This window comes from Lamprocystis purpurea DSM 4197 (genome assembly GCF_000379525.1).
GTDB classification, from domain to species: domain Bacteria; phylum Pseudomonadota; class Gammaproteobacteria; order Chromatiales; family Chromatiaceae; genus Thiodictyon; species Thiodictyon purpureum.
Genome location: NZ_KB902520.1, coordinates 1 through 115,343 on the forward strand (window position 1 = coordinate 1; position 115,343 = coordinate 115,343).

At 64.6% G+C, this 115,343-nt stretch carries 95 protein-coding genes and 1 pseudogene (1 of these 96 running past the window's edge); 51 read left to right on the top strand and 45 right to left on the bottom strand.

From position 1 onward, the window contains the following. Positions 1 to 200: 200 nt before the first annotated feature. Both A39O_RS41095 and A39O_RS0121495 read right to left on the bottom strand, forming a co-directional pair. Positions 201 to 422, bottom strand: coding sequence for a response regulator (locus tag A39O_RS41095; protein ID WP_157640317.1), 222 nt, complete (start codon positions 420 to 422; stop codon positions 201 to 203). A 125-nt stretch (positions 423 to 547) separates the two neighbouring features. Then, a complete protein-coding gene (locus tag A39O_RS0121495) occupies positions 548 to 1,936 on the bottom strand; it encodes a YihY/virulence factor BrkB family protein (protein WP_020506732.1) in 1,389 nt (462 codons plus the stop codon). A 145-nt stretch (positions 1,937 to 2,081) separates the two neighbouring features. On the opposite strand from A39O_RS0121495, the gene A39O_RS0121500 reads away from it, so the two are divergent. Beyond that, on the top strand, positions 2,082 to 2,585 hold the full coding sequence (locus A39O_RS0121500; RefSeq protein WP_020506733.1) for a peroxiredoxin family protein: 504 nt from the start codon (positions 2,082 to 2,084) through the stop codon (positions 2,583 to 2,585). A 125-nt stretch (positions 2,586 to 2,710) separates the two neighbouring features. Here the strand turns inward: A39O_RS0121500 and A39O_RS0121505 are convergent, their stop codons facing one another. After that, positions 2,711 to 4,579 (bottom strand): M48 family metallopeptidase, encoded by a 1,869-nt coding sequence (locus A39O_RS0121505; RefSeq protein ID WP_020506734.1) that lies wholly within the window; start codon positions 4,577 to 4,579, stop codon positions 2,711 to 2,713. 247 nt (positions 4,580 to 4,826) lie between these two features. Here A39O_RS0121505 and A39O_RS0121510 point away from each other — a divergent pair, with 247 nt between their 5' ends. Further along, entirely contained in the window at positions 4,827 to 6,785 is a 1,959-nt protein-coding gene (locus A39O_RS0121510; RefSeq protein ID WP_020506735.1) for an SLC13 family permease, read from the top strand. A gap of 177 nt (positions 6,786 to 6,962) precedes the next feature. Then, complete coding sequence (locus A39O_RS0121515; RefSeq protein WP_020506736.1) at positions 6,963 to 7,193, top strand: type II toxin -antitoxin system TacA 1-like antitoxin; 231 nt, start codon at positions 6,963 to 6,965, stop codon at positions 7,191 to 7,193. Positions 7,194 to 7,338: 145 nt separating this feature from the next. On the opposite strand, the gene A39O_RS0121520 is transcribed toward A39O_RS0121515, so the two are convergent. Both A39O_RS0121520 and A39O_RS0121525 read right to left on the bottom strand, forming a co-directional pair. Continuing rightward, positions 7,339 to 8,511, bottom strand: coding sequence for a PDDEXK nuclease domain-containing protein (locus A39O_RS0121520; RefSeq protein ID WP_020506737.1), 1,173 nt, complete (start codon positions 8,509 to 8,511; stop codon positions 7,339 to 7,341). A 26-nt stretch (positions 8,512 to 8,537) separates the two neighbouring features. Further along, positions 8,538 to 8,762 (bottom strand): hypothetical protein, encoded by a 225-nt coding sequence (locus A39O_RS0121525; protein ID WP_020506738.1) that lies wholly within the window; start codon positions 8,760 to 8,762, stop codon positions 8,538 to 8,540. 529 nt (positions 8,763 to 9,291) lie between these two features. On the opposite strand from A39O_RS0121525, the gene dnaE reads away from it, so the two are divergent. The 6 genes from dnaE to A39O_RS0121560 all read left to right on the top strand — a co-directional run bounded on the left by dnaE (position 9,292) and on the right by A39O_RS0121560 (position 15,713). Next, positions 9,292 to 12,924: a DNA polymerase III subunit alpha gene (gene dnaE, locus A39O_RS0121535; protein WP_020506740.1), complete on the top strand. Its 3,633-nt coding sequence runs from the start codon at positions 9,292 to 9,294 to the stop codon at positions 12,922 to 12,924. A 148-nt stretch (positions 12,925 to 13,072) separates the two neighbouring features. Next, entirely contained in the window at positions 13,073 to 13,318 is a 246-nt protein-coding gene (locus A39O_RS0121540; RefSeq protein ID WP_020506741.1) for a type II toxin-antitoxin system ParD family antitoxin, read from the top strand. Then, complete coding sequence (locus A39O_RS34550; protein WP_020506742.1) at positions 13,311 to 13,505, top strand: type II toxin-antitoxin system RelE/ParE family toxin; 195 nt, start codon at positions 13,311 to 13,313, stop codon at positions 13,503 to 13,505. The genes A39O_RS0121540 and A39O_RS34550 overlap by 8 nt, the downstream gene beginning before the upstream one ends. 105 nt (positions 13,506 to 13,610) lie before the next feature. Further along, positions 13,611 to 14,516, top strand: coding sequence for an Rpn family recombination-promoting nuclease/putative transposase (locus tag A39O_RS0121550; protein ID WP_020506743.1), 906 nt, complete (start codon positions 13,611 to 13,613; stop codon positions 14,514 to 14,516). 159 nt (positions 14,517 to 14,675) lie between these two features. Continuing rightward, entirely contained in the window at positions 14,676 to 14,819 is a 144-nt protein-coding gene (locus A39O_RS41830; RefSeq protein ID WP_020506744.1) for a hypothetical protein, read from the top strand. Positions 14,820 to 14,831: 12 nt separating this feature from the next. Further along, a complete protein-coding gene (locus A39O_RS0121560) occupies positions 14,832 to 15,713 on the top strand; it encodes a 5-bromo-4-chloroindolyl phosphate hydrolysis family protein (protein ID WP_020506745.1) in 882 nt (293 codons plus the stop codon). 6 nt (positions 15,714 to 15,719) lie between these two features. Here the strand turns inward: A39O_RS0121560 and mdoH are convergent, their stop codons facing one another. Beyond that, positions 15,720 to 17,519 (bottom strand): glucans biosynthesis glucosyltransferase MdoH, encoded by a 1,800-nt coding sequence (gene mdoH, locus A39O_RS0121565; protein WP_020506746.1) that lies wholly within the window; start codon positions 17,517 to 17,519, stop codon positions 15,720 to 15,722. 446 nt (positions 17,520 to 17,965) lie between these two features. Here mdoH and A39O_RS34555 point away from each other — a divergent pair, with 446 nt between their 5' ends. Then, positions 17,966 to 18,943, top strand: a complete 978-nt coding sequence (locus A39O_RS34555) for a RibD family protein (protein ID WP_157640318.1) — start codon at positions 17,966 to 17,968, stop codon at positions 18,941 to 18,943. Positions 18,944 to 19,159: 216 nt separating this feature from the next. On the opposite strand, the gene A39O_RS0121575 is transcribed toward A39O_RS34555, so the two are convergent. The 16 genes from A39O_RS0121575 to A39O_RS43235 form a co-directional block, all read right to left on the bottom strand. Then, positions 19,160 to 20,071 carry a class I SAM-dependent methyltransferase gene (locus A39O_RS0121575; RefSeq protein WP_020506748.1) on the bottom strand — a complete coding sequence of 304 codons (912 nt, stop codon included), beginning with the start codon at positions 20,069 to 20,071 and terminating at the stop codon, positions 19,160 to 19,162. Further along, entirely contained in the window at positions 20,064 to 21,128 is a 1,065-nt protein-coding gene (locus A39O_RS0121580; RefSeq protein ID WP_020506749.1) for a glycosyltransferase family 4 protein, read from the bottom strand. The genes A39O_RS0121575 and A39O_RS0121580 overlap by 8 nt, the downstream gene beginning before the upstream one ends. A 6-nt stretch (positions 21,129 to 21,134) precedes the next feature. Further along, on the bottom strand, positions 21,135 to 21,311 hold the full coding sequence (locus A39O_RS41835) for a hypothetical protein (RefSeq protein WP_020506750.1): 177 nt from the start codon (positions 21,309 to 21,311) through the stop codon (positions 21,135 to 21,137). Positions 21,312 to 21,426: 115 nt separating this feature from the next. Next, positions 21,427 to 21,840, bottom strand: coding sequence for a 6-pyruvoyl trahydropterin synthase family protein (locus A39O_RS0121590; RefSeq protein WP_020506751.1), 414 nt, complete (start codon positions 21,838 to 21,840; stop codon positions 21,427 to 21,429). Positions 21,841 to 21,851: 11 nt separating this feature from the next. Further along, complete coding sequence (locus tag A39O_RS0121595; RefSeq protein WP_020506752.1) at positions 21,852 to 22,826, bottom strand: zinc-dependent alcohol dehydrogenase; 975 nt, start codon at positions 22,824 to 22,826, stop codon at positions 21,852 to 21,854. After that, positions 22,823 to 23,242, bottom strand: a complete 420-nt coding sequence (locus A39O_RS0121600) for an acyl-CoA thioesterase (protein WP_020506753.1) — start codon at positions 23,240 to 23,242, stop codon at positions 22,823 to 22,825. The genes A39O_RS0121595 and A39O_RS0121600 overlap by 4 nt, the downstream gene beginning before the upstream one ends. A 311-nt stretch (positions 23,243 to 23,553) precedes the next feature. Continuing rightward, a complete protein-coding gene (locus A39O_RS0121605; protein ID WP_020506754.1) occupies positions 23,554 to 25,062 on the bottom strand; it encodes a helicase HerA-like domain-containing protein in 1,509 nt (502 codons plus the stop codon). Between the two features lie 254 nt (positions 25,063 to 25,316). Next, positions 25,317 to 25,625 carry a hypothetical protein gene (locus A39O_RS0121610; RefSeq protein WP_020506755.1) on the bottom strand — a complete coding sequence of 103 codons (309 nt, stop codon included), beginning with the start codon at positions 25,623 to 25,625 and terminating at the stop codon, positions 25,317 to 25,319. Between the two features lie 167 nt (positions 25,626 to 25,792). Then, complete coding sequence (locus A39O_RS0121615; protein WP_020506756.1) at positions 25,793 to 29,674, bottom strand: DEAD/DEAH box helicase; 3,882 nt, start codon at positions 29,672 to 29,674, stop codon at positions 25,793 to 25,795. A gap of 247 nt (positions 29,675 to 29,921) precedes the next feature. Continuing rightward, on the bottom strand, positions 29,922 to 30,911 hold the full coding sequence (locus tag A39O_RS34560) for an IS1595 family transposase (protein WP_083924827.1): 990 nt from the start codon (positions 30,909 to 30,911) through the stop codon (positions 29,922 to 29,924). Next, positions 30,898 to 32,115, bottom strand: a complete 1,218-nt coding sequence (locus A39O_RS0121625; RefSeq protein WP_020506758.1) for an AAA family ATPase — start codon at positions 32,113 to 32,115, stop codon at positions 30,898 to 30,900. The genes A39O_RS34560 and A39O_RS0121625 overlap by 14 nt, the downstream gene beginning before the upstream one ends. 48 nt (positions 32,116 to 32,163) lie before the next feature. Continuing rightward, positions 32,164 to 35,445: a DUF1156 domain-containing protein gene (locus A39O_RS0121630; protein ID WP_020506759.1), complete on the bottom strand. Its 3,282-nt coding sequence runs from the start codon at positions 35,443 to 35,445 to the stop codon at positions 32,164 to 32,166. A gap of 145 nt (positions 35,446 to 35,590) precedes the next feature. Then, the gene (locus tag A39O_RS0121635; RefSeq protein WP_157640319.1) at positions 35,591 to 36,601 is read right to left on the bottom strand and encodes a phospholipase D family protein; all 1,011 of its coding nucleotides are present in this window, start codon (positions 36,599 to 36,601) and stop codon (positions 35,591 to 35,593) included. Between the two features lie 101 nt (positions 36,602 to 36,702). Beyond that, positions 36,703 to 37,323, bottom strand: coding sequence for a DUF7680 family protein (locus A39O_RS0121640; RefSeq protein ID WP_020506761.1), 621 nt, complete (start codon positions 37,321 to 37,323; stop codon positions 36,703 to 36,705). Next, complete coding sequence (locus A39O_RS0121645) at positions 37,320 to 40,589, bottom strand: ATP-binding protein (protein WP_020506762.1); 3,270 nt, start codon at positions 40,587 to 40,589, stop codon at positions 37,320 to 37,322. The genes A39O_RS0121640 and A39O_RS0121645 overlap by 4 nt, the downstream gene beginning before the upstream one ends. Before the next feature lie 347 nt (positions 40,590 to 40,936). Beyond that, positions 40,937 to 41,071, bottom strand: coding sequence for a hypothetical protein (locus A39O_RS43235; RefSeq protein ID WP_281170101.1), 135 nt, complete (start codon positions 41,069 to 41,071; stop codon positions 40,937 to 40,939). Positions 41,072 to 41,315: 244 nt separating this feature from the next. Here A39O_RS43235 and A39O_RS36945 point away from each other — a divergent pair, with 244 nt between their 5' ends. Further along, complete coding sequence (locus A39O_RS36945; RefSeq protein WP_020506763.1) at positions 41,316 to 44,735, top strand: SUMF1/EgtB/PvdO family nonheme iron enzyme; 3,420 nt, start codon at positions 41,316 to 41,318, stop codon at positions 44,733 to 44,735. A 121-nt stretch (positions 44,736 to 44,856) separates the two neighbouring features. Here A39O_RS36945 and A39O_RS41100 read toward each other — a convergent pair whose 3' ends face one another. The 3 genes from A39O_RS41100 to A39O_RS36955 all read right to left on the bottom strand — a co-directional run bounded on the left by A39O_RS41100 (position 44,857) and on the right by A39O_RS36955 (position 49,093). Continuing rightward, a complete protein-coding gene (locus A39O_RS41100) occupies positions 44,857 to 45,018 on the bottom strand; it encodes a hypothetical protein (protein WP_020506764.1) in 162 nt (53 codons plus the stop codon). Between the two features lie 251 nt (positions 45,019 to 45,269). Further along, positions 45,270 to 46,601, bottom strand: a complete 1,332-nt coding sequence (locus A39O_RS36950; protein ID WP_020506765.1) for a formylglycine-generating enzyme family protein — start codon at positions 46,599 to 46,601, stop codon at positions 45,270 to 45,272. Beyond that, positions 46,535 to 49,093 (bottom strand): TIR domain-containing protein, encoded by a 2,559-nt coding sequence (locus A39O_RS36955; RefSeq protein ID WP_051088867.1) that lies wholly within the window; start codon positions 49,091 to 49,093, stop codon positions 46,535 to 46,537. Before A39O_RS36955 ends, A39O_RS36950 begins: the two co-directional genes overlap by 67 nt. 474 nt (positions 49,094 to 49,567) lie before the next feature. Between A39O_RS36955 and A39O_RS0121670 the strand changes: the two genes are divergently transcribed. The 5 genes from A39O_RS0121670 to A39O_RS42845 all read left to right on the top strand — a co-directional run bounded on the left by A39O_RS0121670 (position 49,568) and on the right by A39O_RS42845 (position 52,522). Continuing rightward, the gene (locus tag A39O_RS0121670; RefSeq protein WP_020506766.1) at positions 49,568 to 49,978 is read left to right on the top strand and encodes a hypothetical protein; all 411 of its coding nucleotides are present in this window, start codon (positions 49,568 to 49,570) and stop codon (positions 49,976 to 49,978) included. 249 nt (positions 49,979 to 50,227) lie between these two features. Next, entirely contained in the window at positions 50,228 to 50,500 is a 273-nt protein-coding gene (locus A39O_RS0121680) for a hypothetical protein (RefSeq protein ID WP_020506768.1), read from the top strand. Between the two features lie 37 nt (positions 50,501 to 50,537). Beyond that, positions 50,538 to 51,650 carry a hypothetical protein gene (locus A39O_RS0121685; protein ID WP_020506769.1) on the top strand — a complete coding sequence of 371 codons (1,113 nt, stop codon included), beginning with the start codon at positions 50,538 to 50,540 and terminating at the stop codon, positions 51,648 to 51,650. A 161-nt stretch (positions 51,651 to 51,811) separates the two neighbouring features. Continuing rightward, on the top strand, positions 51,812 to 51,997 hold the full coding sequence (locus tag A39O_RS0121690; RefSeq protein ID WP_157640320.1) for a hypothetical protein: 186 nt from the start codon (positions 51,812 to 51,814) through the stop codon (positions 51,995 to 51,997). Positions 51,998 to 52,375: 378 nt separating this feature from the next. Then, positions 52,376 to 52,522: a hypothetical protein gene (locus A39O_RS42845; RefSeq protein ID WP_245561956.1), complete on the top strand. Its 147-nt coding sequence runs from the start codon at positions 52,376 to 52,378 to the stop codon at positions 52,520 to 52,522. A 48-nt stretch (positions 52,523 to 52,570) separates the two neighbouring features. Here A39O_RS42845 and A39O_RS0121700 read toward each other — a convergent pair whose 3' ends face one another. Next, a complete protein-coding gene (locus A39O_RS0121700; protein WP_211211668.1) occupies positions 52,571 to 53,020 on the bottom strand; it encodes a hypothetical protein in 450 nt (149 codons plus the stop codon). A 671-nt stretch (positions 53,021 to 53,691) separates the two neighbouring features. Here A39O_RS0121700 and A39O_RS0121710 point away from each other — a divergent pair. Beyond that, a complete protein-coding gene (locus A39O_RS0121710) occupies positions 53,692 to 54,003 on the top strand; it encodes a PLP-dependent transferase (protein ID WP_020506774.1) in 312 nt (103 codons plus the stop codon). Here A39O_RS0121710 and gltS read toward each other — a convergent pair. After that, positions 53,963 to 55,195, bottom strand: a complete 1,233-nt coding sequence (gene gltS, locus A39O_RS0121715) for a sodium/glutamate symporter (protein WP_020506775.1) — start codon at positions 55,193 to 55,195, stop codon at positions 53,963 to 53,965. The two genes, A39O_RS0121710 and gltS, sit on opposite strands and share 41 nt — an antisense overlap. Positions 55,196 to 55,457: 262 nt before the next feature. Between gltS and A39O_RS0121720 the strand changes: the two genes are divergently transcribed. Next, positions 55,458 to 56,237, top strand: a complete 780-nt coding sequence (locus tag A39O_RS0121720) for a proteasome-type protease (protein ID WP_020506776.1) — start codon at positions 55,458 to 55,460, stop codon at positions 56,235 to 56,237. Here A39O_RS0121720 and A39O_RS0121725 read toward each other — a convergent pair. The 9 genes from A39O_RS0121725 to A39O_RS0121765 all read right to left on the bottom strand — a co-directional run bounded on the left by A39O_RS0121725 (position 56,206) and on the right by A39O_RS0121765 (position 64,492). Then, positions 56,206 to 57,513, bottom strand: coding sequence for a TIGR02270 family protein (locus tag A39O_RS0121725; RefSeq protein WP_040528432.1), 1,308 nt, complete (start codon positions 57,511 to 57,513; stop codon positions 56,206 to 56,208). The genes A39O_RS0121720 and A39O_RS0121725 overlap by 32 nt on opposite strands. A 141-nt stretch (positions 57,514 to 57,654) precedes the next feature. Beyond that, the gene (locus A39O_RS36960; RefSeq protein WP_020506778.1) at positions 57,655 to 58,110 is read right to left on the bottom strand and encodes a DUF4259 domain-containing protein; all 456 of its coding nucleotides are present in this window, start codon (positions 58,108 to 58,110) and stop codon (positions 57,655 to 57,657) included. Beyond that, positions 58,107 to 58,589 carry an Imm26 family immunity protein gene (locus A39O_RS41105; protein ID WP_020506779.1) on the bottom strand — a complete coding sequence of 161 codons (483 nt, stop codon included), beginning with the start codon at positions 58,587 to 58,589 and terminating at the stop codon, positions 58,107 to 58,109. Before A39O_RS41105 ends, A39O_RS36960 begins: the two co-directional genes overlap by 4 nt. A gap of 16 nt (positions 58,590 to 58,605) precedes the next feature. Further along, positions 58,606 to 59,109: a hypothetical protein gene (locus A39O_RS41110; protein ID WP_157640321.1), complete on the bottom strand. Its 504-nt coding sequence runs from the start codon at positions 59,107 to 59,109 to the stop codon at positions 58,606 to 58,608. Then, positions 59,102 to 59,494 (bottom strand): DUF4150 domain-containing protein, encoded by a 393-nt coding sequence (locus tag A39O_RS0121745; RefSeq protein ID WP_020506780.1) that lies wholly within the window; start codon positions 59,492 to 59,494, stop codon positions 59,102 to 59,104. The genes A39O_RS41110 and A39O_RS0121745 overlap by 8 nt, the downstream gene beginning before the upstream one ends. 5 nt (positions 59,495 to 59,499) lie before the next feature. Beyond that, on the bottom strand, positions 59,500 to 60,516 hold the full coding sequence (locus A39O_RS0121750) for a hypothetical protein (protein ID WP_020506781.1): 1,017 nt from the start codon (positions 60,514 to 60,516) through the stop codon (positions 59,500 to 59,502). Then, on the bottom strand, positions 60,513 to 61,649 hold the full coding sequence (locus A39O_RS0121755; RefSeq protein WP_040528406.1) for a DUF2169 family type VI secretion system accessory protein: 1,137 nt from the start codon (positions 61,647 to 61,649) through the stop codon (positions 60,513 to 60,515). The genes A39O_RS0121750 and A39O_RS0121755 overlap by 4 nt, the downstream gene beginning before the upstream one ends. Positions 61,650 to 61,684: 35 nt before the next feature. Continuing rightward, complete coding sequence (locus A39O_RS0121760; RefSeq protein ID WP_020506783.1) at positions 61,685 to 62,230, bottom strand: DUF6484 domain-containing protein; 546 nt, start codon at positions 62,228 to 62,230, stop codon at positions 61,685 to 61,687. A 30-nt stretch (positions 62,231 to 62,260) separates the two neighbouring features. Continuing rightward, positions 62,261 to 64,492 carry a type VI secretion system Vgr family protein gene (locus tag A39O_RS0121765; RefSeq protein ID WP_020506784.1) on the bottom strand — a complete coding sequence of 744 codons (2,232 nt, stop codon included), beginning with the start codon at positions 64,490 to 64,492 and terminating at the stop codon, positions 62,261 to 62,263. Positions 64,493 to 64,921: 429 nt separating this feature from the next. Here A39O_RS0121765 and A39O_RS0121770 point away from each other — a divergent pair, with 429 nt between their 5' ends. From A39O_RS0121770 to A39O_RS0121785, 4 genes are read left to right on the top strand one after another with little or no spacing between them, the layout of a single operon-like run. Further along, positions 64,922 to 65,998, top strand: a complete 1,077-nt coding sequence (locus tag A39O_RS0121770) for an HlyD family secretion protein (protein ID WP_020506785.1) — start codon at positions 64,922 to 64,924, stop codon at positions 65,996 to 65,998. Beyond that, complete coding sequence (gene rbbA, locus A39O_RS0121775; protein WP_020506786.1) at positions 65,995 to 68,838, top strand: ribosome-associated ATPase/putative transporter RbbA; 2,844 nt, start codon at positions 65,995 to 65,997, stop codon at positions 68,836 to 68,838. Before A39O_RS0121770 ends, rbbA begins: the two co-directional genes overlap by 4 nt. A gap of 2 nt (positions 68,839 to 68,840) precedes the next feature. Next, a complete protein-coding gene (locus A39O_RS0121780) occupies positions 68,841 to 70,013 on the top strand; it encodes an ABC transporter permease (protein WP_020506787.1) in 1,173 nt (390 codons plus the stop codon). A 48-nt stretch (positions 70,014 to 70,061) separates the two neighbouring features. Continuing rightward, complete coding sequence (locus tag A39O_RS0121785; protein ID WP_020506788.1) at positions 70,062 to 72,425, top strand: phosphoketolase family protein; 2,364 nt, start codon at positions 70,062 to 70,064, stop codon at positions 72,423 to 72,425. Between the two features lie 48 nt (positions 72,426 to 72,473). On the opposite strand, the gene A39O_RS0121790 is transcribed toward A39O_RS0121785, so the two are convergent. Both A39O_RS0121790 and phoU read right to left on the bottom strand, forming a co-directional pair. Further along, positions 72,474 to 72,692, bottom strand: a complete 219-nt coding sequence (locus tag A39O_RS0121790) for a YgaP family membrane protein (RefSeq protein WP_020506789.1) — start codon at positions 72,690 to 72,692, stop codon at positions 72,474 to 72,476. Between the two features lie 424 nt (positions 72,693 to 73,116). Further along, entirely contained in the window at positions 73,117 to 73,785 is a 669-nt protein-coding gene (phoU, locus tag A39O_RS0121795) for a phosphate signaling complex protein PhoU (RefSeq protein ID WP_026199625.1), read from the bottom strand. Positions 73,786 to 74,070: 285 nt separating this feature from the next. Between phoU and A39O_RS0121800 the strand changes: the two genes are divergently transcribed. Continuing rightward, on the top strand, positions 74,071 to 75,984 hold the full coding sequence (locus A39O_RS0121800; RefSeq protein ID WP_020506791.1) for a PhoX family protein: 1,914 nt from the start codon (positions 74,071 to 74,073) through the stop codon (positions 75,982 to 75,984). A 711-nt stretch (positions 75,985 to 76,695) separates the two neighbouring features. Here the strand turns inward: A39O_RS0121800 and A39O_RS0121805 are convergent. Continuing rightward, positions 76,696 to 77,424, bottom strand: a complete 729-nt coding sequence (locus A39O_RS0121805; RefSeq protein ID WP_020506792.1) for an esterase family protein — start codon at positions 77,422 to 77,424, stop codon at positions 76,696 to 76,698. Between the two features lie 133 nt (positions 77,425 to 77,557). Then, positions 77,558 to 78,511: an acetylxylan esterase gene (locus A39O_RS0121810; RefSeq protein ID WP_026199626.1), complete on the bottom strand. Its 954-nt coding sequence runs from the start codon at positions 78,509 to 78,511 to the stop codon at positions 77,558 to 77,560. 152 nt (positions 78,512 to 78,663) lie between these two features. Between A39O_RS0121810 and ppk2 the strand changes: the two genes are divergently transcribed. Then, positions 78,664 to 79,584, top strand: a complete 921-nt coding sequence (gene ppk2 / locus A39O_RS0121815) for a polyphosphate kinase 2 (protein WP_020506794.1) — start codon at positions 78,664 to 78,666, stop codon at positions 79,582 to 79,584. Here ppk2 and A39O_RS0121820 read toward each other — a convergent pair. Then, complete coding sequence (locus A39O_RS0121820; protein ID WP_020506795.1) at positions 79,578 to 79,793, bottom strand: TraR/DksA C4-type zinc finger protein; 216 nt, start codon at positions 79,791 to 79,793, stop codon at positions 79,578 to 79,580. The two genes, ppk2 and A39O_RS0121820, sit on opposite strands and share 7 nt — an antisense overlap. An 85-nt stretch (positions 79,794 to 79,878) precedes the next feature. Between A39O_RS0121820 and A39O_RS0121825 the strand changes: the two genes are divergently transcribed. Beyond that, positions 79,879 to 82,317, top strand: coding sequence for a response regulator (locus A39O_RS0121825; protein ID WP_020506796.1), 2,439 nt, complete (start codon positions 79,879 to 79,881; stop codon positions 82,315 to 82,317). Positions 82,318 to 82,751: 434 nt separating this feature from the next. Here A39O_RS0121825 and A39O_RS0121830 read toward each other — a convergent pair whose 3' ends face one another. Further along, positions 82,752 to 84,062: a DUF3422 family protein gene (locus A39O_RS0121830; RefSeq protein ID WP_040528446.1), complete on the bottom strand. Its 1,311-nt coding sequence runs from the start codon at positions 84,060 to 84,062 to the stop codon at positions 82,752 to 82,754. Positions 84,063 to 84,559: 497 nt separating this feature from the next. On the opposite strand from A39O_RS0121830, the gene A39O_RS0121835 reads away from it, so the two are divergent. From A39O_RS0121835 to A39O_RS0121950, 23 genes and pseudogenes are all read left to right on the top strand, one after another. Continuing rightward, positions 84,560 to 85,990: a bifunctional enoyl-CoA hydratase/phosphate acetyltransferase gene (locus A39O_RS0121835; protein ID WP_020506798.1), complete on the top strand. Its 1,431-nt coding sequence runs from the start codon at positions 84,560 to 84,562 to the stop codon at positions 85,988 to 85,990. A gap of 10 nt (positions 85,991 to 86,000) precedes the next feature. Continuing rightward, a pseudogene (locus A39O_RS42850) lies at positions 86,001 to 86,476 on the top strand (acetate/propionate family kinase); the annotation flags it as partial. A 63-nt stretch (positions 86,477 to 86,539) separates the two neighbouring features. Beyond that, positions 86,540 to 86,752 (top strand): hypothetical protein, encoded by a 213-nt coding sequence (locus A39O_RS42855; RefSeq protein ID WP_245561957.1) that lies wholly within the window; start codon positions 86,540 to 86,542, stop codon positions 86,750 to 86,752. 9 nt (positions 86,753 to 86,761) lie between these two features. Then, complete coding sequence (fabI, locus tag A39O_RS0121845; RefSeq protein WP_020506799.1) at positions 86,762 to 87,541, top strand: enoyl-ACP reductase FabI; 780 nt, start codon at positions 86,762 to 86,764, stop codon at positions 87,539 to 87,541. 75 nt (positions 87,542 to 87,616) lie between these two features. Continuing rightward, positions 87,617 to 88,414 carry a DUF3141 domain-containing protein gene (locus A39O_RS42860; RefSeq protein WP_026199628.1) on the top strand — a complete coding sequence of 266 codons (798 nt, stop codon included), beginning with the start codon at positions 87,617 to 87,619 and terminating at the stop codon, positions 88,412 to 88,414. After that, on the top strand, positions 88,414 to 89,094 hold the full coding sequence (locus tag A39O_RS42865) for a DUF3141 domain-containing protein (protein WP_026199629.1): 681 nt from the start codon (positions 88,414 to 88,416) through the stop codon (positions 89,092 to 89,094). Before A39O_RS42860 ends, A39O_RS42865 begins: the two co-directional genes overlap by 1 nt. 14 nt (positions 89,095 to 89,108) lie before the next feature. Continuing rightward, positions 89,109 to 89,360 carry a hypothetical protein gene (locus A39O_RS0121860; RefSeq protein WP_020506800.1) on the top strand — a complete coding sequence of 84 codons (252 nt, stop codon included), beginning with the start codon at positions 89,109 to 89,111 and terminating at the stop codon, positions 89,358 to 89,360. Positions 89,361 to 89,940: 580 nt separating this feature from the next. Beyond that, positions 89,941 to 92,289: an esterase-like activity of phytase family protein gene (locus tag A39O_RS0121875; protein WP_020506803.1), complete on the top strand. Its 2,349-nt coding sequence runs from the start codon at positions 89,941 to 89,943 to the stop codon at positions 92,287 to 92,289. 43 nt (positions 92,290 to 92,332) lie between these two features. Then, a complete protein-coding gene (locus A39O_RS0121880; RefSeq protein ID WP_020506804.1) occupies positions 92,333 to 93,595 on the top strand; it encodes a glycosyltransferase family protein in 1,263 nt (420 codons plus the stop codon). Between the two features lie 29 nt (positions 93,596 to 93,624). Continuing rightward, a complete protein-coding gene (locus tag A39O_RS0121885; RefSeq protein ID WP_020506805.1) occupies positions 93,625 to 93,990 on the top strand; it encodes a DMT family transporter in 366 nt (121 codons plus the stop codon). 128 nt (positions 93,991 to 94,118) lie between these two features. Then, complete coding sequence (locus A39O_RS0121890) at positions 94,119 to 94,529, top strand: hypothetical protein (RefSeq protein WP_169338472.1); 411 nt, start codon at positions 94,119 to 94,121, stop codon at positions 94,527 to 94,529. 141 nt (positions 94,530 to 94,670) lie between these two features. Next, positions 94,671 to 96,050 carry a phosphate ABC transporter substrate-binding protein PstS gene (pstS, locus tag A39O_RS0121895; RefSeq protein WP_245561958.1) on the top strand — a complete coding sequence of 460 codons (1,380 nt, stop codon included), beginning with the start codon at positions 94,671 to 94,673 and terminating at the stop codon, positions 96,048 to 96,050. A 157-nt stretch (positions 96,051 to 96,207) separates the two neighbouring features. Continuing rightward, entirely contained in the window at positions 96,208 to 97,182 is a 975-nt protein-coding gene (gene pstC / locus A39O_RS0121900) for a phosphate ABC transporter permease subunit PstC (RefSeq protein WP_020506808.1), read from the top strand. After that, a complete protein-coding gene (pstA, locus tag A39O_RS0121905; RefSeq protein ID WP_020506809.1) occupies positions 97,179 to 98,084 on the top strand; it encodes a phosphate ABC transporter permease PstA in 906 nt (301 codons plus the stop codon). Before pstC ends, pstA begins: the two co-directional genes overlap by 4 nt. A 27-nt stretch (positions 98,085 to 98,111) precedes the next feature. Next, positions 98,112 to 98,936 (top strand): phosphate ABC transporter ATP-binding protein PstB, encoded by an 825-nt coding sequence (gene pstB / locus A39O_RS0121910; protein WP_020506810.1) that lies wholly within the window; start codon positions 98,112 to 98,114, stop codon positions 98,934 to 98,936. Positions 98,937 to 98,960: 24 nt separating this feature from the next. Continuing rightward, a complete protein-coding gene (gene pstS, locus A39O_RS0121915) occupies positions 98,961 to 100,028 on the top strand; it encodes a phosphate ABC transporter substrate-binding protein PstS (protein ID WP_040528409.1) in 1,068 nt (355 codons plus the stop codon). Positions 100,029 to 100,040: 12 nt separating this feature from the next. Further along, entirely contained in the window at positions 100,041 to 101,423 is a 1,383-nt protein-coding gene (locus A39O_RS0121920; protein ID WP_020506812.1) for an SIR2 family NAD-dependent protein deacylase, read from the top strand. A 339-nt stretch (positions 101,424 to 101,762) separates the two neighbouring features. Beyond that, the gene (locus tag A39O_RS0121925; RefSeq protein ID WP_020506813.1) at positions 101,763 to 102,359 is read left to right on the top strand and encodes a hypothetical protein; all 597 of its coding nucleotides are present in this window, start codon (positions 101,763 to 101,765) and stop codon (positions 102,357 to 102,359) included. Between the two features lie 107 nt (positions 102,360 to 102,466). Beyond that, the gene (locus tag A39O_RS42260) at positions 102,467 to 102,691 is read left to right on the top strand and encodes a hypothetical protein (protein WP_211211670.1); all 225 of its coding nucleotides are present in this window, start codon (positions 102,467 to 102,469) and stop codon (positions 102,689 to 102,691) included. Positions 102,692 to 102,713: 22 nt separating this feature from the next. Next, the gene (locus A39O_RS0121935; RefSeq protein WP_020506815.1) at positions 102,714 to 104,573 is read left to right on the top strand and encodes a pyruvate kinase; all 1,860 of its coding nucleotides are present in this window, start codon (positions 102,714 to 102,716) and stop codon (positions 104,571 to 104,573) included. Between the two features lie 158 nt (positions 104,574 to 104,731). After that, positions 104,732 to 105,055, top strand: a complete 324-nt coding sequence (locus A39O_RS0121940) for a nucleotidyltransferase domain-containing protein (protein ID WP_157640329.1) — start codon at positions 104,732 to 104,734, stop codon at positions 105,053 to 105,055. Between the two features lie 54 nt (positions 105,056 to 105,109). Then, positions 105,110 to 105,364 (top strand): HEPN domain-containing protein, encoded by a 255-nt coding sequence (locus A39O_RS0121945; RefSeq protein WP_020506817.1) that lies wholly within the window; start codon positions 105,110 to 105,112, stop codon positions 105,362 to 105,364. A 535-nt stretch (positions 105,365 to 105,899) separates the two neighbouring features. Next, complete coding sequence (locus A39O_RS0121950; RefSeq protein ID WP_020506818.1) at positions 105,900 to 107,588, top strand: porin; 1,689 nt, start codon at positions 105,900 to 105,902, stop codon at positions 107,586 to 107,588. Between the two features lie 493 nt (positions 107,589 to 108,081). Here A39O_RS0121950 and A39O_RS0121960 read toward each other — a convergent pair whose 3' ends face one another. After that, positions 108,082 to 109,377 carry a Na/Pi symporter gene (locus tag A39O_RS0121960; protein WP_157640322.1) on the bottom strand — a complete coding sequence of 432 codons (1,296 nt, stop codon included), beginning with the start codon at positions 109,375 to 109,377 and terminating at the stop codon, positions 108,082 to 108,084. A 359-nt stretch (positions 109,378 to 109,736) separates the two neighbouring features. Here A39O_RS0121960 and A39O_RS34610 point away from each other — a divergent pair, with 359 nt between their 5' ends. Both A39O_RS34610 and pstS (A39O_RS0121970) read left to right on the top strand, forming a co-directional pair. After that, positions 109,737 to 111,068 carry a DUF1576 domain-containing protein gene (locus A39O_RS34610; RefSeq protein ID WP_020506820.1) on the top strand — a complete coding sequence of 444 codons (1,332 nt, stop codon included), beginning with the start codon at positions 109,737 to 109,739 and terminating at the stop codon, positions 111,066 to 111,068. Positions 111,069 to 111,287: 219 nt separating this feature from the next. After that, entirely contained in the window at positions 111,288 to 112,319 is a 1,032-nt protein-coding gene (gene pstS / locus A39O_RS0121970; RefSeq protein WP_020506821.1) for a phosphate ABC transporter substrate-binding protein PstS, read from the top strand. Between the two features lie 397 nt (positions 112,320 to 112,716). On the opposite strand, the gene A39O_RS0121975 is transcribed toward pstS (A39O_RS0121970), so the two are convergent. After that, complete coding sequence (locus A39O_RS0121975) at positions 112,717 to 113,688, bottom strand: CorA family divalent cation transporter (RefSeq protein ID WP_020506822.1); 972 nt, start codon at positions 113,686 to 113,688, stop codon at positions 112,717 to 112,719. Positions 113,689 to 113,954: 266 nt separating this feature from the next. Between A39O_RS0121975 and A39O_RS0121980 the strand changes: the two genes are divergently transcribed. Further along, positions 113,955 to 114,593: a nitroreductase family protein gene (locus A39O_RS0121980; protein ID WP_020506823.1), complete on the top strand. Its 639-nt coding sequence runs from the start codon at positions 113,955 to 113,957 to the stop codon at positions 114,591 to 114,593. A gap of 78 nt (positions 114,594 to 114,671) precedes the next feature. Here A39O_RS0121980 and A39O_RS0121985 read toward each other — a convergent pair whose 3' ends face one another. Continuing rightward, on the bottom strand, positions 114,672 to 115,343 hold the 3' portion of the coding sequence (locus tag A39O_RS0121985) for a hypothetical protein (RefSeq protein WP_020506824.1). It continues 66 nt past the right edge of the window; only the last 672 of its 738 coding nucleotides appear in the window; its start codon lies beyond the right edge, outside the window; the stop codon is at positions 114,672 to 114,674.

Genomic DNA, 115,343 nt, shown 5'->3' on the forward strand with positions numbered 1-115,343 from the left:
GGGCGCGTTGCCCCCACCTTGCCCACACTCATTCACCCTTTGCCCACACTGCGCCGCACGGCCGCCGGAGCTGGCTGAGAACGCCTGCGGCGCAACAGCAACAGATCTTTTCTTAATCGCTGCGCGGATGCCGTCTTAACGACCGCTCCGCGGTGGCTGGGGCAGCGCCAAACCGCTGCGATGAACGTCGGCACGACAACTTAAATTCGGGGGAAAACTGTCCTGGACATGGGGTCCACTATAAGCTTCAGTGCACGCTTTCCGCTGGAGGCGGCCAGCACGCGATAATTGGGGAGCAGGATGTCTGCCAGCACCGTTAGATTGTCCGGCAGATCGTCCACGATCAGAATTGTGGCCGCGACGGCGGCACCATTGCTACCGTTCGGATACGACAGGGCCGGTAAACTGATTTGGTCGCTCACGGACGTCGGGGCCTCTTGTGCAACTGCTGGCTTTATACTGCCCTGAGTCTAGTTTAGTCACATCGCCGCCGCACGTCCGTGAACAGGCGCGCGTAAAGACTGATCGGCGCGGAGTGAACGGCTCCTTATCCGGATGCCGCCTGATCGGTCTGTTCGGCGGCTCCTTTCGCCGCTGATCCACTTGGGTCGTCCAAGGTCGCGGCCAGTTCGCGCAGCGTCATTTTACCCAAGGCCTGCCCGATGGCCGTATCGATCCGCCGCTCCACCTCCTGGATGCCCCGATCCGCAACCGCGACACGGCAGCCGCTCTCGCGTTCCTCAAAGCAGCGCACCGCATCCAGCAGGGATTTGACAGGCGTGTTGTCCAGGGCCGTGGCCGGGATGAAGCAGGGCGGCTCATCGGCCGTGCGCAGTAAGAAGCCCTCGCGCTCCAGCAGGTGCAGGCTCCGTCTGATGTTGGTCTTGGGCAGGCCCAGGGCGGCGGCGAGGCCGGCCGTGTTCCAGGCTTTGGTGCCTAGGAGGAAATTGCGTGCGATATGGCCGGCCACCAACAATGCCAGGCGCTCGCGCAGGCGGTTACTGAGGCGCAGGTCACGCGAGCGGCTGCTGAGATATTCCGGATGCTGATGGTAGAAGGCGATGCTGGCCCCGATGAGGACGATGAGCCAGGCGATATAGAGCCAGAACATGAACAGGATCAGGATCGCCAGGCTCGAATAGATGGCGGTGTACTTGGTGGAGCTGACCATAAAATGGGCGAACAGCCAGCCCACCGTTTGCCACAGGGTCCCGGCCGTCAGGGCGCCGATCAGGGCCGAGTAGAAATTGACCCGGGCATTCGGCACGAAGCTGTAGATGAAGGCAAAGGTGAAGGTGATCAGGAAGAAGGGCACCAGATTACCGCCGGCATCGATCAGGGTACCGAAGGGCTCGACGGCCAGCATGGATTCCACGACGGCGGTGTGGCGTGCCGCGGTCGAGAGGCCCAGGATCGTCACGATGAGCACGGGGCCGATCAGCAGTATGCTCAGGTACTGGCTCACCCGCTGGGCAAAGGGCCGCGACTCCTCGACCCGCCAGGTGTTGTTCAGCACCTGCTCGATTTTCTGGATCATCGAGACCACGGTGTAGACCAGCACCGCCAGGCCGACTGAGCCGAGCACACCCACCCGCGTGTTGTCCACGAAACCGATGATGCTCCCCACAATCTCCGGTGCCTGATCGCCCAGCGGTTCCATGAGGTGCAGCAGCAGCGGCTCCAATGCATTGTGGGCACCAAAGGCTGTGAGTACCGAGAAGCTCACTGCCAGCAGCGGCACCAGCGAGAGCAGGGTCGTGTAGACCAGGCTCATGGCCTGGAGTGACAGATAACCTTGGGTCGCGTCGCGATACAGGGCATAAACGAGGCGCGCCAACCAGACCAGCCGCCGCTGCCAGCGCGGCAAGCGGTCGAGTCGGTTGGACCACATCAGGGTGTCCAGGCGTTGCCACGGGGACGGGTTGGCTTGGTTCATGACGGGGCTTGCGGTCGTTGGACTGGCGGGCGGCGGTTGAGGTGCGAGTATAGCGGTACCATAGAGTCGTAAACCCCCAACAGTTCCGTGTAACCCGACTCCTATGAAATCCATGCAACCCCTATCACGACGGTCGCGCCCCGTGATGCTCCTGAGCCTGGCCGCGTTGCTGCTGACCGCGCCGTTCGGCGGGCTCCCGGCCAAGGACAACCAGACGCTGACCCCCGTACCCGATCAGCCCATGGCCCCGGCTTTCGATCTCAAGGACCCGGAGCAGCGCCAGCAGCGGCTCGCGGATTACCGGGGTAAGCCCGTCATCCTCAACTTCTGGGCCACCTGGTGCCCGCCCTGCCGGGCGGAGATGCCGTCGATGCAGCGCGCTCACGAGGCGCTGTCGGCGGATGGGATTGCGGTGATCGCCGTCAACGTCGGTGATGATGCCCAGGCGATCGGTGAGTTCCTGGAGGAGACCCCGGTCGACTTTCCGCTGCCGATGGACCTGGACTCGAAGGTTGCCCAGAGCTATCCACTCAAGGGCTTGCCCACGACCTATGTCATCGATCCGCAGGGCCGCCTGGTCTACAGCGCCGCCGGCGAGCGGGCGTGGGACGATCCCAAGCTGTTGGATCAGGTGCGGGCGCTCAAATAGTCGCGTGGGGGCCGCGCCTGGCCCGCAGGGCCAATCGCCTCATACAGGCGTCGAACGCGATAACCGGACGTAGGGGCGGGTTTCAAACCCGCCCCTACGCCATGTCTGGATATCCGGTGCGAAGGTTACAGCAGGCGTTGCCCCTGATCGCGCACCTGTCCGCGTAAGCGGCGATGGAGCCTCCGGCGCAGGATGAACAGGGTGGAGCCTGGACAGAGGATCTCCGTGGCCAGTCGTTGCATCGTGAAATGCTGGCTGGCGAACGGCAGCAGCCGGACCACGATCAGATAAACCGGGTCCTCCGGGAACTCACGCACCGCCTTGCGGACGATCCAGGCATCCCGAATGTTGCCGATCTCCAATAACTGCACCCGCAGGTCGCGCAGCGCGTCTCCCGGCAACTGCGGCGGGATGAGGATGTCGTCCGGCGAGACCCCGGTCCGCTCCCGGCGGGCGGCCTCCTCCCGATCCTGATGTTGCTCCCCGCGCATCCGCCAGCGCTCCACGGCCGGCTCGTCCCCGGTGCGCCGCAGGTAAGCGATGGCCAGGTTGCAGGCGTCGAGGGTGAGTGAACGCTGGCCGGCGGCACGCTCCAGATAAGCGAGCCCCTCCGGCTGGGAGCGGGCGAGCAGGTGTCTGCCGATCATGAAGTCGACATCCGCGTCGTCGGGCTTCATGTCCTTATACGCCTGATACAGGGGCAGCGGGTCCAGCCCCGGTTCCAGGCGCTCGCTCCAGGAGGCCAGGTTCCAGCGGTCCGTCGCGGTCAGTTCCCGCTCGGGCTTGGTCTTGAGCTGCGCCAGCGCGGCGCGCGTCTCCTGTGTCTTGCGGTAGCGGCCCTGCCAGCGCAGCCGGTTGCGGCTGATCCAATGATGGTCGAAGGTGGCGAGGATCGGCAGCAGTCCCTCGCCGAGCCAGGCTTCCGCGGCAGACTGCTCGACCGGACCGGGTGGGCGTGCCGGTTGGCCGAGCGCGGCGAGACGATCGCGCAGGCAGGGGTGGGTATCGCTGCGGTCGGTGCGGCGTTCGAGCAGCGGCGCGATGCGCGCCTGAAATGCGTCCGCTTCCATGACCGGCTGCTTGAAGAACTGGCGCAGCGCCGTGTAGGGACGGACCGCGGGCTGCGGTTGGTGATCGGCACGGGCAAGCAGCGGCGACCAGAAATGCTCCCCCGCCAGATCGCCGTAGGTGTGAACCGCGACCAGGGCCGCGGCCGCGTCCTCGCTGGAGGTCAGTTGACCCGCGGCGGCATCGGCCTCGTACTCGTTGGCGCGCGCCAGGGCGAAGCTGTAGGCCCAGTAATAGGGGGTATACCAATCGAAAAAACGGTGCAGCGTGCCCGCCGCAATCCCCCGCGTTTGCGCGACGGCCTCCAGGATGCGCCCCCAACTGGCACGCACCCGATAGACCCAGGCGTTGAAGCCCGAGCGGTTGGACGATAAATGGCCGAACTCGTGGGCCAGCACCGCCCGCGCCTGCTCCGGCGCCATCGACAGCAGCAGCGGGAGCCCCACCGACAGGGTCCTGCGATAGGGCCCGAAGATGCCGATTCGCGGCACCGCCACGATGGCCGCGTTGAAATCATCGGTCAGAATGACCCGATGAATGGGTGCGGCTCCCAGGGTGCGTTGCAGGGCATCGAGCTCCGCAAACAGGGCCGGGAATTTCGCACGCTCCAGACGATAGCCTTCCGGCGCCTCGATCTTGATCCACAGCGCCTTGATCAGCACCCCCGCCAGCAGGAGCAGCACGATCACCAACTGCCAGTTGATCAGCAGTACCAGCATGGCCGTGCTGAGCGTCGCGGCCAGGAGGGTGCCGCCGATCAGGGCAACGATCAGGAACAGCGCGCCGCCGATGACCGCGTAACCGAGTAGGCCAAGCCACAGCAGGCGACGCTTGTAGCGCCGCGGGTCTTCGCGGAACGCGCGTTCCGCCTCATCGACCAGATGCTCGAACCGGTGGCGGCGTTGCGTGGTGGTCTTCGACAGCATCGGGGGAGAATCTCCAAGGAAGTTATCGCTATCATGAACTCTCGGGCGGTTGTGTGCATCGTCTTCCGTTATTCCCTTCCGGTTACCGATGTTTCTTAAGGCGATTGACAGCGTTCGCCGAAGGTCGGCGGGTGTCGGCCGGTCGGTTGACGAGAGGGGGGGGTCAAACAGGTCGCACTCGGGGTATTATGTTTCCGTGCGATTCCCCAGCGATTGCACCTCGCACCACAATGTACACGAGGCACCCATGCACCCGACTTTCTGGTCCCGTATCAAGAAGGATTTGGCCGCCGTCCTCTTTGCCGTCGGCGCGATCTGGCTGGCGGGGGTGGTCCCCAGTGTGGAAATCGCCTGGGTCATGGGCTTTCTGGTGCTGACCGTGTATCTGTTCGCCTTCGAGGTGGTGGGGGTGGACGTTGCCGCGGTCACCGTGATGGTGTTGCTGGGGCTGACCAGTCTGCTCGCCCCCTGGATGGGCCTGGAGCAGGGCCTGGTGTCGACCGCGCACCTGTTCGACGGGTTCTCCAGCAACGCGGTGATCTCCATCATCGCGGTGATGATCATCGGGGCTGGACTTGACCGCACCGGCCTCATGTCGCGGGTGGCCGGCTTTATTATGCGGGTGGGCGGCACCACGGAGAAGCGCATCATCCCCCTGATCTCCGGTACCGTCGGGATCATCTCCAGTTTCATGCAGAACGTCGGGGCGGCCGCCCTGTTCCTGCCGGTGGTGAGTCGCATCTCCGCCCGCACCGGGTTGCCGATGTCGCGCCTGCTGATGCCCATGGGCTTCTGCGCCCTGCTGGGCGGCACCATCACCATGGTGGGCTCCAGCCCTCTGATCCTGCTCAACGACCTGATCCTGACCTCCAATCAGGCGCTCCCGACCGGGGTGGCGCCGATGGAGACCTTCAAGCTGTTCGACGTGACCCCGATCGGTGTGGCCCTGCTGCTTACCGGGATCATCTATTTCGTGGTCGCCGGGCGTTTCGTGCTGCCGGTTCGTGCCGCCGCCAAGCTTGACGAACGCGACCCCATGCGCTACTTCGCCGAGACCTATGGCTTGGGCCCGGTCGAGGTCCGGGAGTTGCGGGTCCCGGCCTCCAGCCCCCTGGTCGGGGTCGGCGTAGACGCCATGGAGCGGGAGTGGCGGGTGCGGGTGGTCGCCGTGGAGAAGGGCGACGGGCTGCGGCTGGGCGCGGACGGCGTGGACCGCACGCTCGGCATCGCCGCGGGCAACACGCTCGCGCTGCTCGGGCAGCCGGAGTCCTTCGAGCAGTTTGCCGCGGCTTATGGAGTGACCTTCAAGCCGGACTTGGATCTGTTTGCCGAGGCGCTCTCCAAGACCAAGGCCGGTATCGCCGAACTCGTCATCGCCCCCGGTTCCAGTCTGATCGGCAAGACCGCCCGCGATGTCTGGATGCGCAAGACCTACGGGCTCTCGCTGCTCGCCATTCAGCGCGGCGAGGGGAACCTGACGGTGGCGACCGGCGGGGTCCGCAACACCCCGTTCCGGATCGGTGACGCGCTGGTGGTGCACACCACTTGGGCGGATCTGGCCCGGCTGGAGCGCGACCGGGATTTCGTCGTCGTCACCACCGAATATCCTCACGAGGACCTGCGTCCTCACAAGGTGCCGGCGGCCTTGCTGTTTTTTGTCATCACGCTGTTCCTGCTCCTGTTTACGGACCTGCGCCTGGCGGTCGCCCTCTTTGTCGGGGCACTGGGAATGATCCTGACCGGGGTCTTGTCCATCGAGGAAGCCTACAAAGCGGTGAGCTGGCGCTCGGTCTTTCTGCTCGCCTCGCTGATTCCGCTCGGGCTCGCGGTCGAATCGAGCGGCACCGCCGCCTGGATTGCGGATCAAACCCTGTCGGTGATGGGTGACCAGCCGGTGTGGGTCGTCCAGGCCGCGCTCATGGGGCTCGCCACCTGCTTTACCCTGGTCATGTCCAACGTCGGCGCCACCGTCCTCCTGGTGCCGCTCGCCGTGAACATCGCGCTGGGGGTGGGCGCCAATCCGGCGGTCTTCGCCCTGACCGTCGCCATCGGCACCTCCAACTCATTCTTCCTTCCCACCCACCAGGTCAACGCACTGCTGATGGGGCCGGGCGACTATCGCGTGGTCGACTTCATGCGTGCCGGCGGCATCATGACCCTGCTGTTTCTGGCGGTGGCGCTCGGTATGCTGAATCTGGTGTTTTGAGCCCTGGAACCGTACGGCCGTAGGGTCCGCTGTGCGGACCGACGACCGTGCCGATCACGCGATAGCCCGGTTGATGATCAAGGCCGCTCAGCCATTGACCCGACCCGGATTCCTTGCAACGTATTGCACAGCGCGATACATTTTCGACGTGCTACCGTCAATCCGGCGACTCCTTTGATGGCCAACGCCTCCACCAGCCTCATGGTCCGTCTCGATCCGGACAGCAAGACGTTCGTTGCGCGTGCGGCGGAGCTGAGCCATGTCAGCGTTAGCGAGTACGTTCGCTCGGTCGTGGTCGCCCAAGCACGTCGCGAAATCCAGGCCGCGGAGCAGCAGGTTATCGCGTTAACGCCGACCGCCCTCACCGCGGCGCAGCAGGCACTCGGCGCACTGATGCGCGGGGAATGAGCGCCAACCGCTTCCCTTTACCGGCGTTGGGATTTCCGCCCGCTGCCTGGTCATAACCACCGACTTTTCCTGAGCTGGAGCCAACTTCAGGCCATGGCGACGAGTTGCTGACGGACGTTCAGTACCCGGGGCAAGCGGTCAGGGTCTACTCGCCGGTGCCCGTTTCGTCCCAGGCACGGATGAATTCGCTTTCCTGATCGGCGCCCGGCGCGGAGCCATTCAGTGCGTCCGCCAGCTCGGCTTCGAGCGACTCGATGCTCGGCAACGCGCTTTGCAGCGATTGGGGCAAGGCGCGCATCAGTTCATAGCTCGCGATGCCCAGCGGTTTGTCGATACCGCGCAGTGCGTATTCGGCCAGCACCCGGTCCTTGCCCTGGCACAGGATCAGACCGATGGTCGGCGCGTCCGTGGCATGGCGCAGCGTGTCATCGACGACATTGCAGTAGAAATTCAGCTTGCCGGCATACTCCGGCTTGAAGTCACCGCGCTTGAGGTCGATCACCAAATAGCAGCGCAGCTTCAGGTGATAAAACAGCAGGTCGATATAAAAATCGCTCTCGCCCACCATGACATGGTATTGCCGACCGACAAAGGCGAAGCCCTGGCCGAGTTCGATCAGGAACTTCTCAAGGTGCTGGACCAAGCCGGTTTCCAGCTCTCGCTCACGAAAAGGCTCATCCAGGGTGAGGAAGTCGAATACATAGGGGTCCTTCAGGGCCTGCTGTACCAGGTCGGATTGCGGGGATGGTAAGCGCTCCGCAAAATTATTCGGCAGTGCGCCTTGGCGGGCATGAGCCCGACCTCCGATCTGCAACGCCAGCACGTTACGACTCCAGCCGTTGGTCAGCGTCTGAGCCATGTACCAGCGCCGCGTCCCACCGTCTTTCACACGCTCCATCAAGAGCAGGTGGTGACCCCAAGGGACTGATGCCAGCAGGGCGGCCTCCGTTAGTGCCACAGCCTGTGGCACTTTCTCTGCCCCGCCGTTGCAAACCGCTGGTGCCACAGCCTGTGGCACCAGCTCACCGTCAGGCCAGATCGTCTCGTGATATTCGCGATAGAAGGCGAGCATCCGCTTCAGGTTGCGCTCCGAAAAGCCCTTCTGCTCGGGTAACTCATTGTGGATATCGCGCGCCAGCCGCGGGATCACTGCCGCGCCCCACCCCTCCGACGTCTGCCGGGCATCCAGCAAGCCGCCGATCCGCCAGTACAGGCCGATCAATTCGCCATTGACAGCCAGTACCGCCCGAGTCTGCGCGGCCCGGATGCGATCTTTGATCTCGGTCAACAAACCCGCGTAATTGGCTAATTCATTCATAGGTTTACCCGGACTGTACGCACGCTTCAGGGGAGATCGGAGGGCCGCCCACGGTCTCTTGCTGCAATAGGGTCATCCTGGGGGTAGATCGCGTTGCCGGCGAGACGCTGGACATTGTAGAGTCCGCTGGAGGTGCGCGCGTCGTCCGGCGGCGTGTAGGCCATGAACTCCTGGTGGGCCTGCTGGCCCAGATTGCGGGTGCCGATCAGGCGCTGTTCGACCCGCTGGCGTGCCTTGGCTTCCGGGGTCATGGGGGTCTCCTGCGCGGTGTGCGCCGGTCGATCTGGGCAGTTTCGCTATGGTGCGGGATGATCGCATAGAACAGCGGGCGCCGGGACTGGGCTGGGATGCCCCGGGTGTGATCAGAAGTGATGTGGTTTGTTGGGGCCAGACCTTTCGGTAGGATGGGCAGAGCGAGCGCGATGCCCATCCTCAAGCGTCGCGGTGGCCGGATGGGCATCGCGCTCGCTCTGCCCATCCTACGCGCTGATGTGGTCGCTGCCATCGTCCTCGGTCGGATCGTAGGAGCCCGCTTGCGGGCGACGGGTGGGGGCACAATGGCTTCGATTCCGGCAGGTCACGTCGCCCGCAAGCGGGCTCCTACGGCGCTTGATTCTTGATAGCGTCGTATCCGGCTGCCCCGCCTGTCCGCGCTTCCACAGGAAAACAACGCACTAGAAATCGACCACGAGAAGAGTCCGCGCCGGTGCCGGGAGGTTGGTAGACTCGCACGCCCGAACCCCGTCCGCCCCGCGTCATTTTCAAGCAGTCGAGCTCGCCATGGAACCTCGCTTCGTTCACCTGCACCTGCACACGGAATATTCACTGGTCGACGGCCTGGTGGGCGTCAAGCCGCTGGTCAAGGCGCTGCGCGCCGGGGGGATGCCGGCGGTCGCGGTGACCGATCAGTGCAACCTGTTCGCCCTGGTGCGCTCCTACAAGGCGGCCTTGGCGGCCGGGGTCAAGCTGATTGCCGGGGCGGATTTGTGGGTGAAGAATCCGACGGATGCGAACAAGCCGCATCGGCTGGTGCTGCTGGTCCAGGATAAGCAGGGCTACGGCAACCTGACGCGGCTGATCTCGCGTGCCTATGTGGAGGGGCAGCATCTGGGCGTGCCGCAGGTGGAGCGGGGCTGGATCGCGGCCGCGCCGCAGGGTTTGATTGCGCTGTCCGGCGGTCCCGGCGGTGATGTGGCCCAGGCCCTGTTGGCCGGCAACCGCGGGGTGGCCGAGTTTCTCCTGGATGACTGGCGCACGATCTTCGGCGACCGTTATTACCTGGAGTTGATCCGTACCGGCCGCGAGCAGGAGGCCGAGTTGATCGAATTGTCGGTCGACCTGGCGCTGGCCAAGGGCGTGCCGGTGGTGGCGACCAACGACGTGCGCTTTCTCGCCCGCGAGGATTTCGAGGCCCATGAGGTGCGGGTCTGCATCCACGAGGGCCGCACCCTGGACGATCCGCGCCGGCCGCGCATCTACAGCGAGGAGCAATACCTGCGCAGCCCCGCGGAGATGGTGGAGCTGTTCGCCGACTGCCCCGAGGCGCTGGAGAATTCGGTCGAGATTGCCAAGCGCTGCAATCTGGAACTGGAACTCGGTAAGAACTATCTGCCGGACTTCCCGGTGCCGGCGGGCATGACCGTCGATGAACATTTTCACGCCGAGGCCCGCCAGGGGCTGGAGCGCCGCTTCGCGCGCGGTATCCTGACGGGTGCGCCCGATCCGGACGAGCGCCGCCGCGCCTACGCGGCGCGGCTCGACCTGGAACTGGGCGTCATCTGCCAGATGGGCTTCCCCGGTTATTTCCTGATCGTCGCCGATTTCATCGCCTGGGCGCGGGCCAACGGCATCCCGGTCGGCCCCGGCCGCGGCTCCGGTGCCGGCTCGCTGGTCGCCTATGCGCTGGGGATCACCGATCTGGACCCGATCTATCACGATCTGCTGTTCGAGCGTTTTCTGAACCCCGAGCGGGTGTCCATGCCCGACTTCGACGTGGACTTCTGCATGGAAGGCCGCGATCGGGTGATCGACTATGTGGCCGAGCGTTACGGCCGTGAGGCGGTGTCGCAGATCATCACCTTCGGCACCATGGCCGCCAAGGCGGTGGTGCGCGATGTCGGCCGGGTCATGGGACACCCCTATGGCTTCGTCGACCGGGTAGCCAAGATGGTTCCCTTCGAGCTGGGCATGACCCTGGACAAGGCGCTGACCGACAGCGACGACTTGAAGGCCGCCTATGAGGACGACGAGGAGGTGCGCACCCTTATCGACATGGGGCGCAAGCTGGAGGGGCTTACCCGCAACGCCGGCAAGCACGCCGGCGGCGTAGTCATTGCCCCGACCAAGCTGACCGACTTCTCAGCGCTCTACTGCGAGCCCGGCGGTGAGAATCTGGTCACCCAGTTCGACAAGGACGACGTGGAGGCGGCCGGTCTGGTCAAGTTCGACTTCCTGGGGCTGCGCACCCTCACCATCATCGATTGGGCGCTCAAGACGATCAACGCGCGCCGGCCGGCCGGTACCGAACCGCTGGATATCGACCGTATCGACCCGGCCGATCAAACCGCCTTTGCACTGCTCAAGCGATGCGAGACCACCGCCGTCTTCCAGCTCGAATCGCGCGGCATGAAGGAGTTGATCAAGAAACTCCAGCCCGACTGTTTCGAGGAAATCACCGCGCTGGTCGCGCTGTTCCGGCCCGGACCGCTGCAGTCGGGCATGGTCGACGACTTCATCAACCGTAAGCACGGCCGTGCCGAGGTCGCCTATCCCCATCCGGATTTGGCACCGATCCTCCAGCCGACCTACGGTGTCATCCTCTACCAGGAGCAGGTGATGCAGATCGCCCAGGTCCTGGCCGGCTACTCGCTTGGCGGGGCCGATCTGCTGCGCCGCGCCATGGGCAAGAAGAAGGCCGAGGAAATGGCCAAACAGCGCGCCTTTTTTCAGGAAGGTGCGGAGAAGCGCGGTGTGGATGGCGCGGTGGCGGCGCACATCTTCGACCTGATGGAGAAGTTCGCCGGCTACGGTTTCAACAAGTCACACAGCGCCGCCTATGCCCTGGTCTCCTATCAGACCCTGTGGCTCAAGGCCCATTATCCGGCCGCCTTCATGGCCGCCGTCCTCTCGGCGGACATGGACAACACCGATAAGGTGGTGACCCTGATCGAGGAATGTCGGGCCATGGGTCTCAAAGTCGAATCTCCGGCGGTCAACGCCTCCGAATACCGCTTCACCATCGCCGACGGCGGCACCGTGATCTATGGCCTGGGTGCCATCAAGGGGGTGGGTGAGTCCGCCATCGAGGCCATGCTGGAGGCGCGCCGCACCGGCGGGCATTTCAAGGATCTGTGGGAATTCTGCCGACGCATCGACCTGCACAAGGCCAACCGGCGCGTGCTGGAGAGCATGATCCGCGCCGGCGCGCTGGACGGGCTCGCCCCCAACCGGGCGACCCTGATGGCACAATTGCCCTTGGCGCTGAAGTTCGCCGAGCAGCATCGCGAGACCCAGGCGGCGGGGCAGGGCGACCTGTTCGGTGACCTCTTCGGGACGCCGGGCGGCGCGGCGGCGCCGGCCCGCGCCCCCGACCCGCAGATCGCGGCCGACACCCGCGAGGATTGGGACGAGGAGCAGCGCCTGGCGGGTGAGCGTGAGACCCTGGGACTCTATCTGACCGGGCACCCCATCGACCGCTATGCCGCCGAGATCGACGCCATGGTCGGCACCACCAACCGCATCGCCCGCCTGTTGGAGACCGAGCGCGACCCGGCCGAGACCGAGCGCTGGGACAGCAAGCGCCGCGAGCGCGACCGCCGCAGCATCGCCGGGCTGGTGGTCAGCGTGCGTCATAGCAAGACCCCGCGCGGACGCATGGGCTCGGTGCTGCTCGACGACCGCACCGGGCGGATGGAGGTCACGGTCTTCTCCGAGCTTTATGAGCAGGCGCGTAACCTGCTGGTTCCGGATCAGTTGATCACCGTCACCGGTTCACTGAACTTCGACGATTTCCGCGGCGCCTGGACCCTGCGCGCGGATGACCTGCGCACCTTCGAGCAGGCACGCGAATCCCAGGCCGACCATCTGGCGCTGACACTCGACCTCGCCGACCCGGCGGCGCATGCCAGCGGCCTGGCCCTGGTCGCCCAGGTCCAGGCCGCTCTGGAGCCCTTCCGCGGCGGCGACCTACGCGTGGTCATCGACTACCGCCGCCCCGGCGTAAGCGGCCGGCTGTTGTGCGGCGAGGCGTGGCGGGTGCAGCCGCGCGATGCCCTGTTGAAACAACTGCGGCGATTGCTCGGCAATGAGGCGGTGACGGTCTCCTACCAGCGCGGGACCCTGCCGGCGATGACACCCGCCGCGGCGACGGAGACCGAGCGGCCGAGGGCGGCGCGGTTGACGGTGGTGAGGTAAGGCCGTTGCCATTTCCCGGCCGGCAACGCGACCTGCCCCCGCCACTTGGCGAGGAACGCTTCGTTGCCCACCCACCGTGCGGTTCCCCGCCGGCGACGGTTGGAAAAATCGGTACGGTGTGTCATCTTTGCAGCAGGAGGTATCGCCGATGGCAACCATGAACCTGTCCTTGCCCGACCCCGTACAGCGGTGGGTCGAGGCGCAAATCAAGAGCGGCCAGTACCGCAATGCCGGCGATTATGTCCTGGACCTGATTCGTCGTGACCAGGAGTATCAGGACCGCCGCGAGACTCTGGTCGCCGCGCTGGTCGCGGGCGAGGCCAGTGGCCCCTGCGAACGGACGCTCGTCGAGATCTGGAATACCGTGAAGGCGCGGCACGGACTCGATGTATGAATTGTCACAGGCCGCTGCCCAGGACATCGAGGCGATCCTCGACCGCTCGATCATCGATTTTGGCCCCATCCATACCGAACGCTATTTCGAGTCGCTGAGCCGCTGCCTCGGTCTCTTGAGCGAGAACCCGGGGATGGGTCGCGCTGCGGATGAGACTCGACCGGGCTATCGGCGCTTCGGCCACTAGAGCCACGTTGTCTTCTACCGTACCGTGGGTGACCGCATTTTGATTGTTCGTGTCCTGCAAAAACGGATGGACGCTAATCGCCAGTTTCAAGACTGAGATTTTCGTATGAAACGCCATCGCCGCTTGATCAGTTTCGACTGGGCAATGAAGCGCCTGCTGCGCAGCAAAGCCCATTTCGGGATTCTCGAAGGGTTTCTCACCGAGCTGCTGCGCGAGGAGATTCAAATCCTGGAAATCCTGGAGAGCGAGAGCAATAAGGAAACGGCGGCCGACAAACAGAATCGCGGGGACTTGAAGGCGCGCAATGCGGGTGGTGAAATCATCCTGATCGAGGTGCAGTACCAGCGGCAATTTGATTACTTGCAGCGCATTCTGCACAGCACGGCGCGGACAGTGGTGGAGAACCTCGATGAGGGCCAGCCCTATGGCGAGGTGGTCAAGGTCGTCTCGGTCAGCATCCTGTATTTCGACCTGGGCCAGGGCGAGGACTACATTTATCATGGTGCCACCCGGTTTATCGGCCTGCATCGGCAGGATGAATTGCGACTGAGCGAGGCGCAACAGGACCTCTACCGGCGCCAGGAGCCGCACGCGCTGTTTCCGGAATATTATCTGATCAAGGTCAATCAGTTCGATGACGTGGCCCGTGACTCACTGGACCAATGGATCTATTTTCTCAAGCACGAGGAAGTGCCGGACGGCTTCTCCGCGCGGGGACTGCAAGAGGCCAAGGAGCAATTGGATATTCTCAAACTCCCCGAGGCCGAGCGGCGGGCCTACGCGCGTTATCAGGACGATTTGCACCAGCAGGCCAGCATGGTGGAATCCTCCTATGGCTGGGGGGTGCATCAGGGGCGGAAACTGGGGCGGGAGGAAGGTCAACTGCAGGAACGCAGGCGTATTGCGCAAAGTCTGCTCGACTTGATTGCCGATGACCAGTTGCTGGCGGAGAAGACTGGTTTGAGCGTCGGGGAGGTGCGCGGGTTGTGGGAGGAGCGTCAGCGCGGCTGATTTCCATCGCAGATGTCACAGGAATTAGGATCTATAGCGTTCGCACCTGATATCCAGACAGACCTTCGTGTAGGGGCGGGTTTGAAACCCGCCCCTACGGCCGGTTAACACGTCCGAAGGCTACATGAATTCACCCATCACCCCTAGAGTGCTTTACCCATGCCTGAACGTCTGCGCAAGCTGATCGGCATCCTGCTGATTCTAGCCGCCGCCGGTGTCGCCTCCGGGCAGGCGCTGCTGGTTTCCTGCTCCACCCCCGCCGCGGCCGGCAGCGTGCAGCGCGCCGTTGTCGCGCCCGGCTGACGGAGTGACGCCATGCCGCGCCTGCTGTTGCTGACTGCTGTCTTCCTGGTTGCCGCCGTCGGCTTGCTGTTGCTGTGGCGGCACGTGATGCGCCACGACGCCGGACCGGACGCCGCGTCGCCCTCACCCTTCGCGGGGCTGCTGCTGTTTCTGGTGCCGCTGCCGGTCGCGGCGGCGGCCGTCGTCGCACTCGCCCGCGGACAGATCTGGCCCTTGCTCGGCGACACGCTCGGCTACGGACTGTTCCTCGGCGGCGCATTGCTGGTCCGGCGCGGGCTCCTGGTCCCAGGGGTTGCCGTCGGCGGGCGTCGGCCCTTCAAGCTGCTGGGCAGCGTGCTCATCGGCCTTGCCACAGGGGTGACCGCCTGGCTCGGGGTCGGTCACCATCCGGTCATTGCCGCCGCCTTTGCGCTCCTCGCCCTGCTCGGCTGCTACCTCGCCTACGGCTTCGACTGGTCCCCCGTGAGATCCAACGATCGCGCGCTGGGCAAACAGGCGCGCGCCGCCCTGGCGCAGGCGCAGGAAACCATCACCGCGATTGAGCAGGCAGGCCGCGACATCCGTCAGCCTGACCTCGGCGCCCGGTTGCGGCGCATCACCGGGCTCGCGCGTGCCATCCTGAACCGACTGGAGGACGATCCGCGCGATCTGCGCCGTGCCCGCAAGTTTCTCAACGTCTACCTTGATGGAGTCCAGCGCGTCGTCGCCGGTTATGCGAAGACGCACCAGCATATCAGTGCGCCCGATATCGACGAGCGCTTTCTCCGCGCATTGATCACGGTCGAGGAGGTCTTTCGGGAGCAGCAGCAGGCCTTGCTGGCGAGCGATCTGGATCAGCTCGACGTCCAACTCGAGGTCTTGACCCTGCAGTTGCAGCGCGAAGGCATCATTTAAGGCAATCTACTCGACCGCTTCAGCGGCAGCCGCGGCGATTCGGCGGTCGGGGTCGTCGCGGATCGCCGCCAGCGCCGGCAGGTCCAGTGAACGCAGCAGCGGGCCGGGCGCGGTCTCCTCCGGAATCCGCCAGAGTCCCAGTCGGGTGAGCGCGATGCCGAGCCGCGGCGAGGCGCTGACCACGGCCAGCGGCACCGCGACCAAGGCTCCCAGGAAAAAGGGGGATAACCAGAAGGCCGCGGCGCCCGCCGTGGTTCCCAGCCAGACCAAGGCGGCCACTCCCACCAGCGTCTGGGGCCAGAGTCGGACCAGCGCTTCGGCCCAACCGACCGGATGACCGCCGCGCTGCTGCGGGTCCCAGCCCAGGGTGCGGCCGACTACGAGGCCGCCGATGAATAGGGTGTGGGCGATGGCCATCACCGGGGCCAGCAAGGTGAAGAACAGGATTTCAGCCACGGTGCTTGCGAGCACCCGCCCGACCCCGCCGAAGGCGCAGCGCGCGTCGGGGGTCAGCAGCAGATCGGTGAGCGCGGCGAGCTTTGGCGCGAAGACCATCACCATGAGCAGGGTGAAGAGCATGAGCCCCAGCGCCGGGTCCACCAGTGCCCCAGGGTCCGCGGCCAGGCCCGGACGCAGTGCCAGGATCGCCATCAGGGCGACCCACGCGGGTGACGCCAGGAACATCAGGATGGCCAGTACCAGTTGCACCCGGCTGACCGGCCGCAGCCCCGGCAGGCGCAGCAGCCTGAGGTATTGCATATTGCCTTGGCACCAGCGCAGGTCCCGGCGAATGAACTGCAGCAGCGTCGGCGGGTTCTCCTCCCAACTGCCGCCCTCCGTCGGCAGCACCCGCACCGCGTACCCGGCGCGGCGCATCAGCACCGCCTCCACCTGGTCGTGACTCAACACCCAGCCTCCCAGCGGCGGGCGGCCCGGCAGCCGCGGCAGTGCGCAGTGTTCCCGGAAGGGTGCGACCCGCAGCAGTGCGTTATGGCCCCAATAGGGTCCGCAATCGCCTTGCCACCAGGCGCTGCCCAGGGTGTAGGAGCGCATTCCCAGCCGCATCCCGAACTGGAAGGCGCGGGCGAAGGCGCTCGCGGTGGGCAGGCCGACGACGAGCGTCTGGAGGATGCCCAGGCGCGGGTTTGCCTGCATGGTCCGCACCAGGCGCAGGATGGCGCGTGCTTCCATCAGGCTGTCGGCGTCCAGGACCAGGGCGAGGTCCAGGTCCCTGCCCTGATCCGCCAGAAACGACTGGATGTTGCCCGCCTTGTAGCCCGGGTTCCGGTCGCGGCGGCGGTAGCCGATCGTCAGGCGGCCGGCCCAGTCCCGTTGCAGCCGTTCGACGGCCGCCGTCTCGGCCGCGAGACAATCGGGACGATCCGAGTCGCTGAGGACCCAGATCTGAAAATGGTCACCGTGGCCGGACGCGGTGAGTCCGGCAATCATCCGGTCCAGGTTGCGGGCAACCGTCGTCACCGACTCGTTGCGGATGCAGCTCAGGATGCCGGTATTCAGGGTGATGGGCGCCGTCTGATCACCGTCATCGAGTCCAGAGCGGGCAGCGGGCGGACGCCGCATCAGGATCAGCCCGATGACCGCGTTCCAGAACCCGATGACGGTCCAGGGCAGGGTGAGTACGAAGCACAGGGTCAAGGCCCAGTCCCAGGCGTCGAACCCGTTGCCCGCCAGGGCTGCGACCATCAGGGCGGCCATCCCGACTACCGTGCAGGTCACGAGCAGGGCGAAGGCCCAGCGGCGCGGGCGGTAGTCGATCGGTGTGATCGGCGGTAGTGCGGCAGGCATAGAGGGCCTCGGCGGGACAGGTGGTGACGCGTTGCGCCGACGTCTTGTCGGCGATCTACCCGAACTTGGGGAGAATCACGATTAGCCAAGTCGCGAGCGCTGTGCGCACGCGTCGATTCCCGCGCGGCGGAGCCCCCGCGGTCCGGTCGAGATCCCGTGGGTGCGCCCCAATGCTATCGCCATCGCATCGAATATCCGGACAGACCTTGGTGTAGGGGCGGGTTTCAAACCCGCCACTACAGCCGGTTATCACGTCCGGCGGCTATAGTAGGACGTTCCAGCTTATCTTGCGGATACTTACTCGCTGAGGGTTACCATCCGTGGCGACTTCCTTCCGGCATCCTGCCGGAATGACGGTGCAACCTAAGTTGGTACGAGGTACGAGTCGTTCGCGACAGCATTCTTCCCACACGAGTCCCGTCCAATCGGCGATGGATCAAACCTTGATGGCATGCGGCGACACGGTTGAGCACGGGGTTCCACTCCCGGCGGAGGCGCGCGCCTGGCGCGTGATCCGTGCGCTCGCGGGGTATGCGCGCCGCACCGCGACGGACCCGCGACATCCGTCGCGGTTGTGTGGCGACGCGGATGGCATCCCGGACGCACTGCGGGTCGGAGATCCTGGGAATCGTCACTGGACCTGGCGCCCGGATCAGGGCTGGGTCGCGGCGCGTCCGGCCGCGGACCCGGTCGAACGCGATTTGCTCGACCTCTACCTGCCCTTGTGCGTCCCGGTGGTGGACGGCTGTCGGGTGACCGCGCACCTGGGACAGAGCCTGGACGGCTACATCGCGACCGCCAACGGCGACTCCTGCTTCGTGACCGGCCCGGACAACATTCGCCACCTGCATCGGATGCGCGCGCTCAGCGACGGCGTGCTGGTCGGGACCGAGACCGCCGCCCGCGACGACCCGCGGCTCACCACCCGGCTGGTGCCGGGCGCGAATCCGGTCCGGGTCATCCTGGACCGCCAGCGTCGGCTTGGCTCTCATCTGCGGGTTTTTACCGACGGGGCCGCCGTGACCTTGCTGTGCTGCGATCGGGCACAGGTCACCGCGGGCCATGATCGTCAGGGCCAGGCGCGGATCATCGGTCTTCCGACCCGCGATGGCCGTCTGGACCTGACTGCCCTGCTGGAGACGCTGGCTGAACTGGGCTTGCGGCGGATCTTCGTCGAGGGCGGCGGGGCCACCGTCTCGGCCTTCCTGACGGCCGGGCTGCTGGACCGGCTGCAGATCGCCGTCGCTCCCCTGCTCATCGGGACCGGCCGGCCCGGACTGCGCATCCCCGCCCCCGAGCGCCTCGCCGATGCGCCGCGGCCGGTCGTCCGGCTCTTCCGCATGGGCGCTGACCTGCTGTATGACCTGGACCTGAGGCGTGGGAGCACCGCGGCTCTGCTCACGCCGGTGACGCGCATCCTGTGATTAGGGGATTGCCGTGAAATGATCTAGCGACGTGTAGGGGCGACTTTAGTCGCCCCGACAGTCCCCTGCGGATCATGCTGCACTCGCACAACAGACCGGAGGGCGAGGTTTCAGCCGAACGCGGCGCCGCCTCCCGCTAAAGCGTCGACCTCCGGTCGCGTCGGTCTGGTCACCGGAGGTTGAGCCCGCGTGGTACGAAGTTCTTCGGAAATCGGCTTAAGGCGGCAGGAGCAAGGCGTCCTGGTGCCCGACCGTGATCTCAGAGTCGCCGGTGCCGATCCACCCCAGACGGGTGTCGCGCCAATCGGCGATGACCGCGGTACGCTCGGCCGCCTGGGCCGGGCTAAGCTCAGCCGCGGACTGTTCGGTCGCGGCGGCGGCCCAGCCAGCCACCAGGGCTTCCTGGAGCGCGGTCTGCTCACGGGCCAGCAGCCAGTCGCTGTCCGCCGTTTCCACCGTGAATCCCAGGGTGCGCGCCAGGTACGCGAGCCGGGCGGACGCGCTGGGTCCCAGCGCGGGTCCCAGGCCCTTGTCGCGGCGCTGGTGCGCGTTCACCAAGCCGATGACCGGGCCGTCGAGTCGGTGACGGGGCTCCAGCCCCGCCCGGCCGTCGTAGGTCAGGGCCAGCAGCAGCGGCGAACCGGCCGCCGCGGCGGTGCGCAGCAGGTCGAGCAGCCAGGGTTCGGAGACTAGGTCGAGCAGGGCCGCGGCAGTCACCAGGGTCCCGGCCTTAAGGTTCAGGCCAGCGGCGCCCTGGATTAGGTCATATGCGCGCGGCACGATGTCCCAGCGGGAATTCTCCCAGTCGATGCGCAGCCCGGCCGCTTCCGCAGTCGCCTCCAGGCCGCGGTCGCGCGCCCAGGCGGCGGTCCGGTGCGGCAGCGCGGCGAGCAACGCGGGGTCCCGGTCCAGACAGGTCCAGGCCTGACGGCCGCGCAGGCGCGGGGCCAGCCAGCGCAGGTTCGAGCCGGTGCCGCAGCCCAGGTCCAGAATGTCCAGGGAAGCGTCCGGTGCGGGCAGCGGGCGGGTTGCCAGCCACTGGGCGAGCTGCTCCGCCAAGTGAACGCAACGCGCTTGGACATCCGCCGGCTCACGAAGGGCGAGCCAGGTCGGGCTGAAGTCAGACATCACAGAGTTCCTCGATGGAGCGGGCGAAGGCGGCCGCCGCGGTCTGCCAGGTCGGCAAGCCCAGGCCAGCCGCGCGGGAGCCGGCGGCCAGGCGGTGACGGAGCTTTGGTTCGTCCAGCAGGCGGGCGAGTGCGGCCGTCAGCGCGGCCGGGTCGTCCGGCGCGACCAGCAGTCCGGCCGTGGGTGGGACAGTCGTGGGCACGGCGCCGGCGCGGGTGGCGAGGATCGGCAGGCCGTGCGCCAGCGCCTCGGCGCAGGCCATACCATAGCCCTCGAAGCGGGTGGCCAGAACGAACAGGTCGGCGCCATCATAGCAGCGTACCAGTGCCGCATCGTCCAGGACGCCGGCAAAGGCGACGCGCCCGGCCAGGTCCAGGGCGCCGCACAATGCGGTCAACCGGGCGGCATAGACGGGATCACGCGCGGGGCTGCCGACACAGGTCAGATGCCAGTCGCGACCGCGCAGGGGTGCGAGCGCCTGGAGCAACAGGTCGTGCCCCTTGCGCTCGGTGAGGGCGGCGACACACAGCAGTTGCAGGAGTCCGCCCGTCGAGCCCCGCGCGGCCGGGGCCGGGTCCGTGCCCGGCTCCACCACCCGGATGCGCGTGCGCGGCACCTGATAGTCCCCCAGCAGGTCGGCGGTCGCGACGCTGGTGACCACCACCCCGCGCGCGGCGGCGAGCGCGCGGGTCTCCGATTGGCGCAGGGCGGCGACCCGTGCGGGAGCGAGCCCGCTCTCGGCGGCCAGGGGGTGATGGATCAGGGCGATCAGCCGCAGGCGCCCGCCGTGGGCCGCGGCCGCGGCGGGCAGGGCGCCGAAGGCGAGGCCGTCGACCACCACCGCTGCCCCGTCGGGGAGCGCTGCCAGGGTGCGCGCTGCGGCGGTCAGCGCGTCCGTGCTCGGGTCGGGGAAGCTCGCATCCAGGCGGCCGACCTCCACCTGCCACCCCAGGTCGTGCAGACCGGCGATGACCCGCCGGTCATACTCGTAGCCGCCGGTGGGCGTGTCCAGGGCACCGGGGACCAGGAACCACAGTGGCGGCGGGGGGCGGGTCATCAAGAATCAGTTCCAGGTGAACGCGAATTTAGCGTCTCGGTCGTTGTCGTTGTCGTTGTCGTAATCGTAATCGGATAAGCGATTCAAGTTAGGAATGAGCAGCCCGATGGCGATCGGGTTTCGAGTCGCTCCGTCGCTTGGGCGTCCAAGGCCGTCAAGCGCTTGGAAGGCTTCGATCGCCACGCACGGAACAAACGCATCCTCGCGGGGATCTTCAACTCGATTACGACAACGACAACGACCGAGACGTCAAAGGTGCCCCCCAATAGACTTGTTTAACTTATTAGTGAACGGTTCCTTACTGATCAAGATCGACTAGATCCGCCTCGTAAGCAGCCCAGGCGAGGTGCGACTCACGCAGTACCACACGCAGGGCAGTGATGCCGCGCGCCGCTTCGCCCAGTTCACCGGCGGCGAGGCGGGCGGCCATGCCGTCGAACACCTGTCGGGCCAGGAATTCGGTGGTGGTGTTCTGCGCGCGCAGGGTCGGATGCTCATCGAGGTTCCGATAGTCGAAGTCGGCCAGCACGCCGCGTAACGCCTGTCCGGCGAGCCCGATGTCGACGACCAGATTGTCCGCGTCCAGCGCGGGGCGACGAAACTCCAGATCCACCACATAGGTGGCCCCATGAAGCCGCTGGGCGGGTCCGAACACTTCGCCGCGGAAGCTGTGGGCGATCATCATGTGGTCGCGGACGCAGAGGCTGTACATCAGTCATCTCCTCAGGGGTACCGGATGCGGTGCATCAGGGTGTCGCCCGGCCCCCGGGCCAGGCGCGCCTGGACCGCGGGCAGGTCGGTGAAGGAATCTTCGCCGGTGATCAGCCGATCGAGGACTGGGTCGTCCAGCAGCGACAGCGCGAGTGCCAGACGGCGGTGGTAATCCCAGCGCGCCCGCTGCGCCGCCGCGATGCTCCCCACCTGCGACGAGCGCAGGTTGAGCCGCCGCTGGTGGAATCCCTGGCCCAGGGGAAGGGTGACGGCGCGAGTGCCGTACCAACTCAGCTCCAGGACCGTGGATTCGAAGCCCGCGATGCGCAGGGCCTCGACCAGTCCGGCCGGTGACCCGCTGGCGTGGATCACGAGATCCGCGTCCGCGCCGTGCGCACCCGGTGCCGCGAACGCCAGGCCCAAGGCGGCGGCGATCTCCGCCCGGTTGGGGTTGGTGTCGATCAGCGTCACCGCGCAGCCGGGTAGGCGCCCGGCAAGCCAGGCGCACAGGCAGCCCAGGGTGCCGCCGCCGATGACCGCGATTCGATCCCCGATGCGGGGCGCGGCGTCCCAGAGTCCGTTGACCGCGGTCTCCAGCAGGGCGGCGAGCACGGCGCGTCCCGGCGGCACCGCGGCGGGCAGCGGATGGACCGCGGTCGCCGGAACCCGATAGCGGGTCTGATGCGGATAGAGACAGAAGACGGCCCGGCCCAGCAGGGGCGTCGGCCCCTCCTCGACCAACCCCACGCTGCAATAGCCGTACTTGACCGGCCAGGGGAAGTCACCCGTCTGGAAGGGTGCGCGCATGGTCGCGTACTCGCTCGCCGGCACTTCACCACGCCAGACCAGCGACTCGGTGCCGCGGCTGATGCCGCTGTAGAGCGCACGGATCAGACAGTCGCCCGCTTGCGGGTCGTTTAGCGGCTCGGGGCGCAGTTCACCCTGGCCGGGGCCGATAGTCCAGAAGGCGAGGGCAGACTTGCTCACGCGCGCGACGCGCCGCCATAGACCAGCAGCGCATCCATTGCCGGCGGGATTTGGGGGCGGCCGCGAGCGTTGAGCGCGGTGCCGATGACGCGTGCCGACATGACCGGCTTTTCGTCCGGGAGGCGGAAGATGTCCTGCAGGAAGGCAAAGCGCAGCTTGGACTGACGAACCAGGTTGAGCCCCACCAGGAAGCGGTCTCCGCTGGTCAGCGAGGATTTGTAGTCGAGCTCCGCCCGCACCACGACCAGATTGATCCCGTTCCTGGTGTACTCGGCGAAGTCGATGCCAACCTCCTTGAGATACAGGTGACGGACGTGCTCCAGATAGTTCTGGTAGACCCCATTGTTGACGATCCCTTGCATGTCGCATTCGTAGTCGCGAACATCCAGTTCGCATGAAAAGGCGTAGGTTTCCATGGTGGAGATCTCCAGTTGCGACGGTGCCCTAGTTTACCGCGAAAGCCGGCGTGCGCTGCTGGCGCCAGGAATTCCAAATTTTGGTGGCCGCCGGCGGCGTCCCGGCGGCGAGGCTGATGGTGGATGCGCTGCGCTTATCCACCCTACAAACGCCGGCTCCGTCGTAATCAGTCGTAGTCGTAGGGTGGATAAGGCGCGCCGCTCGGTGTCAGGGAACCGGCACGGCGGTCGCGCGCGCCGCATCCACCAGGGGTGGTGCAATGTCCCCAGTTTTGGAATTGCTGCGCTGGCGCACGATAACCGCCCCCCGCTCAGCGTTTGCCGCTGGGCTTGGTGCCGAAGAGTGAACCCATGACGCCGCGCATCAACTGGCGGCCGATCTGGGTCCCCAGCGAGCGGGCGGCGCTGCTGGCAAAGGCTTCGAGCGGGCTCTGCCGGCTGCTCGAACCGCTGCCTTTGGGCTTGGTGCCGCTCCCGCTGCCGAATAGGTCACCCCAGCCGGCCGCCGCGGGGGTCGCGGCGGCGGTGGCCGCCGCGCCGGCGCGCTGCTCCAGCAGTTCGTAGGCCGAGACCCGGTCGATGGTCACGTCATAGACCCCCTTGACCAGTGACTGGTCCATGACCGCCCGGCGTTCACTGTCGTCCACCGGACCGAGCCGGCTCCCCGGCGGGGCGACCGTGACCCGCTGCACGATACCCGGAATGCCTTGTTCATCCAGGGTGGAGACCAAGGCCTCGCCGACGCCCAGCGCGGTGATGACGGTCGCGGTGTCCAAATCCGGATTCTGGCGGAAGGTCTCCGCCGCCACCCGCACCGCCTTCTGATCGCGCGGCGTGAAGGCGCGCAGGGCATGCTGAACCCGGTTGCCGAGCTGGCCCAGGACGGTGTCGGGGACATCAAGCGGGCTCTGGGTGACGAAATAGACCCCCACGCCCTTGGAGCGGATCAGCCGCACCACCTGTTCGATCTTGTTGAGCAGGACCTTAGGCGCATCGTTGAACAGCAGGTGCGCCTCGTCGAAGAAAAAGACCATCTTCGGCTTGTCCGCGTCGCCGACCTCCGGCAGGGTCTCGAACAGTTCGGCGAGCAGCCACAGCAGGAAGGTCGAGTAGAGCGCCGGGGTATGGATGAGCGTCTCGGCGGCCAGGATGTTCACATAGCCGTGCCCGTGCTCGTCGGTCTGCATCATATCCGCCAGGGTCAGCGAGGGCTCGCCGAAGAGCACCTGCGCGCCCTGCTGCTCCAGGGCCAGCAGACGCCGCAGGATGGCCCCGACGCTGGCCTTGGAGACATTGCCGTAACGGGTCTGGAGCGTCTCGGCCTGCTCGGCGACATGGGTGAGCAAGGCGCGCAGGTCCTTGAGATCCAGCAGCAGCCAGCCGTTCTCGTCCGCCACCTGAAAGACGATGTTGAGCACGCCCTCCTGAACGTCGTTCAGTTCCAGCAGCCGGCCCAGCAGCATGGGGCCCAATTCGCTGATGGTGGTGCGCACCGGATGTCCGAGCTTGCCCTGGATGTCCCAGAACATCACCGGGTTGGCGGCATAGTCGAAGCCTTCCGTTTGTTCCAGGTCCAGTTCCGCGACCCGCTCGGCCACCTTCTTGTTGCCGCCGCCGGGCTGGCTGATGCCGGCCAGATCGCCCTTCACATCGGCCATGAAGACCGGCACCCCGGCGCGGCTGAACTGCTCGGCCAGGCGTTGCAGGGTCACGGTCTTGCCGGTGCCGGTTGCCCCGGCCACCAGACCGTGGCGGTTGGCCATGCGCAAGGAAATGGCGACCGGCACTTGGCCTTTGCCGACGAGGATGGTTGAGGTCATGGGGCGCTCCGGAAGGGCTGGCGTCAGTGGGCGCCAGTGTATACCGGGCCGGCCGCCAAATTGAACCGGAACGCCCTGCCGGTCCGGCGCATCGATCCGATCGAAGGCCCCGCCGCCCGCAACGGTGAGGCCGACGCGTCGGGGTCTGGTGCAGGCGGTTCACTTCAGTCATTCGAGCGTCCAGTCTTCGAGCGCCAACTCGGCGATACGGCCGAAGTCGCGTCGGTTGCGGGTGACGAGGACGGCGTCATGATTCAGCGCGATGGCAGCGATCTTCCTACTGGGGCGGACGGTTGTGTTCCTGACGGTAGGTGGCGATCTCCGCCTGCCAATCGTCGAAGGTCGGGTCGTCGGCAAAAGCTGCCGAAGTGCTCAAGCAGCGAGCGGCTGTCGCCGAGATCTAAGCGGACCAGTTCCACCCGGTCGAAATAGGCCCGCAGCCGCCGCTCGACCCCGCGCAACGCGGCTTCGCGGGTCGCCTCCTTGGCGCGGATCTCCGGCAGGTTGCTCACCTGTGCCAGGTAGCCGCTGCCCCGTTTGCTGAGGATGATATCGACCTTCATGGGGTTAGGTGATTTCCGATAATCTAGATACCGGTCAATGTAGGTGCGACTTCAGTCGCACCTGCGTCCGAATCGGTGCGACTGAAGTCGCACCTACATCCGAGCCGATGGTGGGTGGTATCCGGTGTTCCGGAAATCACCTAAAGTCGCCCCTACACGTCGGTAGTTCATTTCCCGGAAATCACCTTAGAGATCGCCCGTTCAAGCCGCGCGATCATGTCGTCCGTGGACAGATCGTCCCTCTTGACGGGGAGGCCGTCGGCGATACGCGCCGCCGCGTCGAATGCGCATTCGCGGAGGATGTGAGGTGCGTCCACATAACCCTCCTCGCCGATGTTCGGCAACGTCGTTTCGAACAAACCGCCTGGGAACTGGCGCACGGTCTTCACCGGGATATGCTTGACCCGGATTAGGTCGCGGTCGGCAAAGGTGTTCTCCATACTCGTCAACTCGTGCCAGAAGCGGTCCGTGCCGCTCCCTCCCGTGCGTCGCGCCTGCATCAGCCGATGGGCGACAAGATAGGCCAACACCAGTTGCCCGCGCCCACTTTGCTCATTGAGCACTTCGATCTTGCCCACGCCCTTGAGCCGTTCGCTGCGCAGCCTCGCCAACGCCTTGAGCTGCCCGAGCACCTTGTCGGCCGATACCTCCTCAACGGCCTGGGTCTCGTCGAGAGCCAGGCCGCCCAGATCCCGCCAGCCGCGGACGAGTCGGATCGGATCTTGGCCAACGGGTAAGTTGTCGCGAACCACATAACCAACCAGGCGCGCGTCGGTCCCCGCAATCTCAACATCCAACCGGCGAACGCAGGCGGGCAGATCGAAGCTCCCCAACTGCGCGAGCAGCGTCTCAAAGGTCGGATCACCATAGGTAGCGAAACCAGGCGTTCCCTCAAGGCCCGGTATCCCCTCGTTGTAAGCCTTCGGGGATACGGTCAATACCTTGCCGCTCGGGATGCCTGGCACGTTATTCAACACGATACATCGCAGCACCGGGTCCGGATGCAGGGTACAACCCAGGTCCCGCAGGTAAGTCGAGTTGGACAGGGTCTGCCAGATCGCCTCCAGATCAATGGGTGGGGCGCTGTCGGTGCCGCCCTGGGCAAGCCGCAGGTAGGTCTCGTACAAGTCCTCCGGCGGGATCTCCATGCTCGCCGTGCGGCGCTGGGCGAGCACCGCCCGTTCCTGCGTACGCTTGGCCAGTTCATCCTCCGACAGGGTGCGGGCCGCCAGCTCCTGGAACTCCTCCGCCGTGACCGGCAACATCGCGATCTGCTGGGTGCCCACGACGCCGCCGGCCTTGCTCAGGCGGGCGAGCAGTCGCCCGTAGACGATCTCCTCGGCGGAGCCCAGATAGCACAGATTGCTGACACAAATGGTCTTGTGGGTCTGGCCGATACGGTCGATGCGGCCGATGCGTTGCTCCACCTTCATCGGATTCCAGGGCAGGTCGAAGTTGACCAGCAGGTCCGCGGTTTGCAGGTTCAGCCCCTCGGCCGCTGCGTCGGTACAGATCAGCACATCGATTTCGCCATTCTGGAACCGGTGCTTGATCATCTCCCGGTCGATGCCGGTCAGGCGCCAGGTGAGCGGATTGACATAGGAGCCGCCCTGTCCCGAGTAGGTCCCGATCAGCATCTGCGGATCGGCCTGCCGCAGCCGCGCCACGATATCCGTCAGTGTGTCGTAGAAGCGGGTGAAGACCACCGTCTGTTCGATGCGCCCGCCCGTCCCGCGGCGCTTGTTCAAGTGCTCCAACAACCGCTGCATCTTCGATGAGGTCCCGCTCAGGTCCCGCAAGTCGGCCAGCATCTCGCCGAGCCGTTCTCGCTCCCAAATCAGGTCATCGGCGGTGCGATCGACAAGCAGCAGCGCCACCGCTTCCTCGTCTCCTTCGCCCCCTTCCAGCAGGTCGGACAGGGACAGCTCGTCCAGATCGATTTCCTCGATCTGGACCAGGTGCTGCAAGGTCGCCGCGACCTTCTCCCGGCGCCGTCTCAGAGACTCGCGGATAGCGAACAGACTGGATGCGAACCGCAACCTCAGAAAGCTCAGCATCATGCCCAGTGCAAAGCTACTCTTCTTCCCTTGGCTACCCCCTTGTTTCCCCGTGCCGAGCTGTCCGGTCAGGCCCACGCAATAGGCCTCCAACCGGTCGTAAGCCTGCTGCTCTTGGGTGGTGAACGAGATGGGCTTCAGTGGCAGCACCACGCGCCGCGCCAGGTTGGCAGTGAGCTGGCCGCGGCTGCGGTAGATCTCCAGGAGCGGGCGTGTGTGCCGCAGCATCACGCGGGATAGTGGCGCCACGGCGAAGGCCAGCCGCAGTATCCCCTCCTCGCCGCCCATCGGCGGCTGGCCGGATTCGATCCAGGTGTCCACGTCGAAGCGCGCGAAATCGTCGATCACGGCCCGCTGGACGTACGCCCAGAGTAACGGGTCCTGTCTGGCGACAGCGGTGACCGCCCGATGCAGAAAGGCCCATTGCGTGTCGTCCAGCGGCTCCGCGCCCACCAGCTTCCCGAGCAGGGTGTAGTAGGCATTGGATAGGCTGGGGTCGAGCTGAAAATGTCCGACCCGGCGCGTCAGACGGATCAGGTCCGCCACCTCCACCGGGTCCAACTGCATCGGCGTGGCCGTCGCCAGCAGCAAGCAGCGCGTCTTCCCGCGCAGCACCTCGCTCAGGGTCCGGTACAGATTGCCGTAGTGGGGCTCGGCCCGCGTTCCCAGGGGCGCGTTCTGGCGGCGGGCATAGTGGGCCTCGTCCACCAACGCGATGTCGAAGGGTTCCGCCGCGTCCAGTTCCGCACGCCGACCAACCCGTGCCAGCAGTCCGCTGGAGACGATGGTCAGGTTCGGCTCGTATAACGACTTGGCAGTGCGGTCTTGCCGCACGGGAAGCAAGTACTCGTGCCGCGGGGGGGTGCCGGTCAGTGCGCGTGCGAAGGGCAGCAAAAACTTGGTCGCCAACTCGCGCTGCCACTGGCCGGCGACGCTCGCGGGCGGGGCGATCAACACGCGGCGCACCAGCCCCGAGAGATAAAGCCCCCGGATCGCCAGCCCCGCCTCGATGGTCTTGCCGAGCCCCACCTCGTCGCACAGCAGCCAGCTATAGGGCCAGGTATCGATCAGCCGACGCGCGACCACCGTCTGATGGGGCCAGGGCTCCAGCGGCGCTGTTACCATCCCGACGTATTCGCCATTGGGAAGCAAGGGTCCGTCACGCAGTAGGGCAAAGCGCAGCCGCTCCATGGCCGAAGGCGCAGACACCGGCAACGGGATCGCGCTGGTGCCGTCGATCTCCAGGGGCCGGTCGGTCGTACCCGCGAGCTTGATGAGGCGTTGGCGCACCGCCTCCGGGAGGCTCAGCACCTGCAGGCTCGGGTTCTGGTTGTTCCAGGTACGTTGGAACCGGGCCTCGGCATCGTCAGTGCGTTGGCGGTTCTCCTCGCCGGTCCAATCCCGGTGCACGTCGATATTCTCGGCGTTGCGCACCAGTGCCGTCTTGGACTCGTTGAAGGAGCCGGACGCGTAGAGTCGGTCGCCTGCCGCATCACGGAAGACGGCCCATTTCTCGTGCACATAGCCGTCCACGGCGGATTCGCTGGCGAGCGGATCGCCGGTCTGCCCGTGCACCCGTAAAGCGACGCGGACCTCAAGTCTGCCCCGGGCAACCATCCAGGCCAGCAACGCGACGCCGCGCTGCTCCGCCTCCGGCCACTGCTCCGACTGTTCCAGTGCACCGGCCAGACCCGCGGTCAGCCGCGCCTCATCACCGGCCAGGATGGCCGCCACGTCGTCCGCGTCCAGGTCCGCACCCACCACCATCCGGGCAACCCCACCATGGGCGACGAAAGCCGAGAACCCCTGTGAGGCGACCGCCAGCGACGATGACCGGAAGTAGCCCGCGACCCGATCGTAACCCGTCGCCCGGCTCAGGGCGGGAATATAGAACTGGTGCAGGATATCCACCGGTCGGCCGCCGATGGCATGGCTCGACGTGCTGTAGCTCAGTTGCCAGGGGTGATCACGCAGACGGAGTGGATCGGCCATGAAATGAAAAGACCACTTGACTGAGATAGCGTGGGAATCCGATCTGTTATAGATACGGCCTTAAATCCGGTATCGGCGTAGTGGCTTCACAGTGCAATATGGCAGTGACCCGAACGCCATACTGATTCTCCCATGGTTCATACGCCGTTTTGGACAGCATACCGATGCTCCCATTCGATATCTCGCATTTTATCGTAAAGCCGACTCAAATCATTGAAAATGGGGTAGGCGGTTAGCTCCTCCTGCCCTACATCTTGTGTAGCCGCCAATCGTAACCATGGATGAGATTTTTCTCGGGAACTTGGTCGGTCCTGGCGATCTGTTCAAGTAAACGGCGAAAGACGAGCCCGCGGCTGCGAGATGTGCGGCGATTAAAGCGGAAGGTGAATTCTTCCAGATAGGACTGTAAGTGTTCATCCGACACCGAACCTTGGTGGGTTCCCAGAATCCAGCGCTTCAGCAGACTGGCAATGCGGTGAACTCCTGGCATAGCGACATGTGCCGGATCGCCTGAGGAACTCATGATGGTACGCTCATGGACATAGCCACTCTGGGCTAATCGGTTATAACCGGTCCAACCATCCGTATGGACGATGGATCCCGGAGCCACCGTATCGCAAACGAAAGGACGCAGACTGGCATCAGACGCATCGACGACCTGGCGCATCCTGACACGACCGAAACCCTTGGGCTGCTTGATTTCTAAGCTGATAAGAACAATAGCTTTTTTCGCGCCACGACCCCGTTTGCCATCATGCTTGACACCGCCGATCAGCGCCTCATCCACTTCGACGGTACCCGACAGGGGAGCGCGTTCAGCGCGCACCATCGCGACCCGAAACCGTTGCAACATGGTCCAGGCCACGCGATACCGAGTGCCAAGAGTCCGTTCGAGGCTCTTGGCAGAAAAACCGTTCTTGGTGGTGGTCACGTGCCATGCCGCCTCGAACCAGGTGGTCAGCGGGGTTCGGGTCTTCTCCAGAATCGTGCCGGCCGTCACGGTCGTCTGGTGGCGACACTTGGGGCATACCAAGCGCCCGCGGGTTTCCCGCCAAGGTTCACCGACCACCCCACAGGCTGGACACGTGAAGCCCTGAGGCCACCGCAACGCTTCAATGAATTTCGAACAGGCTTCCTCGTCACGAAACCACTCGGCAAATTCACGATAGGTCCTCGGATAGTCACGGCCAGCACTGAGGGTTGCGGGCGAGGGCGAAACATACTCAACGGCGTCCATCACTACATATTGCACCAGGCGGAGCTAACCGGCCACCCCCTTCATTGAAATATGCTAGCAATCTGTCATCCAGCAATCCAAGCTCGACGTTCATTAACGACTGCTCATGCTCTGCCGTCATCACATAAGCCGCCACATCACTTGCGACCAGCGGAATGATTGATTCAATTTCTTTTTCCTGGATCTGATAAATCGAAATCTTGTTCCGCTTCAGGCTATTATTGATTGACTCCACGATGTAAGGGCTGTGCGTAGTGATAATGAACTGGGTGTTCTTGAAGGTGTTCAGCAAGTCACCGACTACGCGCCCCTGCCACGACGGATGCAGATGAAGATCGACTTCATCGATCATCACGATGCCCTCCGCGGCCAGCGGATCAGGGAGCTGCGGGTTTGCCATCGCCATCCGTGCGCTCAGATCGATCACCAAGCCGAGCAGCGTCTTATAGCCGTCGCTCAATTGCCCGATGTTCAACCACTCGCCGCCTTGCTTGACAACGAAGCGCAAGGGATTCAATTCGATATGTGGTTCTGAGAGGTCCGGAAACAGAGATGCCATGCCTCTGCGTGCGGCATCCAGTTCCGGCAGTGTAATGTCGAAGTCGCGGTGTTCCTTTTGCAGCCGGTGCTCTTCGTTTTCCTTGTTGTAAAACCAGACGAACGCCGATTTGAAGCGGCTGTCGGCATGCAATGCATTCGCCAGCGCCTCCAGCCGGGAGTGCTGCTTGGGGAAACCTTTACGGGTCAATGGCAAATCGAGCAAGGCCCGGCCGACGCCGTAGTAAACAAATAACGGCACCTGGAAGTCCTCGCCTTGATTCAGTGGGTCGATGACTTCCTGATCCAGGAATTGTTCGAGATCCCGCACGCCGAGACCGGGCGGGATGAACTGTCCGGTCGTCTTGCTCTTATCCCGGCGTTGTGTTCTATCCCACTTCAAACCGGACAGCGTTTCAAGCGTAATGCGCGCATAGGGTGCCAGTGTATTGTCGGCTTGACGGATGTCCCCATTTTTGCTGAATGACAGTCCGGACAGATTCGGCAAGTGTGTCAGTGCCGCCCCCAGCCCGATGGAAATGCCATCGAGGATGGTTGTCTTACCCGACCCATTCGCACCGATCAGCACGGTCAACTGCCGTCCTAAGCCGATGTCAACCGCTGCCTTTGCGCGAAAATTCTCCAGTCTGACGCTCTTAAGTCGCATGAGTCACCACGGTTGAGAATCGATACCTGACTGTCGCTTTACAGTGCATCACGCCGACAACTGTCGCAGCCCGAACAACAGCCCCTCGGCCTCGCGGCGGGCGGACTCATCGGTCATTTCGCGTGCCCACACGGCGAGCAGGTCGATGACGCGCTCCCCGGAGTCCGCGGCCTGGGTCGCGAGATATTGGCGCGCCACCGGCAGGTCGCCGCGGCGGTAGGCGAGCAGCAGGCCGTGCAGTCGGTCCCAGTCGGTCTGCGGTTGTTCCAGGCGGCGGGGGTCACGCTCCTGCGGCAGCGCCAGGCGCACCTTGGACCCTTTACGGGCAAGCGGTGCGGCAAAACCACGTTCCTCGGCCTTGGCCCCCTGGGTGCGGCGCCCGGTTGCCTCCTGGTTGATGCGGATGAGGCGTTGCCCGGGTTCGATGCGATAGCCGCCGGGCTTGCCCTCCAGGGCGATGTTCATCGACTTGGACAGGCTCAAGACCTCGTCGTAAGCGATCTCGGCGAGTCCGTAGATGCCATAGAGGGTCAGGGACATGGCGGTCTCAGGGTCCAGGTCGTCCACCTTGAGCCGGCCCGCGGTGATGCGCTGGATCTGGTGCTCGGCGACCACCCGGCTCGCCTCGTTCATGGCACGGATCGGTGACACCTGCACATCGCCATCCATAACCGGCCAGTGTTGGGACAGCACATGCAGCGCCCGGCCGTAGGAGGCGACCATCTCATCCACCGGGTTCAGGCGCAAGGGTGCAAATTCGCGCAGTCCATCCACCACCGCATCGCGGATCTGGTGCTGCACGCCCTGGCCGCCGAGACCGGTCCAGGAGGCGGGGAACTCGGAGCCCGGCGGGCGCTTGCGGCAGGCGATGAAGATGGATCTGGCGGCGGCGGCTAGGTCCTTTTGGTGCATGGAGTTCTCACCCTCCGATTCGACCGGGAAACAGGCGGTGATGTCCCAGCCTGCCTCAATCAACGCGCGGGTTAGGGTCTCCCAAGCGTCCTGGGTCTTGTGGGTGAACATCAGGGTAAAGAGACCTTCGTCCTTGAGTGTACGCCGGCACTCCCGGAATATCTCACCCATCATCCGTTCATAAATCGCCTTGGCCCCATCGGGTCCGCCGTCGCGAAAGGGGTTAGCAATGGCCTCCAATTGCTTGTCCGTCAGGCGCCGACTATACAGTTCAGGATAAATGTCACGCAGGGTGCGACGCTGCCAGACATAGAAGAAGTCAGACAGTTCGGCGTATTGCACATTGTTGTAATAAGGCGGGTCCATGCAGACCAGGTCAACCGTTCTATCGGCGACATCTGGTAGATAGGCGGCGGTGCCGTTGCAGATAGTGACGGCCGGCTTACCATCGGTAGCAACGTAGACTGGCTGCGCCAGTTCGGCGATGGCTTGGTAGGCGTCCACCACTTGCGAAAGTCCCCAGGCCGCGCCGGAGTTTGGCCCTGTGAAAATCACCTCGCCGAAGGCCCATTTCAGCGAGAAATCATGACGACCAAATGTTCCAGAAACGATTCCTCGTTGTGGAATCCATCGCGTCTGCTTGCTGTTGTAGTCCAGTCCCTTGTCAATGGCAAACTGGAGATAGGTCACCACCGCGCGCCCACGCTCCGCTCCGAGTTCCGCGAGGATGTTGGGCTTCAGGCGATTCAGGCCCTCGATCAGCGTCAGATGGCCGAGCAATTGGCGTGACGTGAACATATGAAGCCAATGGGTTATGCCATAGCGTAGCAATCCGTCGCGTTGATCGCGGCGGTGTCCGGGCGGGATCTCCTCGGTGGGAATCAGCCCCGCGGCCTCCCAGGCGTCCCAACGGGCTCCAAGCCGTTCCTGTGCCGCCTTCAGGGCGGCAAGGTCGCGGGCGTTGGGCGGACGGAAGTAGCGGATCTTCTCGGTCTTGATCTGGCCCGCCTTCGCGCCAGTCTTATAGCGTTGGGGCTGACCGTGCTTGTCGAGCTTCGGTTGCAGTCGGACCGCGACCACGGCATAGAGCCGATCGGTCCAGGTGCCTCGCGGCGATTCGCCGCGCGCCTGGGCTTTGATCTCGTCGCCGTCGATCGCCTGGCGACAGTGGACGCAGGTGCCGACACCGCGATGAACGAAGGCGGCGTTCGGGTCCTCGCCGTTCGGTCCGCGGCCCTTGCTAATGCGGTAGGTCTCAAAGTGGACTTTGCCATCGGTGGATTGACCATCGGTCAGCACTCGCACACCCCAGGGGTCGCCGGCCTCCTTCGCCAGCCACAGGGTATTGAGCAACGGTGCCTCGCCGCCGCAATGAGGGCAGGTTACTTGGCGGTAGTGGATCAACCCGGTGTGGTCGTATTCCGGGACATCGAACTGGGGCAGCAGATCGGGGCAAGCCTTCAGATGCTCACGCAGCCGCGCCCGCTCCGATTCCGGGATCGCCGAGAAGGGCGCGAGTCCTGCCATTCCTTCCTCGACATGATCGAGTAGCTTGCGGCCCCAGTGTCGTATGTCGGTAGCCAGTTCCGGACCAAACCGCGCTGGATAGTCCAGGGTCGCATAGAGGATAGTCGTCGCGACCGGATTCAGCTCGTTGGCGATGACGTTGTGGCCCAAACGCAGCGCCTCGAACGGGATCGAACCACCACCGGAGGTCGGGTCAAGGACGGTAAGTCCGGAGGGTATCGGGGTGATCGGTGTGCCAAAGGCGCGTCCGTATCCGTAGAGATTCTCCGCGTCCCAGCGGATCTCTCGCCCAAGTGCCTGCTTGACGGCCGCGGACTTGGCGAAGGTGATCCGATCATTGACGTGCGCCGGGTCCCCCATCGTGCGCCGCACCGGCAAGTAGTCGCCCAATCGCGGCAGCGGGTCCGGCAGCGCACTCGACTCTTCCACCCAGCGCACCAATACCGCATCCTTCTTCAACGACGGGTCATATGCGCATATGCGGACAATCATGCCCCGATTCTCCGACCGCCGTGCCTGCTCGTCGCGCAGCGCATCAAGGACCTTCACGTCGACCGCAAGCGACTCGCCACCGCCACCGTCGTTCGCTACCCGCCCCGGCAGGTCACCGGTCAGGGTCCAGGGTTCACCGTTTACCAGGGCCTGTACCCGCTCGATACCGAGCTGGCGGACAAACAATTCCGGGTCCGTGTCCCAGGGGGCCAGTGAGGCGACGATGGCGGCCCGACTCGGCGTCAGCGGCCGGCGCGCCCACCAGATGTGCAGGCGGGCGGTCGGCGGTTGTTTGCCTGTATCGCGCTCACGTCCCGTCTCTGCCCCTACCTGATGGCAGGGAAACCCGTGCTCAATTAGGCGCTTTTCAGCATTCGTATCGATCGGGTTACGGTCCATTCGCTCTTTCTTCTCTTAATTCATGCGCCAAGTCAGGCAAGGGTGTTTGTGCCTGGTTGCTCACGCGCGGGTATGCCGCTCCAAACGGGCGTGTCAGCGTGCTGTCGTCGGGCCGCTCTTGTCGCCGCCCAGCGCGAGCGTTCTACTATTCGCTCATCAGCGTATAGGTGCTATCCAGAAGCTCGGTGGGAGGCACCAGCGATCGGGTTGAGCATTCTGCAAGATCTTCAAGACCGTGTTCCCGCACCGCGCGGGCGAATGCTTTTCTAAAAGCCGGCGTGATCTTGAACGGGGGTCTGGGGCAGTGCTTTAGGCTATGCACTTGGATTGCCTGAAATGGATACTCCTTTGAAAAAGCCGCCTCGTCTGATGGTGACACGGGCACAACAAAGTCGATGAACATCCATGCGATGATTTTCACCTCATCCACAGGTGCGTGAAAAGTCAGGAGCCAGTCGCCGTTCTGGGTTGTGCCAGAGGCTGCGCACATAAATCCTGGAATCGTGTCGACTCCATATTCTTGCTTGACCTTGGTCAGGGCGGATCGCGCAGGTTTGATGTCCGTCGCAAGCCAATATCCCAACTTCCAAGGATCTGAGTCTCGGTGTGGTTGCTCAAACCAACCGCGGAAGTCCATGGGTTCAGGCGCATTTCCCGGATCGGGATTTGCGGTGCCCCTGAACCTCGGCGGGAGCGCATTGGTCCCCTTTTGCAGCTTAAGCAACGCCTTCTCGGTGACGTCCTGCGGTGCTGCCTCGGCAATCAGCTTGTCGATATCCACCGTGCCGGGTGGTAGAAAGACGGCCGCTTCTTTGAGGCCGCCAACCCCAAGGGCGTTTGTGGACGCATTGGCCGAGCCGATGATACAACCGCGCTGCTCCGACCAGTACACCTTCGCATGAAGATTGGCGGAGAGTTGGACAGTGGCTTTCAACTGAATCAGCCTTCGCAACGCGTGCGGGCTGGTACCACCCGCGGACGGATTGCAGATGAGGTGCATGCCTTTGGGCGAGGCAAGATAGTGCAAGGCACCATCGCCAACATAGGCAACGATGGCGACACGCCGATCATCTTTCTTTGGTTCCGCAAAGAGGGCCTTCAGGCGCGAGAGAATCTCGCCACTCGTGTAAAGCACCTCTGCTGAAGTTCGTGGCATTGTGATCCGTTCCTCTCTGGTTGACGTTGATGGGTCTGGTCGGACGGCGGCGGCAGTGACGGCGCCCGAGCGTCGGGGCGCTCCGGGCGGGCCCGCTGCCTTTAACCCTTGAGCCGCTCCAGCATGCGCTCCACCCCTGGGTCCCGGGCCTGCCCGCCCAACATGAGCCGCATACCGGCCACCGCCCAACGGCGGGCGTCGGGGCTGAAGCTCACCATGCGCGAAAGCCAGTAGGCGGCCTCTTCGCGGGTGAAGCGCTCGATGCGGCGCGCCATCAGTTCCACCCGGTCCAGGTCGGTGACACGCTCCTGGAGCCGGAAGATCAGGGCGAGTTTGGCGCCGGACTCCTCGTCCAGCGGCAGGTTGAGGCGCAGGCGCAGGCCTTCCTGGGTCAGGTAGCGCTGGATCTCCAGCGGTATGCCGGATTCGTCCTGCACCCCCGAGACGATGCCGCGCAGTATCGGCAGGCAGCGGCGCAGGGCGTCGCCCAGGAGGTGGCCACGCTCGGCCAGCCGGCCTTTGGCTGCCATGGCGTCCGCCTGCGCACTGTCCTGGGACTCGGCGGCGCCGTCCGCGCTAGACCGGCGTTCTTTAATCACCAGGACCGGGACCGGCGCGCCCACCCATTGCGTGATACGCAGGACGAAGGGGGCCTTACGCCAGCGTGGTTCCAGATGCAGCCGATGGTGTTCGGCCAGGCTCGGGGTCTTCTTCGGTGTCACGCGCGGCTCACTTCCTGAGTCAATGCATTGATCAGCGGGCAGGTGTCCTGCGGGTCGGGGATACGGATGCGGGCCTTGGCGCGTCCGTCCTGGGGCTCGATGAGCCCGGCGAGGACCTCCAACAACTCGCCCAGCCGTTCCATATCCTCCGACGGGCAATCCTGCAACAGTAGCCGCAGGCGCCCGCCCCCCCGCAGTGGCAAGTCCATCAGGTCGAACACGTCCACCCGGGACTTGGCGCCGCGTTTGTACAGGCTGCCGATGCGCCCGAGCAGTGGCAGCAGCCGGGCGACGGCCTCGGGGCCTGTCAACTCCAGGTAGCTGGGTTCGATCACCACCCAACCACGGCGCGCCGCCTCGGCCGGCGAGACGATGACATCGTCTTTGCCGACCGAATGCATGATCGCGTCCGGGCCATGCACGAGGTCGGCTGGTACCTCTTCCTGATCCAGGCTGCCGCTGAAAGTCAGTGCCTTGGCCTCTCGAACGACACCGTCAATGGCGTTAAGGATGTCTTGCTCCGGTATCTCTCCATGGCTTGCAGTAACCTTGGCAACGATCTGGGAGACGTAGGCCGCCGGCTGTTCCCGGATGGCATCGGCCACCCAGCCCTCGACACGGACCGGATCCGCGATGACCGCCCCACCGAGCCAGCCGCGCTGCTTGGCCCCAGGCAAGGTCACGATCGCCCAGCCGGGGGCATGCAGATCCAGGTCCAGCGGCAGGCCCGTACCGTCCCGACTGTGGGTTGCCTCGGGCAGGGCGCTTTGCTCGTCCTGCATGCGGAACAGACACCAGGCACCGCGGGTCACGCCCTCGCGGATTGTCTGGTCGAAGACCGTCGGGCCTTCCAGCACCGGCCAGCGGCGGTTGATGGCGAAGCTGCCGCGCAGGTGCTCCAGGGCCGGGGTCTGGCCGGTGCCGAAGAAGAGTTTACCCAACAGGTTGAGTCCCTCCTGCGTACGGGCACGCTCTTGGGTGATGAGTTCGCCATCCTCGCGCAGGACCCGATGGATCTCGACGACGATCGAAGCGCCGCTTTCTCCGCCCGCGGTGTGGATCTCTTTGCGCACCACATGCCCGTTGGCCGACGGATACCAGAGCCCCTCGTACTGCTGGGTGATGGTGGTCTGAAGGGCCAACTCGCGCTCCTTGGTTTTCTCGGCGAAGCCCTCTTCGGCCAGTTGTTGGGGCTTGATGCCGTAGTTCTCCGGTTTGTCCCGGAGACGTGCGCGGGCAATTGCGTCGCGGGCGAGGTCTTCGAGGCGGCGCTTTGCCTCCTGGGCCTTGGCTACCCGATCCTCGTTCCAGATCTCGCCCTGGACATGGACGGTCCGGGGTGCCAGCAGGAAGACCAGGTTCTGCTCGATGCGGGGGCGATTGGGGCCGACCGTGGTCACGAAGCTTTCTGCATCGATTTCGTCGGCGCCAAGGGCCACGAGACCCAGGGTCGTGCGCCCGGTCTTATCCTTGATGTGCTCGGGCAGGGTTACGTCGTGGACGACGTGGAAGGTCGGATCGGTGCGGATGATCTTGCGGGCGGCGGTGTCGAGAAAGTCGGTGACCTGGGCCTGATCCAGACTGCCGCGGATCGCGGCCAGTGCCCGGTTGATGGAGGCGTCGAGACTGGCGTAGTAGCGACCGAACTGCGTACTGTGGCGCAAGTAGAAGGCACCGCGATCGCTGTCTTCAATGGTCTTGAGCGCCGCCTGGACCTGGGACGGGGAGAGGCCGGGGAAGCTGATCTCCAGCAGGGCGTCTCGCTCACTGATACCAAACAGGGGCGTGCCCAGCCCCTCGTGACGGCCGACCAGGCTGTGCAGGAAGACCGTCTTCCAGGCGTACTCATGGAAGGGGTAGCCCTCGGGATGCTTGTTCTTGCGATCCGCCTCCTCGGCACGGCTCGTACCGCCGGACAGCGCGACAGTATCCACGCCGCCAATGTCAGTGTTGAGGATCGGCAACAGTTCGGCGCCACCAGCGCGGCTGATCAGCTCGTTGACGATGCGGGCATCGCGCAGGTTCAGATGACAGGTGTGGATCATCGGCACCGGGCGGCGCGTCTCCCACAGGTTGCGCACCGCAAGCGACAGCACGCGTAGCACGCCGCGGGTGCCCTGGAAGTTGGCCAGGGTAGCCATCTTCTGGTTCAGAAACTCGACGAACGTGGGATGGAAGGGATAGAGGTCACGCATCACGGCGCGGAAGTCGTCACGACTTGCCCGATCCGGCAGCAGGTCGGGAGTCTTTTGGTAAAGCGCCCAGTAGGCATCAATGGTCTCTGCGCCGGCATCTTGATCCACGGCGGCGAACAGGCGTTTAGCCAAAACGCGGGAGATCTCGTTCGCCTGGACCGGGACGACTCCGGTGGCGTCACGGGAGACGACGCTGAGCACCCCGGCCTGCGCTGTCTGGGCTAGGGCGACCGCCTCCTCTTGAGTGACTTCCTCGCCCCGGATCGCGCTCAGCAGCTTGGTCAGTTCCTCGGTCTGGGAGGCGAAGGCGTCCGTTTGACTTGCCAGGGTCAGCACCACGGCGATATGGGAGTGGCCGCGCGCGTAGCCGTTGAGCGCCATCAGGAAGGCGGACAACTGGTCCGCGCCTTGCGGATGGGCGGCAGCCAATCGGGCCGCATACTGTGCCAGCTCGTCCAGCAGCAGCAAGACCTTGCGCCCCTCGAAGAGGCGATCCAGAAAGGACTTCCCTGGCGCCGCCCGGGACGCGGCCTCGGTCTCGACGCTCAGGTAAAGTGCCTCGCCGCCGAGTTGGAAGGCGATCTCGCCCCAAAGAGTGTAAGGCACCAGCGCGGCACCTTGGGGCTTGTGGACTGGGATCTCATCTCCGGCGATCCCGACCACCTGAACGGCTCCAGACTCATGGAAAGCGCGGGGGTCGACCACCTTGGGGTCGATGCTCGCCGCGGCGGCATCCGCGAGGTCGCTGCCGCGGAATCCTAGATGGGTAACTGCGATCAAGGTGTGCGTCTTACCACCGCCGAACGCTGATTCGAGCCGGTGGATCGCAGGGACACCGTTGTCGCCGGCCAGGCGTGCCATGACCTCGGAGAGGACCATGCGCATGCCGTCGGTGGGGAAAGTCGCCTCGCGAAAAAACTGCTCTGCGTCCGTGTAGAGATTGGTCACGCTGCTCGCCCGGCCCCGGTAGTGATCCATGACCTGGGACAGACTGGCTGTGAAAACCTCGGGATTGAAGGTGCCGGTGAGTAGGTCCGGGCGCGGAGTGCAGGTGTCGAGTATCGAGCGCATCAATCGGTTCCTTATTCCTTATCGACGGAGCTTGGTGGTTGGTTATCTACTTGACGTGCCGCGCGCGGGCGGGTTGCGGCTCGGCAGTTTGCTCTCCCGGCGCTTCGCCTCGTCCGCGAGCCCTCAAAGACCAACTGGCTAGTTGGGCGTGGGGAGGTCTGTTCCAGGGCAATTTTCCATGGTTGGCCGTCTCGTGTCGCTATATTAGCGTCGGATGAGTCGCGTTCAGCTCTGGCGGGACTTTAAGGACATCCGGCACAGCAGATGTTTATGTCTTATAATGTAAGTAGTTGAAAGTTTAGGACTCGGCGGGCTGGTCAACGAACTGCTGCGGTAGGATAGCAATCTCATTGAGGCGGTGAAGTGAAGCCGTGGTAGCCGCAGCCCTCGCCCTGGCACGTCAGGGTGTCGGCGGCCTCGCGGATGCTCACCTCCTGGTTGCCGCATTGGGGGCGGCGGTGGGGCAAGGCGTGCCCGGTCATCGCGCCTGGCCCAGCGCAGGGCTGTCGCCGGCCGACGCTGTCCCCGCCGGATGCTCGGTCTGCCCGCGCAGCTTGTGCGGCTTGAGCCCGAAGAAGGCGATAAGTGATCGCTTGCACCGACTTCGGCAACTCCTGCCGGCAGTTGATTCGCCATTCGCCGGCGTCGTTGCCGGGGTCCGGATCAGCGGTTACGCTTTGTGCAATATCGCCAAGTCGTATGTGCACCGGACCTCAGACACCGCCAATGGACCAACCGATTCGCCTCCTGCATCTGTCCGACATCCATTTCCGTGCCGGCAAGGCGTGGGACGCGGACCCGGTCTTGCGCGCCTTGGCGCGGTTCATCGCCGGCGAGGTCAAGTCCGGCTTGGTGCCGGACCTGGTGGTCATCACCGGGGACCTGGCCTTCGCCGGCACGGCCGCGGATTACCGGTTGGCCCGCGACTGGCTCGCGGACGAACTCTGGCCGGCACTGACGATCGACCCATCCGCGCGGCTGGCCAAGGATCGGCTGTTGTTGGTGCCCGGCAACCACGACGTGGACCGCGACCGTGTGGACTTCATCGTCCAGTCCACCCAGTCCGCCCTGCTCAAGGGCGCCGACCAGAGCCAGGTCGCCAAGGTCCTCGCCGCCCCGGCTCAGCGCAAGGTCCTGCTCAAGCGTCATGGCGCCTATCTCAAGTTCTGTGCCGACTGGTTCGGCAGGCCCCAGCCGCTCCCCTGGTGGCAACGTTCGATCACGATCCGCGGGCAACGCCTGCACGTCGCCGGGCTCGACTCCGCCTGGATGGCCTGCGGCGATACGGACCGCGGGCACCTGCTGCTGGGCCGCTACCAGATCAACCAGACCGTGCTGCACGCGGACGGCCAGCATGCCCATTGGCACTTGGCCCTGCTGCACCACCCCTGGGACTATCTGGCCGAATTCGATCTGCGCGAGGCCCGCCCGGACCTGCACCTGCACTTGGACCTGCTGTTGCGCGGCCATCTGCACGAGGGCGAGGCGGCCTTCATCCGGCCGGCGGACCCGGCGCGCGCCTGCCTGGAACTCGCCGCCGGTTGCGTCTATGACGACAGCCGCCACCCCAACGCCTTTCAGTGGATCGAGCTGTGGCCGGCGCCGCGACGGGTGCGGGTGTTCTTCCGCGCCTGGATCAAAGGCGCCTGGCAGGTCGACCGCAACCAGCCGGGTTGTCCGGACGGCCAGGCCGATTTTCCGCTGGACCCTGAGGCGGCCCCGGGCCAGGCCAAGCCCGGGGCCGCCGCCCAACCGCCGGCCATCCCCGCCGCCTATCTGGACTGGCTGTGCGGCCAGTACGAATCGGTCGAACTCCTGGGTCTGGAGGTCCAGGCGCAACACCCCACCCAACTCAGTCAGGTCTATGTCCCCGCCATCACGCCCGCCAGGCGCGCAGTGGCAGCGCCGGACGCGGCCGCACCGGATGGGCGGCCGGACGACCGCCCGCCGCACGAACTGCTGCTCAGCCGCCTGGGCGAGGGGTCGCTCTATTGCCCCGGCGACCCCGGCGCCGGCAAGTCCACCTTCTGCCGCTGGCTCGCCCTGGTCGTGGCCGGCGGCGCCGTGCCCGCCCACCCGATCGGCGAGCCGGACGACTACCGCGAGACCTTCCCCGCGGCGCTGCGCGACCGCCTGCCGGTCCTGGTCCCGCTGCGGGATTTCTGGCCCGCGCTGCCCCTGACACCAGGGGGCCACCACCTGAGCCCGGCCGCATTGAGCGCCGCCCTGGGCGGCTGGCTCGCTGAATGGGCCGGCGGACGCCTGGAGGCTGCAACCTTCGCCGCCCTGCTCGGCACCGGTCGGTGCCTGTTGATCCTGGACGGTATCGATGAAGTCCCGGTCGTCCACGGCGACGGGGTCCGGCGCACCTGCCCGCGCGCCTCTCTGCTCGCCGCGCTCGCGCACGGACTGGGCGACTGGACCCGGGCCGGTAACCGCCTGCTGCTGACCAGCCGTCCCTACGGCCTGCGCCCGGACGAGTTGCGGCGCCTGGCCCTGCCCGAGGCGCCGCTGGCCGCGCTGGACGAGGGGCTCCAGTCACTCTTCATCCGCCGCTGGTACGCCGCCGCCGACCCGTCCCAGGGCGAGGACAAGGCCCGTGGCCTGATCGATCATCTGGTCGACCGTCCCGACCTGCAGGAACTCAAGCGCAACCCCATGCTGCTCACCGCCCTGTGCGTGCGCTACGGCGAGGGTCGGCGGCTGCCTCAGGACCGTCACGATCTGTACGACAAGTTGGTCAACAACGTCCTCTTCAACCGCTACCGGGACGCCGACAACGAGCGCGCCGCCGTGCGGGGGCGCCTGGGCGCCATCGCGCTGGGCATGCACACCGGCACCGGCATCCAACTGCAGCGCGTCACCCCGGAGGCGGCCGTCAGCCTGGAGGAGGTGGAGCGCATCCTCACCGACTATGCCGAACTCAGCCCGGTCACCGAGGCGGGCACCACGGCCGCCGCCGAGCGCCGCGACGAGTTGCTCTCTCGCTCCGGCCTGCTGCTCGACCGCGGGACCGGCAAGGCCGGTTTCTATCACCTGAGCTTCCAAGAGTTCTTGGCCGCCGAGCACCTGGCGCGCAGCCGCCGCGAGCCCGACTGGTTCGCGTCCGTGATCGCCGCACGCGCCCCGTTCCCCGAGTGGCGGCTCACGCTGAGCTTCCTGTTCGGCCGCATGTTGGAGCGCAACGGTGAACAATGGGCGCTGGACGCCGCCCGCGACCTGCTCGCCACCCAGGACCGCGCCGCGGTCCGCGCCAACCCCGCCGTCGCCGTCGTCTGCGCCGACTGGATCGAGATGCTTAAGCGCAAGGGCCTCCACCTGCTGGATCTCGCGGACCGCTACACGGCGCTTGCCGTCGCGGCCATCGCGGACGAGATTGCAGTTAAGGACCGGTTCCGGCTGGGGATGGTCCTGGGGCTGGTCGGCGACCCGCGGCTCGGCGACCCGCGCGACCCGGCCTGGCAGGAGCGCGGATTCGTCCTGATCCCGGCGGGGCGCTATGCGTACCAGGATGGTCATCGGGAGATCACCGAGCCCTTCCGGCTCGGCCGGTACTTGGTCACCAACGGTCAGTACGGCCGTTTCATCGAAGAGGGCGGCTACCGGGAGCCGGGCTGGTGGTCCGCGGACGGTTGGGCCTGGTGCGAGGCGCAGTCCGTGCGCCTGCCATCCTTGTGGCAGGACAGCCGCTTCAACACCGCCAACCAGCCGGTGGTGGGCGTCTCTTTCTGGGAGGCCGACGCCTTTTGCCGCTGGGCCGGCGGGCGCCTGCCGACCGAGCAGGAGTGGGAGGCCGCCGCTCGCGGACCCGAGGGTTATGAGTACCCCTGGGGCGGGCAGTGGGAGGACGGGATCTGCAACAGCGACGAGGCGGGTCTCGGGGTCACCTCCCCGGTCGGGATCTTTCCCCGTTCGACGCAGGTACCGCTTGGCCTGGAAGACATGGCGGGCAACTGTTGGGAGTGGTGTGACGACTTCTATTCTGAGGACAAGCGGGAAGGCGGGTCGCCGCGCGTGGTGCGCGGCGGTGCCTTCTGGTACGTGGCCAGGGACCTGCGCTCCGCGTACCGGTACTGGTTCCGGCCCGGGAACCGGGACCAGATCTTCGGGTTCCGCTGCGTCCTGGCCGCGCGCCGCCAGCCTTGACCCTTTGACCCATCGACCCTTTCTTTCTTCTACGGACCGCGCAGCGGTCCGTTCGCGTTTGACACTGACTGACACTGTGTCAGTGTGATTGTCAGTGTAAATGACACTGTCAAACCCGTTGTCACCCGCCCAGCGCGCCCCACATCCCCCGAAACGCCGGCAGACTGCGCGCCAGATGTGCGGGGTCCAGGTCGTCGGCCCGGCGCAACCGGCGGCGCAGTCGGCGCAATGCCTTGGGTCCCGGACCAATGCCGGCCCGACTGATGCGAAAACCCAGAAACACCGTGGGCAGACGGTTGTCCAGCCCGTAGGTTGGGGTGAGGAACGAACCCCAACATCCCGGCCGCCGATCGTTGGGGTTCGTTCCTCACCCCAACCTACCGCGCTCAGCTGCATGGTGGGAGGTGACGGGCGTGAGTGTCAGTGTCATTTCACACTGACAACGACAATGACAAAGTGTCATTCCGTTGTCAATTTCGAACGGACCGCTGCGCGGTCCGTTGGAAGAAAAGAAAGGGTCAAAGGATCAATGGGTCAAGGCTGGCGGCGCGCGGCCAGGACGCAGCGGAACCCGATGCTCCTGAACCGGAACACGGGCTCGTCCCAGACCCGGCCCGCAGAGCGCAGGCTCCCGGCCACGACGTAGAAGGCCCCGCCGCGCAGCACGCGCGGCGACCCGACATCGCCTTGGGCCAGCGGATCGACGACCAGACCTTGGCTCTGACACTGCCCGTAGAAGTCCTCGCGATCAGCGTCGAAGCACCATTCCAGCACGTTGCCGGCCATGTCCAGAATGCCCTCAGGCGTGCAGTCGCCGGTGAAGATACCCACCGGGCTCGGTGCCCCGACCTTGGCCTCGTCGCAGTTCGCGCGCTGCCCGTCGGGCGCTTCGTCGCCCCAGGGATAGCGGCGTCCCGCCTCACCGCGGGCGGCGTATTCCCACTCGGCCTCAGTCGGCAAGCGGACCACGCGGTCCGCGGGCAGCAGGATGGTTCCCTTGGCGCCCTGGGGCCGCGACAGGCGATCGGTCAGCCAAGCGCAGAAGGCCGTCGCCTGATACCAGGAGACCTTCACCACCGGGCGACTGGGATGGGCCTGCTGGTCGTCCCAGTCATCCGGCGTTGTGGGCTGGTCCGCTCCGCCGGCTCCCCACCAGCGGGGATCGGCGTGGTCCTCGTCCTCCAGGAAGGCGGCGAACTCGGCGACGGTCACCGGGAAGCGCGCCATAGCGAATCCGCTGACCTGGACCTCATGGACCGGGGCCTCGTTGTCGTGCGCGTCGGGGTCGTAGCCGGGGGCCTGTTCCTTGTTCTTCTGCGCACCCATCAGCAAGTGCCCGCCCGGCAGTTCGACCCAGCGCGCCGGCCGGTGCCAGCCGAGCCGCGGGTCGCCCGCCTGGGCCAGGGCGTCGGCCGCGGCGATGCGGTCCGGGAGCGGGATGGCCGGGGCCTGTGCCGGGTCGAAGACGCCCAGTGCGGTGGTGAGACACCGGGCGTAGCGCGGGTCGCCCGGCTGGTAGTGGAAGGGGTCCAGATCGCGCACCAGGGCGCCCAGGAGGCCGGCGGCGCGGGCCTGATCCGCCAGGCCAGGGCCGCAGCCGTCGAGGACGGCGCCGACCAGCCCGTCCACTTTGTCGACGCCTTGCTCATGGAGCACCCCGCCGAGCAGCAGCACGGTCTCGCGCCACTCCGGGCGATAGAGGGCGGGGACCGTGGCGCCCCCGGTGCCGAGCAGCAGGATGTTGCGCTCGCCGTCCGCCAAGCCGGCCAGGGCCTGGGCGGCCAAGTACTCCTGAAAGGTCAGGTGCCAGAAGCGCAGTTGGTTGCCGCGGCGCACCAGGATGCCGCTGTCCTGTTGTCGTTCCAATGCACGACGGCGAGCGCGGTGAGCATGACGGCGTTGCGGGCCAGCCGACGGATCTCGGGGCGGCAGTCGAGTGCGGCGGCGAGCGCCCGGCGATGGTCCTCGGCCTGGCGTTCGCTGTCGGGGAACAGGGCGCGGCTCCAGCGGCCGAGGAAGCGGGCGATGGCGGCGGGGTCCAGCCGGTCGATGGTGGTGCGCACGAAGCCGCTGAGCAGTGTCTCCTCCTGGAGTGCGGCGGGGCGGCTGGTGACCACCAGCGGGCAGTCGCGGTAGGCGCGGGCAACGCATTCGATGACCTCGACCAGGGTGCGGCGCCGGCCCTGGTCGGGGGCCTCGTCCAGCCCGTCGAGCAGGATCATGGCGTCGCCGGCATTCAGCAACCGGCGGAAGTCGTCCGCGCCTAGCCCCAGGTTGTGGCCGCGGGCGTCGTCGGCCAGGAATTCGATCAACCAGTCGGCGGTCCGCGCGCGGGCGGGGCCGCGGCGGCGCGCCTGTTCGCCGGCGATGAAATCGAGCCAGTCGGTGATACGCACCAGCAGCGGCAGGCGCGCCCGCTCCAAACCAAGATGCCGGACGGCGGCGTCCGGACCCGGCGCGCGCCCCAGCCGGTCCGCGGCCAGACAGTGCGCCACCCAGCGCAGGAAGGTGGTCTTGCCGCAGCCGGGGTCGCCGATGATGAGCAGACGGTGATGGACCAGGGCGGCGTGCAGTGGATTGGCACCGGGTCGGTGCGCCGCGAGGCGCGCGTCCTGACCCTGGCCGACGCCGCCGCCGGTGGTCTGCAATTCGATATAGAGATCGGCGATGGGGATGCGGTTGGCCTCGGCCCGGCCGGTCTTGATCCCGCGGATGGCGAGGTTGGCGGTGTCCTCCCACAGGGTGTCGAGATAACGGGTGGGGTCGGCGGGGGGCGGTTCGCGGCCGGTGATCGGCGGGGCCGGCGGCTGGACCGGGGCGAGGTCGAAGTCCGCCGCGCCGTCCGGGCAGCCGGGCTGATTGCGGTCGATAATCCAGGCGCCCTTGACCCAGGCGCGGAACAGCACCCGAACCCGTCTGGAGGCTTGGCCGCCTGGAGGCAACCGATCATCCGCCCGCGGCGCCGAAAGGGGCTGGAGGCGCGGCAAGGATTTTGGCTTAATGCCGGTAATGCCCCATTCCACTCGATCCAACCCGTGGTCAGTCAAGCCGCCGCGCAGATCGACCCAGGTAAACGCGCGCAGGAACAGGGGCAGCGATTTTGGCTCGACCGGTGCGTCGGGCAGCAGCACCGGTATGACCGGCAATCTGCGCGTAACGAACTCCGATAAGCAAGCGCGCATTTCCGGGTCTTCCCACGGACCCAAGCCATCTTTTCCGACCAATACGGCGGCTGAGCGCGTGGTTTGAATGATGCTTTCCAGCGCATCCTGCCAAGGCCGCCCCGGCACCAGTTGCTCTTCGTCCAGCCAGACCTTGAGACCACGCGCCTGTAACGCATGGGCGAGTTGCCGCACCATCGGTTTATCGCGGCTGTTGTGGCTGAGAAAAACATTGAATAAATCGGCATCTTGGAAGGGGGCATCGGGCGAAGAGCCGAGGTGAACGCTTGATCTTGGCGGGTAGAGTTCGATCCACTGAAAGGCGTTGGGATGGGGGCTGTCGGCGTAGACGCAGCCGGCGGCCAGCTCCAGGCAGGCGCGGGCCGGATCGGGCGGCAGCACGCGAAACGCCTCACCCGCGTGCAGGTGGCCGCGCAATACGAGATCCCGGTGCAGGTGGATGGTCCGGCGCGCTTCGTGGGTGTCGAACTCGGCCAGATGGTCCCAGGGGTGATGCAGCAGAGCGAGGCGCCAGTCGGCGCCCTCGGCGTCCGGGTGCAGCACGGTCTGGTTGACCTGGTAGCGTCCGAGCAGCAGGCGACCGCGGTCGTCGTCGCCGCAGGCCATCCAGGCGGAGTCGAGGCCGGCGGCGTGCAGGCATTGACCCTGGATCTCGATGCGGCGCTGCCACCAGGGCAGCGGCCTGGTCGCCTTGGCGTCGGGCTCCAGCCACTTGGCATAGAAGGCGAGATAGGCGTTATGCCGTTTGAGTAGGACCTTGCGTTGCGTGGCGCTGCCCAGAATTTTGGCGATCCGATCCTGGTCGCACCCGGCCAACAGCGCGCCCTGGACGGCCTCGGCGATCTCGTCCACGGCCTCCCGATCCACATCGTGATTGCCGGGGACCAGCAGCAGTCGATCGCGCGGTAAGGGCGGCGCGTCCTTCGCGCTGAGCGTCGGCCACAGCGCCTCGGCCAACCACCTGCGGGCCAGGGCGTATTCCGCGGCCTTACCGGAGTGGGCGAGGTCCCCGGTGATGGCGACCAGATCGGGGGCCAGACCCTGGGCAACCTCGGCGCCGATGGCAGCGGCCAAGTGGCGCAGGACCGGCTCGCGGTCCCAGGCGGTATCGGCACGGAAATGGAGGTCGGACAGGTGCAGGATGCGGACCGGGGCCCTGGGCTCGCTCGCAACCATCGCAATAGGCGCTCCTACATCGCGGGATTTGCGCGAGCCTAACCAGTACGGCGTGGTGATCGCAAGCGTGCCTGGTGGCGATGGCTGCACGCGATGCAATGCCGGACGGTGCCGTCGTCCGCGCACAAGTTCAATCAGGAGTCCGGCAATGACCTGGCACGACTTTCTGACAACACTCGCCATCGGCCTCGATCGACTGGACGCACGGCTGCGGGCGACGGCGTCAGTGCTCGAAACCGGCGCCGGTCCTGACCTCGCCACCCCCGCCCGTCCGCCTCGCCGAGGGCCGCCAACGCGTCGGGGCCGCCGAGTGCCTGATCGATGTTGTCGCCCACTGGACCCGCACCGACGGGGCCTGCGTTCCCGTTGACCACATCGGCATCTGTCTGCGCGACAAGGGCCTCGCGCGGCCGGGATCGACGGCGCCAAACCGCCCGACCGGGGTCACCGCAGCACATCAGGCACCGCCGGTGGGTGAGTCTCGCGGCGGCCGGCAACCTCGACCGCCTGACCGGCATCAAGGTCGCGCTGCGCCGGGGGCTCGACCAGACCGCCAACGTCGGCACCGACCCGCGCCTGGCGGCCCTGCGCGCCAGCCTGGAGCGGCGCTGGGGCATCGGCGATCGACTGGAGCAATTGGAACGCACCCTCGACGAACTGGAGCGGACGCTGCGCGCCTACGCCGAACAGCGCGCCGCCCGCCTGGTCACTTTCCTCACCGTCTTTGGTTTCCCGCTGGTGCTGTTCGCCGGTTTCTTCGACTTTGCTCTCAACGGGATGCCGCGGGAGTGGGGGGCGCTGCCGGGCTGGCTGCTTGGGCAGTCGGTACCCGCTGTCGCCGCCGTCGCCGTCGCCGGGATGGTGCTGATGGCCCTGGTCCGCTGACTGGGCGGGCGCGGGCGCTAACCGGTCCGCTGTGCGGATCGAGCCTCGCGCGAACCCGAACGGGGAAGGTCCGCACAGCGGACCCTACCCGGCTTCGTGCGGGAGGACTGGGTCGCGTCCCTGGACCTGGCCTCGCTGGAGACGGTCAAGGGCAGCTATGTCACAGACGATTACCGCGACCGCGAAGACGACATCAGCTGGCGCGTCCGCTGGGCGGACGGCTAGTTTTACGTCTATCTTCTGATCGAGTTGGAAAAGGCGCGTGACGAGCCGACTTGGCTCACGGTCTACGCCCGGTTGGTGGCACTCCTGGACAGCGGCGCCCTGGACAGCCTCAAGCGTGCTTTCGGGCGTTGGATCTACCGCAGCTTCATCCGTAAGAAGCGCCCCGGCATCCGCCTGCCGGACATCAATGACTTTCAAGAGGTGCATGTCATGCTGCAAGGCCTTGATCATCGTTCCGGCCAGCGATGGTCATTTGGAGTCCAAGGCTTCAGCCTTGGCCGGCCGCTCCAAGGCTGAAGCCTTGGACCCCCCGATAACCCCGAGAGATCCCGAGATGTCGACACGCGGCTGGTACGACTATTACATCATCGCGCCCCACACGGGGACACTGTCGCTCGCCATGCGATTTTACAAATGGGGTGATGCCACGCCCGAGAACGCACTCGACGAGTATCTGCTGTTCCGCGAGACGCTCGACGCGCATGACGGACGGCTGCCGGTCGAATGGCTCGACCGTCTGCTGCGCGATCAGTTGGGCGAGTTGCACCCGGAGTTGCCGCCGCAGTTCGCCACCGGGGCCTTTCTGTTCCTGCTGCAACGCGCTGCGGAGTGGATCGAGTGCGACTCCTGGCGACGCTTCGATCCACCGGAGGAGCGTGAGGATCTTCCTTTGTGCTACGCCCTCGACGAGGCGCTGGGCACCGAGCCGTTCGAGATTGCGCCGCATCCCGATCCCTTGTTGGAGCAGGTCAGGCGTTTCATTGCCACGGCACGTTATCTCCGTCCCTGGCGCAACTACGGGCTGCGGCTCAATCTGCTGGGCTGGTTGCAGTATCTGACCCAGCCGACGCGCAGCGCCGACATGGGCTCTCTGGCCGGCGACTGGGACCCCCACTGGGATATCGCTTACCAGTACCGGCTCTTTTTCTGGATCCACCCGGACGACCCCTTCCGCATCGAGCGGATCGCGATCGAGCTGTGCGACCGCGCCGGCTCGAACCTGCTGACGGCCGCGGACCCGCAAGACGACGACGCGTGGCAACGCGAGGAGCTTGACAGCCTGCGCGAGACCATCCGCGAAGCGGACATCGCAATCGCCGCCTTGGAGACAATACAGCGCGACTACGCCATGCCCGCGGATCGCTTTTGGCAATTCTGCGAGCGGCCGGACCCGCAGGAGACGCGGCGGCGCGCGCGCCGCAAAGAGTTGCAGGGCAGTTACAACATGCTGTTGCTGCAAGTCGAGAAACGCTTCGGAGCGGCAATCGCCGCCGACAGTCGACCGCTCATGGAGCGGATCGACGAATTCGATCGGCTGCTGACCCTCGCCGACGCGGTGATCGACAGTCCCGACAGCGAGGCTTGGCTGGCCGCGTTGGGGGAAGCGGTACAGCGAAGTCTGCCCGAGACGGACGAACGAACGCCCGACCTTTTCAAGCGCGACTGAACGACGTGCAATCCGGACCTGAGAAGGCTCGGCCTTGATGAAAAATTCGGCCATCCTGCCGGACGGGAGTTCGCTGGTCCGCACAGCGGACCCTACGGGCGTAGGGCCGTAGGGTCGGCTGTGCGGACCACAGACCTCGCCGTTGGCTGATGGCCGGGATCATGATCAAGGCCCTGCTGCTCGACGATGGGGCGCTCGTCGGCGATCCGGCCTACCCGGTCGAGGTACGGAACCTGGTGGTCAGTCAGCAACCGGAGGTCGAGGCTTTAGCCGGTGGCGGCTCCCGACATATCCGACAAAATCAGCCGCGCCGACACGATCAAAGCCCCCCGTGGGAGCGGCTTTAGCCGCGACGAGGCCCTGGCTGCTTGCGAGTTCGCGTCGCGGCTAAAGCCGCTCCCACCGGGTCCCGCGCGACTTTCACGGTAACCTCGACCGCCAGTGGCCGGAACGCCGATCAAGGCCCACCCGTCCACTGCCGCGAGGCGGCGCGCCTTATCCACCCGGGGCCATAGTCCCTATAATCCCCGACGCCACTTCCCTTCGAGGCCCTGTGGCAGATCGAGCCTGAGGCTTAAGCCTTGGCTCCTGATCGCTTAGACTTGGCCCGCAGACCTGAACCCAACGGAGTCCGCCCCATGCACGCGATCGAGTTTCAGACCACCGTCCACGACGGTGTCCTCCAGATTCCCTGAGAGTACCGGCGGGAGCTCGACGGCCGCGACGTGCGCGTCGTCGTCGTCGATACCCGGACCGAGGACGCGGGGGAGACCGAGACCCTCCTTGCGCGCCTGCGCCGGGTACGCATCGCGGGACCGGCGGACCTCTCGACGGATCATGACACTTATGTGATCGGCAACCGGGATGCTTGAACCGCGTAGCGGACCCTACCGGGCTGAGCAGGCCCGACCCTCCCGATCTCAATGGCGGCGCTTGGATCGATCGATATGGAAGCTTTTCCCGGGATCTACGCCATCGTAGACCGAGAAGCGCGCGAACATGACCTCCATGGAGCCGTCCAGTGCGCCGAGCGCGCTGAGCCCCATGTCTAAATCGCGGAAATAAAAGGCCATGCCCAACCGGTTGCCCAACGCGAAGGCGCCATGGGCAAGCTCGAAATCCTTGAGCCATAGCGCGGCCATCATCTGTGCCGGACCCGGGGACCGGACCGCCAACCGCTCGTGCAGGATTTCGAGTACCCCCCGAAACCGCTGCTCGATGGTTTTGTCCTTCAGCGGCTTGCCTTTCGCCTGGAAGGCCGGATCCGGCACCAGGTCGTCGAGGAAATAATTCATGATGACTGAAAAATCGTCGGCATCGACGAGCAGGGTCTTCAGTTGCTTGATCTTGCCCGCGAGACGGGTTGGCATGGTCATCGATAGGGTCTCAGGAGGCGACTGCTCATACAGCGATCCGGATCAATTCGGCGAGACTGAGGGCATTGCGCTGAATGCGTTGAATCTCATTATACGGAGGTTACGGCGGTCGCATCGGTTAGACAAGCGTCACCGGGAGGTCGCCCGAGCGGGCGACGTGATCCGCGGGGCGGTGGATACCCACGGACAGCGTGATGATTTGGATCGTGGTGGAGTTTAGGCGGGGCGCTCGGCGACGCAGCCTACAAGGTCGAGTTCATCGACGATGCCGGCCGGACCGATGCCCTGGCGCCCATCCATGCCGCCCGACTGTTGGTCCTCCACTACGATCCCGCGCAGGTGGCCGCGGCATGATGCGCAGGTCTCCCGCGTGTTGGCTGGTTGCCAAGTTCCATTGGGAGCACGGTCCGGGAAGCCCTGTTTCCCGTCGCGGGGGGGGTAGAGTCCGCTGTGCGGACCGCACCCCGCGCAAACCCGACCGGGGAAGGTCCGCACAGCGGACCCTATCCGCTGGCGCTGTGAATGCGCCGAGTCCGGTCGCCAATACGTCCCATATCGATACACGTTTGGCCCAGACCGGGCGCACCACGGACCCCCGGATGGGAGCGATCAGCACCCCGATTTACCAGACCTCCACCTTTGCCCATCCCGGATAGGGCCAGAGCATGGGCTTCCTGCAGAACGCCATGGGGGCGGCGCTGAGTCCTCAGGATGCCTGGCTGGTGCTGCGGGGACTCAAGACGCTGGCCCTGCGGCTGGAGCGGCAGCAGCACAACGCGCTGGTGCTGGCCCGGTGGCTGCGGCGGCAGCCAGGGGTGCTGCGGGTTGCCTACCCAGGCCTCCTGGATGATCCGAACCATGTCGTCCTCGTGCGATCGGCCGGCGGCAAGGATCGCACCGAGTTCATCTGGTCGGTGTGTCGCCTGCGCAATCCCGCTAAAAATTCCGCAGAAACAGCGGAATCACCAGCGCATTGACCAGGTCGATAAAGAAGGCGGATACCAGGGGCACGATGATGAAGGCGCGGTGGGAGGGGCCGAAGCGTTGGGCCACGGCCGCCATATTGGCCATGGCCGTGGGGGTCGAGCCGAGTGAGACGCCGCCGAAGCCGGCGCAGACCACCGCGGCATCATAGTCGCGGCCCATCACCGGGAAGAGAATGAACAGGGTGACGGTCACGGCCAGGACGAATTGGGCGGCCAGGATGGCGAGAACGGGCCCGGCCAGGTCGATCAGCGTCCAGAGTTGCATGCTCATCAACGACATGGCCAGGAAGGTGCCCAGCGCCACGTCGGCGATCAGGGCAATCGCCGGGGTCCGGGTGGGCCAGGGCATTCCGCTCAGGGTCGGCAGATTCTTCGGGATCAGGTTGGTGATGAGGATGCCGGCGAAGAGACAGGTGACAAAGAGCGGCAGCTTGAGCCCCAAGTCGGCGACGATGCCGTTGAGCAGGAAGCCGAGGATGATACAGACGTGGATTGCCAGGATGGCGCTCAGGAAGTCCAGGTGACCCAGGCCGACCTTTTTCTGGGTGTCGGACAGGCCGATGTCCTGGACCTCCTCGACCAGTTGCGGGGCGGGCGTGAGCCCGTGGCGTTTGATCAGGAACTTGGCGATCGGGCCGCCCATGATGCTGGCCAGGATCAGGCCCATGGTCGCGCTGGCGATGCCGAGTTCCATCGCGTTGCTGATCCCATACTGCGCGGTGATGACGGGCGCCCACGCGATCGTGGTGCCGTGGCCGCCGATGAGGGATACGGACCCGCCGGTGATCCCGACCGCCGCCGGCAGGCCGAACAGGGCCGCCACGCCGATGCCGGTGAGGTTCTGCGCGAACATGAAGGCGATGGTGACGGCCAGCAGGATCAAGAGCGGCCGGCCGCCGGCGAGCAGGTCCCGCGCGCTGGCATTGATGCCGATGGTGGTGAAGAAATAGACCAGCAGGATATCGCGCGCCTGTAAATCGAACGCCACCGCGACGCCGGAGGCAAAATAGAGCACCCCGAGCAGGATGGAGAACAGCAGGCCGCCGGTGACCGGTTCCGGTATGCTGAATTCGCGGAGGATTCCGATCGTGTCGTTCAGGCGTTTGCCGATGAACAGCACAACGATGCCGATGGTCACGGCGAGGAAGGATTCGATGCGCAGGACACCGTCTTGAAACTCCATGAGAACTCCTGATGATGCGCGAACGCGGCCGCACGGGACCGACCGCTGGATCACGCGCCCCGCGGGTTGGCGGCGGCGCGCTGGCGCAGTGGTCTGGATTGCATGGCGACAGGATACCTGGTTTGCGTGTCGATCAGCAGGGGACGGAGCGCCCAGCGTGTCGGCTCACGCTATACTGCCGACTGCCGACTGCCGACTGCCGACAAGAGCGGCTCACGGCATCCGGTAACGGCTTCCAACAATCGCAGAGGACCTGTTCGAAATGACCTATTGTGTAGGGCTCCTGCTCGATGACGGCCTGACCATGGTCGCCGACTCCCGGACCAACGCGGGGGTCGACTACATCTCGACCTACAGCAAACTTCATGTCCTGCAGCCCGCGCCCGATCGGCTGTTCGTGCTGATGGCCGCCGGGAGTCTGGCGACGACGCGCGAGGTTTTGGACCGCATCGGCCGGGACCTCGACCAGGCCATCAATCCCCGGCCCAGCCCCTATCAGCAAGCTCCGACAGCGACCCTGCTGAATGTCAATTATCTGTTCGAGGCGGCGACCTACATCGGGCAGGTGAGTCTGGCGGTGCAAAACGAGCACGGTCCGGCCCTGCGGCAGGCTGGGGTCAGTGCGGAGGCCAGCTTTATCCTCGGTGGGCAGATTGCCGGCCAAGCCCACGGGTTGTTCTTGATCTATCCCCAGGGCAATGCCATCGCCGCCACCCGCGAGACGCCCTATCTGCAAATCGGCGAGAGCAAGTACGGAAAGCCCGCGCTCGATCGCCTGGCGCATACGGGGCTGTCGCTCGCCGATGGGGCGCGCCTCTGTCTGGTTTCGATGGTTGGGGCCGCGCGGTCCAATCTGTCGGTCGGACCGCCGTTCGAGGTGGCGCTGTGCCCGCGTGACCAGTTGTCTCCCTCGCATCTGCTCAGACTGGAGGCAGGATCGCCGGATCTGGAGACCATCAGCCAGAGTTGGGGCGCGAGCCTGTCCAGCGCCTTCTTCTCGCTCCCGCGCTTCAGTTGGGAACCGGGCAATTCGCAGTCCTAAACTGAATTGCCGGTTGGTCGGCGGCCAGCCAGCGCGCCTGACGCCAGGCCGGAGCGGCGATCGGAAACAGTGGCGTCCCCGGGGTCAGCAGACACAGATACTCGGCGGCAGCCCGGCGCTGCCGCTGGCAGCCCTCGCGCAGTACCCGGCGGCAGTGCTCAACGGTGACCGGTTCGCCCATGAAGTAGCGCACCCCGGATTGAAAGCGTTGCCCGCTGACTTCCCACCAAGCCTGGATCTTGGCCGGATCCGGCCATGGCAGGCTGTCGTCCGGGTCCATGTCCACGGACTCATCGGCCGGATCGTCGCTCGGACCGGGCTCAAGGTCCTCCGGCGGGCGGCGCTCCAGGTCGAGCCAGGCGAGGTCGAGCCCGGTGATCGTGGAGAAGGACTCCCCCGCCAGGCGGGCGGTCTCATCGTCCGCCATGAGCCCGATGAGCCAGGGGATGTAGTGCACCTGGCCGGCGACGCCCGCGGCCTGGATCAGCAAGCGTCGGCTCGCGGTTTCCTTGGCGATCGACTGCAGAAGACGGTGACCGCTCGGCAGGTCCACGGCTTTCAGCCACAGGCCAAGCGCCTGGGTACGCAAGGCACCGGGATTCGCCGCAAGGTCAGCGAGCGCACTCAAGGCCAGGTCCCGGTTCCCCAGCAGCAATGACGACACCGCGGCCCGGAAACGGGCGCTGGGGTCATCGTCCTGCACGTGCCGCAGACAGTCATAAATCAGGTCACGCCGACCGGCCTCCCCGGCCGCACGCAGGGCGCGGGTACGCAATCGCGGATCGGGATCGTCGATCGCGGCGACGAGCATGGCACCTGGGTCGACCCGGTGCATGATGCAGGAGGCGATGCCGACCTCGCGCCGCATGGGCTCTGTGGCCGTCAGCAGTTCCATGACGATGCCTTGGAGGTCATGGGCCGACACCCAGCCGAAGGCGGAGATCAGGCCGCGGTGCGCGTCTGCAAGTGTCTCGGCGAGGGCGAAGAGCCAATCCACGCGGGCCTGGTCCTTGCTCGCGATGGCACCTACTGCCACCGCGAAGACCTCGCCGACTCCCGGCGTTTCCAACGCCGCCCGGCAAAGAGCTACGCCGGACTCACCGGCCACTGCCAGACCGTCCAGATGAGCGGCGATCCGTTCATCAAGGCGCGCCAGGTGACGGAGCTTGACGTGAGGTGCGCGTACCAGCACCGAACGCACATGGCGTAGGATCGCTGACTCTTCGGCGTGCTGATGGATGACCGGCAGCACTGGTCGATGGGAGGCGGCTAACATGCGCGGCGACATCGGGCCAAGACTTCATGGTTGGCTAGCGTATTCGTGATCTGTCCTCTATTGCCCGCGTTTCTAAAGATCCGGGATCGAGAGGCAAGCCTGCCTCGTTCACCCTCCAGCCGTCGCCCAAGACGGACCATCTCATGGGAAAGCGAGCTTGCGCAGGCGCTGCTGGAGCCTGGTCATGGCGGCAGTCCAGGCCGGCATCTCTTCGGCTTGCTCGTCCCACATCTGCCGAAGCTCCGAGTTTTCGGTGTCGTTCAGGACTATTTCCAGCGCGTCGAGTGCCTGTTTGACGAGCGTCTTGACGTCACGCTTGCTTTCGCGCTTGAGTTCTTTGTTGAGCGCTGCGGCGAGTTCATCGAGATCCTCGTCGAGCACTGGGTCGTCTCCCGGGGAGCCCAGTAACTCCGCAAGCACTTCTGCGGCAGCGACGGCCTCGGCGCCATCCGGCACCTCGACGTAGCCGACGTGCGCCGGATCGGCAATCTCCGCGAATGCTTCCCGGATCGATTCAAGCGACGGCTCGTCTCGCAGATCGGCAATCCAGTCGGCGCCGTCGTCGTTTTCAAATGGACCGGGCCCCCAGATGCTCATGGCCCGTACCGGTACTTGCGGTTGTTCCGGTTGACCAGCCGGTCGACGACGAGTTCAACGAACAATTCCGGTTCCTGGCACAGGACGCAGATGTCCATTCCGGCGGCCTGGTCGGGTGACGCCGGCAGGTATTGTCCTTTGTGGGTGATATGGAGCATGCCGATGTTGTGATCATCAGGAAAGATGCCCGCCGCCATCGCCGGAGCCCAGGCGGACTCCTCGTCGGGAAACGGTTGCTCGCCGATGACCGTGAATGCGCCGGACTTGATGGCGCGGTCGGTCACGGCACTGTAGAACAGGATCGTATGCGTGACGACGCGCTCGACCGGCTCGAGTACTTCCGACAGGAAATCGTAGACGCCGACAGCGAGGTTGTTGAAGACCTTGCCATAGGCAAACCGACCGTCCGCCAGCGGGATGGCGACGATCTGGCCGACCTTGTACTTCTGCCTTTTCGAGGGTTCGCTGCTCTTTGCCATGTCTGCTCTCGTTCGGTCAGACTGCGCAGATCGGGCAGCCGGGAGGCGAAGGCTGTGCCGAATTCTTCGCGCAATCCAGATAGTCTTGTCTGTTGGTGTTGTCGGTTCTGATCGGAGCGATCTGCTTGCCCCGTCCTTTTGATCTCGATGACGTGATGACCTTGCCTTGGGCCGCCATGTGATCGTAGTGCTTCTGCTCGGCGCCTCGGCAAGCAGAATAACTGTCCTGGATGCAGACCGGTGTGAGCGCGCCGATGCCCGTTCGATGGTGGTTTCGCTGGCGATTGAGGGTGATCTGCTCGACGGTGCCGGTTCCTCTGGTGCGGCCCACATAGAATTTACCGGTACCTCCCTTTTGTGCCGCCATATAGACTACGTAGGTCTTCTTTTTCCCCTTTTTCTTGCGCCGATGTCTACACGGATCTTTTTGGCCCTTCGGCACCGGTGGCGCGACACCCATCGCAACACCGGCGACATGGATAGTCGGCACGGATCCGCCGGCGGGTGTCTTGCTAGCCATGATTGTGCGTCGTCATGTCGAGATTGCGGACGACGTTTTCCCCTTCAAAGATCACGTTCATCGACCAGGCAATGAAGAACACCGCGCCTTTGGTCGTCGATGTGATCAACCCCTTCTTCGGCGCCGCGCCGGCCTCGTCTCCGGTGCTTGTCTTGAAATTCGACTTGTCTTTCAGCATCACCTCCTGATTGCCGATCTTGACGGTCGTCGAACCCTCGGTGGTGTCGCTTGCGAGCCCGGTGTTGGGATAGGGGATCGGAACGCCAGGTGGCGTCGCCGGGGTCTGCGGCGGCGTGAAGCAGACGTCGGGAAACTCGCAGATGGACTTGCCGCTCATCGCTTTGCTGGAGACCTCCATGCCATTCGCAAAAACCTTGTTGCCCATGGGGGTCAGCCTGCGGTACAGACGACGCTGGCCCGTCGACCGTCGTCGTCGCTGAAATGAAGAAGCGCCGTGTCCCCCGGCGCATACCCTCGCTCGACTGCGGCACAGGCGACGGCCACGCAAACGCCACCGAGCGCGGCACCGCTCGCGCCAATACATTCCGCCGGATGCCAGAGTTCGGGATTGCCCTTGCGTCTGCGCAGGCGCGCGAAGGCGAAATGGGCATCCTTGAAGTAGTACTGCTCGCCGCTCAGGTCGGTCACGCGGTAGTCCACATCGTCCATGCTCAGCCCGGACTCGGTGAGTGCCGCCAGGTGGGCGTGAACGAGACCGTCTCCGCGAAGCGGTGCCCCGGAATCGATGTGCGCGGTCTCGATGCCGAATCCGATTCCGGCGCAGACCAGTTCGCGTTGGCCGGTCGGCTTGCCGATGAGGAGGGCGCAGGCGCCCTCGCCAGGGATGAAACCGTTCGAGTTCGATGATGCGAGCAATCGGTCGTGTTGCTCGTAATGGGTGAGCGTGAGCCGCGTCACAAGACTGTCTGTGGCGACGATCAACGTGCGCTCGAAGCCTTGCCGGTAGATCAAGTCTCGCGCATGCATCAACGCGACGGCGACGCTGGTGCGGCCGTGGCAGATGAGCATCGATTCCGGGCCGAACGCGACGCCCAGCGCGTGCGCTAGGTCATTCACGAGCCGATTGTCGACGCCGGCGACTCGACCTGGCCGGTCCTGCTCGGCCGCGCAGAGCAGCACTGGAAGTCGTGACCAGTCGAGGGGCGAGACCGATGCGAGACAGTCCTCAACGGCCATCACGGCCATCTTGGTCAACTTCGTCAGGCCGCGCCATGGTCGGTCGAACAAAACCTGGTGGGCCATGATCCATTCATCCGCCGAATCGACGCAGCGCGTTTCAGTCGGATTACTGACTTTGGCGCGAATAGCGGCACAGGATGCCGCCGCGGTCAGGCCAACTGACGTGACCAGGCCGACACGGTGCACGGCCACGAGTGCCGCGGTCATGATTGTGGGGCCGGACCCGGGTCCACCTTCTCTAACTCAGGCTCTGGCTTGCGCTCCGTGTCCGGTTCGAGTGGGGGAGAGAATGACACCTCTTCACGCGCCTGCCACCAATCCTTCCCCTTCTTGCCGACCAACACCTGGGCAATCTCGAAGATGTTCTGCTTGAGCGGTCGAGTGACCCGCCAGGTCAGGGTGAAGCGCTCCAGATCGGGTTCCAGCACCAGGGTATCGAGGGTCGCCTTGAGGTCTTCGCGGTCGCCGCGCTTCGGAAAGATGTGCACCGGTGCGTCGAAATGCGGGAGGCTGAAGCCGCGGCGTCCGTCTGGGGTCAGATTCAGGAGTCCGATCTCCAGTGGACCCGTCGGGCAGGCGATCTGCTGGTCCAGGGGCGCGGCCTGGTAGTATTGGTCGTCGAAATCGGGCGGCAGAAAGGGGAAATCTTCGTCGAGCCAGCGCTGATCATAGGTGCCGGCGTAGCGCAGTCGCGGCTCCCAGCCGCGGCCGATAGGGCCGAAGGCCATCGGGAGGTAGTCGCCGTCGGGCCGCGTGATCGGCCGGTTGAGTTCCTCGGTGTTGGGCAATGGTGCCCCATCGACCCATTCAGGCTTCAGGTGCCGATGGAATCCCTTGCCGACCGGATTACGCATGAAGGCGGCGTGCTTGGCCGGGTCCTGGTGACGATTGTCGACACCGCCGAAGGCGCGGTCGTAACTGATCGGCATCACCGTGAATGGATGGGTTGCGCTGACGCTCACACCGGTCGAGGCGACCTGCCAGAGGCGAATGCCGACGGCCGCAAATGACTTGGTGATGCCATTGACCCGCAGGCTGACGGGAACCCGGGCTGCCGGTCGTTCACCCGGTGCATAGGCGCTTCCCAGGAGCAGGATGTCCATCCGTTGCTTGCGCGGTGCGAAGTCCACTTCATAGACCGGCGCCGAACAGCCCGGCGCGCCGGTGAAGGTATCGGCCATCACGAGCGGCAACTGCGCTTCCGCCAGGCTTAGCGACTCGCCCGAGGTCCGCGGCAGGGCGAAGGTGCCCTTGATCACCACGACCAACAGTTCCCGCCCGCTGGGCTCCATACCCATGGTGTAGCCGACGACCATACGAGTGGCGTTGATCAATTCCAAGGGTGTCTCCGGGTCCTGGCCGCGCTGGTCGCCGCTCAGTTGAGTTGCACCGCGCCGCCCTTGATGCGATTGACGCCCGAGGAGCGGCTGAGGACGTAGGCGCCCTCGATCAGGACCTTGCCGGCCTTGGTGAGTGTGATGCTGGCTTTGCCGCAGCGCAGCACCAGGCTCTCCTGCGCGCTCACCACCAGCCGTTCGCCGTCGGCATCGACCTCGACAGCGCCGGGTCGATCCGGGAGCGGCCAGCCGGCGACGTCACGCAGGACGCCCATCACGATGGGCCGGTCCGGATCGGCACCCTCGAACATCAGCGTCACGTGGCGCCCGATATGCGCGCCGTGCAGGTCGATGACGGTGCGTGCGGGAAGTGCGGCATGGCCTGGTTGTCCGGGGTAGAGCACGAGCGGGGTGCGGCCTTCGTCGGTTAGTGCGATCAATTCCCCGACGATCAGGCCGAGGGGCTCGGCGGCACCCGCGCGCTGAGACGTCGGCGCCTGGAGCAGGGGGCTGAGCAGGTCCGGGGCTGAGACCTCCGTGACGCCCGCGGCGGCCAATGCGTCGATCGATAAGCTGTGGCTCATGGTGTCTATCTCAAATCCGAGCGGTTTGCGTCAGTTCTGAAGGATTTTCGAGCCTTTCATCGTGATGTTGCCGGAAGCCTTGGCGCTGATCTTGCCGGATCCCTCGATGGTGATGTCCTTGCCCTTGATGGTGATGGTCCCGTCCTTCTTCATGGTGATGCTGGCGCTGCCGGTGGTGATGGTGATCGAGTCGGCGGCCGTGATGGACAGGTTCTTGCCGACCGACAGGCTGTCGTCCTTGCCGATCGAGACAGTGCGCGCCTCCCCGATGGTGACGCTCTCGTTCTTGCTGACGTTCCCGGTGCGTCCGCCGCCGATGGTGATGCGCTCGTCTTTGGCGACGTTCTCGGTGCGTCCGCCGCCGATGGCGATGCTTTCGTCTTTGCCGACGTTCTCGGTGCGTCCGCTGCCGATGGTGATGCTTTCGTCTTTGGCGACGGTCTCGGTACGTCCGCCGCCGATGGTGATGCTTTCGTCTTTGGCGACGTTCTCGGTACGTCCGCCGCCGATGGTGATACTTTCGTCTTTGGCGACGTTCTCGGTGCGTCCGCCGCCGATGGTGATGCGCTCGTTCTTGTCGACCGTTTCAGTCCGATTGCCATGGATGGTAATCGTTTCGTTGTTGTCGACCGTCTCGGTGCGATCATGCTTGACGTGGGTGGTCTCGTCGTGGTCGATGGTCTTGGTGCGGTCGTGACCGACCCAGTGAGTCTCGTCGTTCTCGACCTCGATGTCCTGATTCTTCTCGGCGTGGAGCCAGAGCTGCTCGGCGCCCTTCTTATCCTCGAAGCGGATGGCGTTGGCGTTCGCCCCGGCGCCACCCTTGCTGGAGCGGGTCAGAAGGCCCGATTGTGTCATGTTGGCCGGCAGGTCCCAAGGCGGCATCTGGTCGCCGTTATAGACCCTGCCGGTAATGATCGGCTGGTCCGGGTCGCCCTCCAGGAAATCGACGATGACCTCCTGGCCGATGCGCGGGATCATCATGCCGCCCCAATTCTTGCCGGCCCAGGCCTGAGCGACCCGCACCCAGCAGGAACTGGTTTCGTCGGCCTTGCCGTAGCGGTCCCAGTGGAACTGCACCTTGACCCGTCCGTATTTATCGGTCCAGATCTCTTCGCCGGCCTTGCCGACGACGACGGCGGTCTGCGGACCCCGCACTGTGGGTTTAGGGGTGGCGCGCGGCGGCCGGTAGGGGACCTGGGCATCCATGGCGCTGAGGTTGCACGCAAAGACCGGACCCGGCGGGGCTGAGTCCACCGACCCGTAGTCGTCGGAGTGCAGCCGATAGCGCGCCGCGACGATGAGATATTCGCCGTTCTGATCGTCCCGCGGGTGTTCAGTCAGGGTGAACAGGCCGCCGCAGGCGAGGCCCCGGGCGTTGCCGGCCGCCTCTGCGAGCGCGTGCTCGGCTTGGTGCTCCTCCAGGCGGATGCGGGCATAGCCGTCTCCGTCCGCGGTCTCGATGTAATCGCCCTGGAAGTCGAAGACCTCAAGTCCGGCCTGCGCATGTTGCTTGGGAGCACTGCGGCGGGCGAGCAGATTTTTGCGCGGTGCGGTGAAATCGAAGGCTGTGTGGGCAAAGGCTCCGGGGCGCACCTCAGTGGCGACACTCCAGTCGTTGATGCGCTCCAGGTCGTGCGGCTGGGTCTGGTCCGGGGGGAAATAGACGACCTGTTCGTAACCCGGTGCCGCGCTGTGGGCGCCGCGGTCATCCGCCAGCACCAGGGTGTGCTTGCCGTCGGCCTGTTCATGAAAATAGTAGATACCCTCATGTTCGAGCAGTCGCTGGACGAAGTTCAGGTCGGTCTCGCGGTACTGGACGCAGTAGGTCCAGGGGCGATAGGTGCCGGAAAGACGTTCTTCGAAATCGGTGAAGCCGTGGTCGCGGAAGACTGACTTGACGATCTCCGGGACCGTCTGATCCTGATAGATGCGGCAGTCGGCGGTCCGCGACAGAAACCAGATCCAAGGCGCCAGGGTGGCGCGATAGAGGGCATAGGTCCCGGCGAAACCGACATAGGCGAAGCGGTTGACGTAGCCGTTGAAAAAACGGTGCCCGCCCGAGGCGAGGCGCAGGGAGGCCGTGGCCGACGTGCCGAGCAGATCCTCGGCGCGGATATCGTGGCGTTCGCTCAGCAGCGCGAGTCCATACTCGAACGGTCGGCTGAGGTGCTCCTCGGCGGTCATGCGCGCGAGCAGCAGCGCATCAGGTCCCAACACGGTGTCGACCGAGATCGATCGGGTGGCTTGACTGGCTGGCATCAGGCGTGTCCGGGTCCCTGCTCATGGTTACAGAATGCATCGGTCGCGCATCGGCAGAGCGGGTGGTCCGACGCTGCGTGCGCAACGATCAAGGTGAAGCACTGAACGGAACATTAGACGCCGCGCGGCCTTTTGCCAAGGCCGATGATGACACCCGGCAGCGTCAGCACCCTCCTCGATGATCGGCACGTTCAGATTTCGCAGGATTTCGACAGGATCGGTGATGGTGCGACCCTGTCCAGTTTCGCCCTGGTTTCAGATCGCGGCACTCAAGGTACGGTACCGAACGGACGGCTGAAAACCGTTCGGCTAAAGTCGTTTCAAGTTCGCGCGGCCCCGGCTGTGCAATCGATCGTCCGGTCATTGCGCAATGGCCGGCACAGCGAATGGACTGAAATCGCAGTAACCAGGGTTCAGGGTGCAGTTTCCATGATGACTCCCGCGTTCAAGAAGCAACTGGCGCTGGCCGTCGGTGTCGGCGCTGCCGTGGCGATCGCGGCCCTGGCTTGGTTCGCCCTGCAACCCGTGGGCTTGGGCGTCGCCTTCGTCCAGGGCAATGGCCGTATCGAGGCGACCGAGATCGATGTCGCCACCAAGCTCGCCGGGCGGGTGCTGGAGATCATGGTCAACGAGGGCGACTTCGTGCAGTCCGGACAGCCGCTGGCCCAAATGCAGGTCGATGTGCTGGATGCGCAGCGCGATGAGGCGCGTGCCCAGTCCCAACAAGCCGTCACCGCGGTGGCCAGTGCCCAGGCCGAGGTCGCCGTGCGCCGCAGCGACAGCACGGCCGCCGAGGCCATGGTGGGGCAGCGTGAGAGCGAGCTGGATGCGGCAGAGCGGCGCCTGGCGCGCTCCGAGACGCTGGCGAAAAAGGGCGTCACCGCGCTCCAGGTCCTTGACGACGACCGTGCTCGGGTGCACGGCGCGCAGGCGACACTGGCCGGTGCCGAGGCCCAGGTGGCCGCGGCCGACGCGGCGATCACGGCCGCCGAGGCACAGGTGGTCGGCGCCGATTCCGGGGTGACGGCGAGCGAGGCGACCATTGCCCGCGTCGAGGCCGATATCCAGGACAGTCTGCTTAAGTCGCCGCGTGATGGCCGCGTGCAATACCGGGTGGCGCAGCCCGGCGAGGTCTTGGGCGCCGGCGGCAAGGTGCTCAATCTGGTCGATCTCAGCGACGTCTACATGACCTTCTTTTTGCCTGAGACGGTGGTCGGCCGGGTGGCGCTGGGCAGCGAGGTCCACCTCGTGCTCGACGCCATCCCGCAGTACGTGATCCCGGCCAGGGTGTCCTATGTCGCCAGTACCGCGCAGTTCACACCCAAGACGGTGGAGACGGCCAGCGAACGGCAAAAGCTGATGTTCCGGGTCAAGGCGCAGATCGACCGCGCGTTGCTGCAAAAACACCTGAAGCTGGTGAAAACCGGTTTGCCGGGCCTAGCCTGGCTCAAGCTCGACGCACAGGTGCCCTGGCCGGCCAACCTGGCGATCAAGTTACCGGAATGACCGGCCAGGCGCCTTTGTCCGGCGATCCGGAAACTGGGGATGCTGCGCCCCCGACCGACGGTTCACCGGGGCGGGACGCCCCGGCGCCCGTTGCCGATCTGGCCGGGGTCAGTCTGCACTACGGGAAGATCACGGCACTGGACGACATCTCCTTGGAGCTTCCGGCCGCGCGGATGGTCGGTCTGCTCGGTCCGGACGGCGTGGGTAAGTCAAGCCTGCTGGCGCTGCTGGCCGGCGCGCGTGCCGTGCAGCAAGGCCGGGTGCGGGCGCTGGGCGGCGACATGCGCAGCAGCCGCCATCGCGCGCGGGTTTGCCCGCATATCGCTTACATGCCCCAGGGTCTGGGCAAGAACCTCTACCCCACCTTGTCGGTCGAGGAGAACCTCCAATTCTTCGGCCGACTGTTCGGCCATCCGGCGCTCGAACGTCGCCGCCGCATTGATGCGCTGACGGCGAGCACCGGGCTGACCGCCTTTCTGACGCGCCCGGCCGGCAAGCTGTCCGGCGGGATGAAACAGAAACTGGGCCTGTGTTGTGCCCTGATCCACGATCCGGATTTGTTGATCCTGGATGAGCCGACCACCGGTGTCGACCCGCTGGCCCGCGCCCAGTTCTGGGACCTGATCGCCGGCATCCGCACCGAACGCCCCGGCATGAGCGTCATCGTCGCCACGGCTTACATGGACGAGGCTCAGCGCTTCGACTGGCTGGTGGCCATGGACGCCGGCCGGGTCCTGGCCACCGGCACACCCGCCGAATTGCTCGCGCACACCGCAACCGACTCACTGGATGCCGCGTTCATCGCCTTGCTGCCGGAGGCGCAGCGGCGGGGCTACCGGCCGGTGACGATTCCGCCGCTGGTCAACGCCGACGCGGCGACCGGAGCCGAGATCGCCATCGAAGCAACGGACCTGACCATGCGCTTCGGCGACTTCACCGCCGTCGATCATGTGAATCTGTCCATCCGCCGTGGTGAGATCTTCGGGTTCATCGGCTCGAACGGCTGCGGTAAGTCCACCACCATGAAGATGCTGACCGGTCTGTTGCCGGCCAGCGAGGGTCAGGCGTCCTTGTTCGGGCGCGCGGTCGATCCCAAGGATATCGCGACCCGGCGGCGCGTCGGCTACATGTCGCAAGCGTTCTCGCTCTATTCGGAACTGTCGGTGCGCCAGAATCTGGTGCTGCACGCACGCCTGTTCCAGATGCCCGAGACCGAGATCCCGGCGCGCGTCGACGAGATGGTCCGGCGTTTTGGCCTGAATGAGGTGCTCGACACGCTGCCCGATACCCTGCCGCTGGGCATCCGTCAGCGCCTCTCGCTGGCCGTGGCCATGGTCCACCAGCCTGAACTCCTGATCCTCGATGAACCAACATCCGGCGTCGACCCGATCGCGCGCGACCGCCTGTGGCAATTGATGATCGACCTGGCACGCAATGATCAGGTCACCATCTTCATCTCCACCCATTTCATGAACGAGGCCGGGCGTTGCGACCGCATCTCGCTGATGCACGCCGGGCATGTGCTCGTCACCGATGCCCCGGCAGAACTGGTGCGGCAGCGCGGCGCCGCCACGTTGGAGCAAGCCTTCATCGGTTTCCTGGAGGACGCGGGCGCGCGCGGCGACACGCCGGCTGCCCCGGCGCCGCTTCGATCGGTGCCCTCACCGACGCCGGCGGTGCCCAGCGACGGTCGGGTGAAGAAGGCCCCCAATGCGTTCTTTAGTCCGGCCCGCGCCTGGAGCTACACCAGACGCGAAACGCTGGAACTGCAACGCGACCCGGTGCGCGCCACCATGGCGTTGTTGGGAACCGCCATCCTGATGTTCGTCTTCGGTTACGGGATCAGCCTGGACGTGGAGAATTTGAGCTACGCGGTATTGGATCGCGACCAGACGGGGTTGAGTCGAAACTATGCCCTGAACCTGTCGGGCTCGCGGTATTTCATCGAACGTGCGCCGCTCTCCGACTATGCGGATCTGGATCAGCGCATGCGGGGCGGCGAACTCGCCCTGGGTATCGAGATCCCATCCGGCTTCGCGCGCGACCTCACGCGCGGGCATCAGGTGCAAATCGGCGCCTGGGTGGACGGCGCCATGCCGGTGCGTGCCGAGACGGTGCGGGGCTATGTGCAGGGCATGCACCAAGGCTGGCTGCTGGAGCAGGCCGTGCACCGGCTCGGCCAGGACGCCGCCGTACCCGCGACTATCGCGATCCGCTTTCGCTACAACCCCGACGTCAGAAGCCTGCCGGCGATGGTGCCGGCGGTTATCCCCATGCTCTTGCTGATGATTCCGGCGATGCTCGCCGCGTTGTCGGTGGTGCGTGAAAAGGAGCTGGGCTCGATCATCAATCTTTACGTCACCCCGGTCACGCGCAGCGAATTCCTGCTCGGAAAGCAATTACCCTACATCGTGCTGGCGATGTTCAACTTCGCCCTGATGACGCTGCTGGCCGTCACCGTCTTCGGCGTGCCGATCAAGGGCAGCCTGTTGGCACTGAGCGCGGGGGCGTTGCTCTTTGTCATCTTCTCGACCGGCTTCGGGCTCTTTGCCTCCACCTTCACCCGCAGCCAGATCGCGGCGATGTTCGTGGCGATCATCGGCACCATGATCCCGGCCATCCAATTCGCCGGCATGTTGAACCCGGTCTCCTCACTCGAAGGCGTAGGTGCGGTCATCGGCCGTCTCTATCCGGCCTCGCATTTTCTCACGATCAGCCGCGGTGTATTCAATAAGGGACTGGACTTCGCCGGTCTGGAAGCCTCGTTCTGGCCGCTGCTGCTGGCGGTGCCGGTGATCCTGGGCCTGTCGATTATGCTGTTGAAGAAGCAGGACACCTGAGCATGCCGCCACCCGATTCGGAGCCGGGGCGCTTGGCCGGTACGACGCTCAGTCGCAACGCGGCCAACATCTACCGTCTGGGCATCAAGGAGCTATGGAGCCTGGCGCGCGACCCGATGATGCTGGTGCTGATTGCCTATACCTTCACGGTATCGATCTATGTCGCTGCCACGGCGATGCCGGAAACCCTGCACAAGGCGCCGATCGCCATCGTCGATGAGGACCGCTCACCGCTGTCGCTGCGGATCAGCACCGTCTTTTATCCGCCGCGCTTCGACGCCCCGGTGATGATCCCACTGCGCGGCATCGACACGGGCATGGATGCCGGCGATTACACCTTCGTGCTGGATATTCCCCCGGAGTTCCAGCGCGATGTGTTGGCCGGCCGCTCGCCGGCCATCCAGCTCAATGTGGATGCCACGCGCATGAGCCAAGCCTTCACCGGCAGCGGCTATGTCCAGCAAATGGTGCTCGCCGAGGTGACCGAATTCGTCCAGCGTTATCGCGGCAGTACCCCTTTGCCTGTTGAACTGGCCCTGCGTATGCGCTTCAACCCCAACCTGGAACAGTCCTGGTTCGGCGCCCTGATGGAGATCATCAACAACGTCACCTTGCTGTCGATCATCCTGACCGGCGCCGCGCTGATCCGCGAGCGTGAGCACGGCACCATCGAGCATCTGCTGGCAATGCCGGTCACGCCCGCCGAGATCATGCTGGCCAAGGTCTGGTCGATGGGTCTGGTGGTCCTGCTCGCTGTCGCGGTCGCCTTGGTATTGGTCGTGCAGGGCCTGTTGCGTATTCCGATTGAAGGCGCGCTGACGCTGTTTCTGGCCGGCGCCGCGCTGCATCTGTTTGCTACCACGTCGATCGGCATCTTCATGGCCACGCAGGCCCGTTCGATGCCGCAGTTCGGCATGCTGGCCGTGCTGATTCTGCTGCCGCTGCAACTGCTCTCGGGCAATTCCACCCCGCGCGAAAGCATGCCGGAGTTGGTGCAGTACATCATGCTGGCCGCACCGACTACGCATTTTGTCGCGCTCGGCCAGGCGATTCTATACCGCGGCGCCGGCATCACGGTCGTCTGGCCGCAGTTCCTTGCGCTGGCCGGGATCGGCGCGGCCTTCTTTACGATTGCGCTCAGCCGCTTTCGCAGCACCATCAGTCAGATGGCCTGACCGCCCACCAACGACACAACAGAAACTGACCCATTGGACTATTGCGACATGATAACCAAGACCAAGCCGCTCGACCCGGACCTCCTGCGCAAGATGCACGCGTATTGGCGTGCGGCGAACTATCTCTCGGTCGGACAGATCTATCTCTACGACAACCCACTGCTGAAGGAGCCGCTCACCCTGGCGCATATCAAACCGCGCCTGCTTGGACACTGGGGCACCACGCCGGGCCTGAGCTTCATCTATGTGCATCTGAATCGCGTCATCAAGGACCAGGATCTCAGCATGATCTACATTGCCGGACCAGGGCATGGCGGTCCCGCGCTGGTGGCGAATGCCTATTTGGAAGGCACTTATAGCGAAGTCTATCCGAACATCGCCCAGGACGAAGCGGGCATGCAGCGGCTGTTCAAGCAGTTCTCGTTCCCCGGCGGCATCCCCAGTCATGTTGCGCCCGAGACACCCGGGTCGATCAACGAGGGGGGCGAGCTGGGTTACTCACTGTCACACGCCTATGGTGCCGCCTTCGACAATCCGGACTTGATCATTGCCTGCGTGGTCGGCGACGGCGAGGCGGAGACCGGGCCGCTCGCCACGAGTTGGCATTCCAACAAGTTTCTCAATCCGATCCATGACGGTGCCGTGTTGCCCATCCTGCACCTGAACGGCTACAAGATCGCCGGTCCCACGGTGCTGGCCCGTATCCCGCGCGATGAACTGGAGGCCTTGTTCCGCGGCTATGGTCATACCCCCTATTTCGTCGAGGGCGATGATCCGACCCAGATGCACCAACTCATGGCGGCCACGCTCGACACCGTGGTCGCCGAAATCAAGCGCATCCAGAACGATGCCCGTGCCGACGGCTTCAAGACCCGTCCCCGCTGGCCCATGATCATCCTGCGCTCGCCCAAGGGCTGGACCGGTCCGACCAGTGTGGACGGCAAGCCGACCGAAGGGACCTTCCGCTCCCACCAGGTGCCGATGGCCGACATGACGCATCCGGGACATCTGGAGATCCTGCAAGACTGGCTGAAGAGCTATCACCCGGAGGAGTTGTTCGACGCCACCGGTCGATTGAACGCCGAACTCGCGTGCCTGGTACCGCAGGGCGAGCGGCGTATGAGCGCCAATCCGCATGCCAATGGCGGGCTGCTGCTGCGCGACCTGCGGATGCCGGACTTCAGTGACTACGCGGTTGCGGTGCCGCGGCCGGGTGCCGTGAATGCCGAGGCCACCCGGGTCCAGGGCCAGTTCATTCGTGATGTGGTGAAGCTCAACCCGCAGACCTTCCGCGTCTTCAGTCCGGACGAGACGGCATCGAACCGCTGGGGCGCGATCTTTGAAGTGACTGACCGCTGTTCGACCGGACAGATCCTCCCCGGTGATGATCATGTCGGACCGGACGGCCGGGTGCTGGAGATGTTGAGCGAGCATCAGTGCGAGGGCTGGCTGGAAGGCTATCTGCTCACCGGCCGTCATGGCTTCTTCTCGTGTTACGAGGCGTTCATCCACATCGTCGATTCGATGTTCAATCAGCACGCCAAGTGGCTCAAGGTGTGCAATGACATCCCGTGGCGGCGCCCCATTGCTTCACTGAACTACCTGCTCTCATCCCATGTCTGGCGTCAGGACCACAATGGTTTCAGCCATCAGGACCCCGGCTTCATCGACCATGTCATCAACAAGAAGGCGGAAGTCATCCGGGTCTATCTGCCGCCCGATGCCAACACGCTGTTGTCGGTGACCGACCACTGCTTGCGCAGCCGCAATTATGTGAACGTCATCGTGGCCGGCAAACAGCCCGCCCCCCAGTGGCTCGATATGGATTCGGCCATCAAGCACTGTACGGCCGGTATCGGCATCTGGCCCTGGGCCAGCAACGATCAGGGCAGCGAACCGGATGTGGTCATGGCTTGCGCCGGCGATGTGCCGACGCTCGAAACCTTGGCCGCGGTCGCGTTGTTGCGGACCCATTTTCCCGAACTCAAGGTGCGGGTGATCAACGTGGTCGATCTGATGAAACTCCAGCCGCAGAGCGAACACCCGCACGGGCTGAGTGATGACGCGTTCGATGTTCTCTTCACCACGGACAAGCCGATCATCTTCGCCTATCACGGCTATCCCTGGTTGATCCATCGGCTCACTTATCGCCGCACCAATCACGGCAACCTGCACGTGCGCGGTTACAAAGAAGAGGGCACGACTTCAACGCCCTTCGATACAGTGGTGAAGAACGAACTGGATCGTTTTGATCTGGTCGCCGACGTGATCGATCGCGTGCCGCAACTCGGTCCCAAGGCGGCCTATGCCAAACAGGCCATTCGCGACAAACTGATCGAACACAAGCAGTACATCGCCAAGCACGGCGAGGATTTACCGGAAATTCGGAATTGGCAGTGGCAGGGGGATTGAAGACCACCGACCGGGCCTGGCGGCCCGGTCGGTGGACGACCCCGCGGCTTACTTGTCCGAGGGGGTAACGTCCTTGTTGGTGCTGTAGTTGAAGAGCGTATAGGCCGGGCAGAAGCGCAGGTAAGCGGTGCCGATGACGACCGCGCCGATCAGTCCGGACAGCCAGTTGTCGCCGCGAACGGCGCCGATGATCAGGAGGATGCCGACCGCTACGCGGATCAGGCGGTCCGTGTCGCCGATGTTGGGCTTGGTGATGTCTAGTTTCATGATAAGTACTCCAGTTGATGACGAGCGATGCTGGCTTCCGTGCCGGATCGGTTTGCGACAAGGTCGATAGGGACCCGCGCCGCGCTTCCGGTCTTTCCCTTCCGGCTTGTTACGGATGGGCGTTCCTGAGCGAAAAGGATTGGTAAAGGTTCGACCTGGTCTTCGCTCACATCCAAGGCGGGTGAAGGGGGCGGGTGGATATCCGGTGAATCCGGAATGGTCGCCGTGACCTGATGAGCGGAGGGCACCTTTGAATGCGTAATCTAGGCCGAAGTGGTCCTGTATTCAAGTGCGCTAACGAACTTAGTGGCTCATCAAGCTGGTGAGGACCGCACAGCGGGCCGCTGGATCAGGCCGCGATCTGTGGGGTCCGTGTCGCGGACTGACGGTCGTGCAGTCCACGCGGCGGCTGCGCCGAGCCCCGTCAGTCCAAATCAGGGATTTCGCCGGTAGCGATATACACTACGCGTTCGGCGATGTTGGTCGCGCGATCGGCGACACGCTCGAAATTGTGCGCGATCCACGACAGCGCAACACCCGGCGCCGCAGCTTCCGGATGCGCCCGGATCCAGTCGACGATGGCGTCGACGGCCGCCCGTTGGAGTGCGTCCACCTGATCGTCCCTGGCTGCCGCCTCCCGCGCCAGCGCCGCGTCGCCGCCGTCCCGCCCATAGGCAATCATGGCATCGCGAAACATCGCAAGCGCCGCGTCACCCATCTCCGCGATCCGTGCGGTCAGGTCGCCCGGCAGCCGCAGGCTTTCGTCGTGGAGTAGAATCCGTGCCACGTCGGCCGCGTAATCGCCGATACGCTCGATTTCCCCGACCATTTCCATGGATGCGGCGATGCTGCGCAGGTCCGGTCCAGCCGGTTGGTAAGCGGCCAAACCCAGCAGCGCTTCCTGTTCGAGGGCGCGGCGGGCAAAGTTGATGGATGCGTCGCCGGCGACGATCTCGCGGGCCAGCGCAAGATCCTGGCTGCGCACCGCCTCCAGTGACTGTTCCAGGGCCAGTCCAACTTGCTGCGCGAGATCGGCCAACCCGTGCTTCAACGACTCACGCTTTTTCTCGACCAACAATCTGGTGTGGATCATGGGGACGCTCTGGGGTGGTAAGGCGCTATCGGTGTGGACGCGGATCGCTATCCACCATAGCGGAGCGGCTTTACGGTTTTGTTACCATCGGCGCGGTGGTGGCGCCCAGCGCGCGTGGCCCGTTGCCGCGACCTGCCCGCCCCCAATCGTTGTGAGCCGGAGCCGGGTTGAAGCATCGGACCGAAAGCAGGTGCGCGTTGGTCCGCGGTAACACGCCCGCAACCTACGAGCGCAGCCAAGGCGTTAGGATGGTCTCCAAGATCGTGTTCAATCCTGGAGGTTCTCATGCGCATCCGTGCCCTCGCCCTCGTTCCCACCCTCGCGGTGGCCTCTCTGAGTTCAGTGCCGGTCGCGGCAGTCTGTCCCGGCGGTGCAGCGCCAACCAAAGTGGAATTCACCGGCATGCCGGCGCCGGCCACCGCCGACGACAAGGCCGACATCTATACGCGTGCCACGCTGCGGATGACCTGTGCCGACGGTCAAACGACGGCGGTTCCGCTGAGTTACCACCAGATCTTCGCCACCACCGACCGCGTCGGCGACGCGGTGGTCGGCGGGTTGTTCACCGCCGCCGGAGCACCGCTGACCGACCGGGACGGTCAGTTGGCTTCCGACAGCCCGGATGGGACCTCGCTCATGCAAATCGCGGGTCTGACCGTGCCCGGCGCTGCTGGCCATCCGCTGGCGCTGGTCACCCAGTTCGAGTTTCGTGAATTGCCCCCGAATGACGGCAGCAGCACCGGGTCGTTCTGGTCCAAGCTGCCCGCCACCGTCGGGTTGACCCTGCTCGATCAGGACCCGGCGAGCGGTCGGCTGACGGCCAAGCACTATGGGGCGATCGATTTCTCCGCAGTCCATGGCGGCTGGATCCACTGTGGTGCCACCCTGTCCCGCTGGAACACCCACATCGGTTCCGAGGAGTACGAGCCCGACGCCAAGGTCCACGGCGGCGGCGCCAAGGCCGCGGGCTCGGATGACAAGACCGATATCGCGAGTTTCAGCCGCTATTATTTCGGCGATCCGGCCGCCGCCAACCCCTATCATTACGGACTGCTGCCGGAGATTACCGTGGCCGCGGATGGCACTGCGCGGGTGGTCAAGCACGCTGCCGCCGGCCGTTATGCCCGCGAGATGCAGATCATGGCCGCGGACGACCGCACCGCGATCAGCGGCGACGACGGCAAGAACACCGGGCTCTTCATGTTCGTCGCCGATCAGGCGCGGGACCTCTCGGCCGGAACCCTCTATGCCGCCAAACTCACCCCGGCCGACGCGGCCGACGGTGACCGTTTCAACCTGCAATGGGTGCGCCTCGGCCATGCGAGCGACGCTGAGATCAAGGCCATTGTCGACCGGGGGATTCGCTTCAGCGACCTCTTCGACGTGGCCGAGACCGACCCGAATGATCCGAGTTTCACCAAGGTGTTGACCTATAACGGCACCGAGTGGCTCCGACTCAAGTCCAGCACCGCCTTCGACGTGGCGCAGGCCGCCGCCTTCCTCGAGACCCGCCGCTACGCCGCGCTCCTCGGTGCCACCACTGAATTCTCCAAGATGGAATACATCGCCTACAACCCGACCGACAAGCGGTTCTATATCACGATCTCGCGGGTCGAGGCGGGCATGGTCGACACGCAGGGCGCGATCCGGCTGCCACCCAACGACGGCGGTATGGTCTTCGAGATGGCGACCGCCGAGGGCCAACAGGACACCCGCGGCACCGCGATCGACAGCGCCTATGTCGGCGTCAGCCTGGCGCCCATCCCTGAGCTGACCGGCGGATGGCTCGGCAAGGACAAGCTGGACGCCGAGGGCAATGGGTGCAGCCAGGACCGGATTTGCGGTCCGGACAACATCGTCTATGCCGATGCGATCCGCACGCTGTTCATTGGTGAGGATACCACCAGGCGTAACAACAACTACCTTTGGGCCTTCAACATCGACACCCGTAAGCTTGCGCGCATCCTTTCGGTGCCCATGGCCGCCGAGGTGACCGGCCTGACGCTGGCGCCCGACTACAATGGTCACGCCTATCTCATGGCCAACTTCCAACACCCCGGTGACGAGAGCATCAAGGCCTATCAGGGTTCTGACAAGGCCGAGGTCGTCGGCAAGATCGATGCGAAATGGGGTGATCGCAAAAAAGCGGCAATCGGGTATATCGGTACCGCCGAGGGCGCTTTGCCGGCATTGCAGTGAGGGGTAGTTAACGCGTCAGAAATCGGTTAGAAAACGAATGCAATCGTTGTCGTTGTCGTTGTCGTTGTCGTAATCGTAATCGGAGAAGCACTTTGGGCATGAGCAGCCCGATGCCTATCCGGTTACGATGCCGGCAACGCTCGGAGAGCGAAATGGCGCGGTGCGAGAGAACCCGGGCGGATAGTATAAATTCGATTACGACAACGACAACGACCGAGACGCCAAAGGCGTTTCGGCCTTGAGCACGGTTCCGGCCACGGGAGATCGTAGGGTGGACAAGCGTAGCGCAGTCCACCAGCGGCGGCGCGGGATTCGGTGGACTGCGCTAGCAGCCTGTCGGACTTTAGGCGATTTCCGAATAAGACGCTATCAAGAATCAAGCTCCGTAGGAGCCCGCTTGCGGGCGACGTGACCTGCCGGAATCGNGTCATTGNGCCCCACCCGTCGCCCGCAAGCGGGCTCCTACGGGTTGGATTTTTCGCGGAAATCACCTTACGTTAGATTGTGGAGCAACAAAAAGCCTTTATGTTGACTCATACCCTAATCCTAGGGGCTAAGTCCGACAGGCTGCTAGCTCTTGTCCACGGCCTCCCACGCGGAAGCCGTCGCGTGGCGCCACCGGCCGCTGGAGCGGCCGGACGGCATTCCCACGCTGGAGCGTGGGAACGAGAAAAGCGTGGGAACGAGAAAACGGGAAAGCGATCTAAGCGCTCACACATACAGCGGCGCCATCTGCCGCCAATCATGGCCTCGGTGGGCGCGTCCCTGCCACTCGTGCAGGGCGTGCCCGATGCCCTTCTCCCATAGCAACCTGCTCAGATAACGATTGTTGTCGAGGAAGGGGTCCTGGTCGCCGATGACCAGAACGATGTCCATGCGCCGCAGGGCAGCGAGCCGCTCCGGGCAGTGGAGATTGGCGAGATATTGGGCCGGGGTATGGAAATAGACCAGTTCATCCCGGTGCCCATTGAACAGGTCGCGGAAGCACTCGACATTCAGGGTGAGATCATAGCGCCCGGAGAAGGCCGCGACTTTCTGGAAGAGATGGGGGTGGCGCAGTGCGATATTGACGGCATGGAAGGCTCCCAGGCTGCATCCGTGAGCAATGGTGCAAGGATGACGATTCTTCATCGCCATCAGCGGCAGCACTTCGTTGAGGATGTAGTCCTCGAAGGCGCAGTGGCGGCGGATGCGATCCGCGGGGTGGCACCAATCGCAGTAGAACGACTCCCAGTCGACACTGTCCACGCAATAGATTTGCAACTGGCCCGCCTGAATTTTGTGGGCCAGGGCCTCGACCAGACGCAGGTCTTCGTATTCGTGGAAGCGCCCGTCGCGGGTGGGAAACACCAGTACTTTTGCACCGGCATGGCCAAAGACCAACAGCTCCATGTCCCGGTCGAGCCGGGCGCTGTACCAACGATGGTATTCGCGATTCATGATGACCTGCCTGGTGGATATCTCGAACGGAAACAGACGGATCTTAGTCCTCCAAGGTTGCGATACCGTGAACCGGGGGTCCGGTGTGTCCGCGCGGCCGGCTTGGCCGGCCCGCCCGCGTTGCACACTCGGGTCAGAGCGGTCCGAAGAAGGCCCACAGCTGGGACAGCAGATTCTGTTCCCGCCGCGCCCGGTCCGGATAGTCGAAGTGTCCGGCCGGCAGTACGAACAGGCGTTTGTCTCCCCGGATGGCGTTGTACACTGCGAACTGTCCGGGCGGAGCGACGGCCGGATCGAACCGGGCGGCGGCCAGGTGCATGGGTTGCCGGATGTACCGGGCGGCGACGGCCGCATCGTAGTACGCCAGGGTCGTTTGAACGTCGCTCCGGGTCCGGGCGTAGCGCTGAACGGCAGCGGCGCTGCCGACGCTCGGCAGGGTGAGGCGCAGGGGTTGGTGGCCGAAACTGGGCACGTTGAGGTGACCGCGACCGATCCGGTGATCCCAGGCCAGGGCCATGGCCCCGATACCGCCGCCGAAGCTGATGCCCAGGTAACCGAGGTGCCCGGCCAGTTCGGGGAATAGCCCGAGCAAGGCCGAGATCCCGGTCCAGAGGTCGTCCACGCAGCCCCCGAGGATATACTGATCCCGCCGATCGATGTCATGGAGCACATGCCAGGAGGGGTCGTCGGAAATCGGCGGCCGACGGCTGCGACTCAGGCCCCGGAAGCAGGGTATCAGGTAGGCCCCATCGTCACGGGGGAGGTCGAGCGGCGGACGGTCGACGCCGCCGTAGCCGTGACCCAGCACGAAACCGCGTCGCGGCGGCGCGGCGGTGGGTGTCAGGAGCCAGCCGCGGATGGGAAAAGCGCCGGTCGAGTCGTATTCCAGGTCATAGACCCGGAAGCGCGGGTGGGCATCCGCCGAGGGACGCAACCGTGGGTTGGGTGTGATCGCCGTCGCGCGGTCATAGCGGGCACGCCAGAACGCGACGAAATCGGCCGGCTCGGGCGGAGGCTCGACCGCCAGCAGGTCATCCAGGCTGTAGCCGTAACCGGGATCGAAAGGGAAGTCGTGGGCAAAGGACATGAGGTGAAACAAAACCGTCATAAATCGGCGTCAGGGACGATGATACAGTGTTATCACGGCAATGGCAGGCGTACCGGGGCCTGGGATGATGCGATCTTGGACGGTGCGCCCGCCGCACAGCGTGCAACCCCCATCAGGAACGGAGCGACCGAATGAGCATTGATGAGAAGCAATTTGACGGCATGGATTGGATCAAGGCCGAACTCGAGGACAGCTTTGATGAAGACTTCGAGCTGGAGTTGTCCGAACCGGCGATCTCCATGGAACTGCGAAAGCTTTACAAGCGCAAACACCCGGCGACCCTGGACCGCCTGACCTATTTCAAGGCGTTGCTGACGCTGCAGGCCGAGCTCATCAAACTGCAGGACTGGGTGGAGCACACCGGTGAGAAGGTGGCAGTCATCTTCGAAGGGCGGGATTCGGCGGGCAAGGGCGGTGTCATCAAACGGATTACCCAGCGCCTCAACCCGCGGGTCTGTCGGGTCGTGGCGCTGGTCAAGCCGACTGAGCGCGAGCGCACCCAATGGTATTTCCAGCGCTACGTGCCGCATTTGCCGTCCGGCGGCGAGATCGTGCTGTTCGATCGCTCCTGGTACAACCGTTCCGGCGTGGAGCGCGTCATGGGCTTCGCCTCACCCGATCAAGTAGAGCAATTCTTCCAGGACGTGCCTGAGTTCGAGCGGATGCTCGTCCGCTCGGGCATCCGCCTGATCAAATATTGGTTCTCGATCACCGACGAGGAACAGCAGTTACGCTTCCTGATCCGGATTCACGATCCGCTCAAGCAATGGAAGCTCAGTCCCATGGATCTCGAATCACGGGTGCGCTGGGAACTCTATACGAAGGCCAAGGAAGAGACCTTCGCGCGGACCAACATCCCCGAGGCGCCCTGGTTCATCGTTGAAGGCAACGACAAGAAGCGCGCACGGCTCAACTGCATCCACCACCTGCTCGAGCAGATCCCCTATGAGGACGTGCCTCACGAGGAGATCACCCTGCCCGAGCGGGTCTTCAACCCGGATTATGAGCGTGCGGTGTTACCCCCGGAGTTGCAGGTACCGAACCGTTACTGAAGCCGCTCATGTCGCTCCTGACAACGTGTGCAGCGGGTCGCGTTCGGCACGTGCAGCAAGCGCTTCGCAGGAATCTCGCAGCCACAGTCCAGGCAGGTTTCGCGACCTGGTGTGCGGCTGGTGCGCGCGCGAATCGCGGCGATTGCCAGTTCGGTCACTTGGTCGATACGACACTGTGCAAGGTCGAGTTCGTCAGCAAAGCGTTCCAATGTAGCCGTCTCCGGGTCTGTCGTTGCGAACCCAGAGCATCGCAGACGGATGTGACAACCGTATGACTCTCACTACCAGCATTTCATGCATATTCGAACCAAGCTCGCCGCCGGGCTGATTTCCATCCTGTTCGTCAATCTGGCCGTTGGTCTTCACGGGTTCTCCTTGCTGACTCAGGCGTCGGACCGCGAGTCGAGAATTTGCGAGACCAGTTCACTGATCGTCACCACCGCACTGGTGGCACAGGTTCAGTTCAAGAAGCAGGTGCAGGAGTGGAAAAATATCCTGCTGCGAGGGCCTGAGGCCGGTCTGTTCGATGACTATTTCGGTCGCTTCGAGCAGGAGGAGCAGCGTACGCGCGAGACAGTCGATCAACTGATCCGGTTACTGGCCGGCGCTGGGCAGTCGCAAGCGGACGCCGGCCGTTTTCTGGAGGCGCATCGGCGACTGGGCGAGGACTACCGCGCCGCGCTCGCACTCTATCGCCCCCAGGAACCGAGTTCGCAACGCGAGGTCGATCGGCGGGTGCGCGGCATCGACCGGGAGCCGACCGACCTGATCGATCAGATCGTGACCGACGTGCTTGGCCACAAACAACGAACCCTGGCCGCAATTGACGACGCGACGGGGATCCTGGAGCGGCAGATTCTGGTCTTGATGGTCGGGGTCATGAGCGCCGCGGTCATCGTTCTCCTGTGGCTGATCGATCGCACCATCGGACAGCCGATCGCCATGGCCACGGTGATCGCACGCCGGGTCAGTGCCGGTGATTACTCCACCCCCATTCAGGTGAGCGGCATCGACGAGCCCGCGCAAATGCTGGCCGCGCTCAAGACGATGCAGGAGAACGTGACCGGTGCCTTGAAGCGTCTGAGTGAGAGCGAGGCCCGGTTCCGGCTGCTTCTGGAATCGACCGGCGAGGGCATCTATGGGGTCGACGCGGAGGGTTGCTGTACCTTTTGCAACCCCGCCGCTGCACGAATGCTCGGCTACCGGGCGCCGGACGACCTCCATGGCCGCAATATGCACGAGACCGTGCATCATTCGCAGGCCGACGGCACCCACTATCCGGTCAGTCGCTGCCAGGCCGCGGTGACCTATCGCGAAGGAATCGCCGCGCGGGTCGACGACGAGGTCTTCTGGCGGGCGGACGGCAGCCGGTTCCCCGTCGAATACGAGGCCAACCCCATCCATCAGGACGGACGTCTGGTAGGCGCGGTCGTCACCTTCTTCGACATTTCAGCACGCAAGGATGCGGAAGCGGCCTTGCGCATGGCGCATGACGCGTTGGCGCAGGAACGAACCCAACTGGCCGAACGGGTGCGTTGCCGTACGCTGGAGCTCGACCGCGCCAACGCGGCGTTGGCTCGCACGGCACGGGCGAAAGACGAGTTTCTCGCGGCCATGAGTCATGAACTGCGCACCCCACTCACCTCCATCCTCGGGCTTACCGAGACCATGGCCGACGGTTTGCTCGGTCAAATGAGCAAACAGCAGGACCGGGCCGTCCACATCATCCATGAGAACGGGACCCACCTGCTCGATTTGATCAATGATATCCTGGATATGTCGCGGGTGGCTTCCGGGCAGATGCAGCTCCACTGGGATCAGGTGTCCCTGACGCAACTCTGTGACGCCAGTCTGCGGCTGATCGGCCCCGCGGCCAAGTGCAAGGCGTTGACCGTCTCGACGACCCTCGACCCCAGAGCCTGTCTGGTGCGGGGCGACAGTCGCCGACTCAAGCAGATGCTGGTCAATCTGCTCGGTAACGCGGTCAAGTTCACGCCGTCGGGTGGAGCGATCGGGTTGGATGTTACCGCGAACGTGCAACTGCAAGAGGTGCGCATCGGCATCTGGGACACGGGCATCGGCATCCCCGCCGACCAATTCGACCGCCTGTTCCAGCCCTTCGTCCAGTTGGACAGTCGGCCCGCGCGCCAGCATGACGGCAGTGGGCTCGGATTGGCGCTCGCGTCCGCGATGGCGGAACTGCACCAAGGCCGGATCGAGGTGCAGAGCGAAGTCGGGCGGGGCAGTCGTTTCGAGATCGTCCTGCCCTGGAATCCGCAGGCCCAGACCGCCGACCAGCTCGCCCAGGAACCGGACGTAGGCCGCGATCTGGACGCCGCTGCGCCGCTGCCGCGGCGTTCGCATGTCCTGCTGGTCGAGGACAATGAAAGTACCCGGGAGATGCTGTCGGCGTATCTCCGGCTGAAAGGCTGTGAGGTCCTCACCGCCTCTAACGGCATCGATGCCATCGCGCTGGCCCGCGAGCAGCATCCCGATCTCATCCTGATGGATGTCCAGATGCCCATGATGGACGGACTGGAGGCCACCGTTCTACTGCGCGCGGACCCGGCACTGCGGCGCATACCCATCATCGCGCTCACGGCACTCGCCATGCCGGGCGACCGGGAGCGCTGCCTGGAGGCGGGTATGGACGATTACCTGAGCAAACCGCTCGGCCTCGCAGAGTTACACCGCACTGTCATCTCCTGGATCGATCGTACCCGCGCGGTTTGATTGGGGGTGTTGAGCGGCGACGATTCCTGTGCTGATTTGCGGCGGGCGTCGTCCACCTGAGCAGGTCTTGAGCCGCAACCTCGCTTGTTTCCGCAAGGTTGCATCGGATGGGTCTCGCTTCGCTGTGGTTCGCGATGCCCAGGCGGCAGCCGCGCCCGATGCGGTTTCCAGCTCCAAGCCGGTCGGGGTATGCCCCATCAACCGCGGCGGGACGGGGCATTCGCCCCGTCCCCAACGTTTTACCCGTGGCCGAGCGTTGATTGGAACCGGCAGGTTCGGAGAAAACGTTGACCTCCTTGCGCCGGCTCGGCGGGATGCCGCCGGTCCCGCTTGGCGCCGGCGGCGTCTCCTGTCAGGGCAGGTACCCGAGCGCGCCGGGGCGGGGGGGCGAATTTGCAGATCGAGGATACCGCTCGCGCCAGTCGGCACGACCCTCAGTGTCCCGCCGCTCCCGCTTCCCGCGCCGACCGCCGCTTGACCAAGCGCAGCCCGAGCCAGGCCAGGCCGACGACGAAGGGCAGCGCGATGCCCATGCCGAGCGACGCGTCGACGGGGAAACCGCCTCGCTCAAGCCCCTTGAGCGCGTAGCCGATGAGCCCCAGCCCGTAATAGCTGATCGCGATGACCGAGAGCCCCTCGACTGTCTCCTGGAGGCGTAACTGCAGGTGCGCACGGCGATCCATGGATTCCAGCAGTTGACGATTCTGCTCCTGCAGTGAGACCTCGACGCGGGCACGCAACAGGCTGGTCAGTCTGGCCGCGCGCTCGGCAAGATCGGTCTGGCGCAATTGCGTCGACTCGCAGGTGGCGACTGCGGGTGCCAGACGGGCGTCGAGAAACTCGGTAATGGTCTGCAAGCCTTCGATGCGTTGCTGACGCAGTTGTTCGAGCCGCTGCCGGACCATTCCGTAGTAGGCACGGGAGGCGTCGAAGCGGTAGGTCGTGCGTGCCGAGATCTCCTCGATCTCGGCCGCGAGATGGGTAAGTTCAGCCAGCAGGTCGCTCTCGAAGCTTGGCTCCGCCGATTTCCCCCGGTTGGACATCCGCGCTGCCAGCAGCGCCAGTCGACGATCGGCCTCGCTGAGCGTGGGGGAGACTTCACGCGCCAACTGAAACCCGATCAGGGCGAGCGCCCGGTAGAAGTTGATTTCCAGTATCCGTTTGGCGAGTCGTCCGGCCTGATTCTTGGACAGGCTGCAGTCGCGCACCAGGATGCGTACGAAACCATCGGTATGGATCTTGAAATCCGTCCAGACGCGTGCCGACCCGCCAACCGCCTCGGAGCCGATGACTGGATTGCCGTCGAAGATCTCGGCCAGCGCATCGCTGTCGCGTTCCGGCATCGTACAGGAATCGACGGCCATCGCGACCGCGGACATCACCTCGCCCGGCAATTCACTGAGCCAGTCCACCGGGAGTTCCTGGAGCACGGGTGCGACGAAGGGATGCGCATAGGCGCCTTGCTTGCTGAAGGTGTAGGTGACGAATTCGGTGTGACGCTCCCAGCGCACGCGCATCGGCCCCAGGTCGGCCGAGTAGTGCTGATCGATCGTTTCCGGGATCGGCCGTCCATAGAGACCCAGCAGGCGCTTGAGATGCTGGACCTGGCGGCCGGTCTCGCGCTCACCGCACACGACGGTGAGGTGGGACACCCGTTCCGGAGCGCGGAGCGGTTCGAAGGTGCGGGCGTGAAGCTCGGCCGTGACGATGCGGCGGAGCGGATGCTCTCGGAAGACCAGGGACATGATGTGGATGATCCGTATTGGGATGCGCGCGTCACCCGGTTGACTGACGAACGGCATGAATTGAATGGGGGAGAGTCAGCGCTTGGTCGGCAGTGCAGTTGGTCCGGAGCGGGACACCGACGGGGTCTACTCACCCAATGGAATAAGGTTACAGGTTACGAACCTGAGTGATCGTCTATGCGGTCACAGGATCGCTGCGGAATGCATCGACGAAGCGTTTGACTGATCTTACCGTGAGCGCCGAACGCATCTCTTCCGGTCAAGATCATCGCAGACCGATGTGACGCCGGTATGACGCGTCGTGTTCCCATGCCCGATCGTCGGGTCTATCGTAATGAGGTGAATCGACCGGGGCGCGCCGGTCGAGTCGTTCTTCACCCACTGGTCACACCACGGTCACTCAAGGGAAACGCGGGATGATTATCCTCTGTTGCAGTGCACCATCGCAACCGTGCGCCGGCTTGCCCTGACCGCGAAGCGACCCCAGCGAGGAATCCATGACTGCCGACTTCATCGAGAATCGGACCTTTGACGAGATCCAGACCGGACAGAGCGCTGAGCTTCAGCGCACCCTGACGCGGGACGACGTGGCGCTGTTCGGCAAGGTCTCCGGCGACCTCAACCCGACGCACATGGATATGGCCTATGCGCTGGAAAGTGGGGCCAAGGGTGTCGTGGGGCATAGTTTGTGGGCCACCAGTCTGATTTCCAGTCTGTTGGCGAACGTGTTGCCCGGTCCGGGCACCACTTATCGCAGCCAGAGTTCCAATTTTCACCGGTCGGTCGAGCTCGGGGACACCCTGACGGCCCGTATCCGGGTGCGTGAGCGGCGCGATGACCGGGTCGTGGTCTTCGATTGCGAGGTCCGCAATCAGTCGGGCCAGCCGGTGATGGACGGGGTTGCGGAGGTCGTGGCACCGGCCGAGCGCATTCGCGTGCGGCGGCTCGAGACCCCCGACGTGTCGGTCCATCGCCACGACAGCTTCGGTCTCTTGTTCGACGCGGTGACGGCCCTGGAGCCGGTGCCCACCGCGGTGGTTCATCCGGTCGATCAGGTTTCGCTTCAGGGCGCCATGGAGGCAGCCGCAGCCAACTTCATCCGGCCCATCCTGGTGGGGCCAACCGCCCGCATCCGCGCCATCGCCGACGCCTTCGCGATCGATCTGGGCGGCACTGAGATGATCGATGTCGCCCACAGCCATGCCGCGGCCGAGCGCGCCGTGGCCCTGATCCGCGAGGGGCGTGCCGAGATTCTGATGAAGGGTAGCCTGCATACCGACGAGGTGCTAAGTGCCGTGCTCGACAAGGTCAACGGCATCCGCACCGCGCGGCGCATCAGTCATGTGTTCGTCATGGATGTGCCGACCTATCCCAAGCTCCTCCTGGTGTCCGACGCGGCGGTCAATATCGCCCCCGATCTGGAGGCCAAGGCGGATATCTGTCAGAACGCCATCGACCTCGCCCGCACGCTGGGAGTCACCTTGCCCAAGGTTGCGATCCTGTCCGCGGTCGAGACGATCCGGCCGAAGATCCAGTCCACCTTGGACGCCGCGGCGCTCTGCAAAATGGCCGACCGCGGTCAAATCCAGGGCGGGCTCGTCGATGGCCCGCTGGCGATGGACAACGCCATCAATCCGGAGGCGGCGCGGATCAAGAAGATCGATTCCGCGGTCGCCGGGGTCGCAGATGTCCTGATCGTGCCGGATCTGGAGTCGGGCAACATTCTGGCCAAACAGCTCATTTTCCTGGCTAACGCGGAAGCCGCCGGGGTGGTGCTGGGCGCGCGGGTGCCGATCGTGCTGACCTCCCGGGCCGACAGCGTGCGCACCCGCCGCGCCAGTGCGGCCGTGGCGGTGCTGCACGCGCACGCGCTGCGTCAAGGTTTGACGCCGAAGGATCTGCCCAAGGAATTGGTCAAGGGGAGCTGAGGAAGCTGTCATGAACGACCTGATTCTCACCCTCAACGCGGGTTCATCGAGCATCAAGTTTGCGCTCTACGAAGTGGTCGACAACCAGCCGGTGGAGACCGTGAAAGGCCAGGTGGAGGGGATCGGCACCGCTCCTCACTTCGTTGCGAAAAACCCGGCTGGGGCGCTGCTCGCCGAGAGTTATTGGGAGCGGGTGGCCGCCGGTCAAGGCCATGCCCGCGCCTTCAAGCAGATTTGGAGTTGGTTGGCGGACGCGGCGCAGGGCCGGCAAATTCTTGCCGTCGGGCACCGGGTCGGCCATGGCGGCGAAACATTCGCTGACCCGGTGCTGATCGACGCGCGGGTGCTGGAGATTCTGACTGGTCTGATCCCGCTGGTGCCGCTGCATCAGCCGAACAATCTGGCGGCCATCCGGGCGGTGGCGGCAGACCATCCGCAGTTGCCGCAAGTCGCCTGTTTCGACACCGGTTTTCACCGCGGACGGCCGCGGGTCACCGAACAACTCGGTCTGCCGCGGGCGCTCCTGGAGCGCGGCGTCAAACGTTATGGGTGGGCGAAAACGATGCGGCGATTCGCGCCCGGGTCTGTCGGGACGCCGCCTGGCTGGGGATCAAGCTGGACGAGACCGCCAATCAGCAGCGCGGTCCGCGGATCAGCCCCGCGGGTGCCACCCCCTCGGTCTGGGTCATCCCCACCGACGAGGAGGCGATGATCGCTCGTCATACCCTGCGCGTGGTGCGCGGTCACTCGGCAATCAACTAGGAGTTACTGATGCTCGATTCAGATTATTTCAGCCTTGACGGCAAGAAGGGGCTGGTGCTCGGCATTGCGAACGAGCACTCGATCGCCTATGGCTGCGCCCGCGCCTTTCATACCCTGGGGGCGGCGCTGGCCGTGACCTATCTCAACGAAAAGGCGCGTCCCTATGTGGAGCCGGCCGCCGCGGCCGTCGACGCCGAGATCTTCCTGCCCTGCGACGTGATGGTGCCGGGCGAACTGGAATCGGTCTTCGCGGCCATCCGTGAGCGTTGGGGCCGGCTCGATTTCGCGGTTCATTCAATCGCCTTCGCGCCGCGCGAGGACTTGCAGGGTCGGCTGGTGGACTCCTCGGCCGATGGGTTCGGGTTGGCGATGAATGTCTCTGCCCATTCCTTTCTGCGGATGGCCCAGTTGGCTGAGCCGCTGATGACCGAGGGCGGTTCACTCTTCGCCTTGACCTTCTACGGGTCGGAAAAAGTGTTGCCCACCTACCACCTGATGGGTCCGATCAAGGCCGCCCTGGAGGCGGCGGTACGTTACACCGCGGCCGAATTGGGGCCGCAAGGGATCCGCGCTTATGCGCTCTCACCCGGTCCCTTGCCGACCCGCGCGGCATCCGGCCTCAAGGGCTTCGATGCCCTGATGACCGCCGCCCGTGAACGCGCGCCGCTGGGCCGGCTGGCGGAAATCGACGACGTGGGGGCGGTTGCCGCCATGCTCGCCACCCGCACGGGCGCCATGCTGACCGGTCAGACCATCTACGTGGACGGGGGCTTCCATATCACGGGCTGAGCGTCTCTGCCCTGGGTCGTGTGGAGCGCCCTGTGGTCGTTCCGTAAGCACCACCTCGACTGACCGGAGTCCCCCATGCACAACGTACCCGATTTCTCCGAGCGGCCTGAGGTCGCCGACACCTCGGCCGAGCTCGGTCGGTCCGTCAGCGACAGCGGCGACGCTTACGAACGCCACGCCAGGGACCTCAGCACCATCGCCGGGGCGCACGGTGAGCGGGCGGCGCAGACCGCCGCGGCGAATCTTGAAAAGAACCTGGACGCCTGGGCCAAGGTCACGCAGGCGCTGACCTCGCCGCAGAATGCTCCGCTGCTGGCCCGACAGTGGGCGGCTTATCTCATCGATGCGGCGCAGCGTGCCGTGCTGTTCAACGATGCGATGCGCCAGCGCGGCAACTACTTCATCGCCCATGAGCAGGGCGCGGACAAGACGGTCCTGAGCTGGGCGCATACTGTCGTCGTCGACGGCAGCACGCTGGAGCGTCCGGTCAACTACTCCCTGGTCCGCATCGTTGCGCCGGAGGGGATCAAAACACGTGAAGACGGCCGCCCCTACATCATCATCGACCTGCGTGCCGGACACGGTTCCGGGATTGGCGGGTTCAAGCAAGAGAGCGAGGTCGGGGTCGCCATCCACCAGGGTCACCCGGTCTATTTCGTGACCTTCACCCGGCTGCCCCAACCGGGGCAGACCCTGGCCGACGTGACCGCCGCGGAGGCCGATTTCGTGCGCGAGGTCCGCCGCCGTCATCCCACCGCGCCCAAGCCGATCGTCATCGGTAATTGCCAGGGCGGCTGGGCCGCCATGCTGCTGGCGGCGACCAACCCGGATATCACCGGTCCGATCGTCGCCAACGGGGCGCCGCTCTCCTAATGGTCATCGAGGCAGCGATTGGCGAAGGGGTCGAGAAGCGGTTCCATGTTGCCTTTCGGGAGCGCACCATCCCGGAAGTGATCGCCGAGTCGGGGGGGGATGACTCGGATCAACCCTTTGCCGCGGTGGCCCGCTACTCGGAGCTTGCCACTGAGTTGTATGACCTGACCCTGGGTCCGGTGGTCCGCGCGACAAGTCATCAGGCAACCGCCGAACGGCTGGCGGCGACTAACCCGATGCGTGTCCAGCGGGCGCTGCACAGCGACAGCAATCCGTTGATGCAGCCGATCGCTGCCTTGGCCGAACAGGTGCGTGCAGGGCGTCAGGCGGCGCCTGCCGACAATCCCTTCCGGCAACTCGAGCAGGTCGGTGCCGATCTGGTCACGCAGTGGTGGGATGGGGTCAGGGACCTGCAATACGCCATGATCGAAAGCAGCTTTCACCTGATCTGGGCGGCGCCTCCGGTCACCGCCCTGGGCCGTTGGCTTCGGTCCTGGGTCAGGATCTGCCCGCAGCGCAGTCAGTGCCCGATAACCTGCGCAAAATCGCTTGAGGCACGGCGAACCCGCGGCTGTTGCGGAGTGGTGAAACCTCGCGGTCGCGCGGTGGACGCGGAAAAAGCGCTTCGCCCACCGTTCGACTTTGGATTATCCTTCGCGACACCGGTCGGTTCGCCCTAGCTGGAGGTTCTGTGATGACACCGCTCGAAAAAGTCGAGACCTTGTATGACGAGCTCGTCGCCTGGTACGGCGAGGGACAAGACCGGGAGATTCGGGCCGCATCCAAATTGCTGATGATCGCTTTGCTCAAGCTCAAGGAGTACGGCGGGTTTGGCTGGCAGGGCTTGCTTGAGGAATATGTACTCATCCTGAAAAACGATCCCGAGCGTTATCGGGAGATGCTCGAATCCCACCGCGGGGAAGGGAAAAGTGGGATGAACCCGTAGCCGTAGAGGCGTCGATCGCGACAGCCGGACCTAGCAGCGGGTTTTGAACCCGCCCGACACGGCCATGTCGCGATGTCGGGGACGATGCGATAACCGCCTCCGCCCTGAGGCGGCTTCGTCGCCGTACGGCAAGTCACGATCCGACCCATGGTTTGCGGACACGCGCGTTATGTCTGACACGTTGATCTGGACCGCCTTCTGGATCGGCATCCTGAGTGCCGTGTCACTGCCCATGGGGGCATTGGTGGCACGCTTCTGGACCCCGAGTGATCGCTGAGACCATGTTGCCCGAAGCCTACCTCAAGGGCGGCAATGTAGTGGGCTTATCGACCCTCGCGGGCTTCCTGATTGCAATCTTTTCAAAGGCCTTGGAGCCGGTTGACGCGACCGGGCACCAGCCCCGCAGCCGCACCGAGCCCGTCGTTGCGCACGTGATCCTGAGTCGCCGGGACAACCTTATTCATCGAACCGTCATGCAGGCGTCATACAACGTTAATCTGCGGTCCGTACCATCACGCCTCGGGACGAGCCGGATCGTCAGGGCGGAGAAGCGATTGACACACAAGCGGAGAGGTAACACATGTTGAAACAGCATCTCACCTGGGGCGCGCTGCCTGCCATCCTGGTCATGGGCGTTGCCGCGATCAGTGCAACGCCCTTACCTGAAGACGGCATGCGCCCCTCGGTGCAGGATTACAGCTCCAGCATTCCGCAACAGAGCTTTCAGCGGGTCGCGACCTTTGGCAACTACCTCAATCTCGACCCGGCAGCGCGTGACGAGGAGACGGTGTCGGAGATTATGGCCGCGACGAAAGACGGCAGGATGCTCGTCTATACCGACAGTCCCGGCGAGCGGATCGGCTTCGTCAACATCGCGGACCCCGCGAGTCCGCTGCCGGAAGGCACACTCGCCATGGGTGGCGAACCCACGTCGATCGATGTGCTGGGCAACGAGTACGCGCTGGTCGCCGTCAATACCAGTGAGAATTTCATCAGCACCGGCGGCAAGCTGGTGGTAGTCGATGTCAAGACCAGAACGGTAACCGGTGAGATCGACCTCGGCGGTCAGCCGGACTCGATCAAGATCAGCCCGGATCGCAACTATGTTGCGATTGCGATCGAAAACGAGCGTGATGAGGACGTGACCGTCGAGGGGGTGGAGGGCGGACTGCCGCAGCCGCCGGCCGGATACCTCGCCATCCTGGATATCAAGGGTGTGAATCCCGCGAACTGGGTGCGGCGCGATGTCGATCTGCGTGGTCTCGCGGCCTACGGCGGCGACGACCCGGAACCCGAGTTCGTCGATGTCAATATCCGTAACCAGGCGTTGGTCTCACTGCAAGAGAATAATCATCTGGTTGTCGTCGATCTGGTGAAAGGTCGGGTGATCAACCATTTCGATGCCGGTGCGGTCAGCTTGGACGGCATCGATCAGACCGAGGACGGCATCATCTCGCTGACCGAGTCACTCGCCGATGTCCCGCGCGAACCGGATGCTGTCGCCTGGGTCCCTGCCGGCGGTTATCCCTTGAGCATGATCGCGACCGCCAATGAAGGCGATCTGTTCGGCGGCAGCCGCGGCTTTACGCTGTTCGACCGCGCGGGTAAGGTGCTGTTCGATAGCGGGGCTTCGCTGGAGGCGATCGCTGTACAGCACGGTCATTATCCGGAGGACCGCTCCGAGAATAAGGGCAATGAACCCGAGGCGATCGAGTACGGGCGTTTCGGCCGAGACGACTATCTGTTTGTCGGCTCAGAGCGCGGAAGTTTCGTTGCGGTCTATCAGTTGAAGGACGCGCGTCCGGTCTTCAAGCAGCTTCTTCCCGCGCCCTTAGGTCCGGAAGGCTTGCTCGCCATTCCATCGCGTAACCTGCTGATCGCTTCCGGCGAGAACGATGACCCGAGCTTCGGTGTCCGCTCCAGTCTCATGATTTATGCACTTAAAGCCGGTCAGCCAACCTATCCGCAGATTCTCTCCGACGATCCGTCCGGGTCCCCGATTCCCTGGTCTGCGCTGTCCGGAATGGTTGCTGTTCCCGGTGAGCGCGACAGGCTGCTGGCGGTTTGGGACTCGTATTACAGCGAGAGCATGATCTTTACGATCGATGTCTCAAGCAAGCCGGCCGTGATCACCGCGTCACTCAAGATCGAGGGTGGAAGCGGTGATTATGATCCGGAAGGCATCGCCGTGGCCCCGGACGGGACCCTCTGGATCGCCAGCGAAGGGAACGCGAGCGACTCCCGGCCCAATCGGCTATTGCAAGTCGATTCGAGCACGGGGCAGGTCATGCAGGAAATCGGTTTGCCTCCTGACATCCTGGCCTGTCGCGGCGCGTCGGCCAGCCGGGGAACGCTCGGTTCCGGCTTCGAAGGCGTTTCCGTTCGGCCCGGCGCCGACGGCTACCGCCTCTTTGTCGCCCAGCAGCGCGGTTGGGACTACACCACACCGGAATGTGAGGCGCTTGACGACGATGCCGGCGGGTTGAACGCGCTCGGGCAGCCGAACCAGACCCGCATCTGGACTTACGACCCACTGGCGATGACCTGGAACCACATCGCCTGGGAATTGGCACCGTTACCGGAGAATGCGGATTGGGTCGGCCTCTCGGAAATCACCCGTGCCCCCGATGGGTCCCATATCCTGATCGAACGCGATAATCTCACGGGTGACTTCGCTGGCTTGAAGTCACTGGTCAAGGTGCCATTCACTGCCACCGTTGACCGGCTGGTCAGCAGCAGCGAGAAGTCGGTCTTTGATCTGATGCCGCGAATGAAAGCAAGCGCCGGCTGGATCACCGACAAGCCGGAGGGTGTTGCGGTCACCAACGACGGCAGAACCTTTGTCGTCACGGATAACGACGGCGTTGAGGATTGGTCCGGTGAGACCTGGTTCCTTGATCTTGGGCGCTATCGGCAGTTGTTTCGTTAGCCTTGGGGCAAGCTCGCTTTCTGACTGGTTACGCGTCAACTGCATGCATACATCACTCGCGTCGCTCCCATCGCGCTCAACCCTCGGTGCGATCAAGACCGTCGAACTGATCTGGTTCAACGCGGGAGGTGGTCATCGTGCGGCCGCGCAGGCGCTGGAGCGAGTGATTCGTGACCAAGAACGGCCGTGGCTCGTCCGTCACGCTAACCTGATGCAGGTGATCGATCCAAAAGGGGTCTTTCGCCGCTTCACGGGGATGGAGCCGGAAGATCTTTACAACAAGCGCCTAGCCAGCGGATTCACGTTAGGGCTGACTCAGGAGCTCAAAGTGCTCCAGCACGCGATACGCTGGGGTCATGGCGCTATGGTGAAACGGCTGACGGCGCATTGGCACTGCACCCGTCCGGATCTGGTCGTATCACTGATTCCCAACTTCAATCGTGCCATGCACGACAGTCTGGCGCTGGCTCGGCCGGGTGCGCCTTTCGTGACCGTGCTGACCGACATGGCGGATTATCCGCCACACTTCTGGATCGAACCAGACCTTGCGCAGCATGTGGTCTGTGGCACTGATCACGCGGTCGCTCAGGCACTGGCGGCCGGTTGCAAGCCGGGTTTTGTGCATCGCAGCAGCGGCATGATTCTGCGCCCGGATTTCTATGGGGCGGCGCCAAGTCAACGTGTCGCCGAGCGGGTACGCGAGGGACTGGACGCGCATACGCCGACCGGGCTGGTGCTGTTCGGCGGCACTGGATCGCGGGCGATGAAGGGGATTGCCGCGCGCTTGCCCGACATCCCCCTGATTCTGATGTGTGGGCGCAACACCGCCTTGGCCGATGCGTTGCGCGCGCTGCCGGCGCGGGCGCCGCGGGTGGTGGTGGGTTTCACGACCGAGGTGGCGCGGTGGATGGGGCTGGCTGACTTCTTCATCGGCAAGCCGGGGCCGGGCAGTCTGAGCGAGGCGGTGCAGTGTGGATTGCCGGTGATCGTGACCTTGAATCCTTGGACCATGCCGCAGGAGCGCTGGAATACCGTGTGGGTGCGTGAACATGGTCTGGGTGTCGTACACCGCAGTTTCCTGAGCGTGCGGGCGGCGGTTGACGAGGTGATTCGCAACCTGCCGGAATACCAGGCGCGCGTCCGCCGCATCGACAATGGTGCCCTACACGAGATACCGGAGATTCTGGAGCGCATCCTCGATCAGACGCGGGCGCCGGTTTTCAATGTGCGCCAGATTCCTGTCGCGGCATCGTCATCGGGCTATCCGCGCAATGTCATCAGGGCAGCGCGACGTGCGCGGACCTAGCAGATGAATGACTCTTGTCAGGTGAGATTATGAACACTACGTTTGCCGCAATCGGCTGCGTTGTGCTGTCGGTGATGGCGCAATTCCTGATCAAGGCCGGTATGTCGAGTGTTGCGGTGACGACCGCGCTCGCGCAGCCTGCCGGTTTGCATACGGCCGTGGCCGTGATGCTGGACCCCAAGATCATCGGTGGGTTTACGCTCTATACGCTCGGGGCCGTCGCCTGGCTGAGCGTCCTGGCGCGTTGGGATGTCAGCAAAGCCTATCCGTTGGAGGGTCTGGGCTTCGCGCTGGCGCTGGTTGTCGGGTTCATGATCGGCGAACAGGTCACTCTGCTGCGTATGTTCGGAGTGATATTGATCTGTGCCGGGGTGTTCGCGGTCAGCGCGAGTTGAGGGTGTCTGACAACCATCCCTCTTAGGTGATTTCCGGAACACCGGAGACCACCCACCATCGGCTCGGATGTAGGTGCGACTTCAGTCGCACCGATTCGGACGCAGGTGCGACTGAAGTCGCACCTACATTGACCGGTATCTCGTTTGTCGGAAATCACCTTAAACCGCGCCAGCTCCAGCAATCGTCGAGTCTGCCGGGGCCGATCCGATCCAAAAAACATCGCATACCGCGCTGGGCGCGGTTTAACCCAGAGGTCGACCTTCAGATGGCATACGAACAACTCATCGGTGAACACACCTATGTCTTCGATGTGGACTACGGCGAAGAGCACGAGTGCGCGAGGATCATCGTGCGCTCCGCGGAGGGAGGTCCCGAAGGATTGTTTCTGGTGGACGCCGAGGGCGCGGCGGAACCAGCCGACGACATCGAGGGTTTCGGGCCAAACCCGGCAGCGGCCGACGGCCTGTGGCCGCTGCCGCCCGATGAACTGATTGAGGATGCGCGGCGGATCGCCGTGGTCAAGGGCAGCGCCGACTAGGTAGCCTTTGACGCGCGAGATTCCGCTCCGCGGTGTCAGGGATCATTCCGTCCAGTCGAATGCGCCAGACTGTAGGGTGCGGTGAGGCACGAACCGCACCGTTGGCGGTTGGTGCGGTTCGTGCGTCACCGCGCGCTACGAATGATCTCGTGGCCGGAGCGATCATCAACGCCGGGTCACGCATCGGGCAGGGGCGGAGCGCTGCGAGCGCTGCCGGCTCGAAAATTGACTAAGGCCTGCAGGTTTGTCGCTGCGGTTGGACTTGTTCTTCTCTCGCTGCCGCAGTTGCGTCACCCAGTGCCGGCCGAGTACGCCGTTGACCGTTCGTCGGATGTCATAAAACGGTCATATAAATGTCACAGCAATATGAGGTCTCTGCTGCGACACTTAGGGCGCTTAAGATCGATTGCGGCCGGCTCGATGCGTGCCGCCTTCCCCATCAACCCTATCAGGAATCATGACATGCAGAAAGCATCGATCATCAAAGCGGTGTTGACCGCCGGTTGCGTCGCGCTGTTCGCTCTGTCCGCGCCGGTGAGCGCCGACGTCAAGCTCAACGGCTCGGGGGCGAGTTTCCCCTTTCCGATCTACTCGAAATGGTTCAAGGATTTCAGTAAAGAGCATAAGGATATCCGCGTCGACTATCAATCCAAGGGTAGCGGCGCCGGCATACAGGACCTGATCAACGGCACCGTGGACTTTGCCGCTTCGGATGCCGCCATGGAAGACGCCGAGATCGCCAAAGTCAAGCAGGGCGTGGTGCTGCTGCCGATGACCGCCGGTGAGATCGTGCTGATCTATAACCTGAAAGGCGTGAAGGATCTCAAGCTGTCGCGCGCCGCCTATGCCGGGATTTTCAGCGGCACCATCACCAAGTGGAACGATCCGGCCATCGCCGCCACCAATCCGGGTGTGGCGCTGCCGGATAAGGCGATCACGGTCGTGACCCGCTCCGACTCATCGGGCACCTCCTACGTCTTTTCGGGTCACCTGGCCGCCATCAGCGAGGCGTTCGACAAGGCAGTCGGCAAGAGCAAGCAGCCCAACTGGCCGTCGTCCGGCAAGTTCGTCGCTGCCCCCAAGAACGATGGTGTCACCGCCCAGGTGCAGCAGAACGAGGGCGCCATCGGCTATGTCGAGTATGGCTACGCCAAGCTGACCGGCTGGAAGCAGGTTGCCCAACTCGAGAACAAGTCGGGTAATTTCGTCGCCGCGGGCCCGCAGACCGGCGCCGCCGCGTTGGCCGCCTCCGAGTTTCCCGGCACGACCCTGCCCAACAGCGACGTGCCCAACCTGATCGCCTGGAACTGGGATCCGGTGGGCGCCGAATCCTATCCCATCGTGTCCTACACGTGGATGCTTTTCTATAAGGATCAGGACGATGCCAAGGCCGCGGCGCTGCGCAAGATGGTGAAATACGGCATCGAGGAAGGTCAAAAGATTGCCGATTCCATGGGCTATATCCCGCTGCCTGAGAACGTGCAGCAGAAGGTCCTGGAGGCTGCCGAGTTCATTCAATAGCTGGTGCGGGGCGCTCTTTTAGCCGTAGGGTGCGGTGAGGAACGAACCGCACCGCGGTCGATTGGTGCTCTTTCATTTCCGGCAGGGCTGCCGAAGCGAGGCGGGCGGATGCCGCCCTCCTCCATCCTTTCCATTTTGTCAACCTGACAGGGTGACCATGGCTAACTTATTTGCATCAGCAGGCTCGGCGAGCAGTGTCTCAGGGCCGCCATCCGGCGGCGATTACGCGGCCGACAGCATCTTTCGCGGTCTGGCCTGGCTCAGTGCCTTCCTCATCATTGCCCTCACCGGCTACATCCTGTGGGAGATACTGCGCGAGGCGTTCCCCGCGATGCAGGCTTATGGACTGGGCTTCATCACCGGGACCACCTGGAATGTCAATGCGCAGCAGTTCGGCGTGCTGCCCGAAATTTGGGGCACGCTCTACAGTTCGCTGCTCGCGCTGTTCCTGGGGGGGAGTTTCGGGATCGCGATCGCCATCTTCCTGACCCAGGACTTTCTCGATCATCGGGTGGCCACGGTCTTCCGCACCATCATCGAAATGCTGGCCGCCATTCCCTCGGTGGTGTTCGGGCTCTGGGGCATTTTCGTGCTGATCCCGCTGCTCAAGCCCGGCGCGGAGTGGCTGCACAGTCAGTTCGGCTGGTTCCCGCTGTTCAGTACCGATCTGGCCGGGCCTGGTATGGCCCCGGCCGCCTTGGTATTGGCGATCATGATCCTGCCGACCGTGGCGGCGATCTCGGTCGATGCCTTCCGGCGCATTCCCTATAAGGTCAAAGAAGCCGCCTACGGGATGGGCACCACCCGCTGGGAGGCCATCCTCAAGGTCATGGTGCCGACCGCCTCATCCGGCCTGCTGGCCGCACTGGTGCTCGGCTTCGGCCGCGCGCTCGGCGAGACCATGGCGCTCGCCATGTTGATCGGTAACGCCAACCAGATCAGCCTGTCGCTGTTCTCCCCTGCCAACACCCTGGCCTCGCTGCTGGCCTCCACCTTCCCCGAAGCCGGCCAGCTCGAGGTCCAGGCCCTGATGTACGCCGCGCTGGTGCTGCTGGTGATCACCTTCATCGTGAATGTGCTCGGTCTGGCGGTGCAGCAATATACGATTCGGAAGTTCGAGGGTAAGAAATGAGCGACTTCGATCTCACGAAAGCGGGCGAGGCCGCGCGCCCCATGCCGCAACTGGCCCGTCAGGGCTTCGAGGTGCGGGCGCTGAAAAGCGGTCTGCTCACCGGGCTGACCTGGCTCGCCGCGTTGATTGCCGCGGTGCCGCTTATTTCAGTGATGTACCTGCTGCTGGTCAAGGGCGGCAGCCGCCTGTTTGGGGCCGATTTCGCGGAGGTTCTGACCGGGCTGCCGCCCGCCGGATTCGAACTGGGCGGCGGCATCGGCCCGGCGATCGTCGGCACCCTGGTGATGGTCGGCATCGCTTCGGTCATCAGCATCCCCATCGGCATCCTGGCGGCGATCTATCTCGGCGTGCTGGAGCCGCGCAGCCGGCTGGCCAATACCTCCCGCTTCCTCGCTAAGGTGTTGACCGGATTCCCTTCCATCATGGCGGGCGTGTTCGTCTATGCGGTCCTGGTCATCCACTGGGGCTATTCGGCCTGGGCCGGCGGTATCGCATTAGCGGTGCTGATGTTGCGCACCGTGGTCCTGGCCGCCGAGGAGGCGATCGCCCAGGTTCCCCAGCGGATGAAGGACGCCGCCTACGGCATGGGCTGCACCCGCACCCAGGTGATCTGGAAGGTGGTCTTGCCCACCGGTTTGCCGGGCATTCTGACCGGGGTCCTGCTGGCGGTTGCCGGTGCGGCCGGGGAGTCCGCGCCCTTGCTGTTCACGGCGTTGTTCAGCAACTACTTCATCTCCGAGTTGTCCGAGCCGACTGCCTCGCTCTCGATCCTCATTTACAACTTCTCCGGCATGCCCTTCCCGAACCAGATCGAGCTGGCCTGGACGGCGTCGCTGGTGCTGGTGCTGATCGTGCTGATGTTCAACATCCTGGCACGCCTGATCGGTCAGCCCAAGGTCTGATTTCACAGTTTCCAAGGTATCACAACCATGAACGCAGCAGCAGAATCGACGTTTGTCGCTGACCCCTACGCCGCCGTCGGTGAGGTCGTCATCGATTGCCAGGTCAATAAGATTTTCTACGGGGACTTTCTCGCCGTGCGGGACAGTCTGGTGCCCATCGAGCAGCATAAGATTACCGGTTTCATTGGGCCCTCGGGCTGCGGTAAATCCACGGTGCTGCGCAGCCTGAACCGCATGAACGATCTGATTCAGGTGTTCCGCTTCGAGGGCAGCGTGATGTACCACGGACAGGATGTCTATGGGCCCAAGGTGGACCCGGTGCTGGTGCGCCGCTATATCGGCATGGTGTTCCAGCAGCCCAATCCCTTCTCCATGAGCATCTATGACAACGTCGCCTTCGGGCTGCGGCTCAACCGCTTCAAGGGCGATATGGACGAGCGCGTACAGAAGGCCCTGGAACGCGCCGCGCTGTGGAACGAGGTCAAGGACAAGCTCAAGAACAGCGGTCTGTCGCTCTCCGGCGGCCAGCAGCAGCGCCTGTGCATCGCCCGCGCCATCGCCACCGAACCCGATGTGCTCCTGATGGACGAGCCCTGCTCCGCGCTCGACCCGATCGCTACCCGCCAGGTGGAAGAACTGATGCTGGATCTGAAAAAGAACTACACCCTGGCCCTGGTGACGCACAACATGCAGCAGGCCACGCGCGTGGCGGACACCACCGCCTTCTTCTCGGTGGACATCTCCCATGGCGGACGCACCGGCTATCTGGTCGAAATGGGTCCCACCGCGCAAATCTTCGAAGCCCCCAGGGAACAACTCACCAAGGACTACATCTCCGGTCAGTTCAGTTGATCCAAGTTGCGCGAGGGGACGACGATGAAGGCTTCAAGACGATTCGCGGGGGCGGTGTTGGCGGTGCTGGCCGCCGTGGTGATTCCGGCCTGGGCTGAAACGCCCGGTGAGCCGGCTGCGACCGCGACACCGGGGCTCACGATCAGCGGTGCCGGGGCGACCTTTCCCGCACCGCTCTACCAACGCTGGATCCTCGACTACCGGGAGGTGCGTCCGGATCTGACCTTCACCTATGACGCCAAGGGCAGCGGCGAGGGCGTGAAGCGCTTTCTGGCCGGCACCGTGGATTTCGGGGCCAGCGATGCCGCGCTTTCGGACGCGGAGCTCAAGCAGGTCGATCCCCAGCGGGGCGCCCTGATGATCCCCATGACCGCCGGAATGGTGGTCCTCGCCTACAATATTCCGGGCGTGGCCGAGGGTCTGGTGCTCAGTCGCGAGGTTTACGTCGACATCTTCGCCGGCCGCATTCGCCAGTGGAACGATCCGCGGATCAGCGCGGCCAATCCCGGCCTGACACTGCCCGCGAAGGCGATCGTCCCGGTCGTGCGGCGTGACTCCAGCGGCACCACCTTCGTGATGACCAATCATCTGGCGCATGTCGATCCGGGGTGGTCGCAGCAAGGTCCCGGCGTCGGCAAGCTGGTGGATTGGCCGGGTGCCGCCATGACCGCCAGCGGCAACGCCGGGGTCGCCCAGCGTGTCAAGATCACCGACGGTTCCATCGGCTATATGGAGTACGAGTTCGCCGAACGGCTGGGACTGCCCATTGCGATCCTGCACAATAAGGCCGGTCAGCCGATCATCCCCAGCCCAGCCGCGGGACAGGCCGCACTGGCCTCGGTGACCGAGATCCCGGCGGACTTGCGGGTCTTTGTTCCGGACCCCGAGGGGTCGGACGCCTACCCGATCGTCAGCTATTCCTGGCTGCTCTTGAACGCGCGCTATGCGGAACCGGCCAAGGCCGCGGCACTCAAGGACGCCCTGGCCTGGGGGCTCGATCAGGGTCAGTTGGTCGCGAGGGATATGGGCTATGTGCCCTTGCCCGCGGCCATGATCGCCAAGGCGAGCGAGGTGCTGGCACGGGTTGAATAGCGGAATAACCTGATGCCCAACATCGATCCGCGGCTCATGGCGACCATCCAGGAAGGCCGTTGTGTGGCCTTTGTCGGGGCTGGCTTCTCGGCCGCGGCCGGGTTACCCCAGTGGAAGGACCTGATCCGCGCGGTCGCGGGCGATCTGCCGGCGCACGCGCGGGGACCCGAGTACGCGCTGGTGGCGTCGATGCTCGACGACCAGCCCGCGCCGTCCAGCCGGGAACTGGCCATGGCGGCGCAACTCCTGTTCGATTCCCACGGCGAGGATGCGTTCCGTGAGCGCCTGGCCCTGGCCCTGCGCAAAGAACTGCTGCCCGCGGACATGCGGCTGCGCCTCAAGCACCTGTACGGCATCCCGTTCAGGGCGATCCTGACCACCAACTTCGACCCGCTGCTTCCCGGCCTGCCGCCCGGCCCCGAGGCCTATCGCAAGCTCTTGCGGGGTCGGCGGCCATCGCCCTGGCGTGAGGCCCTGGCGCGGGTGGCCCTGGATCCAGGGCCGCCGGGCGGGGAGCGGGCGGATGGCGATGCGGTCGTCATCCAACTCCACGGCCGGTTGGATGTCGCCCAATCGCTGGTGCTGACGCGCGCGCAATACCAGCGGCGCCTCTACGCCGACCCCGCGTACCTCACGGTGCTGCGGTCGCTGTTCGCCACCTCCACCGTCCTGTTCCTGGGCTATTCACTGAACGACGCCTACCTCAACGAACTGCGCTCCGAGCTGGTGGAGGCCTTTGCGGGTAGCGGCCGGAGCGGCGAACCGCTGGCGTGGGCGGTGATCGAGGGCGTGTCGGAGGTCGCCTGCCGGTACTACGAGCGGCACGAAGGTCTCGGCGTGGTCGCCTACTGCCGTGGCAAGGCCGGTCGGGATCACGCCGGCTTCGACGCCATCTTGAAGGCGATCTACGATCAGACCAATCCAATCCACCGGTTGGGCGAGTTGCTCGCCGGTCGGCGGGTGTTGTGGTTCGATCCGAACCCGGCGCACAACCACCGGGGACGCGACCTGTTACGCGCGGCCAGCGCGGAATGCGGCGACGCGGGCGATGCGTTCGGCGAGTGCTTTGTCGAGGCGCGGACGCTCGATCAGGCCTGGATGCGCTTGTTGGGCGCTGGTCGAATCGACCTTGTCGTTTGCCACTGGGGTCACGGCCTGGCGGCTGACGGACGCGCGAACGGCGAGGAGTTGCTGCGCCGCGTTGCCGGCCTGCGGGCGGGCGGGAACAATGCAGCACCGGTGGTGATCTTCTCCGGCGGCGGTGAGTATGAGTCGGTGAATCGCCGCCGCGCCCTGGATCTGGGCGCCGCCGAGTTCGTTTCCCGTTGGGAGGATCTGATCGCGGTATTGGAACGGGTGCTGGGCGAGACCTTTGCAGGTCGGGGCGGTAAATAGCGAGTCAGAAATCAGTTAAACAATAAATACACTCGTTGTCGTTGTCGTTGTCGTAATCGGAGAAGCGATTCAATGTGCGCATGAGCAGCCCGCTGTCTATTGCGTTTCGATTCGCTGCCTCGCCCTGGGGTCCAAAGCCGCCAAGCTTGGAAAGGCTTCGATCGCCACGCACGAGATCAACGCATCGTTGCGCTGCTTTTAACGCAAGGACCGCGAAACGATGCAATGCGATCGAGTCGTCGCGCGTATCATAAACTCGACAGCGACAATGACTGGACGCTGACCATACCGTGGTGGGGTGCCGAGCGTCAACGGCATTATGCCTGAAAGGAGCCGTCCGTGACCATTTCTCAACCCCTGCTGCACCGGGTCTTTCCCTATTTCAAGTGGACAGTCTTCGCCCTGCTGGGCATCAATGTCGTCCTGTTCTTTACCCATGAGACCCTGGCGGAGGGCCTGGACGGGTTGGCCTGGGTAACGCTCCTCATGCTCTTCGAGTGGGAGACCAGCCAACTCGACAAGCCCTATAGCTCGCGGTGGGAACGATGGGGGATACACGCGGGGCGCCTCCTCGCTTACGCGGTGATCCTGCACAGCACCTGGGAATACGCTTCGGCGGACTATATTGCCGAGCACGGGACGGTGGATATCTGGAATGCCTCAACCTGGCTCGTCATTGTCCTCCTGCTGGAGTACGACGTCTATTCACCGGGCGAGTATGCACGCTGGGAATGGTACCTGCGTAACGGTGCCAAGCTGGTCCTGTACGGCGCCCTGTTCGTCTATGCCGTGCTGTGGGGCCTGCGCGGGGATTGGCTCGACACCTATGACGCCCTGCTCTGGATCCTGTGCTTCTTCGCCATCGAGGTGAATGTGCTGGAGTTCGAGGAGCAGATTCCCTATGCCGATGACCCGAATGCCGCGGGACTGCGATGATCGTCACTAAATCCCCGCCGCCTGCTTGAGGTGGCCTTTCAGCTTACCGTGAAAGTAGCGGCGAGCACCCGGTCTGCCTGCGCGCACCGACCAACGAGGATCTCCCGATGGCGGTGGCCCTCGGGGGCGCCGCTGTGCTCGCCGGTACACTCTGTGCCGACTCTCATGGCGTCAACCCGGGTGTCAAAGAATCGATCGATGATGAACAAACCACGAGCGACACCGCCAGTGATTGGCAGCCCGACGGCGGTGCCGGAGGTCGTCAAACCGCAATCGAAAGGTCGTATCGTATCTCGCCTGACCGCGCGCCGCGTTGCCGCGCCCACCACTGAGACACTGAGACCGCCAGCGACTATGCCTGCCACACCCGCCCAACTGTCCGCTCTCACCGCCCAGCTCGTCGCCCTGCGGGACGGTGCCCTGGCGCTGGAACAACGTTTTGCCGGCGAGCTCGCCGCCATCGCGCCGCAGCGGCGCGACAGCGCGCGCAACCTGCTGCATTATCTCAGCGTGCGACATCACGACATCCGCGCCCTGCAACAGGAACTCAGCGCGCTCGGGTTGTCGTCGCTCGGGGTGCTGGAGCCGCATGCCCTGGCGAGCCTCAACGCGGTGATCGATGTGCTGGGGCAGATTCAAGGCACCGCGCCCGGCGCCGGGCACCCGAGCCCGCCCCCGCCCCCGGTGGACTTCAAGTCCGGCCCCCAGCGGCTGCGCGAGCACACCCAAGCCTTATTGGGACCTGATCCCCAAGGCCGCCTCGTGCGCATCATGGTCACTATGCCGAGTGAGGCGGCGACCGATGCCCAACTCGTCCAGAACCTGGTCGAGGCCGGCATGGATGTGATGCGCATCAACTGCGCCCATGATGGTCCCGCGGAGTGGGCGGCGATGGTCGACAATCTGCGCCGCGCCGAACAGACGCTGGGGTGGAGTTGCCGGGTCGCCATGGACCTGGCCGGTCCCAAGCTGCGCACCGGAACCTTGCGGGCGAGCGGTCGGGTGCAGCGCCTCGCCCCGCAGCGCGATTGCTTCGGTCGGCTGGCGCGGCCGGGACGGGTCTGGTTGACCCCCGCCGAGGCGGCCGAGCCGACGCCCTCGGACCTGCGCCTGCGCCTCGAGGTCGGCGGCGGACTGCTCGGTCACATCGCCGTGGGCGACCAGCTCGACTTCACCGACGCCCGCGGCCAGGCGCATTGCCTGCAGGTGCGCGAGGCGCAGGGCGCCTCCTGGGTGGCCGAGATCGAGCAGACCGCCTATGTAGAGGAAGCCACCAGCGTCACCGCCCGCCGCGGCGACGAATCCGTCGGCACCGGCGCCTTCACCAATGTGCCCGAAGTCATCCCGCCGATTGCACTGGCCGTCGGCGATCCGCTCGTCCTGACCCGCGTTGACGCACCCGGCCAGGGTGCCGAACGCGCCGCGGACGGCACCATTGTGACCCCCGCCCAGGTCCATTGCACCCTCGCGGCTGCCTTTGAGTGCGCCCGTCCCGGACACGCGGTCTGGTTCGACGATGGCAAGATCGGCGGGGTGGTCGCCGCCAATGACGGCGAGCGGATCACCGTCACCATCACCCAGACCGGACCCAAAGGGGCCAAGCTGCGTGCCGAGAAGGGCATCAACTTCCCCGACACGCCGCTCGCCATGTCCGCGCTCACTGAAAAGGATTTGGCCGACCTGCCCGCGATCGTGCGGCTGGCGGACATGGTCCAACTGTCGTTCGTGCGCGAGCCGCAGGATATCGCCCAATTGCACGCCGAGCTCGACCGCTTGGGCGCGCAGCGGCTGGGGGTGGTGCTGAAAATCGAGAACCGCCGGGCGTTCGAGAACCTGCCGCGCCTGCTGTTGGCGAGCCTGCACCGTCCCCCGGTCGGGGTGATGATCGCGCGTGGGGATTTGGCGGTCGAAGTGGGTTTCGAGCGGTTGTCGGAGGTCCAGCAGGAGATCCTGTGGCTGTGCGAAGCGGCCCATGTGCCGGTGATCTGGGCGACCCAGATTCTGGAGGGCATGGCCAAGACCGGCGCCCCCTCGCGCGCCGAGGTGTCGGACGCCGGCATGAGCGTCATGGCCGAGTGCGCCATGCTCAACAAAGGACCCAAGATCGTCGAGACCGTGCGTTTTCTCGCCGACATCATCGACCGCATGGATGAGCATTACAGCAAACAGCGCGCCACCCTGCGGCGCCTGGCAGTTGCCGATTTGGAGGATTGAGCCCGGTCGCGCGGTCGGTCCTCGCCGCATTGACGGCGTTGGGCCGATTACCGTGCAGGTGACCTCACCGACCTACAAAGGCGCGGCAGTTGCCGAGCCGTTATCGTGTCCCTTCCGGGTCCGGTGTTACACTGACCAGGCAACAGTCGGAGTACATGATGGCATCTTCCTTGGCGCGGGACATCCTGGCAGACATCGCAAAGCGTATCGCTGCCGACCTCCACCCGGAGCAGATCATCCTGTTCGGGTCCCATGCCTGGGGTACCCCGACCGAGGATAGCGACATCGACTTGCTGGTTATTCTGGCCGACTCCGACGAGCCGCCCCACCGTCGAGCCGTGCGCGCGCACCGCGCTTTGCGCGGAGTTCCCGTGCCGTGTGATATCATCGTTCGCACGCGGGCCGAGATCCAGCAAACCAATCCGGTGCGTTCGTCACTGCTGTTTCGTGCCTTGACTGAAGGGCGGCGATTGAATGGCTGATTTGCAGCGCCTGGACGCACTGGCCTGGCTACGCCGCGCCCGCGATGACCATAGGTGCTGCCAAGCGACTGTCCGGAACCGACCCTTATCCGGCGAGCGCTTCCCACCATTGCCGGCAAGCAGAAGGCGCTCAAGGCGGTAATCGCCGGTACCGGTGACGCGATCCCTAAGACTCATGACCTGCGCGTCCCGCTCGGGCGCTGTGTCGCCATCGATCGGTCACTCGACCAATTCTACGACTGGAACCGGCGCGTTTCCGCCAGCCGACTGGCTGCTTACGCCAATGTTCCGAGTGAGTCTCTGGCGTGACTTAGCGCCATTGGGGCCCGGCTCAATGTTAGTTCCGCTCTGCCCGCCGGATTTTAATTGATTGAACCTGGCCCCTTGTCTGCGATGTTGATCGCGCCCGCGGCCCCGGTGCCGTCGACATTGATCGCGGTATACCGGGCTGGTTTATGGATGTCTAAAGTTTCGCGCAAGGCTATAGGGATAGGTTTGTAAGTCCACCGATGACACGGGGTCGAGCCTGTGTCTATGTCCCGAAATCGCAACATTTGTCACGGGTGTCTCTTTTTTTCTCGATCGTGTTGCAAAGGATTTGTTGGCTCTCTATCATTCGCCCGACAAAAGACGATTGCTGGTGCACAAACCACCAGCTTCGGCGAGATGACTATAAGCTTCCTATTCATCTGGATTAATCGCAGATCCTGGTTGCGTTGCATCGAGCACGGTCGGCTCACGGTCTTTCCGCGCGCGCTTAGGTTTCACACACGTTGCATCATGAGTCCGATTGCGTTGGTTTATTCAGTCCTTGTTGTTAAATCCACAACATCGGAGATCACTGATGACCAAGAAGCTACTCACCCTGGCCGTCGCTGCCGCCATGGCTGCTCCGGCAATCGTTTTTGCCGAAGCGATCCTTTACGGCAGGCTCAATGTTTCGCTCGACTATATCGATGTCGATCAAAACGCCACGTTCTTCCGTCCTGGACGGCAAGTTGGCCCGACATTCAATATGGCGACGTTCACGGGCGCGGGGACTTACAACGCCGTGTCGAATCTGGGGACCTTCAGTCCCGTCTATTCGGCTATTGCCCCGAGCCTGGGCTCGCTGACGACAACAACCCTGAGTAACGAAGCGACGGCAGCCTACTACGAGGCAGCGACAGCCGCTCTGAATTCAGGCAAGACGCAGGTACAGGCGCAGGCAGCCGGTGTCGCTGCCGCGAATCTGTACAGCACCACGCTTTCGACGAACCCCACGGTGCGCGCAGCCCAGATCGCGAACATCGAGCGTGCGCGAGAAGCTGCCTTCGCGACCGGCGGGGCCGCGGCTGGTTTTACCGCGCTCGACAACTATTTCAGCGCTCAGGCAGACTTTCTGGAACAGAACTACGCGCTGGGCCGCATGACCGAGAGCGCTTACATGGCTGAGGTTGTGCGGCTCGAAAGTCTGGCGCGCATCGCAGTCGGATCGGCAGCTGTCGGGGCCTTCAGAACCGGCCAGTCGTTCAAGGGCTGGGGCATGGATCAGAGTTCGTTCGGCCCCGGCTCGCGCGTCGGTGTCAGGGGCTCGGAAGATCTGGGCAACGGCCTGAAGGCGGTCTATCAGATCGAACTCGGCGTTGACATCACCAACGCCACCCGCGATACCAACATCGCCAACGGCAACCGCGCAAACGGTTTTGCTTTCCGGAACACCTTCGTTGGCCTGGCCGGCGACTGGGGTACCCTCCTGCTGGGTCGTCACGACACCCCGCTGAGGCTCTCCACCAGAAATCTGGATCTGTTCTCCGACACCCTGGCGGACTACAACGGCACCATCGGCTTCCAGGATCTGCGCACCGATAGCAACGTGGCCTATATGTCCCCGAATTGGAGCGGCTTCCAGTTCATGGCAGCCGTCATGCCGCAGGGCGGTGCGACCTTGTCCGGCGCGTTCAACCAGGATGAAGACTCCATCGCCGGCGCCTACTCGCTGGCCGCGATGTACACGAACGGACCTTTCTATGGGTCTGTGGCCTACGAGTCGCTAGGGGCCGAGAACTACGCGGTTGACGACGACAACTACGAGTTGCTCTATGGTCCCGGCATGACCGCCGAGTCCGACAACAAGTGGCGTGTTGGCTTGGGCCTGCTGGACTGGAACGGCTTCAGCCTGACCGCGATCTACGAAGATCGTGAGCACATCCTGGGCGCCCCGGAAGATGCCGACGGCAATTTCTTCCAGGTGCAGGCCGGCTATGCCTTCGGCAACAATATGATCAAGGCGATGTGGGGTCGTGCCGACCTGAACCGTTGCGCCGATCCGAACAATGTCGGCTTCCGCTATACCTGCCCGTCGAGCGCCTTGGGTGAGTACTTTGCCGACAGCATCCTGGTCCAGAACAACGAGAAGAGTTCTTGGGCCGTCGGATATGACTACAACTTCAGCAAGCGCACCACCGCGTTCGCCCTGTACACCCAGCTTACGGATAACATCGAGGATGCGGATTGGAGCGGTTTCTCGATCGGCATGGTTCACAGGTTCTGATGATTTAGAAGCCTGCTTTCGGGCGGCCAGGGATGGACCAATAAAAACGGGGCCTTCAGGCCCCGTCTTTTTTTGTTGAGGCTAAGACACTGTCCATTAACTACTTCCCGATTTGTTTGGCCTGATGGTGGAGTTCCGTCCCGACAGCGAAGGCGAATGTCGTCCCCGAACGCGTCGCCGCGGTCGCGCCTGCGACCCAGCGGAGATGCTCGCCGGATCGGCTGACGCCACGGGGCGCTCAAGCGACTCGAAGAACTCGCGCATCGACAGCATCAGGGCCACACCGACTGAAAAGCCGATCGCAACAGGCACGAGATGACCGTCGATGTCCAGGTCCGGAAGCAGTTCGGATACGGTCGCGGCGAGTATCACCCCGGCGGTGAAGTACTGAAAGATGCTGGTCAGGGTCGGACTCGGACGCCTCCACCGCGCGACCAGCGCACTCACCCCTATACCTATGCCGGGGACCAATGCCAACAAGAATATGTCGGGATTATTCGATCTCGACCCCCTTCTCCTCGATTTCCTTCATGACCGCCTGGTAGACGGCCTCCTTGTGCTCCGCCTCCAGAACCTCGGGGCTCTTATTGCCGAAGAAGGACTGCGCGGCAAACACCAGGCCCGGCAAGACGAAGAACACCCCCAGGATGTAGCCGAAGACGACCAGGCGAGAGCGCTCGGCCCCGTTGGCCAGCGCCTGGGCGGCCTGCATGGGCAGCCTCCACAGCGGCGGGATGGCGGCGAAGAGCGCCACGCCGAATCCGTTGTAGAGCAGGTGCACGAGGGCGACCTGCAACGCGAAGAGTTCATACTCGCCAGTGACCGCTGTTGCCGCGAGCAAGGCCGTGATCGGGGTTCCGAGGTTTGCCCCCAGGGTGAAGGGGTAGACCTGGGCCAAGGTGAACACCCCGGCACCCGCCATCGGCACGATGAGCACGGTGGTCAGGGTCGACGACTGGACGATGAGGGTCACGACCAGGCCGGAGAGGACCGCCAGCGCCGCGCTCTTGCCGACGGCGGCGTTGAAGACGCGCTGGGCCTTGCCCGTCATCACCGCCTTGAGGCTCTTGTTCAGGGCATATACCACACCCAGAACCGCCGCGATACCGACCACGATCATGACGAAGCCGCTGATCTGGTCCGGAAGCAGCCCGATCAGATCCCGCAGCGCATTGATGACCGGCCGCGTGATGGTCCGAATGAAATCGAAGTCCCGCATCGAGGCGTCGCCGCTCCCCTCGAAGAGCTTCGCCAGGTATCCCGCCAGCCGCTCCAGCGGGTGGAACAGCATCTCGATCGGCAGGAAGATCAGGATGGTGAACAGGTTGAAGAAATCGTGGACGGTCGCGGCACTGAACGAGCGGTTGAACGCCTTATCCTCCCGCAGGTTGCCCAGGGCGGCAAGGGTGTTGGTGACCGTCGTCCCCATGTTGGAGCCCATGATCATCGGAATCGCCATGGCCACCGGGAGACCGCCACCGACCAGACCCACGATCACCGAGGTCACCGCGCTGGAGGACTGCACCAATGAGGTCGCCAATACGCCGAGCAGGACACCCACGATCGGGTTCGTGGCAAACTCGAAGATCGCTGTAGCCCCAGCCGCGCCCCCGGAGACCGACCGGAAGCCCTGGCTGAGGAGCCCGACGGCAATCATCAGCGCATAGACAAGTGCAAGAACGATGAGCCACTGCACGACTCGCTGGATGTCGCTCGCCCCTTCCTCGGCGTCTCCCGCAACGCCTTGCGACACTCCAGCGCCACTCCCAACTGTGTCTTCGCCGCTCATAAAGCACCTCCAGAGGTTCAATTGCTCGGTCAATACGTTGAAAATGGCGGAACGTCCCGGGTCGCGTGGGCACCCCGACTTTCTCGCCTTGCCAAGTTTAGATGTGAAGTGTGACAATTCGCCGGGACCCTATGAAGCAAGGGTTATCGGCGCACTCAGGGGCGTGCTCGCCGATGCGTGTCGGCGCTGCAGCGTCCAGCAGGACTCGCGTGTGCGGGGTCGCCTGGGAAACGCTGATCAGATCAACGTTGTTCGAGGTATCATCGATACGCCGAGCGCGCTCGCCATGAGTTGAATCCTCATCCCGCGGTCACCCCACGGTCATCCTAATGTTATCGACAGAGACGCCCGACGACGCGATGAATGAGCCGATCCGACCGGCACCAGAAACGGCGGACCGGCTGATCCTACGCGTGATCAGCGGCTATGCGGCCCTGTTCGTCGTCTTCGGTTTTCTGGTCTCCAGTCCCACCGAAATCGGCGAGGGGTTGGTCGCGATAATGACGTCGCGCGACACCCTATTGACCGATTATTTCGGCGTCGGCGGGGTAGGCGCCGGATTCGTCAATGCGGGCCTGCTGACCCTGAGTGCGTGCCTGGTCTACTTCCTCGTGGGGGCGAGGCTCAATGGTGCGGCGGTGGCCGCACTCTTTCTCCTGTTAGGGTTCGGCCTGTTCGGCAAGAATCTGCTCAATATCTGGTTCATCGTCTTCGGCGTGGCGTTGTACGCGCGTTTCAAGGGACAGCCATTCGCGACCCACATCAATGCCGCGTTCTTCGCAGTGGCGCTGTCGCCGGTTACCTCGGAGATCCTCTTCAGCTCCCTCTTGCCGGTTGAAGTCGCAGTGCCCCTTGGCATCGGTACCGGAGTCCTGATCGGATTCATCCTGCCGCCGGTGGCGGCCCAGGTGTTCAAGGCCCAGATGGGCTTCGCGCTCTATAACATGGGATTTGCCGCGGGCCTGGTCGGGATCTTGATCGTTGCCTTATACAAATCCTACGGGTTCGTACCGGACCCCGTGCTCATCTGGACCACCGGGAACAATCTTCTGCTGGGAAGTTTCGTCGGGTTTGTGTTGGCGACCATGCTGGCGATCGGACTCCTGCTGGATCGACACGCGCCCTGCGGCTTTGCGCGGATCCTGCGCGAATCCGGCCAGGCGCCAACCGACTTCATCGCCATCGGCGGGTTCGGCGCGACCTTGATCAATATGGCGCTGAGCGGGGCGATCGGGCTGGCCTACGTCCTGGCCGTGGGCGGTGACCTGAACGGCCCGGTGATCGGGGCGCTGTTGTCGATCATGGGGTTCGCAGCGTTCGGCAAGCACCCGAAGAACCTCGTGCCGATCATCATCGGTGTCGTCCTGGGCTCGCTGGCAAAGCCGTGGCACTTGGCTGACCCCTCCATCCTGCTCGCCGCGCTCTTCGGCACCAACCTGGCGCCGATCGCCGGACGCTTCGGTTGGGGCTGGGGCATCGCCGCGGGCTTTTTGCACTCGTCAGCGGTGCTCAGCGTGGGTGTGATGCACGGCGGACTGAATCTATACAACAACGGCTTCGCAGCCGGGATCGTCGCCACCGTTCTGGTTCCCATCATCATCGCGGTGCAATCCGGCAGGGCGCCGGTCGAACCGCCGCTTTGCCAGCCATCCGGCGCCTCGGGACGGCGCGTCGATGACGGTGATGCATGACCGGGACCGCCTGCCGCGGCCCGCCTGGCGACGGCGGCGCGGTGAGGCTCGCCCGATGCTCAAGCGACCCCCGCTGTCGCCCGATGATGGGAACGGGCTCAGGAACTGACCACGCGCTCGGTTCACGACTCCGTAACACCGCGGTGGGATGATCCACACGCGGCGTCTCGGACGCCGCGTGAGACCCCGTCGCAACCCCTCTAGTCAGGAGCACTCAGCATGCATCTGCATCGTATCGGCGCGGCCGCGCTCGCCTTGGCCCTCAGCTTACTGCTCAGCCTGCCGGCGCAGGCGCAGCAGGTCCGGATCAACGGCGGCGGGGCGAGCTTCCCGTTCCCGCTCTACTCGGCGTGGTTTCGTCACTTCAATCGGGAGAATCGGGGGATACGGATCAACTACCAGTCGGTCGGCAGCGGCACCGGCGTGCGCAACGTCATCAACCGCACCTTCGATTTTGGCGCCAGCGACGCGGCCATGACCGACGAGGAGATGGCCCAAGTGCGCGGCGGGGTGCTGGTGCTGCCCATGACGGCCGGTGAGATCGTGCTCGCCTACAACCTGCCGGGGATCGACAATGTGCGGCTGCCGCGCGCCGTCTACCCGCTGATCTTCTCCGGTGAGATCACCAACTGGAGCGATCCGCGGATCGCCGCGGCCAATCCTGGCGTGACCCTCCCCGACCGGACGATCCGGGTCGTGCGGCGGTCCGATTCCTCGGGCACCACCTTCGTCTTCACCCAACACCTGAGCGCCATCAATGAGTCCTTCCGCACGCGGGTGGGGACCGGCACCTCGGTGTCCTGGCCGAACCAGCCGAATATCATCGGCGCACCGCGCAACGATGGCGTCACCGCCACCGTCAACCAGACGGTGGGTTCGATCGGTTATATCGAGTATTTCTTCGCCACCTCGACCAACGCTCAGGTGGCAATGTTGGAGAATGCCGCCGGTCAGTTCGTCGCGCCCAGCGACGAGTCCGGCCAGGCGGCCCTGGCCGGCGCGGACCTCACGGGCAAGGACCTGCGCATCTGGGTGACGGACCCCGCTGACCCGGCGGCCTACCCGATCGTCACCTTTACCTGGATGCTGTTCTTCCGCGAGCACGGCAACGAACGGATCAGTGCGGCCCTGCGCGACTTCGTCACCTGGGCGCTGGCGGATGGTCAGGGAATGGCGGCCGACCTCGGCTACATCCCGATGCCGAAGGCCGTCGTGGAGCGCGTTCAGGCGGAGATCCCCAACATCCGCTAGCGGGTCGGGCAGCGTTCCGGCCGGCGCCGGGGCGTCGCCCACTGGAGGTCGAGGCGTTAGCCGGACCGGGCCGCGCAGACGCGATGTCGACCGGCTGAAGCCTCGACCTCCGGTATTCTAGGGGCCGGAATGACGATCAAGGCCTGCCTGACCTTCCTGTTGCCAATTCACTGCAAGGCCGACGGGGCGGCCTGAGCGGTGGCGATATCCCCGATCGCGGCCTTCTTGCGATTACCCAACGGTGCGTCGATCTTGCCTTTTACCTCGGCCCGGTCAGCGCCTTTGTAGCCCTTGATGTGCTCGTCGCCTGGGTAGCGGGACTGCGACCGGGGGAGGTGCCAGTACAGCCCGAAGTGCGACCCGGCAGTCCGCCATCCAGGCTTGGCACCCCGAGTCGCTAAAGCATCCGGCGCCAGTAGATTAAGACGAAGGCGACGATGACGGAGGCCAGCATGACCCCCATGACCCAGACAAACCCATTGGCATCCTCGAGCCACGGCAAGCCGCCGACGTTCATGCCGAAGATGCTGGAGATCAGGGTGATGGGCAGAAACAACGTCGCCGCAACGGAAACAAAATAGAGATTACGGTTCGTTCGTTCGGTGAGGCGTCGGTCGATCTCTTCGTTCAGCAGCCGCGCCCGCTCCTGCACGAGTTCGAGATCTTGAGTTACCGACGACAGCGCCCGGCCCAACCTGACCAGATCCTTGGACGCCAGCCCGTCCCACCAGGGCGGAAGATGTCCCGGAAGGTCGCGCAGGGCATGGCCGTCGGCGCTGACTTGGCGTCGCAACCGAGCCATTGCCAGGCGATGCTGTCCGAAATTCATCTCGTAATCGCGACCAGAGAATACACGATCTTCGGCATCATCGATCAGATCGCCATACTTGGCGACCATCTTCTGGAACGTTGCGAGCAAATGGCCCAATAGACGGTTGAGTAAGGCCGCGGTGGTCTCGATCCGCACCCCGCGGTCAAGGTCCCCGTGTAACAGGCCCACCGCTGAGATCGTATGATGCCGCCCAGTCACCAAGCAGGTCTGATCGGCGTAGAAGCGAAAAGCGCCGAATTCTTCGGGATTGTCGGCAAGGACGTCCGATAAGACTCCGGCGATGGTGCGCCCGGTCGCTTCAATGCGGGTATTGTGTTCACTCGACAGGAGGAAATCCCGGCTTTCCGGACTGAGCCAGGCGCAGGCATTGACCCACTCGACGGCACGCCGATCGTTAAGGTTGAAATGTAACCAGACGCAACCTTCGGGTGGCTGCAGCGCACTGAGCGCATGGAGATCAAGGGCGGCGGCTGGTCCTTGCGACTGAAGTTGAAAGCCGAAGATGAGTCCCCCGTCATCGTGCAGATCGACGCCCATTACGACTATTTACTCCCATCGCCGGCTCGGTCGGACTCGCGCCGCACACGGGCAGGAAATCCCACTAGTTACACAGAAGTATCCAACTCGCTGTCCCGGTCGTCAAGAAGGGAGACAAGCGCCGTGGTATTGTCATCGACACCTGTCGGCAACGTCAGCACGCGCCCTGGACCCATCTGGTCAAGGCCATCGCTGACCAGCGCTAGGGATTGCCGGCTGGCCCCGCTGCGGCAGGCGGGGGTCTGAACGGTTACTTTCGATTGCCTTTGCCGGATGCGTTCTATGCAGCGGTGTGCGCGGACACTTGGCGGCTGGATGCCCGCAGTGGCCTTGACGGCGCTGCGCTCGGCCAGGAACTGGTTCGTTGTGCCACCCTGGCGCCCTCCAGCCACAACACCCAGTGCTGGAAGTTCGCGCTGGAGGGCAACGGCCGATCCATCGCGATCCTGCCCGATCTGGCGCGTCGCTGCCCGGCGGTGGACCCGGACGATCACCACCTCTTCGTTTCGCTGGGTTGTGCCGCCGAGAACCTGATCCAGGCCGCGCTGGCCCGCGGTCTCACGGGTGATGTGCGGTTCGACCCGGCAAGCGACGCGGTGCGCGTGGCGCTCGAACCCACACGCGCGCAGTCCTCATCCCTGTTCATGGTGTTCGTCGGCCAGTCGGCCGACAAGGCGCACTGGGTAGACGTCGGGCGCTGCTACGAGCGGTTCGCGCTACAGGCAACGGCACTGGGCATTCGCAATGCCTTCTTGAACCAGCCCGTCGAGGTTCGATCGCTGCGGCCGCAGTTCGCCGCCGCGATCGGACTGGCTGATCAGCGCCCCGACCTGGTGGTGCGCTTCGGCCGTGGCCCGACGATGCCATCGTCACTGCGCCGACCTGTTCAGGCCGTGATGTTCTAAAGCTCCAATCGATTAAGCCAGTTGCGAATTGAGTCACCTTCCGGCGCTTTGGTTTTGAGTGTGCGTGGTCGGACGGCATCAATCGATCGCATAGGCCTCCACGATCACGTACTGCGGGTCCTCGCTGCCTTGGTCATAGACGAAGATCAGCGGCTTGGCGGCGGTCGCGATGGCCTCGTGCGCGGCGGCGCAGACGGCGCCGAGGCGCACCGAGCCGTCCGGCGCCCATTGCGCGTTGCGGCTGCGCGACATGCGCACGTCGGCGTACCAGTCATCCTTGTGCCCCGACTGAGCGCCGGTCCAGTGGTCATCCTTCGGGCGCGTGCCGCCCTGCCAAACGTCCACCGCGAGACCGACGCGGTAGCCGTGCGACCAAACGTCCTTGAGTTCCTTCGGCGCCTTGTCGTCGCCGCAGACCTTGACCGGATTGGCGGTGGCCTTGGCGCCGGCCTTGGGGGCGATATCGATCAGCGCCCAATCGGTCTTGGCCTCCTTGATCACCCCCTTGTTCTGGGCGAGCTTGACGATGACCGGCTGGCCGGCCAGTTGCAGCAGCTTCGGCCAGTTGTCGGCACCGGCCGAGAAGTTGATCAGGGTGTCGCCGGCCAGGCACGTGGACTCCACCGACTTCTCGGCGCTGCTGAACCAGCCCTCGTTGCTGCCTTTGAACGAGGTCTTCATCAGGTCGCAGTTCAGGATGCGCGCGACGGGCGCCGAGCCGGCCAGCGCGATCCCGGTGGTGTCGAAGGT

What these genes read in the sequence shown, in the direction of transcription:
- A39O_RS0121495 (WP_020506732.1), bottom strand. Translation starts at nt 1,936, where the DNA reads ATGAACCAAGCCAACCCGTCCCCGTGGCAACGCCTGGACACCCTGATG.
- A39O_RS0121500 (WP_020506733.1), top strand. Translation starts at nt 2,082, where the DNA reads ATGCTCCTGAGCCTGGCCGCGTTGCTGCTGACCGCGCCGTTCGGCGGG.
- A39O_RS0121505 (WP_020506734.1), bottom strand. Translation starts at nt 4,579, where the DNA reads ATGCTGTCGAAGACCACCACGCAACGCCGCCACCGGTTCGAGCATCTG.
- A39O_RS0121510 (WP_020506735.1), top strand. Translation starts at nt 4,827, where the DNA reads ATGCACCCGACTTTCTGGTCCCGTATCAAGAAGGATTTGGCCGCCGTC.
- A39O_RS0121515 (WP_020506736.1), top strand. Translation starts at nt 6,963, where the DNA reads ATGGCCAACGCCTCCACCAGCCTCATGGTCCGTCTCGATCCGGACAGC.
- A39O_RS0121520 (WP_020506737.1), bottom strand. Translation starts at nt 8,511, where the DNA reads ATGAATGAATTAGCCAATTACGCGGGTTTGTTGACCGAGATCAAAGAT.
- A39O_RS0121525 (WP_020506738.1), bottom strand. Translation starts at nt 8,762, where the DNA reads ATGACCCCGGAAGCCAAGGCACGCCAGCGGGTCGAACAGCGCCTGATC.
- dnaE (WP_020506740.1), top strand. Translation starts at nt 9,292, where the DNA reads ATGGAACCTCGCTTCGTTCACCTGCACCTGCACACGGAATATTCACTG.
- A39O_RS0121540 (WP_020506741.1), top strand. Translation starts at nt 13,073, where the DNA reads ATGGCAACCATGAACCTGTCCTTGCCCGACCCCGTACAGCGGTGGGTC.
- A39O_RS34550 (WP_020506742.1), top strand. Translation starts at nt 13,311, where the DNA reads ATGTATGAATTGTCACAGGCCGCTGCCCAGGACATCGAGGCGATCCTC.
- A39O_RS0121550 (WP_020506743.1), top strand. Translation starts at nt 13,611, where the DNA reads ATGAAACGCCATCGCCGCTTGATCAGTTTCGACTGGGCAATGAAGCGC.
- A39O_RS41830 (WP_020506744.1), top strand. Translation starts at nt 14,676, where the DNA reads ATGCCTGAACGTCTGCGCAAGCTGATCGGCATCCTGCTGATTCTAGCC.
- A39O_RS0121560 (WP_020506745.1), top strand. Translation starts at nt 14,832, where the DNA reads ATGCCGCGCCTGCTGTTGCTGACTGCTGTCTTCCTGGTTGCCGCCGTC.
- mdoH (WP_020506746.1), bottom strand. Translation starts at nt 17,519, where the DNA reads ATGCCTGCCGCACTACCGCCGATCACACCGATCGACTACCGCCCGCGC.
- A39O_RS34555 (WP_157640318.1), top strand. Translation starts at nt 17,966, where the DNA reads ATGGCATGCGGCGACACGGTTGAGCACGGGGTTCCACTCCCGGCGGAG.
- A39O_RS0121575 (WP_020506748.1), bottom strand. Translation starts at nt 20,071, where the DNA reads ATGTCTGACTTCAGCCCGACCTGGCTCGCCCTTCGTGAGCCGGCGGAT.
- A39O_RS0121580 (WP_020506749.1), bottom strand. Translation starts at nt 21,128, where the DNA reads ATGACCCGCCCCCCGCCGCCACTGTGGTTCCTGGTCCCCGGTGCCCTG.
- A39O_RS0121590 (WP_020506751.1), bottom strand. Translation starts at nt 21,840, where the DNA reads ATGTACAGCCTCTGCGTCCGCGACCACATGATGATCGCCCACAGCTTC.
- A39O_RS0121600 (WP_020506753.1), bottom strand. Translation starts at nt 23,242, where the DNA reads ATGGAAACCTACGCCTTTTCATGCGAACTGGATGTTCGCGACTACGAA.
- A39O_RS0121605 (WP_020506754.1), bottom strand. Translation starts at nt 25,062, where the DNA reads ATGACCTCAACCATCCTCGTCGGCAAAGGCCAAGTGCCGGTCGCCATT.
- A39O_RS0121610 (WP_020506755.1), bottom strand. Translation starts at nt 25,625, where the DNA reads ATGAAGGTCGATATCATCCTCAGCAAACGGGGCAGCGGCTACCTGGCA.
- A39O_RS0121615 (WP_020506756.1), bottom strand. Translation starts at nt 29,674, where the DNA reads ATGGCCGATCCACTCCGTCTGCGTGATCACCCCTGGCAACTGAGCTAC.
- A39O_RS34560 (WP_083924827.1), bottom strand. Translation starts at nt 30,911, where the DNA reads ATGGACGCCGTTGAGTATGTTTCGCCCTCGCCCGCAACCCTCAGTGCT.
- A39O_RS0121625 (WP_020506758.1), bottom strand. Translation starts at nt 32,115, where the DNA reads ATGCGACTTAAGAGCGTCAGACTGGAGAATTTTCGCGCAAAGGCAGCG.
- A39O_RS0121630 (WP_020506759.1), bottom strand. Translation starts at nt 35,445, where the DNA reads ATGGACCGTAACCCGATCGATACGAATGCTGAAAAGCGCCTAATTGAG.
- A39O_RS0121635 (WP_157640319.1), bottom strand. Translation starts at nt 36,601, where the DNA reads ATGCCACGAACTTCAGCAGAGGTGCTTTACACGAGTGGCGAGATTCTC.
- A39O_RS0121645 (WP_020506762.1), bottom strand. Translation starts at nt 40,589, where the DNA reads ATGCGCTCGATACTCGACACCTGCACTCCGCGCCCGGACCTACTCACC.
- A39O_RS43235 (WP_281170101.1), bottom strand. Translation starts at nt 41,071, where the DNA reads ATGACCGGGCACGCCTTGCCCCACCGCCGCCCCCAATGCGGCAACCAG.
- A39O_RS36945 (WP_020506763.1), top strand. Translation starts at nt 41,316, where the DNA reads ATGGACCAACCGATTCGCCTCCTGCATCTGTCCGACATCCATTTCCGT.
- A39O_RS36955 (WP_051088867.1), bottom strand. Translation starts at nt 49,093, where the DNA reads ATGGTTGCGAGCGAGCCCAGGGCCCCGGTCCGCATCCTGCACCTGTCC.
- A39O_RS0121685 (WP_020506769.1), top strand. Translation starts at nt 50,538, where the DNA reads ATGTCGACACGCGGCTGGTACGACTATTACATCATCGCGCCCCACACG.
- A39O_RS0121690 (WP_157640320.1), top strand. Translation starts at nt 51,812, where the DNA reads ATGATCAAGGCCCTGCTGCTCGACGATGGGGCGCTCGTCGGCGATCCG.
- A39O_RS0121700 (WP_211211668.1), bottom strand. Translation starts at nt 53,020, where the DNA reads ATGCCAACCCGTCTCGCGGGCAAGATCAAGCAACTGAAGACCCTGCTC.
- A39O_RS0121710 (WP_020506774.1), top strand. Translation starts at nt 53,692, where the DNA reads ATGGGCTTCCTGCAGAACGCCATGGGGGCGGCGCTGAGTCCTCAGGAT.
- gltS (WP_020506775.1), bottom strand. Translation starts at nt 55,195, where the DNA reads ATGGAGTTTCAAGACGGTGTCCTGCGCATCGAATCCTTCCTCGCCGTG.
- A39O_RS0121720 (WP_020506776.1), top strand. Translation starts at nt 55,458, where the DNA reads ATGACCTATTGTGTAGGGCTCCTGCTCGATGACGGCCTGACCATGGTC.
- A39O_RS0121725 (WP_040528432.1), bottom strand. Translation starts at nt 57,513, where the DNA reads ATGTTAGCCGCCTCCCATCGACCAGTGCTGCCGGTCATCCATCAGCAC.
- A39O_RS36960 (WP_020506778.1), bottom strand. Translation starts at nt 58,110, where the DNA reads ATGAGCATCTGGGGGCCCGGTCCATTTGAAAACGACGACGGCGCCGAC.
- A39O_RS41105 (WP_020506779.1), bottom strand. Translation starts at nt 58,589, where the DNA reads ATGGCAAAGAGCAGCGAACCCTCGAAAAGGCAGAAGTACAAGGTCGGC.
- A39O_RS41110 (WP_157640321.1), bottom strand. Translation starts at nt 59,109, where the DNA reads ATGGCTAGCAAGACACCCGCCGGCGGATCCGTGCCGACTATCCATGTC.
- A39O_RS0121745 (WP_020506780.1), bottom strand. Translation starts at nt 59,494, where the DNA reads ATGGGCAACAAGGTTTTTGCGAATGGCATGGAGGTCTCCAGCAAAGCG.
- A39O_RS0121750 (WP_020506781.1), bottom strand. Translation starts at nt 60,516, where the DNA reads ATGACCGCGGCACTCGTGGCCGTGCACCGTGTCGGCCTGGTCACGTCA.
- A39O_RS0121760 (WP_020506783.1), bottom strand. Translation starts at nt 62,230, where the DNA reads ATGAGCCACAGCTTATCGATCGACGCATTGGCCGCCGCGGGCGTCACG.
- A39O_RS0121765 (WP_020506784.1), bottom strand. Translation starts at nt 64,492, where the DNA reads ATGCCAGCCAGTCAAGCCACCCGATCGATCTCGGTCGACACCGTGTTG.
- A39O_RS0121770 (WP_020506785.1), top strand. Translation starts at nt 64,922, where the DNA reads ATGATGACTCCCGCGTTCAAGAAGCAACTGGCGCTGGCCGTCGGTGTC.
- rbbA (WP_020506786.1), top strand. Translation starts at nt 65,995, where the DNA reads ATGACCGGCCAGGCGCCTTTGTCCGGCGATCCGGAAACTGGGGATGCT.
- A39O_RS0121780 (WP_020506787.1), top strand. Translation starts at nt 68,841, where the DNA reads ATGCCGCCACCCGATTCGGAGCCGGGGCGCTTGGCCGGTACGACGCTC.
- A39O_RS0121785 (WP_020506788.1), top strand. Translation starts at nt 70,062, where the DNA reads ATGATAACCAAGACCAAGCCGCTCGACCCGGACCTCCTGCGCAAGATG.
- A39O_RS0121790 (WP_020506789.1), bottom strand. Translation starts at nt 72,692, where the DNA reads ATGAAACTAGACATCACCAAGCCCAACATCGGCGACACGGACCGCCTG.
- phoU (WP_026199625.1), bottom strand. Translation starts at nt 73,785, where the DNA reads ATGATCCACACCAGATTGTTGGTCGAGAAAAAGCGTGAGTCGTTGAAG.
- A39O_RS0121800 (WP_020506791.1), top strand. Translation starts at nt 74,071, where the DNA reads ATGCGCATCCGTGCCCTCGCCCTCGTTCCCACCCTCGCGGTGGCCTCT.
- A39O_RS0121805 (WP_020506792.1), bottom strand. Translation starts at nt 77,424, where the DNA reads ATGAATCGCGAATACCATCGTTGGTACAGCGCCCGGCTCGACCGGGAC.
- A39O_RS0121810 (WP_026199626.1), bottom strand. Translation starts at nt 78,511, where the DNA reads ATGTCCTTTGCCCACGACTTCCCTTTCGATCCCGGTTACGGCTACAGC.
- ppk2 (WP_020506794.1), top strand. Translation starts at nt 78,664, where the DNA reads ATGAGCATTGATGAGAAGCAATTTGACGGCATGGATTGGATCAAGGCC.
- A39O_RS0121825 (WP_020506796.1), top strand. Translation starts at nt 79,879, where the DNA reads ATGCATATTCGAACCAAGCTCGCCGCCGGGCTGATTTCCATCCTGTTC.
- A39O_RS0121830 (WP_040528446.1), bottom strand. Translation starts at nt 84,062, where the DNA reads ATGTCCCTGGTCTTCCGAGAGCATCCGCTCCGCCGCATCGTCACGGCC.
- A39O_RS0121835 (WP_020506798.1), top strand. Translation starts at nt 84,560, where the DNA reads ATGACTGCCGACTTCATCGAGAATCGGACCTTTGACGAGATCCAGACC.
- fabI (WP_020506799.1), top strand. Translation starts at nt 86,762, where the DNA reads ATGCTCGATTCAGATTATTTCAGCCTTGACGGCAAGAAGGGGCTGGTG.
- A39O_RS42860 (WP_026199628.1), top strand. Translation starts at nt 87,617, where the DNA reads ATGCACAACGTACCCGATTTCTCCGAGCGGCCTGAGGTCGCCGACACC.
- A39O_RS42865 (WP_026199629.1), top strand. Translation starts at nt 88,414, where the DNA reads ATGGTCATCGAGGCAGCGATTGGCGAAGGGGTCGAGAAGCGGTTCCAT.
- A39O_RS0121860 (WP_020506800.1), top strand. Translation starts at nt 89,109, where the DNA reads ATGACACCGCTCGAAAAAGTCGAGACCTTGTATGACGAGCTCGTCGCC.
- A39O_RS0121875 (WP_020506803.1), top strand. Translation starts at nt 89,941, where the DNA reads ATGTTGAAACAGCATCTCACCTGGGGCGCGCTGCCTGCCATCCTGGTC.
- A39O_RS0121880 (WP_020506804.1), top strand. Translation starts at nt 92,333, where the DNA reads ATGCATACATCACTCGCGTCGCTCCCATCGCGCTCAACCCTCGGTGCG.
- A39O_RS0121885 (WP_020506805.1), top strand. Translation starts at nt 93,625, where the DNA reads ATGAACACTACGTTTGCCGCAATCGGCTGCGTTGTGCTGTCGGTGATG.
- pstS (WP_245561958.1), top strand. Translation starts at nt 94,671, where the DNA reads ATGATCTCGTGGCCGGAGCGATCATCAACGCCGGGTCACGCATCGGGC.
- pstC (WP_020506808.1), top strand. Translation starts at nt 96,208, where the DNA reads ATGGCTAACTTATTTGCATCAGCAGGCTCGGCGAGCAGTGTCTCAGGG.
- pstA (WP_020506809.1), top strand. Translation starts at nt 97,179, where the DNA reads ATGAGCGACTTCGATCTCACGAAAGCGGGCGAGGCCGCGCGCCCCATG.
- pstB (WP_020506810.1), top strand. Translation starts at nt 98,112, where the DNA reads ATGAACGCAGCAGCAGAATCGACGTTTGTCGCTGACCCCTACGCCGCC.
- pstS (WP_040528409.1), top strand. Translation starts at nt 98,961, where the DNA reads ATGAAGGCTTCAAGACGATTCGCGGGGGCGGTGTTGGCGGTGCTGGCC.
- A39O_RS0121920 (WP_020506812.1), top strand. Translation starts at nt 100,041, where the DNA reads ATGCCCAACATCGATCCGCGGCTCATGGCGACCATCCAGGAAGGCCGT.
- A39O_RS42260 (WP_211211670.1), top strand. Translation starts at nt 102,467, where the DNA reads ATGGCGGTGGCCCTCGGGGGCGCCGCTGTGCTCGCCGGTACACTCTGT.
- A39O_RS0121935 (WP_020506815.1), top strand. Translation starts at nt 102,714, where the DNA reads ATGCCTGCCACACCCGCCCAACTGTCCGCTCTCACCGCCCAGCTCGTC.
- A39O_RS0121940 (WP_157640329.1), top strand. Translation starts at nt 104,732, where the DNA reads ATGGCATCTTCCTTGGCGCGGGACATCCTGGCAGACATCGCAAAGCGT.
- A39O_RS0121950 (WP_020506818.1), top strand. Translation starts at nt 105,900, where the DNA reads ATGACCAAGAAGCTACTCACCCTGGCCGTCGCTGCCGCCATGGCTGCT.
- A39O_RS0121960 (WP_157640322.1), bottom strand. Translation starts at nt 109,377, where the DNA reads ATGAGCGGCGAAGACACAGTTGGGAGTGGCGCTGGAGTGTCGCAAGGC.
- A39O_RS34610 (WP_020506820.1), top strand. Translation starts at nt 109,737, where the DNA reads ATGAATGAGCCGATCCGACCGGCACCAGAAACGGCGGACCGGCTGATC.
- pstS (WP_020506821.1), top strand. Translation starts at nt 111,288, where the DNA reads ATGCATCTGCATCGTATCGGCGCGGCCGCGCTCGCCTTGGCCCTCAGC.
- A39O_RS0121975 (WP_020506822.1), bottom strand. Translation starts at nt 113,688, where the DNA reads ATGGGCGTCGATCTGCACGATGACGGGGGACTCATCTTCGGCTTTCAA.